Source organism: Flavobacterium sp. 103, from assembly GCF_003096795.1.
In the GTDB taxonomy this organism is placed as follows: Bacteria; Bacteroidota; Bacteroidia; order Flavobacteriales; family Flavobacteriaceae; genus Flavobacterium.
Window position 1 is genome coordinate 4,085,172 of the sequence record NZ_QENX01000001.1, and the last position, 115,343, is coordinate 4,200,514.

Sequence of the window (115,343 nt, forward strand, 5' to 3'; positions counted from 1 at the left end):
CAGCTACTCATAAAACATTGGCACAATTGGATTTATACAATCAATTTGGGTTAAAAGTTACTCGGGTAGTTCGTTCTGGATTAGAAATTTTAGCACAGCCTACATTGGAACTTTATTATGGAGATACTTTATTGGTAGTCGGCAGTAAAGAAGCAATTCAAGAAGCTGAAAATATTATAGGAAATTCAAAAAAAATACTTTTAGAACCTGATTTTCTTTCTCTTTTTGGAGGGTTGATTTTTGGAGTTATTATTGGATCTATTCCTATTATGATTCCATCCTTACCGGTTCCTTTAAAATTAGGATTGGCCGCTGGTCCTCTTTTAGCCGCATTATTTATCAGTAGATATGGAGGTGTTGGAGTTATCCACTCTTATATCAATAACGGAGCGATTCATTTCATGAAAGATTTCGGGATTTGTTTGTTCTTCGCTGCTGTGGGGATTAAAGCAGGTCATGGTTTCTATGACAATTTTATAGCAAATGATGGATGGATGTGGATATACTATGGTTGCTACATTACTTTTATACCTTTGACACTTTTGGTATTAATCAGCCGATTTGTGTTCAAGCTTAATTTTTATCAAATGGTAGGTATCATGAGCGGCTCTTATACCGACCCAGCCGCACTGGCTTTTAGTACTAAATATTTAGATTCTGATATACCTAATCAATCATATGCTACTGTTTATCCGTTAGTAACTATCAGCAGGATATTAGTGGCACAGTTGCTTATTCTTCTGTTTGCGAGTTGATGAATTTTGTGTTTATTTCAACCAAAAGAGGTTGTCTATATCTATTTAGACAACCTCTTTTTTATGAGTCTTTGGTAAAGATGAAATTCCAATAAATTTTGTTATGAAAACTGGATTGCGAGAGGGATAGAAGCTAGCTACCAAAGTAGCGCGAATAGCCCGACCCCATTATGGCTAGTGGGCGAATGAGCGATATGAAAAGTAGCCCACTTGCCATAATGGGGTCTCGCCCTAATGCTTTTTATTATTTTTAAATTAATACTCCAAAAGTGCTTTTAATTCGGTTTCAAATCTTCCTTTTGGCAAATATTGATCTTCCAGTGCCTTTGTAAACGGAATTGGTGAATCCAAACTCGCTACGCGTTTTACAGGTGCATCCAAGTATTCGAAACAATTTTCCATTATCAATGCCGAAATATCACTGGAGACGCCACCAAACATTGAATCTTCTTGATAAATAATCACTTTCCCTGTCTTTTTAACCGAGGTGTAAATCGCTTCGGTATCCAAAGGTTGAAGTGTTCTTAAATCCAATACATCTGCTTTTATTTCAGGGTTTTTGTCCAATGTTTCCAATGCCCAATGGACTGCAGCTCCAAAAGAGATGATAGTAACATCATTTCCTTCTTTTAACAAAGCGGCTTTCCCTAATGGAATGGTGTAATAATCTTTAGGAACGTCTTGGGACAGACTCCTGTATAATTGCTTGTGCTCAAAGAAAAGCACAGGATTTGGGTCGTTGATTGAAGCATTGAGCAAACCTTTGACATCATAGGGAAAGGCTGGGTAAACGACTTTTAAACCTGGAGTTTTGGTAAACCAGGCTTCATTGGTTTGGGAATGAAAAGGTCCCGCCTGAGTTCCGCCTCCACAAGGCATTCTAACAACCACATCGGCTTTTTCCAACCAGCGGTAATGTGATTTGGCCAGTAAATTTACGATTGGATTAAATCCTGTGGATACAAAATCGGCAAACTGCATTTCGACAATCGCTTTATATCCATTAATGGACAATCCCATCGCTGTCGAAACTACGGCGCTTTCGCAAATAGGCGTATTACGAACGCGGTCTTTGCCAAATTGCGCCACAAAACCATCCGTTATCTTGAAAGCGCCACCATATTCGGCTATATCCTGTCCCATAATAACGGATTTTTCGTGTCGTTCCATCGATTGACGTAAACTAATGGAAATTGCATCTATAAATCGAATATTTTCTACTTCTGCATTCGGATGAAACTCTTCATGGATATAGGGTTGGTAAACATCATTTAATTCTCCTTCGTAAGTAGGAACAATTTCTGGTTCGGCATTGGCCATCGCCCAACTTTCATCAATATCTTTTTTGATTTCGTGTTGTATTTCGTCGTCATGTTCTTTGGTAAGAATACCGTTTTGGTATAAAAAGCTTCTGTAATTATCTACAGGGTCTTTTGCAGCCCATAAATCCATTAATTCCTGAGGAACATATTTAGTGCCACTCGCCTCTTCATGCCCACGCATTCTGAATGTTTTGAATTCCAATAAAATTGGACGTGGATTTTCAACCATCGAAGCTTTTAATTCGGTCAACAAATTAAAAACTTCCAATATATTATTCCCATCAACGATATGGCTTTCGATTCCGTAGCCAATTCCTTTGTCAGCAAGGTTTTCGCAACGGTATTGTTCGTTGGTTGGGGTTGATAAACCGTATCCATTATTTTCAATGATGAATAGAACTGGTAAATCCCAAACTGCCGCAATATTAAGGGCTTCATGAAAATCACCTTCGCTAGTGGCTCCTTCACCTGTAAAAACAGCCGTTACTTTTCCGTTTTTTTGTAATTTATTGGCTAATGCTATTCCATCAGCAACGCCTAGTTGAGGCCCCAGATGCGAAATCATTCCGATAATTTTATAAAGTTGTGTTCCAAAGTGAAAACTTCGGTCTCTACCTTTGGTAAAACCATTGGCTTTGCCTTGCCATTGAGAAAATAAACGATGCAATGGAATATCTCTTCCTGTAAATACTCCTAAGTTCCGGTGCATTGGTAAAATATATTCATCTGTATCTAAAGCAGCTGTAATGCCTGCAGAAATGGCCTCCTGCCCTATGCCAGAAAACCATTTGGACACTTTTCCCTGTCTGATGAGGATTAACATTTTTTCTTCTACCAATCTCGGTTTCAGAATTCTTTTATATAGATCTAGTAAGGTGTCGTTAGATAGATTTTTTTTATCAAAATTCATTTTTAGTAGTATTTGTTGCTATATCTCAAAGATAAATAAATATAACAGTTTAATTTAAAATTGTTATATTATTTTGAAATGTCAATAATTTTTAAAATAACTTATCTGTTTTATTTTTTATCTTTGTGCTTTAGAAGTTTAAAACTTCTAAAGTATTAAATACAGACATAATATGCAAAACATTCCTAGTGTTGACTTGCGTGATTTCCTTTCGGACGACCCGAAACGTAAACAAAAATTTGTAAATGAAATCGGAAGTGCATTCGAAGATATTGGCTTCGTAGCGCTCAAAGGGCATTTTTTAAACGATCAATTAGTTGATGAATTGTATGGTGAAATCAGGAATTTCTTTTCCTTGCCATTAGAGACAAAAAACAGCTATGAGATTCCTGGAATTGGTGGACAAAGAGGTTATGTTTCTTTTGGAAAAGAACATGCCAAAGGTCGTAAAGAAGGGGATTTGAAAGAGTTTTGGCATTTTGGACAGTATGTGGATAAAGGTTCCAAATATGCTTCAGAATACCCAGAAAATGTTGAGGTAAAAGAATTACCACGTTTTAATGTTGTAGGTAAAGAAGCTTATCAAATGCTTGAAAAAACAGGTGTTTATGTATTGAGAGCTTTGGCATTGCATCTTGGATTGGATGAATTTTATTTTGACGAATATGCCAAAGACGGGAATTCAATCCTAAGACCAATTCACTACCCTCCTATTACATCTGAACCTGAGAATGCCATACGTGCAGCAGCTCATGGTGACATCAACTTGATTACTCTGTTGATGGGAGCTCAAGGTAAAGGGTTACAAGTTCAAAATCATAATGGAGATTGGATTGATGCTGTTGCAGAACCAGATGAATTAGTAATTAATGTGGGTGATATGTTATCCCGTCATACCAATAACAAGTTAAAATCTACGATTCATCAAGTGGTTAATCCACCAAGAGAATTATGGGGAACTTCGCGTTATTCTATTCCGTTTTTTATGCACCCTGTTAGTGACATGAAGTTAAACTGTTTAGAAAACTGTATCGACGCCGAAAATCCTAAAAAATTCGAGGATATTACAGCGGGAGACTATTTGTACGAGCGCCTAGTTGACTTAGGTTTAATTAAGAAATAAAAAATAAAATTCAAAAACCAAAATTCCAAATTCCAATGATACACTTTTGGAATTTGGAATTTGGTTTTTTTTAATTTGAAAAATATGGATTTACAAGAGCAATTGAAGAATCTTTTTCCAGGCCACGAAATGGCTCCCGAGGAAGCAGTTGAAAAAGAATCACACGAATTATATGTTCAAAAAGAACCTATGATTTGCAAATTCGAAAAGAGAAAAGGAAAAGCGACCACCATAATTGAAGGTTACGAAGGAACTGATGAAGATTTTAAAATCTTAGCCAAAGAAATCAAAACCAAACTGAGTGTTGGTGGTACTTTTAAAGATGACTCTATTATCATTCAAGGGGATTATCGCGATAAAATAATGACTATTTTGAAGGAAAAAGGGTTTAAGGTAAAACGTGTTGGAGGATAGGAAAAGTTTAAAATGGTTTAAAGTTTAAGGTTTAAAGTTGTTATAATATTAAACAATGTTAAAACTTAAACAATTTAAACTTTTAAACAACATTAAACTTTAAACAATTCAAACTAAAATAATGGCTATTCAACAATCCGAATTAATACTCAACCCTGACGGGAGTGTGTACCACCTTAATTTGAAACCCGAACATATTGCTCACGATATTATTTTTGTGGGGGATCAAGATCGAGTGGCAAAAATTACCAAACATTTTGATTCTATTGAATTTTCTACTCAAAAAAGAGAATTCAAAACTCAAACAGGGACTTACAAAGGCAAGCGCTTAACGGTGATGTCTACCGGAATTGGTCCAGATAATATTGATATTGTAATCAATGAATTGGATGCGCTTGTCAATATCGATTTGGAAACCAGAAAACCAAAAGAAAAGCTTACATCTTTAAACATTATCCGAATAGGAACTTCGGGTTCTTTGCATGCGGATATTCCTGTGGATAGTTTTGTGATGGCCCAATTTGGTTTAGGACTTGACAATATGCTCCGCTCCTATTTGGTTGATACTGTTTCAAATGTTGAAATGGAAAATGCATTTATTGAACACACCAATTGGGACTTGCGAAAAGGAAAACCTGTTGTTATTCCTTGTTCTTCGGTATTGGAAAAAAGAATAGAAAGTGACAAAATGCACAAAGGAATCACAGCAACTGCAGGTGGTTTTTATGGCCCGCAAGGACGTATTTTGCGTTTGAATATTCAAGATTCAACATTAAATTCCAAAATGGATAATTTCCTTTTCGAAGGAAATAGAATTACCAACCTCGAAATGGAAACTTCAGCCATTTATGGGCTTTCCGCTCTTTTAGGGCATCATGCGTTGTCATTAAATGCGATTATTGCCAACCGTGCTAACGGAACTTTTAGCAGCGATCCATATAAAGCCGTAGATGAATTGATTGAATATACATTGGGGAAATTAGCAGAGAAATAAAAGATGACAGAAACTCACGCAAAAATTTTATTTAGATATCATAGTGATATTTTAGACGAAGAAGTGGTTGAAACCATGTGGTCGGAAATAATTGATTCGGAAAAAGGAATTTATAAATTAGATAATATTCCATTCTATGGTCCACTCATTGCAACAGATGATATTTTTTATGCTAAATATGATGAGATCGAAGAAACAGTCGTTTATAAAGAAACAATTGAAATTTCAGGAAATTCTATAATTCAGGTTGTAATTTTAAAAGACAGTTTTGATAAGGAAATTATTAGAGAAAAACTCAAAGTAATGAATTGTTTATCAGAAGGGCTTAATGAAAAGTATTTTGTTGTAGAAATTAAAGAGGATATTGATTATTCAGTAGTGAAACATTTTTTAAATGAATATTTAGAATTAGAAATATTAGATTTTGCTGAACCTTGTTTGTCTAAAAAACACAGTGACGATTTATTAAAATAAGCCTCCTTGAAGTATTCTTTTTAAACTTCCTCATTCTTTATTTTAGAACTATCTTTGCATTTTGAAAAATAAACCAATGAAAATAATACTTACTGGAGCAACGGGAGTTTTGGGATCGCATATTATGTATGATATTCTGGAGCTTTTTATCAAACAAAACAATAACGGAAAACTTTTTATTATTGCCAGAAACAAAGGGAAAGTTAGCGCATTAGACCGTGTCAATGAACTTTTGACCAGTGATTACACCCCTCAAATTTTGCGAAAAAGCGGTTTGGAAAAACTACATGAATATATTGAAATTATAGATTCGGATTTAGCGAATCTTCAGGATACTTTTTCCGAAAAAATAAAAGGAGCATACTTTATCCACTCCGCAGGTTACGTTAATTTGTCTACGGACGAGAATCTAAAAGAGAAAATTTTTGACGAAAATGCCAAAATAACCAAATCGCTTTTCAAGACTTTCCATCCTTTTATCAAGAAATTCATTTACATAGGAACTGCATTTTCATCCGGAATACGTGGGGGACTGATTGACAATGATTTTCATAATCTGGATTTTACTCCAGAGCATCGCAATGCGTATGAGGATGCCAAATTCCATTCGGAGAATTTCATAGCCAAAGAATGCAAAAGATTGGGATTGCCTTTTCAAATTTTGAGACCAAGTGTCATTGGAGGTAAAATGTTGGGAACCGAAAGCCCTTATTTCATTCCAAAATACATGGTTTTTTATCTTTTGGCCAAGTTCTTTCACTTTACTTCGCAGCGAAAAGGAGAACAGGAAAACGTTCGTTTTATAATCAATGAAGAGACGGGTTTGAACATTATACCAGTCGATTATGTAGCCAGAGTAATTGTAAACACTTTCGAGCGTGACGATATCGAACAATTGAATATCGTAAACGACAAAAGCTTCAATATTGTGAAAGGTTTACAGTTGATTATGAAAGAAGTGGGGTACACTAATTTTACTTTAATCAAAAACCCCCTTGATTTCAAATACAAAAACACCATCGAAAAACTGTATTACGAAAGTATTGGTAAGCATTTAAAACCTTATTTTATTACCAATCCCAACGAATACGACACCACTTTACTGAATTCGATTCTTGAAATTCCAAAATTGGATAATGAGGCGTTTACCAATATGATTCGCTATGCCATTTTGAATGATTTTAAGGATATTAATGTTTAAGTAAGTTGCTGAGTTGCTAAGTTTCTAAGCTCGTAAGACTCTTAGAAACTTAGTACCTCAGTAACTTAGCAACTTTGTAAAAACTTAGTAACTAAAAAAAAACTTAGTTACTTAGAAACTTAGTATCTTAGTAACTTAAAAAAAGCAATCCAAGTCCCTACTTTTGGGTATTATGATACAACTTAACAAAACGAATTTTCATTTAGTAAAGTCCAAGTTTCAGTTGAAAAAACCTTGGGATAGTTTTGTTATCTTTCTTTTAAGTATTCTTATTACAATTCCTTTATTTATAGTACTTCACCAAAATTTAATTGATCCACATTGGTATTTTAATTTGGATCGAATACTGCTTTTTATTCTTGTTTTGGTAATTGTTCACCTTGCTTTATACTCATTAAGGACTATAATTATTATTTGTTTGGCGCTCTATTTTTTGGCACTCATTTATGGTAGCTTATTCGGGAATTTTAGTTTCAATTCCGTTTTTGACGATTACAATGCAATGCTGTACACCATGAATAATAATCCATTTCCACAGGATATTATTGTCGCCAAATTGCTACCGTTTCCCAATAAGGATGAGATTTTAAAAGCAATAGAATACGAGAATCCAAAGGTGAGAAACTTTGCCATAATGGCAACAACAAAGCATTTTAAGAAAGTTCGGGGCTATCCTGATTACAGGAACTTAATCCAGTGTTTTGCTGTTTTCAAAGAAATCAATAGTCGATGGAATTATGTAAATGATCCCAAAAACGGAGATTATATTGCAACAGCCCATGAATCATTGCTTTATTTTTCGGGTGATTGTGATGATCATTCCATTTTGATGGCCGCTGCCATTAGATCTATTGGAGGAACACCAAGGCTGATTCATACTAAAGGTCACATCTATCCCGAAATTTTAATCGGAAGCATGAAGGATCTTGAAAAAGCAAATTATCTTATCAAAAATGTATTATTTGTGCAGGAAAGTCGCAATAAACAGATTAATTACCACATCGACGAACGCAATCAAGTATGGTTAAATCTCGATTATACAGCAAAATATCCTGGAGGTCCCTTTCTGTCCGAAGAAATATTGGGGGCATTGACATTGGAATAAAATAAAAATATTTTGGGAGTGTCACCATAAAGAAAAGAGGCCTAATCTTCGTTGTGGTGATTAGGCCTCTTTCCTTTATGCTGTCGGGCTATCCGCGCTACTTCGGTAGCTAGCTTTTATCCCTCACTCGTGACCAAGATATTTAGTGTAATTAAGACATTTTGTTTTTAATTGAAATTACAGCCAAATAACCTTCCCTAAATTATTCTTCTCCAAATACAAATTCGTCTGACTAAAATGTTTATTTCCAAACCATTTTCCCTGATTGGCACTCATGGGCGAAGGATGCCCCGATTCGAGAACCAAATGCTTTTCCCGATTAATTTTGGCGCCTTTTTTGTGTGCAAAGCTTCCCCATAACATAAAAACCACATTTTCTTTTTCCTCTGATATTTTTTGAATAACAGCATCCGTAAAAAGATTCCAATTGAGATGTTTATGGCTGTTTGGATTGTCTTTTCTCACGGTTAAGGATGCGTTCAGTAATAAAACACCTTGCTTGGCCCAAGATTCTAGATTCCCTGATGTAGGCATGAAAATAGAATCCAAATCGGTATTGATTTCCCTGAAAATATTACGCAATGAAGGCGGAATTCGCACCGAATCATTTACCGAAAAGGATAAACCATTGGCTTCCCCGTCGCCATGATACGGATCTTGGCCGATAATGACCACTTTTATATTTTCAAAAAAACAATTATTGAAAGCCGAAAAAATCAGCTCTTTTGGAGGAAAACAAACCGAATTTTGATATTCTTGTTCAACGATATCCATCAATTCGCGAAAATATGGTTTCTCTATCTCATCTGATAAAATAGTTTGCCAGGAAGGTATTAAGTTGAGGTTCATATTCAAAAGTTATTTCGCAAAGATACACTAAGATTTTAATGAGAATCGTTTTAAAATGAAAACAAAAGTGCTAACTGGAATCAATTCTACGTGATTTTTGCACTGCGAATCTCTGTGAAATAACGCTATGTTTCTTTATTAAATAAGCTTATTTTTGTAACGTAAAATCAAATTATTAAATGATCTCCATTACCGAAAAAACGTTACAAGATTTACAATTTCCTACGGTTCTCGAAACGATTTCCGAAATATGTAATACTGATATAGGAAAACAAAAAGCCTTGGAAATAACTCCTTTTAGGGATAAAGACACTTTGATGGCAGCATTGTTGCAAACTTCAGAGTATGTTTCCTCTTTCCAGAATAACAATGCCATTCCCAATCACGGTTTTGATGCCATTACATACGAAATAAAATTTCTAGCCATCGAAGACAGTTTTCTGGAAGTGGGCGGATTTAGAAAAATTGCGACAATATCAGAAACTACGAATGTTCTTTTAGCGTTTTTAAATAAATTCAATGATTATTACCAAAATCTTTGTGCCAAAAGTTCTGGAATTAAACTCACCAAAGAGATTATCACACTTGTGGATGCTGTGGTGGATAAATATGGAGAGATAAAAGACAATGCCTCTCCCCGATTGTTGGAAATTCGCCGTGAAATGAATTTGGTTCGCGGAAAAGTGAATCAAAGTTTCGGTTCAGCTTTGACACAATACAATAGTTTGGGTTATCTGGATGATATCAAAGAGAGTTTTGTGCAAAACCGTCGTGTTTTGGCTGTTTTGGCTATGTACAGACGAAAAGTAAAGGGTTCCATTCTGGGAAGTTCCAAAACTGGAAGTATTGCTTATATAGAGCCTGAAAACACACTTAAATATTCTCGGGAACTAAGTAACTTGGAATATGAGGAAAAAGAGGAAATCACAAGAATTCTAAAGCAGTTATCGAATGCTGTTCGGCCGTTTTTACCATTATTGATTCAGTATCAGGATTTCCTGAGTGATATTGATGTAATTGCTGCCAAAGCAAAATACGCCAATAGAATCAACGGAATTCTGCCAACAATTACAGAGGAACGTCGTTTGTATTTCAGGGAGGCCTATCATCCTATTTTGTATTTGAACAACAAGCAGAAAAAGGAAGTTACACATCCGCAAACCATCGAACTAAGTCAAGAAAATAGAATAATAGTTATTTCAGGACCTAATGCAGGAGGTAAAACTATCTCAATGAAAACCGTTGGCTTATTGCAATTGATGTTGCAATCAGGTATGTTGATTCCTGTTCACGAACGCAGTGAAACGTTTCTTTTTGATAGAATTTTGACAGACATTGGAGATAATCAATCTATTGAAAATCACTTAAGTACTTATAGTTACCGTTTGAAGAACATGAACTACTTTTTAAAAAAGTGCAACAAGAAAACCATGTTCTTGATAGATGAATTCGGTACGGGTTCCGATCCTGAATTGGGAGGTGCTTTGGCTGAAATATTCTTGGAAGAGTTTTATCATAGAGAAGCATTCGGATTAATCACCACGCATTATTCAAATCTAAAAATTCTTGCTAATGAACTCCCTTGTGCAACCAATGCCAATATGTTATTTGACGAAAAATCATTAGAACCAATGTATAAATTGGCTCTAGGACAAGCGGGAAGCTCTTTTACTTTTGAAGTTGCTTTAAAAAATGGAATTCCTTTTAGTTTAATCAATCGAGCCAAAAAGAAGATTGAGGTTGGAAAAGTTCGTTTTGATAAAACAATTGCCAACTTACAAAAGGAGCGTTCCAAAATGGAGAAAACATCCCAGACACTTAAAGAAGAGGAAACGAAAGCACGGCAGGAAGGCAAGAAAATGGAAGATATCAATATCAAAATCAAGCAAAAATTGGAAAGCTATCAGGAATTATATGACAGCAATCAAAAGACGATTTACATTGGTCAAAAAATAGAAGATATCGCCGAAAAATATTTTAACAATAAAAACAAAAAAGACCTGATTGGGGAGTTTTTGAAAATCATCGAAATAGAAAATTCCAAACGTAAAAAAGCAACTCCCAAAGAGGCGAAAGCGATAATCCAGAAGAAAAAAGAAATCATCGAGGAAGTTACAGTTGTTGTAGAAGAGATTCGCAAGGAAAAGAAAGAGAAGAAACTAAAACCTGTAATCGAAAAACCGAAACCTATTTTAAAAGTAGGTGACCGAGTACGAATGCTGGACGGAAAATCTGTGGGAAGTATTGATAAGATTGAAAAAAATAAAGCTGTGGTGAATTATGGCTTGTTTACTTCGAAAGTAAGTTTGGACGATTTGGAGTTTGTAGAAGCAGGCAAGAAGTAGTATTCAATAACAGAACTTTGATAAAGATTTTTAGAAACTTTAAAAATGCAAAACCTCCCTTCTAATAAAAAAATAATTCTCTTTGATGGTGTTTGCAATCTCTGCAATTCGGCTGTGCAGTTTGTGATTAAACACGACAAAAAAGATATTTTTAGGTTTGTGGCTTTACAGTCAGAATTAGGGCAAGAAATCCTTGCTTATATTGGGGTTAATGCTAAAAATATTGATAGTATTGTTCTGTACGAACCTGGAGTGGCTTATTATTACAAATCATCCGCAGCCATTCAAATAGCGCAAAATCTGGGTGGATTTTGGCATTTTGGAACTGTTTTTAAAATTATTCCAATCGGAATAAGAAACTATCTATACGACTATATTGCCAAGAACAGATATAAATGGTACGGTAAAAAAGAAAGTTGTATGATACCAACTCCAGAATTAAAAATAAAATTTTTGGAATAATTGGATTTCATGATAAATGTCATCTCTTTAAACGTATAGCTATCATAAATTTGACTAATCTTAAAAATTAATTTTTATGAGAAATATATCACTCTATTCATGGGAAAACGGTGCGTTTATAATGGTAGTTGTTTTCGGATTGGTAATTATTGGTTTAATTGGAACTGTGTTTATGATGATGAATTCTGGTAAAAAGAAATGATTAGTTTTTTTTGTCTAAAAAAAGAGGATGCCTTTCTGTGGACATCCTCTTTTGCTTTTTATAGAAATTGAATTATTATCTAATCAATTTTCTGTATTTCAAACGTTTTGGAGTTAAATCACCACCTAAACGTTTCTTTTTGTTTTCTTCATAATCTGAGAATCCACCTTCGAAGTAATACACTTCAGAATCTCCTTCGAAAGCTAAAATGTGTGTACAAATTCTATCTAAGAACCATCTGTCGTGCGAAATCACTACTGCACAACCTGCGAAATTCTCCAAACCTTCCTCAAGTGCACGAAGCGTGTTTACGTCCAAATCATTCGTTGGCTCATCCAGTAACAATACGTTTCCTTCTTCTTTCAAAGTCATTGCCAGGTGCAAACGGTTACGCTCACCACCAGAAAGCATCGATACTTTTTTGTTTTGTTCTCCACCACCAAAGTTGAAACGTGATAAATAAGCTCTTGAATTCACTTGTTTTCCACCCATCATAATCAATTCCTGTCCATCGGCAAAGTTTTCCCAAATTGATTTGTTTGGATCAATATTTGAGTGCGCCTGATCTACATAAGCGATTTTCACTGTATCACCAACTGAGAATTCACCACTATCAGTTTTTTGTTCTCCCATTATCATTTTGAAAATAGTTGATTTACCAGCACCGTTTGGTCCGATAATTCCAACAATTCCAGCTTGTGGCAAAGTAAAATTCAAATTATCATACAGTAATTTGTCTCCAAAAGCTTTGGCTACATTTTTGGCTTCGATAACATTTGTACCCAAACGAGGTCCATTTGGAATGTAGATTTCCAAGTTTTCGTCCAATTGTTTTTGGTCTTCATTCAAAAGTTTATCGTAGTTCTGTAAACGTGCTTTTTGCTTGGTTTGACGGCCTTTCGCACCTTGACGAACCCAGTCCAACTCACGTTCTAAATTTTTACGACGTTTAGAAGCCACTTTTTCTTCTAATGCCATTCTGCTTGATTTTTGGTCTAACCAAGAAGAATAATTTCCTTTCCAAGGAATACCTTCTCCTCTATCCAGTTCCAAAATCCAACCAGCAACGTTATCCAAGAAATATCTATCGTGTGTTACAGCAATTACAGTTCCTGAATATTGTGCTAAATGTTGCTCTAACCAAAGTACAGACTCAGCATCCAAGTGATTCGTAGGCTCATCCAAAAGCAATACATCAGGTTGTTGCAATAACAAACGACATAAAGCCACACGACGACGCTCACCTCCTGAAAGGTTTTTAATAGGTGTATCTCCTTCTGGCGTGCGCAACGCATCCATTGCGATTTCTAACTTTGTATCGATTTCCCAAGCACCAAGAGCATCAATTTTGTCCTGCAATGCAGCTTGACGATCCATCAATTTATCCATTTTATCTGGATCAGAATAGTTTTCCTCAAGACCAAATAAATCATTGATTTTGTTGTATTCTTCCAAAACCGCCATTGTTTCGGCAGCACCTTCACGAACAATTTCGATAACCGTTTTAGAATCATCAAGAATTGGTTCTTGTTCCAAATAACCTACAGTATAACCAGGTTGAAAAACAACATCTCCTTGATAGTTCTTGTCAACTCCTGCTATAATCTTTAAAAGAGAAGATTTTCCAGAACCATTTAGACCCAGAATACCAATTTTGGCTCCGTAAAAGAAACTCAAATAAATATTTTTAAGTACAGGCTTATCTGCTCCTTGATACGTTTTACTCAATTTTTGCATTGAGAAAATTACTTTCTTATCGTCTGACATATTTAAATGTTTTAATTTATTATGTGATTAATTATTGGTTTTGAATGCAAATTAAACTCTTCCTTTAAGAGAACTAAATACCCAAGCATTAGCCAAAAAACCAAATCCTACAGCCGCAAATCCCCAGCCTGCTACGTCATCATATCGAAAAGCTCCTAATCCTATCAGTAATAATCCCATGAGTATCATTATAAAGGTCGCCCATCCAAGAATAGTATTTTTATTCATTCCCATAATTGTAGTATTTGTTTTTAGAGAGGTGCAAATATCGGTATTTTTTAGAACTTTTTTTAATTAAAACAGTTATTCCTGATACAAAATTACAGCACTTCTTCCAGGAATTGTTATAGATTGATTTTTAATAGTTTCAATGCCATTTTGGTTGATAATTTCGCCATCACAAACTATTTTCCATGTTCCGTCAAGGGTTTGTTTTGCTTCTTTTTCATCTCCATTAAAATAGACCCTTATGTTCTTCCATTTGTCCCCATTAGCATTGTTTTTCAAGGTATATCCAACAAGTAAGAAATCATTTATTGTTAAAAATTCCAAATGTTCTTGAATCATCTTTTCGGATGTCATTTTGAATGCTGGATGATTGTTTCTTAACACAATAAGGTTTTCGTAGTATTGAACTAGTTCTTTATTCTCGTGTTTCCAGTTCCAATCGATTTTATTGATGCTGTCTGGTGATTTATAAGAGTTCTCAACTCCCATTTTGGTTCGCTTCATTTCTACTCCCATATGTAAAAAAGGGATACTTTGTGAAGTCAAAATGATGGTATTGGCCAATTTGTCCATTTGCACCAATTCTTTTTCGATTGCTTTTGGGTTGGCGATTTTTAATTTGTCGTACAAAGTGTTATTATCATGACAAGAAACATAACCAATAACTTTTGTTGGGCTGTCAGAATAAGGGAATTGAGCATAGCTTCTTTTGGAATCATACTTTATTTGCGGATGATTCGTCGAAGCTACAATTCCAAATTGAATTACTTCTTTGTAATTTGGATTGCCGCTTACAAAACCTTTTTCGGTAACATTGGACCAATGTCCTTTTACTCCGTCCCTAATGTCATCAGAAAAAACGGCAATATCATTTAATTTTTTGACATTGCTTTTCAAAGCTCTCTTTTCTATTGGTAAAGGAGAATCTCCCGCTGTCCATCCTTCACCATAAAGAAAAATACTTGGATCAATTTTCTTTAGTGCTGCAGAAATAGCGTTCATTGTTTCAATATCATGCACAGCCATTAAATCAAATCGGAATCCATCGACATGATATTCTTTTACCCAATATTTAAGTGATTCCAACATAAATTGTCTAGCCATAATTCGGTCTGAGGCAAATTCATTTCCGCAGGCCGTAGCATCCGAGCGTTTTCCATTTGGCCAACTTCTGTAATAATAACCGGGAACTAATTGATCAAAAATATCAGTAGAACTGGTGTGATTGTAAACCACATCCATTACCAGACGAATTTTAGCTTCATGCAATGCTAGAACCATTTGTTTATATTCCTGCACGCGAACTAGGCCATCAAAGGGATTGGTTGAATAGGATCCTTCTAAAGAGTTGTAATTTTGAGGATCATACCCCCAATTGTATTGGTTTTTGTCTAATGTAGTTTCGTCAATTGATTTGTAATCAAACACTGGAAGCAGATGCAAATGGGTAATGCCTAGTTCCTTTAAATGGTCTAATCCTGTTGCTTCTCCAAAAGAGTTTTTCGTCTTTCTCTCAGTAATTCCAAGAAATTTTCCTTTGTTTTTTATACCTGATGATGGGTCAATAGAAAAATCGCGTACGTGAGCTTCGTACAATATAATATCCGACACAGATTTTAATTCAGGCTGTTTGTCGGTATTCCAATTAGAAGGATTGGTTAGTTTTGAGTCGAAGATTAAACCACGATTTCCGTTTACACCAACTCCTTTTGCATAAGGATCGGGCATTTCTTTGGACCAATTCCCTTTGTTTTTTACTTGTAAAGTATAATAGGTGTTATGATAATTACCGTCTAAAACAATTTGCCAGACTCCGGTTTTAGCGTCATAATCTAAACTTTTAGTAGCTATAGCTTCGCCATCATTGCCTTGTTTGTACAAATTGATTCTGGCTTCCTCCACATTGGGACTCCATAATTTAACTGTGGTTTTGTTGCTTGTATAATTTACCCCTAAATCACCATTCAAATAGACAGGATAAGTATCAAAAGAAGCATATTGAATGGTGTTTATTTTTGAGTTTTGAGTCATGGCAAAATTTGCTGTGAGAAGTAAACCAATTACGAAATGGAATTTTTTAGTGGAACCAAACATAGTTTCATTGTTTAATTAAATATTTTATAAAGCATTTCTCGTAACAAATCGGCCTGTGACAAACTATTAGCGCCAACTCCTTTACTTTTTACATCGGTATCTCGTAATGAAGCAACTATCTGGCTAACTTTTCTCATCGGATAGTTTTTGATTGCCACATCATAATCTTTTAGAAAAAAAGGATTAACTCCTAAAGCAGAGGCCGCGTTTTTAGGATTTTTATCTTTTAAACCGTGGTATTTCAATAATTGGACGAAAAAGCCAAAAACCAAACCAGTCGTCATTACTATTGGATTGTCTTTTGGATTTTGCGCAAAATTATTGGCAATTTTATAGGCTTTCAGTTGGTCGCGTTCGCCAATGGCTTTTCGCAATTCAAAGACATTATAATCTTTACTGAACCCGATATTTTCTTCTATATCTTTGGCCGAAATAGTAGTCCCTGCAGGCAATATGATTTGCAGTTTTTCCAGTTCATTATTGATTTTGCTCAAATCAGTTCCCAGAAATTCTACCAGCATAGCAGAAGCTTTGGGTTCAATAGTGTATTTTTTTCCAGCCAATACTCGCTTAATCCAATCTCCTACCTGATTTTCATACAGTTTTTTGCTTTCATAAACAATTCCGTTTTTGGCTAAAAGTTTAGTAACTTTTTTTCGTTTATCCAAGGTCTTGTATTTATAACAAAATACCAAAACGGTTGAAGGCATTGGGTTTTCGACATAACTTTCGATTTTGTCGATTGTTCTTGATAATTCCTGGGCTTCTTTAATAATGACTACCTGACGATCAGCCATCATGGGATAACGTTTGGCTGTGGAAACAACATCTTCAATAGTAACATCTCTGCCATATAAAACAGTTTGATTGAAACCTTTTTCCTCTTCGGATAAAATATTTTCTTCTATATATTCTGATAATTTGTCAATGTAATATGGCTCTTCTCCCATCAAAAAATAAATAGGTTTGATGTTTCCTGCCTTTATATCATTCACAATCTTTACAACTTCGTCCATGTTTTTTTGTTTCAGGTTTAAAGTTTAAAGTTCCATGTTGTAAACCTGAAACTTTAAACTTTAAACTAAATTAACTAATTTCGCCTCATGCAAAAACTCAATTTTCCTTCCTATACTTTTCGTTTCAAAAATAGCGAAAATAAAGTATCAATTTTTGATGCAATCAGGAAAAAATTCATCATTCTTACACCCGAAGAATGGGTTCGCCAACATGTTGTACATTTTTTATTGGAGGAAAAAAAATATCCAAAATCCTTGATTAATGTAGAGAAAGTTTTAATGGTCAATGGTTTGCGTAAACGCTATGATGTTGTGGTTTTCAATCCAAATGGCACTATTCTGATATTAATCGAATGCAAAGCACCTGAAGTTAAAATTGCGCAAGCAACTTTTGATCAAATTGCGAGATATAACATGACTTTGGAAGCTGAATTTTTAATGGTTACCAACGGTCTAAATCATTATTTTTGTCTAATGGATTTCGAAAATGAGAAATACGAGTTTTTGAAAGAACTTCCCGATTATGGTGTGACAAAAAAGAATATAGAGAGCAAAATATAAAATGAAAATTTTGAGTATTAATTTCGAATTCATTAAACATAAATAAACTTCCTTGGAAAAAATAGCTGTAGTAATTCTGAATTGGAATGGAATAAAACTTTTAGAACAGTTTTTGCCTTCTGTAATTCAATATTCTCCCGAAGCAACTGTGTATGTTGCCGATAATGCCTCAACAGATGAATCCATAGCATTTGTAAAGAAAAATTATCCCACAATTAAAATAGTTCAAAACAAAATGAATCAAGGATTTGCAGGCGGATATAACGAGGCCCTGCAACATATTGATGCGGAAATTTATGCTCTAGTAAATTCTGATATTGAAGTTACGGAAAATTGGTTGAAACCTATTTTGGAAGCTTTTGAAACGGAACCCGAAACGGCAATCATTCAACCCAAAATATTAGATTTTAAAAAGAAAGACTATTTTGAGTATGCTGGAGCTTGCGGTGGATTTATTGATCAGTTTGGTTACCCTTTTTGTCGTGGACGCATTTTTGATACTTTGGAAAAAGACAACGGACAGTATAATGATAACACGGAAATATTTTGGGCTTCTGGTGCTTGTTTTTTTATTCGATCTTCTGTTTATAAGGAACAGAAAGGTTTTGATGAAGATTTTTTTGCCCATCAAGAAGAAATTGATTTATGTTGGAGAACCATCAATAGAGGGTTTAAAATAAAGTATTGCTCAGAATCAATAGTTTATCATGTTGGTGGAGCTACTTTGCAACAAGCGAACCCCAAAAAAACATATCTAAATTTTAGAAATTCACTATTAATGTTAACCAAGAATTTACCACAAAATACTCTTTTTCAGGTTCTTATAATTCGAATGCTTCTGGATGGAATCGCTGGAATGAAATTCATCATAGAAGGTCAATTCTCTCATTGTTGGGCTATTATACGCGCACATTTTTCTTTTTATGGGTTATTTTTAAAGAATTATAAAAAAAGAGAAAAAAAACAGGTTGAAATATACTTTAAAACAAAAAGCATCGTTTATGGTTATTATGTTAAAAATGGCACAGTTTTTGCGGACATTATTTAACAATAATTTACATTTAAAATTAACATTTAAAAACTAACTTTGTAATTCACGTTTAATTAAAATTTGCATTCTATGAAAAAATTAATGATTACTCTATCGGCCTTAGCTCTTTTGACATCTTGTGTGTCTAAAAAAGAATATGCAGCTTTGGAAGCTAAGAATAAAGAAACTCAAGATTTATTAAATACTTGTACAGTAAAACTAAATTCTTGCTTAGAAGAAAAAGCGGGTCTTAAAGCAACTGTAGATGGGTTGAGAGAAACTAATCAACATTTAATAAGCACTTCAAAAGATATGACAATTTTGTCTACTAAAGGTGCCGAAAATATCGAAAAAGCTTTGGAATCTATCAAAGAAAAAGACTTAAAAATTACGAGAATGCAAGATGCTTTGACCAAAAAAGATAGTGTTACTCTTGCAGTTGTTACTAGTTTGAAATCTGTTGTTGGGATGAATGATCAAGACATCGAAATCAATGTTGATAAAGGCGTGGTATTTATCTCTATATCTGATAAAATGTTATTCAAAAGCGGTAGTTATGAAGTAAGTGATAAAGCTAAAGGAGTTTTGAGTAAAGTTGCGAAAGTGGTTAACGACAAACCAGACTTTGAATGTATGGTTGAAGGTCATACCGATACTGATGTTCTAAAAGGTAATTCTTGTTTAATTGACAACTGGGATTTAAGTGTAAAACGTTCTACGGCTATTATCCGTATTTTATCTAATGATTTAGGAGTTAATCCAGCACAATTAATCGCGGCAGGTAGAAGTTCTTACGTTCCTTTGGTACCTAATGATTCTGCAGAAAATAAATCTAAAAACAGAAGAACTCGTATCTATGTAATGCCAAAAATAGATCAGTTCTATGATATGGTTGAAAAAGAAATGAAAAAACCAACTGCAGCAGCACCGGTTCAAAAATAAAGCATTTTAAATATTAGAGATACGCCTCGAATAATTTCGAGGCGTTTTTTTTTACTTTTATTTTTTTTGAAATCAGTTTTTTAAAATTGGAATGAATCTAATTTTTGAGCTAAAAATTGAACATAAAAAAAGCAGAACTAAAGTCCTGCTTTTATGCATCCCTAATTTTTTCTTTAACAACCAATTAAATATAAATTAAGAATTACATGCTATAAATGCCTCTACATGAATTAATTTCTTAAATATTTCACTAATTAAGGCTTTTATTCTAAATTATCCAATTAATTTATAAAAAATTTAATATTTTTTTAAAGAATATCAAGACTTCCCTTACCTTCTCTGATTACAATTGGTTCATCTCCAGATAAATCGATAATTGTAGAGCCAATATTATCTCCATAACCGCCATCGATAACTAGGTCTACCAAATTTTGCCATTTTTCGAAAATAAGTTCAGGATCGGTTGTATATTCGATTACTTCATCTTCATCACGAATGGATGTTGAAACAATTGGATTTCCCAGTTGGCGTACAATTTCTAATGCAATGGAATTATCGGGTACACGAATACCAACGGTAGTTTTCTTTTTAAATTCTTTAGGTAAATTATTATTTCCTGGAAGAATAAAAGTATAAGGTCCTGGTAAGGCTCTTTTAAGCAATTTAAAGGTCGAAGTATCTATTTGCTTTACATAATCTGATAAATTACTCAAATCGTGGCAAATAAAAGAAAAATTGGCTTTTTCCAACTTGACTCCTTTTATTTTAGCAATTTTTTCAAGAGCTCGTGAATTGGTGATATCACAACCCAATCCATAAACGGTGTCAGTTGGATAAATAACTAAACCACCGTCTTTTAAGACTTTAACGACTTTGGCAATTGCTGCTTCGTTGGGTTTGTCTTCGTATATTTTTATAATTTGAGCCATGTCATTTTGTTTAAAGTTTAAAGTTTAAAAGTTTAAAGTTGTTCTGTAACAAAACTTGAAACCTTAAACCTGAAACATTTTTTATCCTATTATATCTAATTTTGCAAAACGCAACAATAATTTTTTCAAACCACCAACTTCAAACTTGATTTCCGCTTTTTTATCGGCACCAACACCTTCGAGGTTGATCACTTGTCCTTTTCCAAAACGTTCGTGCATAACCACATTTCCAGCAACCAGCGAATTATCAAATAAATTAGCGCTTCCAGCTGAAGGATTACTTCCCGATACCGGTTTCAGTTTTCGAATACTAATATCCGATTTTGGCTCGTTATCAGCAACGTGTTTTGGTGGCGTACTTCCTATCGGTTTGGCCAGACGTAATTTGGATTTATCCACATCTCCAAAAATATCACCGTCAATCATAGGTTTGAAACGGTAATTGCTTTCGGCTGGTGTAAGATATTCCAAATATTGGCCATCAATTTCTTCAATAAAACGAGAAGGTTCACTGTCGGTCAATTTTCCCCAACGGTAACGTGATTGGGCATACGTCAAATACGCCTGATGCTCCGCACGAGTTAAAGCTACGTAAAATAATCGACGTTCTTCTTCCAATTCGCTTCGTGTACTCATACTCATGGCACTTGGGAACAGATCTTCTTCCATTCCTACCACAAATACATGAGGAAACTCAAGTCCTTTGGCTAGGTGAATGGTCATCAATGCCACGCGGTCTTCATCGCTGGTATCTTTATCCAAATCAGTTGCAAGTGCCACATCTTCCATAAACTCAGATAATGCACCACGAGCTCCATCAACCTCTTTTTGCCCTTCTATAAAATCCTTAACTCCATTCAGCAATTGTTCAATATTTTCAATTCGAGCCATTCCTTCAGGAGTAGCGTCTTTTTTTAATTCTTGAATCAACCCTGTTTTCTTGGCTACATGTTCTACAACATAAAATGCATCTTGATTCTCATTAATCACCTGAAAACTCTGAATCATCGTAACGAAATCCAATAGTTTCTGCTTCGTTCCTGAATTCAGCTTCAAGTCAATTCGCTCAATATTTTGCATCACTTCAAAAATGGAGCGTTTGTAATGATTGGCAGCAATTGTAAGCTTCTCGATTGTTGTATTTCCAATTCCACGTGCTGGATAATTGATAACACGTATCAAAGCTTCTTCATCTTTTGGGTTGATAACTAATCTCAAATAACACAGAGCATCTTTAACCTCTTTTCGTTGATAAAAAGACAAACCTCCGTAAATACGATACGGAATATCTTTTTTTCGCAAAGCATCTTCCATGGCTTTGGATTGTGCATTGGTGCGGTACAAAATTGCAAAAGCACCATTGTGCAACTGATGGTTCATTTTTTGTTCCCAAATGGTAGCAGCCACAAAACGCCCTTCTTCATTATCGGTAATACTGCGGTGTACTTTTATTTTAGGACCAAATTCATTGGCTGTCCAGACTACTTTGTCCAGTTTTACTTTGTTTTTGTCAATAATGGTATTAGCCGCTTCCACAATATTCTTGGTCGAACGATAATTTTGTTCCAGTCTAAAGGTTTTTACACCTTCATAATCTTTCTGGAAGTTCAAAATGTTATTAATGTTCGCACCACGGAAAGCGTAAATACTCTGTGCATCATCACCTACCACACAAATATTCTGAAATTTATCAGACAAAGCGCGAACAATCAAATATTGTGAATGGTTGGTATCTTGGTACTCATCCACCAATAAGTAGCGAAAACGGTTCTGGTATTTTGCCAAAACTTCTGGAAAACGAGTTAGTAATTCATTGGTTTTCAATAGTAAGTCATCAAAATCCATCGCACCCGACTTAAAGCATCGATCTACATAATTCTGATAAATCTCCCCCATTCTAGGCTTTTTGCTCATCGCATCGGCTTCTTGCAAATCGGGATCATTAAAATAAGCTTTTACGGTAATCAGGCTGTTTTTAAAATTAGAAATTCGACTCAAAACCTGTTTCGGTTTGTACACATCACGATCCAACTGCATTTCCTTGATAATTCCTGATATTGCACGTAAAGAATCCTGCGAATCATAAATCGTAAAATTCGACGGATAACCCAAATGTTCCGCTTCCGAACGTAAAATTCGGGCAAAAACGGAGTGAAAAGTTCCCATCCATAGATTTTTGGCTTCACTGGCACCAACAATATCCGAGATACGTTTCTTCATCTCCCTCGCTGCCTTATTAGTAAAAGTAAGGGATAAAATATTGAATGGATCAACACCAAGATGCATCAAATAAGCAATCCTGATGGTAAGTACACGAGTCTTTCCGGAGCCTGCACCCGCAATAATAATCATAGGACCATCCTTTTGTAATACAGGTTCACGTTGTGCCTCGTTAAGTTGTTCTATATATTTTTGCATAGAAAAAAATCAGTTTAATGCAAAAATAAGAATTTAAGAATGAATAAACGAGTCTTGACAGAATTCAGATAATAGAATTTAGATAGCAGTTTCTAGATAGAAAAAACTGAATTCAGGATTCTGCAATCTAAATCCTAAAATCTGCAATCTAAAAATCCTCTGGGCGTGACCACAATAGAGAAAGAGGCCAATATAGCTTGTGTCCATTCGCCTCTTTCTCTATTGTGGTCGGGTTATCCGTGCTACTTCGGTAGCTTACTCCTACCCCTCACGCGAGATTCTGCAAAAGCGGATACTTCGTTTTTAAAGAGACTAACAATGCACTCATCAAAAAAATCTAATTACCAACATCAATAATATCAATTTGATATACATACTTGAGATACAAAAAGAAAAAAGCAAGCGAGAGGAATAATATGGCAAGCCCAATAACTCCAGTATTTATTTTCAGGCCGGTTTGTGAAATTTCGATATTTGTGTCTTCAGATGATACCTCGGTGGTTTCCGATTTAGGTTTTAAAATATTTGCTTTTACCTGAACCTCCGTGAGCTTAAATTGTTTATACGACAGTATAAGGCCCATCACTACAATAAAAACGACCATAATAAAAATAATTATACTGCTGTAAAACTGCCAAGCAAAACTACGCTGTTGGTGCATAACTGCAAAATCGTATTGTTTTAACTGTCGATCAAATTGGATGGAGTCATGAACAGAGTTTCCCGACGAACCAACTACATTAAGTTCCAACTGAGGTGGTCTCTGTATGTTTACCTTCTTCTTTTCAAGAGAATCATGTGTTACCAAAAACTCAGTCACCGCATCATCCTCAGTTTTAAGAGGTTTTTGTGCATGCATAATAACAGAACTTATACACAGTAATAGAATTAGTATCCAAGTATTTAATAGTTTTAGTTCCATGTCATTCTATATTTTTTTTTGAGGAATTCAATATATTCAATTCTTAAAGTAATTTTTTCATCAATTGTAGCCTTCTTATATGCCTTTTTTTCAATTTTCATATAATCGCCTAACACATCCCTACTTGGATCAATACTCTCCATCGCATGACTTAAATCGTTTGAAATCCAATCGAGTAAAACATCGGCATATTTTTGTTTGCTTTTCAACGATTTATTAGAATTATTGGATAAATCGGAGGGAAAATGAAGACCTGGAAGATGCATAGCCATTACAATTTGCGGAGCTAATGGTTTGTATTGAAAAATAATCTTTCCATTTTTTATCATATCAAAAACTTTGGGATACACCTTTTTTAGCATAGCATCCTCTTTACTAAGTGCTAAGCCAAAATCTTTTGTTGGATAATACCAAAAATAGGGATTGCCACCAAGACTTGAATCTATGTAGATTGTAATTGGAAGAGTGCTGCCAGCGGGTGGAATCTGCACTAGAGACCAATTGCCCAAATACAACTCTTTCACCCTTCCTGGAGAAGAATTGAAAGGCTCTAATTCAGATTGGTCTGGATTAATTCCTAATTCAAGTTGGTCAACTATTTTTCTATACAAATCTTGTCTTACATAAAATTCTAATAGCATGTTATAATCTTGACGCAATGCAAACAAATCTATGTTTGCTTGTGTTTTTTGTAGATCTAGTTCTATAAGTTGAGAATTTAAACTTTCAATTGGGTCAATTGCCTTTACGCTATCCAAAAGCTTAAGTAAATCTTGATCTTCCGTTTGAGAAAAAGTGGTAATTGAAGATAACAGTAGAGTAATGGCTAAGTATAATTTCATAATTCCCTATTTAAGTAATTAAAAATATAGGTTATGAATTATTGTTGGGACAATAAGATATGGAATTTTGAAACAAATAACACTCAATATCTTGTTAATCAGATATTTCAAATATACATAATAATATTTAAAGTCATCTGAAACCCATAGGATTTTATTATAAAGTGAAAGAGTTTGCGGTAAAATTATTTGTGTTTGTAACCCCTAACATAATCGACAACAAAATTTTTTGGATAGATTTTATCTTTTTTATCCTTTATTTCAGCAGGGATTTCATAAATGCCTAGCATAAATTGCATAGGGTAATTGGGTGACTGTTTAATCTCTCTGATTTTTTGGTTGTCAATATAGAAAATCACTTTTTCAGGAGTCCATTCAGCCGAATAAATATGAAATTGGGTGACATCAATGTCAAAATCATCTTCATAAAAGGCTTCTTTTAATTTTGGGTCATTGAATTTATGAATTCCATAGCCAATTTTAGCTTTGTTTTTCTGAACATTAAAACCTTTAACTTCAAAAATGCAAATCTCCGCTGATTTTTCGGGTCTGTCTTCAAATCCTATCATCCACAAAGCCACAACATTTGATTGGGTATTTAATGATTTGGCTCTAATTTCAAAAAATCCATATTGAGGCAAATAGGTTTTGGCTGCGTTTTGCTTTTCTCTTACCACACAATTTGGATTAAATTTGTGCTGTCCAATGGCACTGCCAACTTCTCCGGAAAAAACGCCTGTTTGAATTGAAGAACATTTTACATCTCCGTTAAATTCGGGACACCAAGGCTTTTGTTCTTCTGTAATTTGTAAAACCAAATTACCATTATTAATTTCATATTGTGGCTGGGACATTTTCTTCGAACTCCATTGTGGTAAATAGAACGGAAACCAATTTTCGGTATTGATTGTATCTTTTTTAAACTCATCGTTGAATTCCAAAACAAAATTTTCTTTTATCTTGGGATTTGCTGGGAAATCATTTTTTGAAAACTGTAGTTTCATGTTGTATGGATTAATAGTACCAGTTCTAGTCGATTTCTCTTAAATCTTTTTGAAGTATTACGAGTTCTTCGTTCAATTTATTTTTCTTAAAATACTCTATTAATTCTACTAATCTTTTGCGATTATTGTATTTAATACTATAATTTAGTTTTTGTTGACAATTGGAGCAAAGTCTAGAAAAATTATTATCGGTTTCTGAAATATTATTTGTCCCATTCATGACACAATTGGCATTGATGCAATGATGCAAATCAAACATATGGCCAATTTCATGCGAACATATTTTAAGTAGTCTAGTTAAGCATAAATTGAAATTTGCTTGGGTTAACTCTGTATCTTGTAGTCTATAAATTGAGCTAATGCCCACTTTATCAGCATAGGAAGCCAATCCAAATACATAATTCCATTCGGGTTTGGGATACAAATCTAACTCTGCTAGTCCCATCATAACTATTGCGTCTTTAGGCTTTCTTTTAATTAAAACTGAGTCCAAAACATAACTAGCCAATAACTGTTCATTATTTTCATATCCTATTCTCCTAGCATTTTTTGGAACAAGATCATTTGAAATATCGTCTAGTATTTTTACTTTTAATTGGAAAAAAATTTCTAAATATTCTTTGACAAGTTCGATTTGTTGTTTTTGTAATTCTGTAAATTTTCCAATTGGTTTAAGGTAGATATGGTTTTTACTAGCAGTTGGTTTGATTGGCTTTGCATTTACAAAATCTTTGAAATTTTGACCTTTTTCTTTATGACTATAAAGCCATTCTCCCTCTATTGGTTTGGATAATTTAATGTCATTATCTGAAATTAATTCAAAGTATTGATTTTTTGTGTCTGATTTACAAGATAAAAGAAAGAGTATTAATATAAAAGATAGATTTCTCATAAATTTAAATAGTATTATTTTGTAGTTCGGAAAACTCTGATTGTGAATTTGTATTACTTATTTTTTTGTTGAAAACCGTAAAGCGTAAAGAAACTATTACTTCGGGGCTGAATAATGACAAAAGATCAATTCGGATACAGCTCTTTAATTTTGGCAATCGATTTTTGTACCAATTGTTCCAATACAGGGATATCAATATCTTCTAATTTTTGAATGTATAAACACGCTTTACTAGTTTTATGTTTTCCTAATTTGGAAAGTAATGTTTCTTTTTCTTCAAAAGTGGAAGCGAGATACACCGTTATGGCATTTTTCCGTGAAGCAAGCCCGACAAGTGGTGCATTTCCACCATGCCCACTTTCGTATTTGTAATTATAAATACCAAAACCAACAATCGCTGTCCCCCACATTTTGGGTTCATAACCGGATAATTTGTTTAGTAAGTCGATTATTGACTTACAGTCTTCACGTCTTTTAGCGTCGCTTATGGAGGCTAAAAAATCGGTTACACTATTTTCGGTTTCAATTGTCTTATTTTTTGCCATGCGGTAATTTTAAAAATTGTATAGTTATTTAGCCTAGATATTTTAAAGATAAAAAAAAGCCACGACTTTTTAAGATCGTAGCTTTTAGTTTTTATAAGTAGTACATTTTTTTTGATTCGCTATGCGACAAATTTCATCTAGGCAATAGCAAAAATACGAAGTAAATCGCTTGTATTGAATCCTTACTATTTACTCAATTCGGAGTATTCATTTTTAGATGCTTTTTTTAAGGAATAAGAAGAAAACAGTCAGTATCAAAAAAAGAAAAGTAAATTTCAAGAAAAGTAACATTCTTTCTGAAACTAGATTTAATTCTGATTCGTCGTCATGGTATTCACTATTTATAAGTTTTGCTCTGCTATTATAAACTTTGACTTTTCCTTTAATAAACTTTGACGATTTTTTTTTCTTTTGTTTTTGCTCTACTATTGAATATTGATTTTGATCATATCCGAATTTATTGTCTTTTTGATCTATAAATTCTCTTATTTGATTTGTATCAATTTCAGGAATTATATTTTTCATGATTACCTTATATTATAAATAATTGTATGGCAGTATTCAAACTTGTATTACTGTCTCTAAATGTTTAAATCTGTATCAGTTTGAGTACAAGTTTAATGCCAAATATTTATGATATTGGATTGGAACTGAATATTTAAATTAAAATTAACAATTGTTAGCTTGTCAATTTATTGATTGTCAGTAAAATAATCGTATATAGGTATTTTCCAAAGGTTTAGAAATTGCTTAGTATTTCGTAATGAATATTTCGAAAAACGGATTTACTATTGCTATAATGAAACTACTTTCCTTAGAAGAAAAATAAAAAAAGCTATGATTTTGTTTAAATCATAGCTTATGGTTTTTGTGTATTGTAGCTTTTTTATAAAACCATTATATTTCAATCATTGCTTTCACAAGCAAAAATTATATTTTATTAAATTTAAATTTTTGTCCTCCAACAGAAGCCTCATACATAAGTCCTCCTTTTTGCATGGTGAACACCATAACACCGTTAGTATACTTTGCATTTCCTGAAGCGCCAGCTTTTGCGGCTACGGCTGAAACTTGAGCTGCAAACTCAAATTTACTTTGTTTAAAACGTTCCATTGCCGATTTTGACTCAAAAAATATTACCTCACGATATGCTTGCCCTCCAGCCTGAAAACCAATGCTTAACTGAGATAACTTTGCCATGCCTATCAAATGATTATTTTCATAAACAGCTCCATTACCAGCTGCTCCTCCAACTCCGACTCCACCCTTACCAACATTCGGAAAAATGACATAGCCGTAGGCATTGTCAAAAATTGATTTCATGAGATGGTCGGTTTTAATAAACTCAGCTTTTGACGTATTGCTGTCAGCTATAATTTTATCCTTTTTAGAGTCTGATTGTCCGAATATAGATGTCGTGCCAATAACACAAATCATCAACATTACCCAAATAACATTTAATTTTTTCATAGTATAAGTATATTAAATTGTTTGTAAAATTTCTTTTATCAAAGTTAATACAAATTTCTTATATGATTGCAAAATGAATCTGATTATCAGTGCTATAAAAATATTTTTTTTAAAAATTATGCATAAATATATTTCTTGATACAATTATTTTATTGAGTTAATTGTCCTGCAAAATATAAAATGCAGAATCTATCAATGCACGTTATTTATTCGTAAATTAGCTATGCTATTAGTTTATTAATTAAAATCTGTACTACTATGAAAAATTTAGGCCTATTCTGTTTGTTATTGGCTTGCATTGGACTCCAAAGCTGTAAAAAAAATGAACCCCAAAAAGATGTTGAAGCTGCCAAAGCCAAGGTTGAAGAGCCTATTAGTGTGGCGTGCTATAAAGCGTTGTATGAGAATGATACAATTGAATTAAAAATCAACACTTTAAAAGATAATAAAATCACAGGAGATATGGTGATGAAAATTATGGATATGCCTGTAAAAACTGGAAAAATTGTCGGTGGGTTTCATGGAGACACCTTATTTGTAGACTACACCTTTTTTCAGGGAACGTATGATAAAAAAATATTCAAAAATCCAATGGCAATGTTAAAAAAAGGTAACGAACTCATTCTGGGCAGTGGGAAAATAGAAACTTATTTGGGACGCTCTTATTTTGCCAAAGGCACCCCAATCGATTTTGAAAAAGTCAAATATAAATTTACAACCGTTGAATGTGTTGATAAATGATTATTAGTAAATTCTAATTAAACACGAATTTTATTAATTTTCACTAATCGATGTGGTTGTTGCAGTATCGTAATAATTCCAGAAAGTAATTAGTGACAATCCGTGAAATTCGTGTTTGTTTTTAAATTTTATCAAAAGGACTAAAAAACATATACCAATTCCATTCCCAGTTTTCTCCCTTATCGTCCGAAAATGCCTGACTCCAAATGGGATTCTCTTTGTCCCTCGCATCCCAACGGAATACAACAATTATTTCCTTCCCATTAAAAGTGTCTTTGGTAAAAAAATGAGCGATGCTGTTTTCAAACGAACCCACAACACCTGGCTGTAAAACTCCTTCATTGGAGTCAGCCCAGTAAATAGTCCAAAGTTTTGTTTTTGGATTAAAAAGTCTCAATGACATTCCTTCAAAAGGCTCACCATCAAATGTTGCAAGATAATTGTCAACATTTCCAATTCCATTCAGTATGCAATACATTTCCTGGGTAGATTCAAACTCAATCCAATCCTTGCAATTGTCCAAACGTGATTTTAGTTTACGGTTTTTAAGTTTCCATTTTCCCTGATAAAAATCAAAATCATGTTTGGATGAAGTTGGTGAAGCTATAATTACTAAATTTTCATTTTCATCAAACTTTACTTTTGGGACTTCGATTGTGTTTTTGTTCTGTAGCATTTTGTTCGGTTCGGAGTTTAAAATTAGCTGATGTTTGTGCGTTTGGGATTAAATTAAGCCTATCATTCAGATTTGTCAAATATTCCAAATACAAAACCAACCTCTCATTAAGACAATTACCAAAATCCTTAGAAATGGCTGTTATTCACAGTCTTTTCTTTTAGTCTGATGATATTTTGTCAAAATATAAATATCAAGAATTGTTACTACAGAAAATAAAATAATCGCAACCCATAACCCCCAAAGATTATTGTAAAAAAATCCAAATGGTCTTGAAATAACTAGAAAAAACAATGATACAACCTCTAAAAGAACAATGGTTTTTATTCCGTTTGAATCAAGGTATTTTATTGTCAAGCTTAAAATTGATAATAAAACATATATAAACACGCTAAAAAAGACAATATAACTTCCGCAGTCTATTAATATTGCTAATCCCGAAAACGTATTTTTCTTTGAAACAAGAATCGGTTGCATAAAAGTATATTTTTGGGAAAGTGTTTCAGAAAGAGTTTCTTCATTTTCCTCAGTCTTCGATTCTGCCTTGTCGATTGATTTTTGAGGTTGATTCGCAACTTTATTTATAGCTAAGGTATCAACTTTCTCAAGATTCAAGCTTGTCGAATCAACTTGTATTGCTTCGGTAGCAGGTGCGTCAGCTTTTTTACAGCCAGTATAAAAAAAAGGCAAACACAAACATAAAAATGTCATCCAGTGTAAAAATCTTGAGTATTTAAAAAGTCTTTTCAATTGTTTATAGGTCTTTGTTTTTTTTAAGATTGTGCATAACTTGTAAATTTGTGTAATTAAATCATTTTCAATATTGCTAAAATATAAAATAATACGCATTAAATCTTAGAATAATTATTTTTAAAAGTTCTTAAAAACATCAAAATATCTTCATTTTCCCTTAAATCCGTTTTGTTCGCGTAAAGGATAGAAGCTAACTACCGAAGTAGTGCGGATAGCCTGACCGCCACTAGGAAAAAGGGCGTATAAGCGGTATTATTGGTTGCCCTTTTTTCTAGTGGAGGTTACGCCCAAATAACAATAAATATTACTTGAAAAAGACATCGTAGGCAAAACGTAGCAGTGTGCTTATAACAACTACCAAAAAGAAGATTCGGATAAATTTGTTCCCTCGATTGATGGCGAGTTTGGCGCCTATCCACCCTCCTATTGCGTTGCTGGCAGCCATGGGTAAGGCGATGGCCCAAATGATTTTGCCTTTGAGCATAAACAGGCAGATTGAACCAAAATTGGTGGCGAGATTGACCATCTTGGCATTTGCAGAAGCATGCAGGAAATCAAATCCCATTATTGCGATGAAAGCAACAACCAAGAAGCTTCCAGTTCCTGGTCCTATGAATCCATCGTAAAATCCCACTACAAAACTGATTCCCACGGCATTCAAAATTTGAGTTCTGGCAGAAAGGTCTCTAACTTGATGTTGCCCGAAATTTTTCTTTGCATACGTATAAATTGCTAATAGTGAAAGGACTATAAGTAATAAGGGTTTCATGAAATCATTACTCACATAGGTCAATAATGTCGATCCCAAAAAGGCAGCAGGAAAAGCCAACAGCATCATAATAATTAGGATTCTCCAATTGATAGTGACTCTTTTTAAGTATTGGTAAGCTGCAAATGAGGTGCCACTAAAGGCAGGGATTTTCAAAGATCCTATCACGGTTGAAACGGGAAGATTGGGCAGAAGTATGAGCCCCACAGGTGTTTGTATAAGTCCACCTCCTCCTACAATGGCATCTATAAATCCCGCGAAAAAGGCAGCTAAACAAAGTAATACGATGATGTAGGTTTCCATACAATAAGTTTCAATTCGGAATAATTATTTTGAAGTTCAGCGCTCTGTCTTTGAGTTGAGCTTCATTTTGCTCGCAAAGGCGCAAAGACGCAAAGAAAACAGTTTGAAACTTTGCGACTCTGCGGCTTAGCGAGAAAAGACAAAAATACCAATCCACTTTATATTATTGCGATAAATTTGCCATTGATTTAGTTTCAAAAACATTATTTTTGCTTTTTTTAAAATGGAAACAAAATGGATTTATCAAAATTGCTTGAACTACTGAGTTATACCTTGCCAGCCATTATCACAGGGATGGTTGCTTATTACTTTTTTAATTTACACACTAAAAATGAGGAAGGAAGACGTCGCTATTTATTGATGAAAGAGGGACAAAAAAACTCTATGCCCTTGCGTTTGAAAGCTTATGAGCGTATGACTTTGTTTTTGGAGCGTATTAGTCTTTCCAATTTATTGATTAGAATTTCTCCAATTTCGACGGATAAAAATGATTACAGCAATTTTGTTATTGCTCAAATTGAACAAGAATTTGAACACAATTTAGCGCAACAAATCTACATGACTGATGAGTGTTGGACAATCATCACGACTGCCAAGAATGCTACAATTCAGATGATTCGTAAAGCGGCTTTGAGCCCTGCTGTGAATAACGCCGATCAATTGAGAGAAGCTTTATTGAATGATTTGATGGATAGACAAACACCAAGCAGTGCTGCCCTGGGATATATCAAAAAAGAAGTGAGCCAGATGTGGTAACTTTTGAGTTTCTAAGATTCTGAGAAACTAAGATTCGGACTTTTTTGTCTTAGAGTCTTAGCAACTTAGAATCTTAGGATCTTTTTCATCACCTCATTTCACTCATCACTTCACTTTTGTTTTGGGCATATAAAAATCCAAGTTGCCACCATTTTTTCATTTTCTTTTGATCAAAAATGAGTGCATTATTGGTTAGTTTGGTTGGGGTGTAGTATAAATTGAGTTTTACATTATGGTTTGTAGCGGACAGTTTTCCTATAGAGACATCATGTTTCCCAAGCTGATCCAAAGAAAACAGAAACAAATCAATCATTAGTGAAAAGGGGTTCTTTCCCAAAGTGGTTTTGGTCAATGTGATTTCGGTTTCCAAGATAATAACGTCTATTTCGGTGGCACCGCGATGAATGGCTTCACGAATGGGTACCAAACTTGAAAACCCTCCATCACCATATTCACATCCTCCTTTTTTGACCAAACTCATAAATGGAATGTAGTTACTCGATATCCAAATCCAATCACAAAATTCATTATAAGTACAGTTTTTAATCGATTTGTATTCGGCTTCGTTTTTGGAAATATTGGTAACGGTTACAATGACATCTATTGGTAACGATTTGAGGTATTCAAATTCAGAAACCGTCAGATTGGTTTTGATAAATTTTTGAAGGTTTTTGCTTTCGCCAAAAGTTCGTTTTCCTCTCAAAAATTGCCGAATGACATTAAAATGGTTTATAGTTACGTAATTTATTTTGTTTTTCTTTTTGATAATAAAAGGATTGATGTCAAATATCTGATCCATATTGACACTCGTGTAAATTGTATGGAGTTTCTCAATATTCCCTAATGCCAAATGCGGAATTAGCAAGCTTCCGGTAGATGTTCCTAAAAATAGATCGTAATTCCGTCCTTTATTTTGCAACAAATACTGGGCGACACCACCTGCAAATGCGCCTTTACTGCCTCCTCCTGAAATTACTAGTGCTCGCATGATTTTAGATTTTTGATTGCTGATTAACGATTTTTGATTTACATCTGAATTCTCAGATCGTTAATCAAAATTCTTAAATCTTTATTCTTTGAGTAATCTATTCAATTGAAATTGTTCTTTTTCGTTCAAACTAGGTAATATAGTTTGGAACGTAGTTCTGATTTCAGGATTTTTTAATAAAACCCGAATATTTTCTCTTCCAAATTTAGAAAATTGCCACATATGATGCGTAGTGGCATTGACTAAATTCTTCAAAACAGCCTCGTTGATAACGTCAAAATTAATTAGGTATTCCAAAGCGTTTTGTCGTGTTGTGGCTTCATAATTAGTCGAAGAATAATTAATCAATTCCTGAAGAACGGTTTCCTTATTGGCTGAATATTCAGGTGTTGAAATGGCCAATGACAACCATAAAATACGTAGATTGAAATCATTAAATCCTACCCAATCTTTGGTTTTTGCTAAATATTCCGCTCTTTTATTTTCAAAACTATTCCACAAATAATACAGTGCAAATTCTTGGGTTTGATAGGATTTATCATCCAGCAATGTTTCGTAATCGGTTCTGAATTCTTCGGGTATTTTTTGTAGCGTACTTGCAACAGCTTGACGAACTTGAATATTTTGGGTTTGCAACGCCAATAGCAATAATTGTTTTTTATCTTCGAATTTCTCTTTCATTAATTGGCTAACAATAGACGCTTTTACGGTAAAATACACATCCGATTCCAGTGTTTTTTCGAAAAAAGCATATTTGTCTGCCAACGGTTTGTTTCTGAGTTTGGCAACTTCAAGCTGTACTTGCATTGCTTTATTTTTAGCTAATAATCCATTGGCTATTTCGCTATTAAAAGCTGATGATTCCAACCAAACTTTACTGAAATTTTCCAAATCATAATTAGATACTTTTTTGATTTCTTCGAAGAAATTTTGCGTCGTCACATTTTTGTACGCATATTTCTTTAGATAATTCTTCACTGCTTTTCTGAAGGCTTTCTCCCCTATTCCTTCGCGCAGAACATGTAACGCCCAAGCCCCTTTTTGGTAAAATGACAACGAACTGGCTTTGGCGTTCAGTACCGGAATGGTATCGGTTTTGGAGGCCTGTTTGATTTGCATGGACGATTCGTATAATTTGGAATAAAAATAATCTTCCCCATAAATTTCCTTTTCGGCTAATAATGCATAATAAGTTGCAAATCCTTCCTGAAGCCAATGGTCTTTCCCGCTTTGTGCCGTAATCAAATCGCCAAACCATTGATGAGCCAGTTCATGGGCATTCACATTGGTATAACTTCGATCTTCAAAGCCAATGTTGTCAACAACATATCGGGTTGTAAATAACGTAGTACTTGTATTTTCCATACCAGCATACAAAAACTCAGAAACCGGAACTTGTCTATAGATTTCCCAAGGGTACTTCACTCCTATTTCTTTTTCCAGAAAGTCAAATATTTCTTTAGAGTATCGATAGGTAGGTTCTTGTTTAGCAATATCTTTTGGATTTATATACATTTCTAATGGAATTCCTGATTTGGCTTTTTGTGTTCCTCTATCATATTTTCCAATTGCAATCATCAATAAATAAGAACTCATTGGTTTTTTCATTTGATAACTCCAATATATTACACCATTATTTTCGACCTTGTTTTTTAAAATACCGTTGGATACCACTTGGTATTTCGAATCAAAAACAATATCCATGTTGAAAATCACCTTTTCATTGACATCATCAAAACTCGGAAACCAATGACTGGTGTATTTTCCTTGTCCTTGTGTCCAAATCTGTAAATTGTCTGTTTCTTCAGAACCTACAAAATACATGGTTTGTTTGGGTTTGGCTTCGTATGTAAATTGAACTGAGTTTTTTCCTTTTTGGAACGGATAAATTAATATCAATTCTTTTCCGTTAGTTGTAAATGGGATTTTTTTTTCATTCAGTTCCACTTCTGAAAAAGTCATATTCTGCGCATCAATTTTGATGGTGTCAATAGGTTTCAGCACTTCAAAACAATAAGTAATCGCACCTGCAATACTTTTATTATTTGGATTAATTGATATTTGCCCATTTACATATTTAAAATCAACCGATTTGGTTTGTTGTGCGAATGCAAATGTGGATAGAAACAGGAAAAAATACTTCATTAAAATTGAATTTGTTGCTAAGTTATCCAAAGTTACAAAGGTTTAACCAACAAATCGAACATAATTTGTAAGTTTACTTCCAAAATAAATTAATAGAAAACAATTGAAAAAGAAAGCCCTATTTAATTGGAGCAGCGGCAAAGATTCTGCCTTGGCACTGTTCAAAATTCAGCAAAATGATGAATACGAAATCAGCTGTTTGTTAACCAGTGTAAATCAAAAGTTTCAACGTATTTCTATGCATGGTGTTCGGATAGAATTATTGGAACAACAAGCCCAAAGCATTAGATTACCGCTTGAAATTATGCAAATTCCAGAAATGCCGACTATGGAAGTGTACGAAGCAGTTATGCAAACGACGCTTTCCAAATTAAAGGAACAAGGTATTACCCATTCCATTTTTGGAGATATTTTTCTGGAAGATTTGAGGAAATACAGAGAAGATAAATTAGCCGAAATAGGTTTTGAAGGAGTGTTTCCGCTTTGGAAAGTGCCAACTCTAGATTTGATTCAGGAATTCATAGCATTAGGATTCAAGACGATTGTGGTTTGTGTAAACGAACGCTTTTTGGATAAAAGTTTTGTTGGACGAGTTATCGATCAGAGTTTTATTAATGATTTACCCGAAAATGTGGATGTTTGTGGCGAAAATGGAGAATTCCATACGTTTACTTTTGATGGGCCCATTTTTAGTAAACCGATTCAGTTTGAAGTTGGGGAAGTTGTCTATCGCAAATATGAAAAACCAAAAGAGGAAGATTCATCCGACACTGCTTGTGATACTTCAGCTTCGGATGCCTTTGACTATGGATTTTGGTATTGTGATTTGCTTTCAAAATAAGTATATAAAAAAGCTCCGTAATTTAAGAAATACGGAGCTTTTAGGTTTATTTTATAGACTGTCCGCGACTAGTACCAAAGCTATAAAATTAGCCACAGATTCAAAAGATTAATACAGATTTCTTCAATAGGATCTATATAATCTGTGTTAATCTTTTGAATCTGTGGCAAAAAAAGACATGTACGAATTATGGACAGCCATATCACTTTAAATAAACGTTCTAGTCTAGTTTTGGTAAATTATAATTATCAAAAAGACTTTTTTCAGCCATAAGCGCTTCTATTTCAATTGATTTTCTAGGTGCATCGGCAGATAAATTTACAGGAGCATTATCGGTTACCAAGATGTCATCTTCGATTCGTACAGCAATTCCCCACCATTTTTTATCACAATCGCTGCCGTTTGGAATATAAATTCCTGGTTCTACAGTTAGTACCATATCTTTTTCAAATGTGTTGTACATTCCAGGATCGTGAACATCCAGTCCAATATGATGTGAAGTTCCGTGAGGGAAATACTTTCTGGAGTCTTCAGCCTTATTAATGATTCCTAATTTCATTAAACCATTGGTGATGATATCACGGGCGGCTTTATCTGGGTCGGTAAAGCTATTTCCAATTTTAACTGTGGCAATACCCGCTTCTTGAGCCTCATAAACCAAATCATAGATGATTTTTTGCTCTGGTGAAAATTTACCGTTGGCAGGAATTGTTCTTGTTACATCGGCAGTATAACCATGGTATTCAGCTCCTAAGTCCATCAAAACCAAATCATTTTCAACCTTCATTTTACTGTTTTCGATATAATGTAAAACACAACCGTTATTTCCGGCTCCAACGATGGAAGGGTATCCTTCATATTCACTACCATATTTTTTATACACAAATTCGTGAATCCCTTGAATTTCTGTTTCAGACATTCCAGGATGCATTGCTTTCATGGTTTCGCGCTGTCCCATTGCCGAAATGCGAACAGCTTTTGTCAATAAAACCATCTCTTCCTTGGACTTAATCTCACGTAAACTGGCCATGTAAGTAGTGATTGCTTTCGTATCTATATTCGCTTTTTTGGCAGCAATAGTTTTGGTCGTATTAATTTCATTTTGGATATTAGAATCGGTTTTAGTTTCTATTTTTGTATTGTAACCAATTTGAGCTTTAAACGAACCAATTAATTTATATAAATCTGCATCTTCCTTCTTGGAGTCACGATAATCGTCTTTGAAATCCGTAAAAAATACGTTGCTAAAATTGTAAAAATCAATGCCAGAGTTTAGAAATTCTTTTCCATTAAGAGCATTCTCAAAACCCAAACTTTTTTTGGCTCCATCTACTCCCAAGCGCACACCAGTCCATTGTTCTGCTCTTGGGTTTTTTTCTTGAACGTAAAGCAGTTCATTATATGTTTTTCCATCTTTATTTGTTTGATTGTCAGAAAAAATAACCAAAACACAATTAGGCTCTTTATACCCTGTCAAATAATAAAAATTTGGATCCTGATGGTATATAAAATCGACATCATTGGCTCTATTTCGAACAGCATTTCCAAAAAATATCGCTACACTATTCTTTGGCATTTTTTTTCGTAAAGCTTCTCTTCGCTCCTTGTGAAATTGAGCCGATAAATAATCATTAGGGTTGCCATTCTGGGCTATTGTTGCAAAAACCATAGCTAGAGTGAGAATAATAGAAAGTTTAAATTTCATTTTTGTTTTGGTTTAAGGATTTGATTTTGATTAATTGGAAGTAAATATAAATAATTTTTGCAGTTGGCATATATTTTTTCTTCCTATGTAATGTTAAAAACGGGAGTTTGATTAATAATTTTGGAGCAGAAAAATTAGGTGTTTTTAGGAAATATCGTCCCGCTTTCCGTTGCAATCTTATGTCCCGAACCCCGGGCCATAAGGATTTCCACTGCTATCGGGGCTAAAGGTTAGCATTCTGTCTTTTTTGTTGTCATTTAGAAAAAGAAAATAGTAACAACCGCGATCTGGTTATAAATAAAAAAAAGAACAATAAAGTAAAAACACTTTAGAGTTCTCTTTTCCAAAATTGCAATAATTGAAATTAACCAAACATCAAATTATTAACAATGCGGGTAAACAATCCAAATCAATTTACCTTTTCGTAATCTAGTCCAGGGCCATCACAGTTTCTCCAAGTACTGGACAAAGTAGTAGAAGCTGAAAAATAAAGTTCTTCTTTTAGATTCCCATAACAGCTTCCTATAAGTTCGCTTTCTTCGGGATATGTTAATTCTAAATACAATACATCAGAATTATTTTGTGTAGTATAGGTACCCGAAACTGTTGTTTTGATTGTGTTTCGGGTTCTGGATTTTGTAAATGTTCCGTCATTATTGAATGAATAGGATTCTTGCCAATCCATAGCAGTTCCTGTAGTTACAGAATTAATCATGCTGCCAGACATTTTTACTAATGTCCATTTTCCATGATAATCGGTTGTAGTTGTGGTTTCTTCTTTGTCTTTTGTACAAGAAGAAAAAACAGCAAGGAAAACAACAATAATAGCAAGACTTTTCATCCTTAAGTTTTTGGAGTTACTTAATAAGATGCTTTAAATTGCAAAAGGTTGCGTCAAATTATAATTATTTTTTTGAAAAAGATGAATTTATCTTTCCTCATACATTTTCAACAACTGTGTTACGGTATTCCAATTACGAATGGTTGCCGTTACATTAAGTTTTTTCTCGATGTATTTTTGGTCAAATCTCGTTTTCCCTGCCCCTACAGAATATTTTATGTAGATTCTACTTTCGTCGATATTTGCTTCATCAGGTTTTACCTGACTCATTTTTAAATCGTTGATACTATCACTTTTTAATGCTATTGAAACAAAAGCCACATATAATTTTTTAGTATCAACTTCTTTCTCTTTCAAAAAAGGATTGTTTTTGAAACAGTTTTCTAAATCAGTTTTACCAATAACAACAATAGGCACTTCGTGTCCAAAAGCTTTGAAAATTTCCTGTTTGATTTTGAAACCAACTGATGCCGCATTTTCCTCCTCAGTATCCACAAAAACATTTCCGGATTGGATATACGTTTGCACATTTTGAAAACCAATCGCTTCTAAAGTTGTTTTCAAAGCGTCCATTTTTATCATATTGTGACCGGAAACATTGATGCCACGAAGAAGTGCGAGATGAGTTGTCATTTTTTATTTTTTTATAATTGTAAAAGTATTGTGTCTATTGATGGTAAATGATAGTTTGTTAAATTTTTACCTTTACAACCACTTTTTTTACTTTCGAAATTTGTCCTGCTTTTACACATGGTCTATGAAGATCCTCCGGAAAAAATATGGTAAACATTCCTTCCTCCACTCTAATCATTGAAGTTTCTCCTTTATAGAAAGTATAATCTTTTTCTAGGTCTTCTTCAACAGAAACCTGATTAGTCAAAGGGGTAAATCCCATTAATTCAACCCCCTGAATTACATACTGAATATCGATGTATTTATGGTGTCCTTCCAGAACGCAATCTTTTTCCTCTTTGGTGTCATATTCTTGAACAATGGCAAAAACATCGTCATTATCGATTTGGTGCTTTCCAGATTCTATTGTGGCTAAATCAGTTTCGGTAATAAACTCAAATCCTTTAGCCAATCTTTTGGTAAGCTTGCTGTATAGTCTGTAATTTTCAATTTTATCGATAACCATTTTATGTTTTTTTAATTTGTTTTCAAAGGTATTGTGAATTATAAGAATTTCCTAAACAATCCCATTTCCAAATTTCCAAACAAAAAACTATCTTCGCTTTCTAAAAAAGAGAAAAGAATATAGAACAAAGAGAATAGACTCCAAAAATCTAAATTCTAGAATCTGCAATCTAAATTCTGCAATCTAAAAAATGTCCAATAACCTCCTAGAAACCCCCATAGAATTCCTCAAAGGCGTTGGTCCCAATCGGGGTGCGTTGTTGCGTAAGGAATTGGGGATTTTTAAATATGGGGATTTGGTCAATTTTTTCCCTAATCGATACATTGATCGCACTCGTTATTATAAGATTAATGAGTTGCAAAACAATATTGCCGAAGTACAGATTATTGGTAAAATCATTAATATAAAAACAGTTGAATTTGGTCGCAACCAAAAACGATTGGTAGCCACATTTGTTGATGATACAGGACAAATGGATCTCAACTGGTTTCAAGGATACAAATGGATTAAAGAGAGTTTAAAGCTCAACGAAGTTATTGTGATTTTTGGAAAATGCGCGCAATATGGTAGCCAATACAGTATGGCGCATCCCGAAATCGAGTTGTTGAGTGAGTACGAGAAAAGTTTGCGTTCCGCCATGCAGCCCGTTTATCCATCAACCGAAACGTTGGCAAATCGCGGCATAACGAATCGCGTGGTAAACAAAATGATGCAGCAATTGTTTCTCGAAACACAGGCATTATTCAGTGAAACCCTGCCTTCTTATTTGACAAGCGAACTCAAACTGATTCCCAAAAACGAAGCTTTATTCAATATACATTTTCCCAAAAGTGCCGAAATTTTGGCGAAAGCCCAATTCCGATTAAAATTTGAAGAATTGTTCTTCATTCAATTGCAATTGATAACGAAGAATTTGATTCGGAAACATAAAATAAAAGGACATCCTTTTTCAGTAGTTGGAGATTTTTTCAATGATTTTTATCAAAATCACCTACCATTTGAATTAACAAATGCCCAAAAAAGGGTTATCAAAGAAATAAGAACCGATATGGGCAGCAATGCCCAAATGAACCGATTACTGCAAGGTGATGTGGGATCCGGGAAAACCATTGTGGCTTTTATGAGTATGTTGTTGGCATTGGATAACGGTTTTCAAGCCTGTTTGATGGCGCCAACAGAGATTTTGGCCAACCAGCATTTTATAGGATTGTCTGAATTGGCAGCTTCCTTAAATATCAATATTAAAATACTCACTGGTTCAACCAAAATAGCGGCTCGTAGAATCATTCACGAAGAGTTGGAAAATGGTACTTTACAAATACTTATCGGTACCCACGCTTTATTGGAAGACAAAGTAAAGTTTCAAAATTTAGGCCTAGCGGTTATTGACGAGCAACACCGCTTTGGAGTCGAGCAGCGATCCAAATTGTGGAAGAAAAACACGATTCCACCTCATATTCTGGTGATGACGGCCACTCCTATTCCAAGAACTCTGGCTATGAGTTTGTATGGTGATTTGGATATTTCGGTTATTGACGAGTTGCCTCCTGGTAGAAAACCCATTCAAACTGTACATCGCTTTGACTCGAATCGATTGAAAGTTTGGAAATTTATTCGGGACGAAATTGCGCTGGGACGCCAAATTTACATCGTCTATCCGTTGATTCAGGAGTCGGAAAAAATGGATTATAAGGATTTAATGGATGGTTACGAGAGTATTTCTCGCGATTTTCCATTACCTCAGTATTCAGTTTCAATTCTTCATGGAAAAATGAAACCTGCAGACAAAGATGAAGAAATGAAACGCTTTGCCGAAGGTAAAACCAATATTATGGTTGCCACAACCGTAATCGAAGTTGGTGTAAATGTGCCTAATGCGAGCGTGATGATTATAGAAAGTGCCGAGCGTTTTGGATTATCTCAACTCCATCAGTTGCGAGGTCGCGTGGGACGTGGTGCCGATCAAAGTTATTGCATTTTGATGACTTCCTTCAAATTGTCAAGTGACAGTAAAACCCGCATGGAAACTATGGTAAGTACTAATGACGGTTTCGAAATAGCCGAAGTCGATTTAAAACTTCGTGGTCCTGGGGATTTGATGGGAACTCAACAAAGTGGCGTACTGAACCTTCAAATTGCCGATATTGTTCGAGACAGGGATATTTTAATGTTGGCAAGAAACTATGCCATCAAAATATTGAAGGATGATGCTCCTATGCAAAAACCAGAAAACGCTATCCTAAAGGCAGTTTTCATCGAATTAACCAAAAAGAAAAATATTTGGAATTACATCAGTTGATTTTTTTTTGAGTTGCTAAGATTCTAAGTTTCTGAGAATCTGAGTAAAAAGCAGTTTGAATATTAGTATTTTAGATTTTTCGAAACTTATATTCTCTTTCCTCATTAAACCTTTCTATTTTTTTACTGTCTAAACCCTTAAGTCAAGTAGCAGTTTTGGCTTAACTTTAATATTTGTATGTACAAACGTTAAATAAAAATTAACAATTCAATTTTTCACAATTCTAAAACCTAAATTTGTCTTTTCCTTATCAAAGGATATGTTAAACTTCTTTTACATTTATAAAATGAAAATAAAAAATCTTGTTTATGCCTTATTGTTAATAGGGTTTGGTGGATTTATTGCCTACAGAATTTCTTCCAATAATGCCAAAAAGAGTGGTCCAAAAGACAAAGATGATAAAGATAAACCAATGACTGTAACAGGCATTGTAGTTCATCCTAAAACTTTTGATAATAATTTATCACTTTCGGGTTCTATCGAAGCCAACGAACAAATCGAAATTCGTTCGGAAGTTTCAGGTATTGTTGAAGGCATTTATTTTCAGGAAGGAAGTAATGTGACAAAAGGACAACTATTGTTCAAAGTTAATGATATTGAATTAAGAGCTCAATTAGCTCAAGCCAATACCAAAGAAGGGTTGGCAGCCGAAAATGAAAGAAGAGCTAAATTATTACTTCAAAAAGAAGCAATTAGTCAAGAAGAATATGATATTGCAAGAGCTGACCATAAATCAACTCAAGCGCAAAGCCAATTAATCAAAGCACAAATTGCGAAAACATCGGTTCGTGCCCCTTTTTCGGGAAAAATTGGACTTCGTTCTATTTCGCCAGGAATTTATATTACACCAACAGTTTTGGTTGCAAAATTAGTAAACAGCAGTAAATTGAAAATTACTTTTTCGATTCCAGAGAAATATGCTTCTCAAGTAAAAACAAATACTCCTTTGAGTTTTACGGTTGAAGGTTCTGATGAAAAATTTACGGCCAAAGTTTATGCTATCGAACCAGAAGTTGCAGTTACTACCCGAACTCTTCAGGTAAGAGCTATTACAGAAAACAGCCAGGGAAAATTATTGCCTGGTACTTTTGCAAATGTAGCATTGCCTTTGAGCGTTATAAAAGATGCGATTGTCGTTCCTACCGAAGCGATTATTCCAGTTCAAAACGGTAAAAAAGTATTCATAGCCAAAAATGGTTTAGCCAAAGAACTTATGGTAGAAACAGCTACCAGAACGGATGCTTCTATCTTGGTGCTTTCTGGTTTGAAAGCTGGGGACACTTTATTGACAAGTGGCGTTATGTCCTTAAAAGATTCTACTAAGGTAAAAGTGATTTTAGGCATAAAAAAATAAATTTTGGATTAAAAATTAATGATTGCTGACCCAAGAGAGAGTGAATTGGTGAAGCATTTCAGATTTTAAAAAAGAACCGTGAAATGGCAGTTTTATAAAGGCTAAAATCAAAAATACATAACAAGAAATTATTAAATATAAAGATTAGTTGCCTTTAGAAATAAATCTAAAATCAGCATTCTAAAATCATAAATCTCTATGAGTTTATCCACTTTAAGCATAAAAAGACCTGTAATGACCATCGTTATGAACTTAACGATTATTTTGTTTGGTATTATAGGTTACACTTATCTGGGAGTTAGAGAATTTCCATCGATAGATCCAGCCCAAGTTTCGATTCGAACGAATTATACTGGAGCGAATTCGGATATTATTGAATCCCAAATTACAGAACCTTTAGAAAAAGCAATCAATTCTATAGATGGAATTCGAAATGTAACTTCTTCAAGTGCTCAAGGGAGCAGCACAATTACTGTCGAATTTAATTTGGATAAAAATCTTGAAGAAGCCGCTAATGATGTTCGTGATAAAGTATCACAGGCAATTCGAAATTTACCGCAAGATATTGATGCTCCTCCAGTTGTTTCTAAGGCTGATGCCAATGGAGATGCTATTATTTCGATGACAGTTCAAAGTGATACTCGAAGTGCACTGGAACTAAGTGATTATGCCGAAAATGTAATTGGTCAGCGACTCGAAACTATTCCAGGGGTTAGTGGAGTTCAAATTTGGGGACAAAAAAGATATGCGATGCGCTTGTGGATTAATCCAGAAAAGTTAGCTTCATATGGTTGTACTGTCGCTGAAGTTCGTGATGCCTTGAATAGCCAAAATGTAGAATTGCCTTCTGGAAAAATTACGGGTGACAATACCGAATTGACGGTTAAAACAGTTGGAAATCTTTCGAAACCAGAACAATTCAACAATATCATCATTCGATCAGTTGGTGAAAAAATAGTCCGTTTTAGCGATGTTGGTACAGCAGAGTTAGGCCCTGAAAATGTTGAAACCAAAATGACGCAATCGGGCACTCCACTAGTTGGTGTGGCGATTGTACCGCTTCCGGGTGCCAATTATTTGGATATTGCAAGTGCATTCTACAAAGAATTTGAGCGCTTAAAAAAGGATTTGCCAAGTGACATTAAATTAAATATTGCTATTGATAATACAGTTTTTGTAAAAAAATCAGTAATTGAAGTAGCCGAAACGTTAGGAATATCGATTGTATTGGTGATTTTAATTATCTTTTTGTTTTTTAGGGATTGGGCTATTGCTTTCAGACCTTTAATCGATATTCCTGTTTCCTTGATTGCAACATTCTTTATTATGTGGCTTTTTGGGTTTTCGATAAATGTACTTACGTTACTTGCGATTGTTCTTGCCACTGGGCTAGTTGTAGATGATGGCATTGTGGTCACCGAGAATATTTTCAAAAAAGTAGAAGAAGGAATGTCGCCTATAGAAGCCGCAATAAAAGGATCCAATGAGATTTTCTTTGCAGTAATTTCGATATCCATTACTTTGGCAGCTGTATTTTTGCCGGTTATTTTCCTCGAAGGTTTTGTCGGACGATTGTTTCGAGAGTTTGGTGTGGTCATTGGAGCTGCAGTATTAATTTCCGCTTTTGTGTCCTTGACATTAACCCCGATGCTAAATGCCTACTTGATGAAAGGCGGGGAACAAAAGAAATCAAAGTTCTACATTCGTACTGAACCCTATTTTCAAAAATTAAACAGCACTTATGCCAATGCGCTGGAACGTTTTATGAAGAGAAAATGGTTAAGTTTTCCAATTCTTATTGTTTGTTTTGGATTGATATATTTGTTCTTCAATATTTTGAAAAAAGAAACAGCTCCTTATGATGACCGAAGTGGTTTTGTGATGCGTATGACAACTCCCGAAGGATCTTCCTATGACTATACAGATCGTTTTATGCAGGAAGTTTCCAAATTGGTAGATGATTCCATTCCAGAGAAAAAAGTGAGTTTGGTGATTACTTCTCCAGGGTTTAACTCTTCTTCTGTTAATAGTGGTTTTATACGTGTTTCCTTAGTCGAACCAGATAAAAGAAAAGCTTCCCAAAAGGAAATTGCTGATAAATTAACCAAATTGACCAGTCAGTATTCGGAGGCCAAAACATCGGTAATCGAACAGCCTACTATCGCCGTAAACAGACGTGGTGGTTTACCGGTTCAGTATATTATTCAAGCTCCTAATTTTGAAAAACTTAGAGAAAAAATCCCTTTGTTTATGGATGAAGCTGCAAAAAGTAATGTCTTCTCTGTTACCGATGTGAATTTAAAATTCAATAAACCCGAAATCAATGTTTCAATTGATAGAGCAAAAGCTGAAAGTTTAGGAATATCGGTGAAGGATGTTGCCCAAACCCTACAACTTTCCTTGAGTGGTCAGCGTTTTGGCTATTTTATTAGAAACGGAAAACAATATCAAGTAATTGGTCAATTTGAAAGAGAAGATCGTTCCAAACCGTTGGATTTAACATCAATGTATGTCAAAAACAATAAAGGGGAACTCATTCAAATGGACAATGTTGTTAAGATAGAAGAACAAAGTAATCCGCCGCAGTTGTATCATAATAATCGATACATGTCGGCTACAGTTTCCGCAGGTCTCGCTCCAGGCAAAAGTCTTAGCGATGGAATTGATGCGATGAACGAGATCAAGGCCAAAGTTCTTGATGATTCGTTTACCACTGATTTAGGTGGTGAATCGAGAGATTTTGTCGAAAGTAGTTCGAATACTTCTTTCGCCTTTGGATTGGCTTTATTGTTGATTTTTCTAATATTAGCAGCCCAGTTTGAAAGTTTTGTAGACCCGTTTATCATTATATTAACTGTACCAATGGCGGTTGCAGGAGCCTTATTTTCGCTTTGGCTATTCAATCAAACCTGGAATATATTTAGTCAGATTGGAACCATTATGTTGATTGGATTGGTAACGAAAAATGGTATTTTGATAGTTGAATTTGCTAATCAATTGCGAGAGCAAGGAAAGCCAAAATTAGAAGCAATTTTGGAAGCTTCAGAGTCAAGATTACGCCCTATTTTGATGACGAGTTTGGCTATTTCCTTGGGAGCTTTACCAATTGCATTGTCGCTTGGTGCGGCTGCTACAAGTAGAATTGGTATGGGAGTTGTTATTGTTGGAGGTACAATTTTCTCTTTGGTACTTACTCTATTTGTAATTCCGGCTTTATATTTAATGTGGTCTAAGGCAAGAAAACATTACCCAGAATTTGATCATATTGATGAATATGAAAACGACGTAAAAAAGTAAATTTGAGTTGCTAAGACTATAAGTTTCTGAGTCACTAAGATTTTTTGAAAAGAATGTAAATTTAACTTAGTCCCGATAATTATCGGGAAAGCCGCTTAGAGTCTTAGCATCTTAATTAAAATATAATCAAAAACTTAGAATCTTAGCCACTTAGTGTCTTAGCATCTATTTAAACAAACAACAATGATGAATACCAAACTGTTTTTTAGAAGTTTCCTGCTGTTTTTCTTCTGCTTCGCAATAGGAAATGCACAAGAATTACTTACTCTGGAAAATGCCGTTAAGATTGCATTGGAAAACAATTATGAAATAAAAATTGCCGATAATAATTTAAAAATTGACAAAACAAATGTAGCTATTGGAAATGCAGGAATGTTGCCTTCCCTAAGTGCAGTTGCTACAGACAATAATAGTATTTTGAATACTTCCCAAACCCGGTCAGACGGAACAACGGTAAACTTAAAAAACGCCAAAAATAATAACTTGAATTATGGCGTGGCTTTGGATTGGACCATATTTGATGGTTTAAAAATGTTTGCCAAATATGACCAATTGAAAGAATTGCAAAATATGAGCGATGCCCAATTGAAAATGACAATTATCAATAAAGTTAGCAGTGTCAATTCGGTTTATTATGATTTGATACAGGAACAGCAAAAGTTATTTGATTTGGATTCTACAATTATCATTTCCCAAAAGAGACTGGAGTTCACCAAAAACAGATACACTATCGGGAAAAATTCCAAACTGGATGTGTTGAATGCCCAAGTGGATTTGAATACGGATCTTGGTAATTTATTAAAAGAAAAACAAACTTATGCTAATGCCAAAACGCTTTTGAATCAGCTATTGGCGAGAGATTTAAACACTGATTTTAAAGTTACTGAAGGAATCAATGTAGATCGAAAACTGAAACTTGTTGATCTGATAGCATTGGCAGAAAAGCAAAATCCAGAGTTAGAAATGCAAATCATCAATAAAAAAGTAACCGAACTAGAATTGAAGCAAATCAAAGGGGAACGCTATCCTACAATTAAATTAAATTCGGGATATAATTTTAATGATACAAAATCGAGCCTTGGTTTTACGACTCAATCATCTGCGCATGGCTTGAACTATGGTTTTTCGGCTTCTTTGAATTTGTTTGATGGCGATGCACAAAACAGAAATGAAAAGATTGCCCAAATGCAAGTTGATAATTCTAAATTAGTGATTGACCAACAATTGAATCAATTGCGAAGTAATTTGACAGTTGCTTTCCAGGTATATTTGACCAATTTGGAGCTGATTGATTTAGAAGCTAATAATACCGCTATTTCTAAGCAAAATCTTGAAATTACTGCCGAAAAATTTAAAATTGGAACCATCACTTCAGTTGAGTTTAGAGCAGCCCAATTGAATTTTATCAATTCAAGAATTCGTTTGAGCAGTGCGCAGTTCCAAGCAAAATTATCTGAAATTACACTAAGGGAATTAGCCGGTAATCTTAATTTTTAGCTATTTTTATACCAAAAAGTAAGAATGGTTTCATACAACCCTAAAATTTGGTTCGCTTACATCTTTCGTTTTCATAGATCGGATACAATAAGACAATTATTTCCAATACTATTTTTAATTGTAATTTATTCAGGTGTGGTGGCATACTTGGAGATTGATTATTTTAAATTAGAGGAAACCAGTCATGTTAAAAACCTTTTTGTAATTCATACTACATTGGGTTTTGTTATCTCTTTGTTATTGGCTTACCGAATCAATTCTGCTTATGACCGTTGGTGGGAAGGACGCAAATTATGGGGAGCTTTGGTTAATAATAGTCGAAATCTGGCCATCAAACTTTCAGTTATATTAAAGGACGAAAGGGATTTGGCTTATTTCAGGAAACTAATTCCAAGCTACGCTTCGATGTTAAACAAGCATTTGAAAGATGAAGAAACAAGTATGCAATTGTTTGAGCATGTTGACTTAACGATTGATCATCACAAACATAGACCAAATCAAATAGCTAAGATGCTGTTCCAAAAAATAAACGATTTGTATGTTGCCAATAAAATTTCTGGTGATCAATTGATTGTTTTAAATAATGAAATTCAGTCTTTTACCGATATTTGTGGTGCATGTGAACGAATAAAAAACACTCCAATCCCCTATTCGTACAGTACTTTTATAAAAAAAATAATCTTCATTTTTATTTTAACATTGCCTTTTCCTCATGCTTTTACATTAGGATATTATGTAATTCCTGTAGTGTCTTTTGTTTTTTATGTATTGGCGAGTATTGAATTAATTTCCGAAGAAATTGAAGAACCTTTTGGTTACGATGATAACGATTTGCCTACTACAAAAATCGCTGAAAACATTAAAAAGCACATTGAGGAACTTTTATAAAAAAGAGTATCAAAATTTGTTACAATTGAATCAATTTTTGCAGCTCACTAGCTTTGACCCTCACGAAACATTGATTATATTTGCACCCGAGTCCGGAGGACGAACGGACGAAGTAATCTTAAAAAAACGAAACATGAAATCACTATGATTCCAAAATATAAATTGGAATTTTAAATGTAATACCATTTTCTAATTAAAAACATATAATAACTTCGCATGAAAATATCTTACAACTGGTTAAAACAATTTATTAAAATTGATTGGAAATCGGATGAAACATCAGCATTACTTACCGATTTAGGACTTGAAGTTGAAATCGTTGAGAAATACCAATCGGTAAAAGGCGGATTAGAAGGAATCGTTGTAGGACATGTTCTTACTTGTGTGCCTCATCCAGATGCTGATCGATTAAAAATCACGACAGTTGATTTAGGCGATGGTGTTCCTTTACAAATTGTCTGCGGTGCCAGTAATGTTGATGCAGGTCAAAAAGTGCCCGTAGCGACTATTGGAACTGTTTTATTTGATAAGGATGGAAATTCTTTTACCATTAAAAAAGGGAAAATAAGAGGACAGGAAAGTCATGGGATGATTTGTGCAGAGGATGAATTGGGTCTTGGCGAAAGTCATGACGGAATCATGATACTTGATGATTCTATTCCAGCTGGAACATTGGCGTCAAAAGTTTTCAAAATAGAAAACGACGAAGTTTTTGAGATTGGCTTAACGCCAAATCGTGCTGATGCAATGAGTCACTTAGGTACTGCGCGTGACTTAAGAGCTGGATTGATTCAAAAAGGAATTAATGTTGAATTAATTACGCCATCTGTAAGTAATTTTAGAGTTGACAAAAGAACTTTAAAAATAGATGTTGATGTCAAAGAAATTCATCTTGCACCAAGATATTGTGGCGTTACTATTTCTGGTATTTCAGTAAAAGAATCTCCAGAATGGTTAAAAAACAGATTGAAAGCCATTGGAATCAATCCAAAAAATAATATTGTGGATGTTACCAATTATGTATTACATGATTTAGGACAACCATTACACGCTTTTGATGCCGCAAAAATTAAAGGAAAGATTGTTGTTCAAACACTTCCCGCTGGTACAAAATTCGTTACTTTGGATGATGTAGAAAGAACTTTACATGAAGAAGATTTAATGATTTGTGACGAAAAAGGACCTTTGTGTATTGCTGGTGTTTTTGGAGGAAAAAAATCAGGAGTGACTGAAACAACCAATTCTATTTTCCTAGAAAGTGCTTATTTTAATCCAGTGAGTATTCGTAAATCTGCCAAAAGACATCAATTGAATACCGATGCTTCTTTTAGATTTGAAAGAGGAATTGACCCAACAATTACGGAATATGCTTTGAAAAGAGCTGCTTTATTGATACAAGAAGTGGCAGGTGGAGAAATCACATCCGATATTGTAGATATTTATCAAAAGAAAATTGAAGACTTTACAGTATTTTTAAATTTCAAAAATGTTGCACGCATTATTGGGCAAGAACTACCAAAAGATACGATTAAACAAATTTTAGCTTCTTTGGAAATAAAAATAAACAGTGTTTCGGATGCTGGTTTAGGATTGGTTATTCCTGCTTATCGCGTAGATGTGCAAAGAGAAATTGATGTGATCGAGGAAATTTTGAGAGTGTATGGCTATAACAACATTGTATTCTCCAAAAAATTGAATGCAACAGTTTCAAATTCTCCACGAAATGAGGATTACAAAGTACAAAATACAGTAGCAAATCAATTGAATTCCCAAGGTTTTAATGAAATGATGGCCAATTCATTGACTACTGCTTCTTATGTGCAACTTTCAGAAATGCTTAAAGAGGAACACAATGTAACAATGTTAAATCCATTAAGTAGTGATTTGGCAACAATGCGTCAGTCTTTGTTATTTTCAGGATTGGAAGCGATATCGTATAACATAAACCGTAAAAATTCTGATCTAAAATTATTTGAATTTGGAAAATCATATCATAAATTTTTATCAGGTTACGAAGAAATTAAGCATTTAACTTTATTTCAGACAGGCAATAGAAACCAAGAAAATTGGACGAATGCCCCAAAACCTTCCGATTTCTTTTTATTCAAAGGATATGTAGAAGGCATACTTTCAAGATTAGGAATTACTAACGCAAAAAGTATGTCAGTAAATTCAGATGTGTTTTCAGAAGGAATTGCTTTAGGTTTAGGAAATGATTCTTTAGTTGAATTTGGTGTGGTTAAGAAATCAGTATTAAAACACTTCGGAATCAAACAAGAAGTTTTCTACGCAGATTTCAATTGGGCTGCCGTTTTAAAATTAATGTCGAGCAAAATAAAATATACTGAAATTCCAAAATATCCGGAAGTTCGTAGAGATTTGGCTTTATTGGTTGATCAAAATGTCACTTATGATGCTATTTATGCCATTGCCAGACAAACAGAAAAATCATTATTGAAAAATGTCAATTTGTTTGACGTGTACGAGGGACAAAATTTACCTGAGGGTAAAAAATCCTACGCATTGAGTTTTACAATTCAAGATGCTGCGAAAACACTTGAAGATGCGCAGATTGATAAAATAATGAATAAACTAATAAAGAATTTTGAAACTGAACTTGGAGCAAGTTTGAGATAATTTCTTTATAATAAATGTAAAATCCCAATACTAATTTTTTTTAGTATTGGGATTTTTTTTAAGTTCTGGTAATCAATCAGAACTTGGCAATAAACTAATTAACATCAAACAAACAATTATTGTTTAGGTAAAAGAACCGTGTCGATTACATGAATTACTCCATTTGATTGATTTACATTGGCAATTGTTACTTTAGCTTTATTTCCATTTTCGTCGGAAATATATAAATCTTTTCCTTGCATCCAGGCAATTAATGTTCCACCACTCACTGTTTTCAACATTGCTTTTCCATTTCCTTCTTTAATTGCATTTGCTATATCAGTAGCATTCATTCTTCCGGTAACTACATGGTAAGTTAAAATGGTTTGCAATGTTTTTAGATTTTCAGGTTTCAGCAAATTTTCTACTGTTCCTTTTGGCAATTTGTCAAACGCAGCATTTGTTGGGGCAAAAACGGTGAATGGTCCGGCACTTTGTAAAGTTTCAACTAAACCAGCTGCTTTTAGAGCAGCAACTAACGTGGTATGATCTTTTGAGTTTACTGCGTTTTCAATAATATTTTTGGTTGGGTACATAGCAGCTCCGCCAACCATGACACTTTTTTGAGCATAAGACGTTACTCCTAACATTAATCCAAAAAATGCAATCGATAAAAATTTTCTAGTTTTCATAAAAATCTATTTTTAAAAGTTATATAAAGACATTTACGTAAACAGATTGCTTTTGGTTTTATAAAAAATGATTTTTTTTAATTTTATTTCTTAAGAAGATGAAAAAAAAGCTTTTTTGATTGATTTTTAGTTTGTTATGTTTTTTTAATAGAATAAAAAAAAGCAATAGGTTTTAAAACCGATTGCCTTTTTTAAATGATACAGCTGTGTGCTATTATTTATTACAAGTTTTTTATCACAAACTCACTTCTTCTGTTTAATTCGTGTTGTTCTTCATCACAAGAATTATCAGGAATGCATTTTACAATTGGAACTGATTCTCCATAACCTTTGGCAAGAACTCTATTTTTAGGAATTCCTTGTTCTAAAATATAATCTTTTGTTGCATCTGCTCTTTTTTGAGAAAGATCCGCGTTGAATTTTGCATTTCCACGACTGTCAGTGTGTGAACCAATTTCTACAACCATTTCAGGATATTTATTCATCAATTCAACAATACGATTTAATATTCTTTTCGATTCTTTTCGAATATACCACATGTTATAATCAAAATAGATTGGATCAGTCTTGATAATTAATCGGTCTTTATCTTTGACTACATCTTTTTCGGCAGCAACGATGGCAGCCGTTTTTTCTTTTTTCTTGGCGGCAGCAATTTCTTTATCTTTTTTGTCAGCAGCTATTTTGTCTTTTTTCAATTGCTGAGCAGCTTCTAGGTCTGCTAATCTTTTGGATTCAAGAGCAATAGCGTCGTCTTTTTTCTTTTGTTTGAGTGCATTCGCATCGGCGATTTTCTTTTCCTGAAGAGCAATTGCATCAGCTTTCTTTTTTTGTTCAAGTGCAACTAATTCGGCAGCTTTCAATTGTTGAGCTATAATTAAATCCGCAGCAATCTTTTTCTCCAAAGCTACTTGTTCTTCCTTTTTGATAATTTCTATAGATCGAATTTCCATAGAACCATCATTCGATTTATTTCTTTCTCCCGAAATATGGAACGATTTTGAATTCTCGGTATAATTTTCTTTGGTAGCCAATAATGAATAATTAGATTCACAAGCAATTGTAAAACTAAATTTACCATCTACTTTAGTGATTGTTTTTTCAAGCTCTTGATTGGCAGAGTTTTTCAAGATTACAATAGCATTTTCCAATACAAGATGCGAATCGACATCAGTTATTACACCGGAAATATATTGTTTGCAATCTTCGATAAGTAATTCTTTGGTTTCTCTTAAAGAATAAATATCATCTTTCCCTTTTCCACCGGGTCTATCAGAAGAAAAATAACCCTCCTTCGTATCAGAATCTATGTAATAGGCAAAATCATCATAACCCGAGTTTACTGGAAGTCCCACATTCGAAGCTTTAGAATAGGTATTGTCTTGAATGTCTGAAACAAAAATATCCAAAGCTCCGTAGCCTTCATGACCATTGGAAGAAAAATATAATTTATTGTCTCTCGAAACAAATGGAAATTGCTCCCTTTTGGGAGTGTTTATTTTTTCTCCCAAATTCATTGGTTTGCCATAAATAGAGCCCGCTATTGAAACACTAAAAATATCAAATGAGCCTAATGTCCCAGGCATGTCTGATGCAAAATAGAGTGTTTTTTCATCCGGACTCAAAGCTGGATGCTCTACAGAATAATCTGGACTATTAAAAGGCAATGCCACAATATTAGTCCATTTATTCTTTACAAACTCAGCTCTGAAAATTTGAATGTTCGATATTTTGTCTGTATTCTTCCCTCTCCTGCCGTTGTTTGAATTGTTTCGGGTAAAATACATGAATTTGCCATCCTTTGTAAAAATAGCATTCGATTCGTGCATAGGCGATTTCAAATCTTTTGAAAAATAAGCCACAATAGAATCATTTGCATTTACATTTTTTAATGGAATAGTGACTAAATTGAGATAGGATTCATTATTCCATTTATAGGTTTTATCAAATAAATTAGGTTTCTTTTTTACAGCTGCAAAAACTAAGTTATCTCCAAAAACTACAGCACCAAACTCTGAATTAGCTGTATTTATTGCTAAATTTTGAATATCAAATCTTTGTCCAATTGCGCTGACGTTCTTTAAGGTTTTGATATCCCTCTCTAATTTTTCAATGGCTATAGTATTATTTGAAGCCAAATAAAACTTTCGCATGATGTCATTTGCTTCATTATATTTTCCTTTGGCTTTCAATGTTTGGGCATATCGGAAATAATAATCTTCATTCAGTTCTTTGCCTTTACTTTGAATTAATAGAGAATATAATTCTTGGGCTTTATCATAATCATTTGTAAAATAATAACAATCGCCTAAATTTTGAATTACCTCTTCCGTTTGGATTTTGGTACTAATTTTTTCATACAAAGGAATTGCGGCACTATAATAGGTTTTAGCAAACAAAAGGTTTGCTCGTTGCAAATCCTGTTGTTGGGCTTGAATGAATTGGATTGAAAATACGATGAGGATTATATATATTCTTTTCATGTGGAGTTAATATTTGATTTTTAAAGGAACATGGTGTCGCCATTCTAAATTATATTTTGAAATTTGAATCATGTCGATTTCATGTTTACTTTTTTAGAAAAATCTTGGTGATTTGTCATACCCTTTGCCTAATAAATCCAAGTTATACAATAGCACAATTTCATGTGAACCAGAACTGAATTGGCTTAGATTTGAAGTGACATAATCATAGGAATAACCAACTCTCAAATTTGGATTGACATTGATATTCATCAATAAACTTGCGGAATCACCAAATCGATAAGCAGCACCAAGTTCGAATTTTTCATTATACAATACATTAGCCGTTAAATCTACAGAAACCGGTGCTCCTTTTACAAATATTGCCATAAAAGCAGGTTTAAATTTAAAAGCCTCATTAATGTCAAAAACATATCCTCCCGTTAAATAAGTATGAATTTCTCGAGGACCAAAGGAATTAATGTCAGGTCTTGATTTTATGTGTTCTGCCGAAAGCAAGTTTGGTGCAGAAAGTCCAACATAATAATTATCCGTAAAATAAAAGGCTCCTACTCCAATATTGGGTACAGTTTCATTTATATTTTCAGCAAATGCTTTGTCTGTGGAGATATCACCGCTATTTAATTGAAATCCATTAAAGTTGGTGCTTATTGATGAAAAACCAGCCTTTACCCCAAATGAAAGTTTTTGCTTTTCATTCAATTGAAGAACATAGGCGAAATCGGCAAAGAAATTTGTTTCCTTTTTGGCACCATCACCGATATTGTCTGAAACTAAAGAGAAACCTCCTTCTATCTTTTCATTTATAGGTGTGTGGGCAAATAAGGTTAGGGTTTTTGGTGCTCCTTCGATTCCGGCCCATTGGTAACGATACAAACTTCCTAAATTTAAGATTGCGGGAGTTGCCGTTGCATAAGCAGGATTTACAACACTCATATTGTTCATGTATTGCGTGAAATGAGGATCTTGCTGAGCGGTTGCCTTTAGTATGGAAAGGAAAAAAAACACAAAAAGTATTATTTTTTTCATTAGAATAAATTTAATAGGTAAGAAATGAATTATCGGTTTAAATAAAGTTGGCCTTGTTTAGGAGGCAAATTGTCTTTATTATAGTGGATAATATAGAAGTAGACTCCAGCTGGTGCATCACCATCTATAAAGCTTGAATTTGAATTTTTTCCGTTCCAATCCGGTTTGTTGATGTCACCTTTGAATAACACATTTCCGTATCTATTAAAAATTTCTAACGTATAATTCGGAAAAGAAAATTCGATATCTACAATTTGAAAAGTATCATTTACGCCATCACCATTTGGTGAAAATCCATCAGGAATCTTCAATTTGTCAGGGGTTAAAGTGCAATCTGTTAATGAAACCGCTACCGGCAATGCACTAGAATAACATTGAGTTGTTGCATCATAATCAAAACCATAATAAGTTGCTCCTTCTGAAAGCAAATCAGTATTAGGAATTATTGTCCCATTTGTTAAAGCGTCATACCAAACTAAATTTGCGGATGCAAAGGTATTATTTGATAAATTTTGAATAGTAGGCTTGTCAATACCGCAAAATTCTTCTCCATTTGGTTTTAAAACGGGTATTTGAACAGTATTTATCAGCACACTTATCGGAGTTGATAATGATTCACAACCAGTAGTTACATTCATTTCTTTAACGTAATAATTTCCTGTTACCAAAAGTTTACTTGATGCTAAAGGAATTGTACTTGTTGGAGTATCATACCATTTGTATTGGTTTCCGTTAGGAGCTAAATTAGCTACTGTTGCTAAATTGGTTTCGCAAAATTTTTGATTGCTCGCAGTTGGACTGTTTGGGATGGCATTAATGGCAAAATTTTTGGAAACAGTATTGATTATTGTAGAACAACCATTTCCAGTATTGGTTAAATCTGTTATAGCCAAAGTATTACTTCCTGTATTTAAAAGTTTACCGGCAGGAATTAAAAAAAATGTTTTTCCCCCGCTTACTGCTAAAGGAATTGTTTGCGAACCTATTGCGTTTGCTCCAGATACGGCATAACTCAAAGTGATATTCGATAAGGTTCCCAATCCCGTAATATCAACATTTATGGCTTGACCTAAACAGCCGTCTTTTACGGTTACAACCATATTGGCAATATCAGGTAATCCGTTTACAATAAATACTTTTGATAATGTTGATGTGCTCGTACAATTGGTTAAGGCATTTGTAATATTGGTAATTGCTATAGTTGTATTTCCTGAATTCGGAATTAAATTGGAGGCTATACTAAAAGAAGCTAACCCAGAAGCAATACTTAAAGTTGCGGGAATTGCAGTTGCTATATTACTTCCAGATAAGTTATAAAGAATATTGTAATTTCCATCTGCAAGATTGGAAGTCCCTGAGAAATTTACATTTGCTGAATAACCTTGGCAAATTGGCACAATTGTTAATGTTGCACTATTTATTTGTGGAGTTGCATTAATTTGTACAACAATAGGTTTTAAGCTAGACTCACATCCTGTTAATGGGTTCACTTCTTTTACAAAATAGTTTCCTGAAATTAAAGGTGTTGTACTAGTTAATGGAACGGTACTTGTTGCCGAATCGAACCATTGATATTGACTTCCTTGTGGAATTAAATTAGCAACTGTTGCATTATCTGAAGTGCAAAAAATTTGGTCATTTGCAATAGGAATAGTGGGAATCGAATTTACTGTAAAATCCGTTTTATTGTTGATACTCAAAGTACAACCCGTTACTGTATTGGATAAATCAGTTATGGTGAAAGAGGTCAGTCCCGCATTTGGTATGTCAGTTGTTGGAATAACAAAATTGGTTTCACCAGCTATAACTGTCAAAGGAATAATTTGAGAACCAGTAATATTCGATCCAGAAAGATTGTAATTAATCGAAATTGAAGTCAATGTTCCTAAACCCGATAATTTAACGTTTGTCGCCTGACCTTGACATATGTCTTTAATTGTTGCAGTCAGATTGGTTGCATCAGGTAGTGGATTTATCGTAAACGATTGATTAAGTGTAGATGTATTGGTGCAACCAGTAGTAGAATTGGTGATTTTGGTAATTGTAATTGTGTTTGCTCCTGCATTTGGTATTAAAGCTTTTGGAATGGTAAAAGCACCTAATCCTCCAGTAATACTAATAATAGCAGTTTTTGCAGTTGCAGTATTATTACCGCTTATGTTGTAAACAATGTCATAATTTCCGTCAGTAAGATTTGATGTACCTGAAAAATCAATTGGCACGTCAAAGGTTTGGCAAACTGGTGTAATAGTAAGTGTAGCATTATTAATTTTAGGAATAGGATATACATGTAAAATATCTTCAATTGTTCCAATAATATTGTTACAAATCCCAAGACTAGTTGCATCTACTATATTGATAATATCAATGGAATAATTATTGACTTGTTGAAAATATGTCGACGGAATTGGAAAAGTTAATACACCACCTGAAAAACTTTTTGTAGTTTGTATTGGTGTAGGTACTCCCGAAATAGTGTAGGTAACGTTATAAGTACCATTTGGTATAACTTGAGTACCTTGTGTTAAAACCGCATTATAAGTTGCTGTTGGAATTTCATTTTCACATATATCAGAGTTTACCACTAACGTCGCCCCAGTAAAATCAAGTTGTTTTTCTATAGTTATATCTACAAACGATGATTTATCAGAACAAATCAAATCATTTGAAAGTACGGTATAGGTAAATCTATAAATACCTGGTCCTCTCGTATTGTAAATATTCTGAATATTAATATTAGAATCTGTGGCACTAGTTATTTCTCCTAGTCCGGCATCCGTCCATACTCCACCTGAATCTTGTCCAGTTAATTGTCCAAATAAATCAAAATTAGTGTAGGTGCCTAATACATTAGAACACAATTGCAAATTCGTCGGGGTACCCGATTCCGGACCCCTAAATATTGAAACATTTACAGTTGAAGAAACAGTTGGATTACATGTCGATCCTACTGGAGATTGAACTGTATATGTATAAGGATATGTTTGACCTGGGGGTGGAATAGCTGTGTTTAGAGTATTACTTGATAAGCCACCAGCACCAGAATCATCATTCCAAGTACCATTTGTTTGTGGTGAAGGCGTTGGAACTCCTTTAAAAAGCTTAAATAAATTCAAACTTTCATTATTGCAAACTGAAAAATCTGGACCAGCAATTCCAGCGTACCCTCCAATAGTAACAGTTACAACAGCAGAGTCCGTACACCCTAACCCATCTGAAACGGTATAAGTGTAATTATAGATCCCACTTTTCTTGATTTGCTGTGCATTTAAAAAACCAGTTGTCGTGCTTAATCCTAAAGATTTATTATCATCAGACCATGTTCCTCCAATCGTATGAGGTCCTAATTGAAGATTCAGATCTACAGATGCGCTTGATGGATCAGCAATGTTACAAACATTCAAACTGTTATTATCACTCCCTGCAATTCCCGCACATTGTGCATTAACATCAATAGAACAGAAAAAGAGAATGAAAAATGTAAGAAAAGAATAAAATGTAAAATGAGTAGGAAAACGTAGTTTTGGAACCATAAATATTATTTGATTTTGCCAAAAATAAACATTTTGACATAACTTAACATACTTTTAACTTTTTATTTAGTATTAACGATCAAAATAAGTTTGAGTTTTAACAATAATAAGTTTGAATGATTTTTAAAACAAAAAAAGCCCCGCAGTTTGCGGGGCTTCCTATATTCAAAAAATCAAGAAATTATTTTTTCTCTGATTTTTCCATTTTAGCTTTCAATGCAGCCAATACATCATTGTTATCTCCTAAAGTTGCAGCTGGTGCGTTTGTAGTAGATGCAGATGAAGTATTTTCAGTTGCAGCTTTCACATTTTTCTCTTCTTCTTCGCGGAAGATAGCAGTGTGAGAAGCAACTACTCTTTTGAATTCTTTGTTGAATTCAATTACTTTGAAATCAGCAGTATCACCTTTTTTCAATTTCTTACCGTCTTCTTTTTCAAGGTGACGTGTAGGAATGAAAGCAACGATATCATCTCCGAATTCTACAGTAGCTCCTTTGTCAACGATTTCAGAAATTTCACCTGTGTGGATAGTTCCAACTGCGAAAGAATCTTCGTATTGATCCCAAGGATTAGCAGTAGTTTGTTTGTGACCTAAAGATAATTTACGTCCGTCAACATCTAATTCTAATACAACTACATCTAATTTTTCACCAACATTTACAAATTCAGATGGGTGTTTGATTTTCTTAGTCCAAGAAAGGTCAGAAATGTAGATTAATCCATCAATTCCTTCTTCCAATTCTACGAAAATTCCAAAGTTTGTAAAGTTTCTAACGATACCTGTATGTTTAGAACCTACTGGGTATTTAGAAGTAATGTCAGTCCAAGGATCTTGAGTCAATTGTTTGATACCTAATGACATTTTACGGTCATCTCTATCTAAAGTTAAGATAACAGCCTCAACAACATCTCCAACTTTTACGAAATCTTGAGCAGAACGTAAATGAGTTGACCATGACATTTCAGAAACGTGGATTAAACCTTCAACACCTTCAGCAACTTCGATAAATGCACCGTAATCAGCGATTACAACTACTTTACCATTTACTTTGTCACCAATTTTCAAATCAGCGTTCAAAGCATCCCACGGGTGAGCGTTCAATTGTTTCAATCCTAATTGAATTCTTGTTTTCTCATCATCGAAATCAAGGATTACAACATTTAATTTTTGGTCTAATTCAAGAACTTCACTTGGGTGGTTGATTCTACTCCAAGAAAGGTCAGTAATGTGAATTAATCCATCAACACCACCTAAGTCAATAAACACACCATAAGAAGTAATGTTTTTAACAACACCTTCTAATACTTGTCCTTTTTGTAATTGACCGATGATTTCTTTTTTCTGTACTTCAATATCCGCTTCAATAAGCGCTTTATGAGAAACAACAACATTTTTGAATTCGTGGTTGATTTTTACCACTTTGAATTCCATCATTTTGTTTACATATACATCGTAGTCTCTAATTGGCTTAACATCAATTTGAGATCCTGGTAAGAAAGCTTCAATTCCGAAAACATCAACGATCATACCACCTTTAGTTCTGCATTTTACAAAACCATTAACGATTTCACCTGTTTCGTTAGCAGAAATAACTCTATCCCATGATTTGATAGTACGTGCTTTTCTGTGAGATAATACCAATTGACCTGTTTTGTCCTCACGGATGTCAATTAATACTTCTACTTTGTCACCTACTTTTAACGCTGGGTTGTAACGGAATTCGTTTAATGAAATAACACCTTCCGATTTTGCGTTGATATCAACGATAACGTCTCTATCTGTGATTCTTACAACTACTCCTTCAACTACTTCTTCTTGGTCAGTTGCAATAAAAGTTTTTGATACTAGTTCTTCGAATTCCAATAAGTTTTTCTCATCTACTGCATCGATACCTTCTTCGAAGTTATGCCAGTTAAAATTTGCTAAAAACTCTTCTTGTGATTTTAATTGTTCAGACATGCTGATAAAAAATTTGTATTCTGTTTTTTCTCGAGTTTCTTCATGCGATAGAAAAATACAGAAGTTGTTTTACTTAAATTGTTGATACCTAAAGGAAACTCTTCTCTACCAAAAGGTGTGCAAAATTAATTCTTTTATTTAATATGGCAAAATATTTATAGAGAGATATTTACACAAAACGTTAAACAGCCAAAAAAAAGGTTTAGGAGCGAACGATTAGGCGTATTTATTGGCATTGTTCCCGCTATCCGTTACAATCTTATAAGCCGAACCCCGGCTTATAAGGATTTTCACTGCTATCGGGGCTAGTTAGGTTATATTGTTTTTTTTGATTATAAACAATCCGCCTAAAATCGAAATTGGAGAAAAAAACAAAAATGGCCAACAACTGAGTCCAAGAACTACCATCAGATTTAAAAAGAGAAAAAGTGGCAAAACCAGCCATAATAATAAAAAGTATAAAATTGACTTTTAGGTTCTTTGTTTTGGCAATAATTTGAGTAACTAACCCGCTAAGGAATGAAAAGGCAGTTCCATAAATGAATGTCAAAAACATAAAAGCAACAGATGCTTCGACATGTGGTTTAACACCTGAAAGCCTAAAAAGTAACACAGAACTTATCACAAAAATGGCATAACCTGTAATTACCCCTAAAATTTGTTTAATCATAATTATCGTTTTTGTAGTTGTCTTTTATAATTTGTCTTTATAAGTAAAAAATCCTAACAAGTTTAAAACCTGTTAGGATTGTATATTTCAATCTAAATTAGAATTAATGACTCAAATTCTCAACTACCTCTTCATTTGGATTGTGCTCATGCTTGAATAAAATGGCAAACGCAATCGCAACAATCAAAGCATAAGCAGCAAAAGCCAACCAAATCATATGCCAATCTTTCATCATAATTACTTTGTCGAACAAGCCATCTGCAGAAATAGAATTTCCTTGACTTTTTACAAATTCGACCATTTTTGAGTTTGTAACATCTGTTTGTAAAAACGAAGCCAAGTCAGTTGTAGAATTAAACGACTTTGTGAAAAAACGATCAATTGCCCATCCTGAAGTCGTACTTCCCAGTATTGCTCCTACTCCATTGGTCATCATCATAAACATTCCTTGAGCTGACGAACGATTTTTAGCATCAGTATGTGTCTCCACAAACAAAGAACCTGATATATTGAAGAAATCAAAAGCCATTCCATAAACGATACAAGACAATATAATCATCCACAATCCATCGGTAGGATTTCCAAAAGAAAACAATCCAAAACGCAATACCCAAGCCAACATACTAATCAACATTACCTGTTTGATTCCAAAACGTTTCAAGAAAAATGGGATGGCAAGTATGAATAAAGTCTCAGAAATTTGAGAAATAGACATAATAATGGTAGAATATTTTATTACAAAAGAATCAGCGTATTTTGGAAAATGTTTAAACTCATCCAAAAAGACATCGCCATAAGCGTTTGTTAGTTGCAAAGCACCTCCCAAAAACATAGAAAAAATAAAAAATAATGCCATTTTGTAATTAGCAAATAATTTGAAAGACTCCAATCCTAATGTTTCCATCAAAGAAGCATCTTCTTTGATTAAGCGTTGTGGTTTACATTTAGGTAAAGTAAAAGAATAAATTCCCAATACAACAGCTGCAATTCCAGCGATATAAAATTGATAAGCGGTTGCTTTGTTTCCTGTTAAATTAGTCATCCACATCGCCACTATAAATCCTATAGTTCCAAAAACACGAATTGGCGGGAAATTTTTAACAACATCCTTGTTGTTAATCTTTAAAGCATTGTATGAAATTGAATTGCTCAAAGCGATTGTTGGCATGTAAAAACACATAGCCAAAAGCATAACATAAATAAAGGTACTTGGAGTACTAACTTCTGGGATATAAAACAAAACTGCACCATATAAAATATGAAGGGCTCCGTATAATTTTTCGGCATTAATCCATCGGTCAGCAATAATACCAGCAATTGTAGGCATAAAAAGAGAAGCAATTCCCATTGTTCCAAAGACTAAACCAAATTGAGTACCTTCCCAGTTTTTGGTTCCAAACCAATAATTTGCAATTGTAATTAACCAAGCTCCCCAAACAAAGAATTGAAGAAAGCTCATTATTATCAATCTGTTTTTAATTCCCATAAGATGAATTGCGTTTTAATGTTTGTAGAATTTTTGTGGCGCGTAAATCTACTATTAAAATTGAGATTACCAAAAAAATTATAAAGTATTAATTACTTCATTTACTAACTCCAAAACCACATCAAATTGTTCTTTTCGATCTAAATAAGAATTATCAACTTCTATAGAATCCTCTGCCATTACCAAAGGAGAGTCATCTCGGTGGGTATCAACATAATCGCGGTCAACCACATTCTTTAAAACCTCTTCATAAGTAACTGAATCGCCCTTTGCCTGTAATTCGTCAAAACGTCTTTGCGCACGGGTATCTGCTCCAGCAGTCATGAATATTTTAAGTTCTGCATTAGGAAAAACAACCGTTCCAATATCTCTACCGTCCATAACAATTCCTTTTTCTTTGCCCATTTCCTGTTGTTGTTCTACCAATTTAGAACGCACTTCTGAAATAGCTGCTATTTTGCTAACAAAATTGGAAACTTCCAAAGTTCGGATTTCCTTCTCCACATTGATATCGTTCAAGTACATTTCGGCAAAACCCAATTCAGGATTGAATTTAAAACTCAATTTTATAGAAGGTAAGCTTTTTACCAATTTTTCTTTATCCAAAAAATCAGTTCCAACGCAATTGTTTTGCATCGCATACAAAGTAACAGCACGATACATAGCTCCTGTATCTACATAAACATATCCCAAATGTTTGGCAAGCTGTTTGGCCAAAGTACTTTTTCCAGTGGATGAAAATCCGTCTATTGCTATGGTAATTTTTTTCAATTTTCTAAAATTAATTATTTGTGTTGTCTTATATCGTTTTATAAAACAAACATTATTCTTAGTAGTTACTCTTTAGTAGTAAATGCTAAGAATAATGTTTGTTTTAGAATTGTCTATTATTTTTTCTATTCTACTAAAATAAGTTTCATTAACCATAGGACAGCCATAACTTGTACATATACATTTATCTTGTTCTTCATAAGGAACTGCCCAAAATTTGTGCAAAACTATACTTCTGCGAAAAGCATTACTGTTTGTTTCATCTAATCCATATAATTTATATGCTTTGCCAAATTGGCCATTGTAATACTTTCCTATCGAATATTTCCCCAATGATGTACTAAGAGAATTAGCTACATTGCTAAATTTTAGTTTTCCTGGAATTCCAGTTTCTGAGCCTGAGCCGTGGGCAACTAATCCTTCATCAATAATTGTATTATTTTTCAAATCATAAATAAAAAAGCGATTTTTACCTGATCGTATTTTCATATCAATAAAAAAAGCAATTTCCTTATTAAATTTAGGATTTTCATTAACGATTTTTCTTACTTCTTCAACTTGAGTATTAAGTTTTTCTTCAGTTGAATTATCATCAGAATTTATACTAAAGCTCGAAAGAAATAGTGGAATAAAAATTAAAAGTATTTTTCTCATCACTTTAACTTATTTATAAATTAGACTTTTATCATTACTAACTGCATCAATGTCTATGCCATTTTTTTATAAATCACTCATTAAAATTAACTGTCAGTCCAAACAAACTTGTATTTCCCGCCAGAGTATATTTCGAATAAGAATAATTGAATTTTAATTTATTTAGTTTTAATCCAAATCCCAAGGAAAGACCAGAAAAATTTCGCTGGTCTTGGATTTGCAATTCAGCGGATCTTCGGAAATTATATCCTAATCTAAGGTTAAAAGCCTTTTTTGGAAAAAGTTCAACTCCCAAAATCATATGCCGCAACGCATTGTTGAAAAAAGATATGTTTTCCTCTGTGATGCTGCCATCAATTGAAGTTTCTGAGCGAACAGGATTTGAAAAAGCCAAATTCCATTGTTGTAAATTTTCGAGTGTGAAGTGCCAGCGTATGGGAACATGTTCTAATTCCTGCGAAACTCCAGCGATTATTTCAAAGGGTAATTTTTCTCTGGTACCGTCGTAAGTAGTAAATTGAGTTCCAATATTCATTAAGGTCAATGCCCAATTCACATCATTTTTTTCGTCAATATAAACCATTCCTAAATCTACGGCAGCCCCAAAGGAATTGTAGCTTTCTAGTGTAGATTCAATCAGTTTGGCATTGGCTCCCAAATGAACATCAGTATAAGGAATATTATAGGCATATCCCAGAGAAAGAGCAAGTTCACTTCCTGTAAATTCTGATGTAGGCAAACCGTTTTCGTCATAACCTTCAAATTTTCCGTAATTGATATAATTTATACCTGCCTGAAATGTTTGTAAATGTTGGTCGTAGGTATACGCATATGAAGCCGTACCATAAGTAACTTCTTTATAGTAATTACCATAATTCACTGCCAAATGATTGTTCATTTCTTCATTTATTGTTGCAGGATTAAACAAGGCTTCATTAACATCTTCATCATAAATTGTAATTGTTTTTCCTCCTAGAGCAGCTTGCCTTGGAGACGTAACCAAGGTTAAAAACTCATAAGTATACTTCCCTCCTATTTGACCGTATGATACCATAGATATAGAAAATAAATAGAATAACAAAAGTTTTTGGGACATACTTTAAAAGCTGTTTCTAATATTTAAAACGCAGCTGCGAAGATAAAATTATAAAATTATAAAATACTTATATTAAACTTTAAAAATAAAATTCCAAATTCCAATTGTATGAATTGGAGTTTGGAATTTTATAGGCTATCAAAAATGATTCCTTTCAGAATTGAAATTTTATTTTTTGTTATTTTAATTCTTTTGCATTTTTGACTTTCTCTTTAGTTATGGCCAATTCCAAAACTTCACTCATTTCTTTCACATAATGAAAGGTAAGACCTTCTAAATATTCAGCTTTAATTTCATCGATATCACTTTTGTTTTCGTGACATAAGATGATTTCCTTAATATTAGCTCTTTTGGCTGCCAATATTTTTTCTTTTATACCACCAACAGGCAATACTTTTCCTCGCAAAGTGATTTCTCCTGTCATAGCCAAGTTTTTCTTCACTCGTTTTTGAGTAAGTAACGAAACTAACGAAGTCAGCATGGCAATACCTGCACTTGGACCATCTTTTGGAGTGGCTCCTTCCGGAACGTGTAAATGAATGTTATACTTAGAAAGTATTTCTGGATTCAATCCCATTAATTCGGCATTGGCTTTAATGTATTCTAAAGCAATAGTAGCCGATTCTTTCATTACAGTACCTAAATTACCAGTAATCGTCATTGCTCCTTTTCCTGGAGAAAGTAATGATTCTATAAAAAGAATGTCGCCACCAACACTTGTCCAAGCTAAACCTGTAACGACACCGGCAACTTCATTGTTTTCATATTTGTCTCTTTCTAATCTTGGAACGCCTAATACTTTTACAATATCTTCATCGGTTATTTTTTTGTTGTACTCCTCCTCCATCGCAACCGATTTGGCTGCATTACGAACGATTTGCGCAATTTTATTTTCCAATCCGCGGACACCAGATTCACGAGTGTAACCTTCAACAATTTTTTCCAATTGTTTTTTACCAATACTTAAATCTTTGGCCTTCAAACCGTGAGCAGTCAATTGTTTTGGGAACAAATGTTTTTTTGCAATTTCAACTTTCTCTTCAGTAGTATAACCTGACATTTTTATGATTTCCATTCTGTCTACCAAAGCGGGCTGAATAGCGGCCATATTGTTGGAAGTGGCTATGAACATCACTTTGGATAAATCATAACCCATTTCAAGGAAATTATCATAAAACGAACTATTCTGTTCTGGATCTAAAACTTCCAATAATGCAGAAGAAGGATCTCCGTTATGACTAGAAGAGAGTTTGTCTATTTCATCCAAAACAAACACAGGATTTGATGTTCCAGCTTTCTTTAAACTCTGGATGATTCGTCCTGGCATAGCTCCAATATAGGTTTTTCTGTGACCACGAATCTCAGCTTCATCACGTAATCCACCTAATGAGATACGAACATATTCTCTTCCCAAAGCTTCTGCAACAGATCTACCGATAGATGTTTTACCAACACCTGGAGGTCCCGTTAAACAAATAATTGGAGACTTCATGTCATTTCTTAATTTAAGAACGGCCAAATGCTCAATCATTCTTTTTTTGACATCCTCCAATCCAAAATGATCTTTGTCCAATACTTTTTGGGCATGTTTTAAGTCAAAATTATCTTTAGAATATTCGCCCCATGGCAATTCCAAAAATAGTTCAAGATAGTTTCTTTGGATTCCAAAATCAGGAGCTTGTGGATTCATTCTGCGCATTTTGGACAATTCTTTTTCGAAATGTTTTTGCGTTTTTTCGTCCCATTTTTTGGATTTGGCTTTCACACTCATTTCGTCCATTTCTTCCTCCTGTGAAACACCACCCAATTCTTCTTGGATAGTTTTCATTTGCTGATGCAAGAAATATTCTCTTTGCTGTTGATCTAAGTCAAAACGAACTTTGGATTGAATATCGTTCTTTAATTCTAGTTTTTGCAACTCAACATTCATGAAACGAAGTGTTTCCAAGGCACGCTCTTTCAGTCCATTTATCGATAATAAATCTTGTTTTTCTTTTACCGATAAATTCATATTGGAAGAAACAAAATTGATCAAAAATGAAGGACTTCCTATGTTTTTGATGGCAAATGTTGCTTCTGAAGGAATGTTTGGGCTTTCGTTGACAATCTTAACTGCCAATTCTTTTACCGAATCAATTATTGCATTGAATTCAGAGTCTTTTTTGGTTGGTCTTTTTTCAGGAACCGCTTTAATATTAGCCGTAAGATAAGGTTCTTCTGAAACCATTTCGGCTATTTCAAAACGCTTCTTTCCTTGTAATATTACTGTAACGTTACCGTCAGGCATTTTTAAAACCCTTAAAATTCGGGCTACAGTACCAATTTTATGAATATCATTAAATGTTGGGTCTTCATCTTCTTCATTGATTTGAGCCACAACTCCTATTACTTTTCCGGCTGCATTAGCATCATTAATCAATTTGATTGATTTATCTCTTCCAGCTGAAATCGGAATAACTACTCCAGGAAATAAAACCGTATTGCGTAAAGGTAAAATAGGTAAAGAATCCGGTAATTCTTCGTTGTTCATTTCTTCCTCATCTTCTGGAGTCAATAATGGAATTAATTCGGCTTCAGAATCAAATTCTTGAAGTGACAGATTGTCAATAGTAAGTATTTTATGATTTGACATAGTAGTATTTAAGTCTTTTTGTCATTAATTTTTTAAATCGGAACGCAAATATAAGGTATCGCAACAATATTTTAGGCTAATATCGATGTATAAATACAGTATAATATTGAGCTGTAAAATAAGGCAATCATTGTGCCAAAAAGTATTAATCGATGACCAAGATTTTTATTTTATTTTATAATTATAAAAAATAAAGGAGTTACTATAACTAAAAAGCATAAAAAAACCCAAAAAATAATTTTGGGTTTTTGAATTAAATTTTTAATATGTTATTTTATAACATATGATTTAAGTTCACTGAGAGCTCCATTAGTTTCCATTTTTATTACACCTACATTTTTTGCGATCCAATAATTTGTTACACTTTCAGAACTAGCTTGTCCGCTAACAGAAGCTTTTTGTGTAAAGCTAAATTTAATCACATCTTTAAACGTTGTACCATTAACTATTAAAACGGATCCTTTCTCTAAAATTTTTCCTGTATAATTTACTGTTGTGACAATGCTGGGGAAATCAGGAACATTATAACTTGTAGTATTTTTAAAATTACCACTCCAGGTTTGATTGACTTCCAAATAATCTTTTAAGATAATAAATTCGTATCCTGTCATCTTACCTGTAAAACTTCCAAAATCAATATTAATCTCTCCTATTTTGATATAATAATCTCCTTTGTTTTTCTTAATCCAAACAGATGTTTGTGCATCAAGTGAAGCTGTAGCTCCAACCATTTGATTGAATTTATAATATTTAGCTCCATCCATTTCATCAGTACCAATTATTTTCATCGTGGTTTCTTCCCCATTTTGAGTAAAAACCCAATTATTATCTACCGTTGTTGGCCAATAATCACCAGTCGAATTTTCGGCAACTGAATCATCACTTGAAGAATCATTAGTACACGCAACAAAAGAGAATGCTAGTAAAAGCGGTAATAAAAAAGAAGTTGTAAAATTTTTCATAAATTGGTTTTATATTTTATAAGCCAAAAATAACATTATTTTTATTACTAAAAAATATTATAATTATGTTTTTTTTTTAATCTAAATATTACAGTTTTTTATTTATCAAAAAAAAAGCGTAAACTGTAACAAACCAAAAATTTTCATGTCTTTACTACAAATCATAACTATTTAATTGAATCTGACCAGTCAAAATATCGAGGAATTAATTTCGCTTTGCAAAGAGAACAATCAGAAAGCACAATTCGAGATTTATAATCGCTATTGCAAGGCGATGTATAATGTGGCCTATCGAATTGTGAAAGACGAGCATTTTGCCGAAGACGTCATGCAAGAAGGCTTTTTGAAAGCATTTACCAAAATAAATGATTTCAAACAAGAAGTAGCCTTTGGAGCTTGGTTGAAACGGATAATAGTGAATTATAGTATTGATTTTTACAAAAAGAATAATCCATTTAAAACAGAAGATTTTGAAAAAACACTTTACAAACTAGAAGAACCAGAAAATGATTGGGAGGAAAAATTAGATTTTAACGATTTAAAAGTCAAACAGGTTTTGGACGCCATTCAGTCCTTGAAATACAATTACAGCATGGTTCTTACCTTATTCTATATTGAGGGTTACGATCAAGAAGAAATAAGTGAAATTCTTAAAATTAGTTATGCCAATTGTCGAACTACATTAAGCAGAGCTAAAGAAAGTTTAAGAAAAAAATTAAATGAGATATGAAAATGAAAAATGAAAATGAAAAATTGGATCAATTATTTGAAAATCTAGAAAATCAATGGGATGTTCATGAAATGGATAGCCAACATCAAAATCGGTTTTCAGAAAAATTGGCTCTTAAAAAACGAAAAAAGGATTTTGGTTTTATTTATGCTATAGCTGCTTCCGTGGTTGTTATACTTGGGATTACATTGTTTTATACCAATAGTAATGAAAGGCCTAAAGAACTGAAATTTGCGTCTAAAGAAACCAAACAAACAGATTCAATTTTTACCGTTTTGATTGAACATCAATTAGAACAAATTAAAGCTAAAAAATCACCTGAGAATGAAAAAATTGTAAATGACGCATTGCAACAAATGAAATCGCTAGATAGCGATTATGAAAAAATCAAGCATGAATTGGATGTTAATGGTGAAAGCAAACCTATTATTTATGCTATGATCAGCAATCTACAAACCCGAATTTCATTTTTGCAAAATGTTTTGCAACATATTGAAGAAACTGAAAAACTTAAAAAATTAAACGATGAAAAAACAATTTAACATACTACTATTACTTCTTTTGTTAATCCCTTTTTTAGGATTTTCGAATGATGATTTTAATTATACAAAACAAAAAGTTATCAATAAAGCCTATATCGTGAACAGCGATGCGGGAATAAATATTGAGAACTCCTATGGAAGTATTTTTGTGACCACTTGGAATGAGGATAAAATTGAAATTGAAGTTCTCATTAAGGTCAGTGGCGATAATGAGAAATGGGTTAATGAAAAATTAGCTGGTATCGATGTGGATTTTGTAGCTTTAAAAAGCATGGTTAGCGCCAAAACTGTTTTTGGAAATATGAGCACAAAAACCAATGGGAGAAATAATAATTTCGAAATCAATTACACTATCAAGATTCCTAAGAACGGGACTGTGAAATTGAATAACAAGTACGGAAATATTGGTACTTCAGATCTCTTTTCCACTACTGACATCAATTGTAAATACGGAAAAATTAATTTGGGAAAATTAAACGGTAATAATAATACCGTACAAATTGGTTATTGTTCAAGTTCTACTATTGAATATCTAAAAAACGGAGCAATAACTTCTAAATATTCTGGATTAAAAATGAATGAAGTAGCCAAACTTGATTTACTTTCGGATTATTCTGAAATTGAGATCAACGAAGGGAATGATGTAAAATACAACAGTAAATATGGTAGTGTTAGAATCAAAAAAATCAATTCATTGGATGGAAATGGAAATTATCTGACTATTGATGTGGGTTCTGTGTCAAATCAAATGAAGTTAAACACAAAATACAGTAATATCTCGATTGATGCCATTCAGCCTAAAGCGAATAATATAAACATTGTGGCTGGTTACACAGGGATTGATATTGGTTTCCAATCTAATTATGCCTTTGATTTTGATGTATCGGTAAGATATGGCGATTTTAAATATGACAACGAGTTGAGCGTAAATTCAAGAGAAGAAACTAATTACACTAAAAGAGTCAGCGGATTTTACAAGAAAAAAGGTGAAAACAAGATTTCAATTACCTCTGATTATGGTAATGTAAAATTGTATAAAAAAGAAGTTCAATAGTTAATTTAATTTCAATAGCAATAGCAATGGCAAAAGGGTTTCAATAATCAATCAATAATTTTAATCAATAAAAAATGAAAAAATCGGTTTTATTAGTTGTTTTTAGTGCTTTGTTTTTTACAACAATTGCAAATGCACAATGGTCAAGAATAAAAGGTAACGGAAAAGTAGTTACTGAGAAAAGAACTACTGCGGGATATGACGAAATAGTTCTTACAGGTTCTTTTGATGTGGTTTTGGTTTCGGGAACTGAAGGTGCATTAACTATTGAAGGGGAGGAAAATATAATCCCTCACATCATAGTTGAAGTGACCGGAAATGTATTGAAAATTTCCAACGAGAAAAATGTTCAAATCGACACAAAGAAGAAGCTGATTGTGACAGTGCCTTTTGAACAAATAAGTTCAGTTTCTCTTTCCGGATCTGGAGACGTCAGCTCTAAAAATACCATCGTCAGTCCTACTTTTAAAGCTAAATTATCAGGTTCTGGTGATTTGACTTTAGATGTTAAGGCAACCGATTTTGAATCCAATTTGAGTGGTTCCGGAGATGTTGTTTTAACAGGAAGTTCTGATAATTTTGTTTCCAAAACTTCAGGTTCAGGAGATGTGAATGCTATTAATTTGACAGCAAAAAATGCGAATCTTACGATTTTAGGTTCGGGAGATATGAAAGTAAATTGTAGTGAGAGTTTATTTGCAAGAGTTTCAGGTTCTGGAGATATTGAATACAAAGGAGATCCTAAAACAAAAGACACCAAAGTGAGTGGCTCTGGTGATATTTCAAAAGTATAATAAAAACTAAAAAAAAATACCGCAGATTTGTGGATTATATAAAAATCCATGAATCTGCGGTATTTTTATGCGTTCTGTGTAAAAAAAGGATTTTGAAACGAAATTCGTTTAGAAAACTATTTGTTCTCTTTTTTGGGAACTCTATTCAAAAGTAAAACGCCAATTACAAAAAACACAGCCAAAAACACAATTGCGAGTCTTGGGCTTCCGGTAATTTGATCAATGGCACCATACACACACATCCCAATTACAATCCCGATTTTTTCGGTAACATCATAAAAGCTGAAAAAAGAAGCAGTATCTTCTGTTTCTGGCAAAAGTTTGGAATAGGTAGAACGTGATAAAGCCTGAATTCCACCCATTACAAGTCCCACAAGTGCAGCCATGATATAAAATTGATTAGGAGTTACAATAAAATAAGCAGCAGAACAAAGTATGACCCAAAAACAATTGATTACAATAAGGGTTGGTATATTTCCAAATTTTGCCGAAGCTTTTGATGTTAAAATAGCTCCAACTACAGCAATAATTTGTATTAATAAAATACAGATAATCAATCCCGTTTGGCTTTGGCTTGCGGATTCCCAAGCTATTTCTTGAGAACCAAAATAAGTAGCAATAAGCATTACGGTTTGAACGGCCATGCTGTAAACAAAAAAGCTAAGTAAATATCTTTTTAGCGGAATGTTGGCTTCCAATAATCCCCAAACTTTTTTCAATTCTTTAAAACCATTAAAGACAACCGCTTTGGTCACTTTTCGGTCTGTATTTTTATTTCCTTTTGGCAAAAAATAATAAGTATATTGACTGAATATAATCCACCAAACTCCAACCATTACAAAGGAATATTTCATTGCTTTCATTGCGGCTTCGCCTTTAGTATTTCCGGTTATTCCAAAAGTATCGGGCATCATTACCATAGCAAGATTTACTATTAATAAAATCACACTCCCAATGTATCCTAGAGAATATCCTTTGGCACTGACCGCATCTTGCTGTTCGTTGAAAGCGATATCTGGTAAATAAGAATTATAAAAAACTAAACTTCCCCAGAAGCCGATTAATCCGAAAAAGTAAAAAAATAGTCCGACATAAATATTATCTAGACTAAACCAGTTTAGGCCAATACAAGAAAGAGCTCCAGTATAGCAGAAGAATTTCATGAAAGATTTTTTATTCCCAACATAATCGGCAATTCCAGATAATAAAGGTGAAAAAAGGGCAACCATCAGAAACGCTGCAGCGGTAACAAAGCTAATTAACGCCGAATTTTTTAAGTTCATTCCAAAAACGGCTATATAATGATCTCTGTCTGAAAATAAAGATTCATAAAAGATTGGAAATATGGCCGAAGAAATTACCAATGGGTATACTGAATTTGCCCAATCGTAAAATGCCCATGCATTCAATAACTTTTTGCTTCCTTTTGCTAATTCTGCCATGTTTGTTTTTTATTTGCGAATTTATTTATTTTTCAGTTGGAATAACAATAAATAGCGTTTTTTCATATATTAAATTTTTAATAATAAATTATTACTATTATTGGGTTCAATATGATTTATAAAAAAAGCTATTCTTAAAAAGAATAGCCTAAATAGTTCTAAAAATTTAATTATTGCTGATGGCAATTATTTATAAGATGCATTAACTTTTGCAGCCATTGCTCTTGCTTCTGGAATCAATGCCTTTAAATTTGCCATTCTTGTAGCATCAGAAGGGTGTGTACTTAAGAATTCTGGTGGTGATTGACCTCCCGATTGTGTTGTCATTCTTTGCCAAAAAACAATAGCTTCATCTGGATTGTAACCAGCTATTGCCATTAAAGTAAGTCCAATTTTATCGGCTTCGCTTTCATGGTTTCGACTAAATGGAAGCATTACTCCTACTTCAGAACCTAAACCATAATATTGTTGCCACATTTGTTGTTTTTCAGCACTTTGCTGACCTGTCGCAACTGCAACTCCTACTGCACCTAATTCTTGCAATTGTGAGGCACTCATTCTTTGTGCGCCATGATTTGCCAATGCATGAGAAACCTCGTGTCCTAAAACGGTTGCTAAACCAGCTTCATCTTTAGTTATTGGTAAAATTCCTGAATAAACAACGATTTTTCCTCCAGGCATACACCAGGCGTTAATTTCTTTGCTGTCAATTAATTTATACTCCCATTGGTAACCATTTAAATATCCGGTCTGTCCCAGATAAGCTAAATATTTTTCAGCCGCTGTTTTAATTTTTAATCCAACTACTTCCACCCTTTTTGAATCAGCCGTTCCCGAAATTATTTTATTCTCCTTCAAAAAAGTTCCATATTGTTGGAATGAAGAAGGAAATAATTCAGTGTTGGAAACAAAATTTAGTTCGTTTTTCCCTGTTATAGGATTAGTAGCGCAAGCATAAAATAAACCAATTACACCTGCACCTATTAATAAATATTTTTTCATAATCTTATCTTTAAATATCTATACAAAAATGCAACTTTTATTAGTTTTATATTTTACATAATTAAATTCAAAAGTATCAACTTTCCGATAATTATTAAAAATTATAGCTCTAGGATATTTTAAAAATCACAACACTTAGTGGTGGAAGCAATAAAGCGGTAGAATATTCTTTACCATCATAAGGATTGGTTTCAATACTTAGTTTTTTTGTATTTTTTACTCCGCTCCCTCCAAAATCTGCAGCATCACTATTAAATATTTCTGTAAGTTTTCCTGACTTTGGCAAACCAATTCTATAATTCTCACGTACCACTTGGGTAAAATTAAGGACAACAATTAAATCATCTTCGGGATTGTTTCCTTTTCGAATAAACGACATCACAGCATTTTCATGATCAGAATAGTTGATCCATTCAAAACCATCTTGACTAAACTGTTTTTCATGTAAAGCCGGCTCGGTTTTATACAATTTATTAAGTTTGGTGATGACCTTTTTTATCCCTTCATGAAATGGATATTGCAACAAATGCCAATCTAAACTGCTTTCAAAATTCCATTCCCTGCTTTGTCCAAATTCAGCTCCCATGAACAATAATTTGGTTCCCGGATGCGTAAACATATAACTGTAAAGTAAACGCAGATTTGCGAATTTTTGCCATTCGTCTCCTGGCATTCTTCCTAGAATGGACTTTTTCCCATACACAACTTCATCATGTGAAAGAGGTAACATAAAATTTTCGGTGTAGGTATAAGTCATGGAGAATGTCAAATCATTTTGGTGGTATTTTCGATAGACGGTTTCTTTTTGAAAATATTCTAATGTATCGTGCATCCAACCCATCATCCATTTCATTCCAAAACCCAACCCTCCAACAAATGTAGGTCTGGAAACCATTGGGAAAGAAGTGCTTTCTTCGGCTATTGTTTGTACACCTTCATAATTGGCATAAACGGCTTCATTAAAATCTTTCAAAAAACTGATGGTATCCAAGTTTTCTCTTCCGCCATAAATATTGGGTTCCCACTCTCCTTCTTCTCTCGAATAATCCAAATACAACATAGATGCAACAGCATCTACTCTAAGTCCGTCTATGTGATAGTGTTGCAACCAAAATAGCGCATTACTAATTAGGAAGGAACGAATTTCATTTCGTCCATAATTAAAAACCAAACTTTTCCAATCAGGATGATATCCTTTTCTTCGATCTGGGTGTTCAAATAAATTGGAACCGTCAAAAAAACCTAAACCATGGGCATCATCCGGAAAATGAGAGGGAACCCAATCTAGAATTACCCCAATACCCGCTTGATGTAATTTATCAACTAAAACCATGAAATCCTGTGGCTCTCCAAAACGGGATGTAGGTGCAAAATAGCCAATTAGTTGATAACCCCATGATGGATCATAAGGATATTCCATAACCGGCATGAACTCCACATGAGTAAATCCAGTTTCTTTTACATATTTTACAAGATCTTCGGCAAACTCTAAATAGGTTAAAAATCGATTTTCTTCTCCATGTCTTTTCCATGAGCCTAAATGAACTTCATAAACTGAATACGGTTTATCTAAGTCATTATGTTCTTTGCGGGTTTGCATCCATTTTTTGTCTTTCCATTTATAGTCAAGATCCCAAATAACCGAAGCTGTATGAGGTGGTTTCTCGCAATAAAAAGCAAATGGATCTGCTTTTTCTGTAATTATACCTCCGTTGTTGGATTGTATTTTATATTTATAGGTAGTTCCTTGCTCTATTCCGGGAATAAAACCTTCCCAAATTCCTGATGAATCCCAACGCACCTGCAATGGATGTTCACCTTGAATCCAGTAGTTGAAGTCACCAATTACTGAAACTGTTCTTGCCGATGGCGCCCATACGGCGAAATAAACACCTTTTACTCCATCAACTTCAATAAGATGTGCTCCTAATTTTTCGTAAAGTCTAAAATGTTTCCCTGCTTTGAATAAATCAATGTCAAAATCTGTAAAAAGCGAATGGGTTTGTACTTTGTTCATTTTTGTGTTTTATTTTTTTGTTGAAATTGTAATCAACTAATTTTTATTAAAAATTCATTATACTAGCAATTCCTCTCAAAGGAATCACAGACCATCTTGGTCTGGAATTTAATTCATAGCCCAGTTCATAGATAGCTTTTTCCAGAAGACAATATCTTAATAAAAAATCAATTTCTTTTTGATATCCAATATTTAGATTACCTGCTTGAGCCACTTCGACGTATGTATTCAGAAAAACGCCAACAAAATATTTATATAAAATTTCGCTAGCTTGAAAAAGTTCTTCTTGTTCATACGGATATTTATCATTACTGTTAAAAATAGTGGCATAAATAGAGTAATGAAAAGAACGAAACATTCCTGCAACATCTTTTAAAGGAGGTTGTTTTACTTTACGGTCGCGAATTGTGCTTTCTGGCTCACCTTCAAAATCGAGTATATAAAAATCATCTCCATTAACCAAAACTTGGCCTAAATGGTAATCTCCATGAATACGAATCCGCTCTGATTTCATTTGTGTCCAGTCAAAATCAAGGAATGCTTTTCTTATTTCTTTTTTATGATCCAAAAATTGATTGGCTAACTCTAAAGCTAAACCATCCAATTTATGCAAATTGTTTTCCAAAATATTTAAGCGGTTTTGAAACTGATAGGTTAATCTGTTTTTTAACCAAACAGAATAATCTCCATTATAAGTAAGGGGTGTAAATGCTGTTTCATGAATATCACTACCTAAAGCAATATGCATTTCGGCAGTTCTTGTAGCCAAGGTTTGGATTTTTAGAAAAATACTCAATCCTGCCCAATCAATGATTTCATGCGGAACATCATTTAATTTTAATCTTTTGAACAAATCTATATCCGGGAGTTTACTTATTGAAATCTTTTTGGCATTCAAATTATCGAAAATTCGATCTACTTCTTCCAGCATATATTTCCATGCATCTCCTTGATTTGGAACTAATTCTTGCATTAAACCAAGGGTAATATTTCCATCAGAGGAAACTATACTAATGCTTCCTGTATAAGCAGGTGAATGCTTAAAATTCATTCTTTCAGTAAGGAACCGGCTAATTTCATAATCAGGATTCATGCTGATGTAAATTCTTCTGAAAATTTTCAGAACAAGATTATCATTGTAAACTATGGAAGTATTACTTTGTTCTACTCCCATAAAATGAGATGAAATATATTCTTTGCTATGCAATGCTTTTCCTTTGTGAAAAGTAACTTTTGACTCTTCATTTTTTTTGGAATGGATAATTTTATCAAAAAGTAATTTTCTAAAATCTTCCTGATGTAAAGCATCCACAAGATACCCCTCCTTTTCGTTCATTATAACTGGAGCAATAACGGTATTGGTGTCTAAATCCTCTTCAGACATAAATGCCAACGGCATAAAGTAATGTTGATAAAAGGCTTCTTTAAAATTAACTTCTAATAAAACGCCGTAATATGTATTGTCATTTGAAGATATTTTAAAATAATGCACTATCTCAATATATTTTAAAGTACTTGCTTTGCCGCCGTACCATCTTTTGTTGATAATGTAATTTTCTAAAATATCGGAGGCAAAAATTTTATTAAAATTTTCGTCTTCAAGCGCATCTTCCCAATCTGTATGAAATACAAACGGATTTTGATATTCGGCTTCGTTAATTTTATCTACCATTATTTCTGAATTTTAAATAGATGAAAAGGTAATTCTGGAGGAAGTTCTACATAATTCCATTCATTGTCCCATGAATAGGTATTTCCCGTAATCAAATCGCTAACGCTAATTTGCTGATTTCCAATTTTGTCTAGTGGCAGTTTAATCATTGCCCTACCGGTATGAAATGCGTCTAAACTTACAATCATCAACGTTTCATCTTGTTTATCATCATCAAATTTATAATATGCTATTACTTGGTCATTATTGGTCTCGCAAAAAACAATATTATTGGTTTGTTGCAACGAAATTTGTTCTTTTCTGATGTTATTGATGCGTGCAATTAGAGTGGTGAGTTTGTTTTGAATTGTCCAGTCCCATTTGTAGTATTGGTATTTTTCGGAATCAAGATATTCTTCTTTTCCAGGAGCCATTGGAGTACTGACCATGTATTCAAAAACAGGACCGTAAATTCCAACGTTAGAACTTAAGGTTGCAGCCAAAAAGTATTTTTGCAAGTGAACTGATTCGTTTCCATTTTGCAAAGCAAAAGGATTAATGTCTGGCGTATTGGGCCAAAAATTAGGTCTGTAAAATTCTGTCTGTTCTGTTTGAGTTAGCTCTTCCACATATTCTGTCAATTCTTTTTTGGAATTTCTCCATGTGAAATAAGTGTACGATTGACTGAAACCTTGTTTAGCTAATTCGTTCATGATTTTTGGACGTGTAAAAGCTTCTGCCAAAAACAAAACATCGGGATGCTTCTTTTTGATTTCAGCAATTAACCAACCCCAGAAGTAAAAAGGCTTTGTGTGCGGATTATCAACTCTATAGATTTTAATATTACATTCTTCAATCCAAAATAGTGCGACATCCAATAGTTCTTTCCAAAGATTCTTCCAATCGGAACTTTCAAAATAAATAGGCTGAATATCTTGGTATTTTTTTGGAGGATTTTCGGCATATTGAACTGTTCCGTCTGGTCTCCATTTGAACCATTGTGGAAAGTCTTTTACATAAGGATGATCCGGAGCTGCTTGTAAAGCATAATCCATAGCTACTTCGATTCCTAAATCTTGGGCTTTTTTTACTAATTCTTTAAAATCTTCAATCGTTCCTAATTCGGGATGGGTAGATTTGTGTCCACCGTAATGAGAACCAATTCCCCAAGGAGAACCAACATCACCATATTCGGCATTTGTTGCATTGTTTTTACCTTTTCTATTCACTTCACCAATTGGATGAATTGGGGGGAAATAAAGTGTATCAAATCCCATTTCGGCAACTCTTGGAAGCAGTCTTTCACAATCTTTAAATGTACCATGTTTTCCTTCTTCTGGCGAAGCAGAACGTGGGAAGAATTCATACCAAGTGCTGAAGAGTGCTTTTTTGCGATCCACATATACTTCTAATTCTATCGATTTGTTTTCCAAAAAGCGGATGGGGTATTTTTTGAAAATTCGAATTAATTCTTCCGATTTAGTTTCTCGTACAGCATTGTCATATTCAGATTCTGTTGTGAAATAATGAACTAGTCGATTGAGATATTCATTTTCGGAGGCATCAACTGAACTAAGAATGGCTCGAAGATATTCTGCACCTTCCAGTAATTCAGATTTTACATATTGATTGTCATTAATTTTTCGCTCTGTACCGTGTTGCCAATTCAATGCATAATCTACCCATCCTTCAACGAAATAAGTATACTTTCCTTGCTTTTCAACATGGAATTCAGCAAACCATTCATCATTGTGTGTAGGAGTCATTCGAACTTCCTGCCAACTGTTTTCAGATTCGTGTTTGAATTTTATGCAGCATTGAATCACATCATGTCCATCTGAAAAAACATCAGCGGTGACAACTATTTTTTGACCTACAATTCTTTTTATTGCAAAGACGCCACCATTAAGTTGTGGCAAAACATTTTCTATAATTATACGAGTTTGATTTTGCATGGTATTAGTTAAATTGAACATGTAATTTAGTAAATATTGAATATTTATCGAAACTAATTTTAAAAAATGCAGATATTCTATTAATTAGATTTATTAAACTTTGTTTATTGTGAATAATAAATCAAATTGCATTAATTAGTAGTTTTTCTTTTAGATAAAAATTGAATTAAAAAAGTACATTACTTATAGTTACTAATTACACCAAATCGAAAGTGCAATAAATTGTACTGACTATTTGGTGTATTTAATTTTTTGTAATAAATATTTAAAAGGAATTTTCTAAGTTGAAATTATTTTACTGTAAAATTATTTGGAATTATTGCTCCTTTTCTAATCACGACAATTCCTTCTTTTATACAGTACAAATCATTTGAGGTATCTGCCAAGTGTTTGCCTCCTTTTACATATACATCATTTCCAATCCTACAATTTTTATCCACAATAGCATTATCGATAAAACATCTTTCCCCTATCCCAATTAATGGTATTTCGTTCTTGATGTCTTCATTAATATCATCAATATTTTGATAGAAATCATTACCCATAACATAACAGTGTTGAATAACGGTGCCCTCTCCTATTCGAGAGCGGTTTCCAATAACAGATTTGGTAATTGCTTTAGCATGAATAATGCAGCCCTCAGAGATTAATGATCTTTCAACCATTGTTTTATGAAACTTAGAAGGGGATAATAAACGAGGTCTGGTATAAATTTTATTATTGTTATCAAATAAATTGAATTGAGGAATATCATCCGTTAAACCGATATTGGCTTCAAAAAAGGAGTCAATGTTACCTATATCTGTCCAATAACCCTCATACTGATAACTCAATAATTTTTTATTTCCAACGGCTTGCGGTATGATTTCTTTTCCAAAATCTTTTGTTTCTGGATTAGCCATCAAATCGATTAATAATTTTCTGTTGAAAATATAAATACCCATAGAGGCCAAATAATGCTTTCCTTGGCTTTTCATCTCATCACTTACCTCCGATTTCCAATCGGGTAATAACTCCTTGGCAGGTTTTTCTATAAAACAATCAATACAACTTTCTGAATTTGTTTTCAATATCCCAAATTCAGGAGCGTCTTTGTCATTTACAGGCAAAGTGGCTATGGTAATATCGGCTTCTGCATCAATGTGAGCTTCAAGCATTGCGTTAAAATCCATTTGGTACAACTGATCGCCCGAAAGAATTAAAGCATAATCAAACTCATGGTTTAAAAAGTGAGGCATACATTGTCTTACGGCATCCGCAGTTCCTTGAAACCAAGTTGGGTTGTCCGGTGTTTGCTCAGCTGCTAAAATATCTACGAAGGACTGACTGAAAATACTGAAATTATAAGTGTTCTTTATATGGGCATTCAAAGAAGCTGAATTGAATTGCGTCAGCACAAACATTTTATAAATGTCGGAATTCATGCAATTTGAAATTGGGATGTCTACCAATCGATATTTTCCTCCTATCGGAACTGCAGGTTTTGACCTTCTGGCAGTTAAGGGATACAATCTTGAACCTTGACCTCCTCCTAAAATAATAGCGATAACTTTTTTTCTTTTAGCTTTCATATGTCTTTGCAATAATTAAATTATATAATTCTAAGTATTCTTGGCTAACGTTCTTCCAAGAATGATCAGTATTCATTCCTTTTATTCTTATTTGGTTTATATTTTCTTTGTTTTTATACAAATCGACTGCTCTTTGAATAGAATCGCAAACATCTTCGGCTGAAGCTTGATCATGACAAATTCCATTTCCGTTATCTTCAAAATCAACAATTGTGTCTTTTAGTCCTCCTGTTCTTCTTACTATCGGTATTGTTCCATATCGCAATGCATACATTTGATTTAATCCGCATGGTTCTACCCGTGATGGTATTAAAATAAAATCGGAACTGGCATACGTCTTGTGTGCTAATTCTTCGTTGTAACCAATAAATGTATTATAATTTTCATTATAAACAGAAAGTAATTGTGCAAGTTGGTTTTCTATTTCGACATCTCCATACCCTAAAATTAAAATATTGATTTCTCCCTTAAAAGTTGTCAAAGCTGATGATACAATCTTCGGAAGTAAATCGGCTCCTTTTTCATTATATAATCTGCCAATAAAACTAAAAAGCGGTTTTGTTGGATCCATATTGAAATGCGCACATAATTCCTCTTTATTTTTTTGCTTCCCTTCGTCCATTGTTGCTGCCGAATAATTTATTTCGAGCATTGGATCTTTATTAGGATCCCAAACATCAATATCAATGCCATTTAAGATACCTTTTGATTTGTGTCGAACCTGTTGGAATAATGTCTCAAGTCCATTGTCAGAATGATTTAGTTCATTGAGATAACTTGGTGAAACAGTGGTAACTTCATCAGAACATTTTATTGCTGCTGCCAAAGAATTAATGCAATTTCCCCATTCTAGTTCTTTTATGTTAATCAAATCAAATTCGGGTAAATAATATAATTTATTAAATGTAAATATCCCTTGATACAATCCATTGTGAATGGTAATTAGCGTAGGTATATCTTTTAGTTTATCATATTTTGGGCAATATTTTTTCATAAAAGGGATTAACCCCGTATGATGATCGTGACAATGTATAATATCAGGAATAGAACTTCGTCCTAAAATCCAGTCTAATGTTGCAATTTGAAATGATAAAAAACGTTCAATATCATCTCTGTAATTATAAATATTGGGGCGGTCAAAAAGTTCCGGTATTTCTATTAAATAGAGCTCAAATCCTAACTTATTTGACGTTTCTTTCAATACACTAAACGGAAAATTAAAGTTACCTAATTTTAATTTCCCCCAATGAACACATTCAAAATCATTTTCAGATCGAAATGCTGTTTGATAACTTGGAATGACGACACGAACACTATTTTCTTCATTGCTTTGGTATTTTGGCAATGATCCAATTACATCGGCTAAACCACCCACTTTTGCCACTGGGTAACATTCTGCTCCAATGTGAAATATTTCCATGAATTCCTTTTTATTTTTGTTTTATGATGGTCTATCCAGACATCTCAATTCTTTACAAAATTTAAAAAATTAATATTTTTATAGTGTGAAATAAAATTATATTAACATTAAATTTATACTAATTTTATGTTTTTTAAATTTAGTTAAAAAAAATTAATTTTTAAAGACATTTCACAATTTTATCAATATGACAAAAAATACCACAAATCATACTAAGCCTTTGAAAATTCCCAAAATTATAATCCTATCCAGTAAGTTTATTGCCTTTTTGTCTACAAAATGGGTTACGATTTATGCATCTAAATTGTTTACAACGCCGATAAAACATAAGATTCCTAAACGAGAAATTGAAATGGACAAAAAGAGCGTACAACAAATAATTATTGTTCCTTCCATAAAAAGAAAAGTAAATGTATATGAGTATGGAAAAAGCAGTAAAAAAGTTTTATTGGTTCACGGATGGTCAGGTAGAGGAACCCAATTATGTAAAATTGCTGATGAAATGGTAAGATTGGGATATTCGACTGTTAGTTTTGATGCGCCAGCACATGGAAAATCTCCCGGAAATTCAACTATCATGGTTGATTTTATAGCTTCAGTTATTGAAATAGACAAACAATTTGGACCTTTTGAAATTGCTATTGGTCACTCTTTGGGGGGAATGACAGTTATGAATGCTATAAAAGAAGGGCTTCAAGTAAAAAAAGCTGTAATTATTGGCAGTGGAGATATTGTACAAGATATTACAGATGATTTTATTGCCAAATTGGGATTAAAACCCGAAATAAGCAAACTATTATGTGAGCGTTTTGAAAAAAAATATGGAGGAATCATGGACGATTACAGTGCCTACAAAGCAGCTGAAACGACTTTAATTCCGACTTTGGTAATTCACGATGAAAACGATCCTGAAGTACCTGTAAAAGCGGGAATTCATATACATCAGCATCTTAAAAACGGAGAATTAATGTTGACTAAAAGATTAGGTCACAGAAAGATACTTGCGGATCATCAAGTAATTGAAAAAATAACTAATTTTATTGAAAAATAGTATCATGAAATCGCCATTAACGACAAGTTTGCGTAAGCAAACATCAATAGATAAAAGGCGACCCGAGCGTAGCGAACTGGCGAAGCATAACCTATATGACAACTAAAAAATAAATTTCACAGATATGAATTATCCTTTTGTAAAATCAGAAAAAGAATGGGAAGAAGAATTAGGAACTGAGCGTTACAGAATTCTTCGTCAAAAAGGAACAGAATATCCACATACAGGAAAATATAATTTGCATTTTGAAAATGGAGTTTATTGTTGTGGAGGCTGTGGTACTCCTCTATTTGAAAGTAATTCTAAGTTTGACGCGCACTGTGGTTGGCCATCATTTGACGAGTCAATTCCTGGAAAAGTAGAATATATTGTTGATAATACACACGGTATGAAGCGCACCGAAATTGTTTGCGCCAATTGTGGTGGACATCTAGGCCATGTTTTTGAAGATGGTCCTACGAAAACTGGTCAACGATATTGTGTTAATTCGTTGTCGGTAGATTTTAAAGAAAAATAAACGTTTTGTTTTTTTAAAATACAATTAAACAAAAAATGCTTTACAATTCTGTAAAGCATTTTTTGTTTAATCTAGAATTTTTTAAAAAGCTACATTCCATCTTGGCAATTTACCATTTTCATCTAGGAAGTTTTGCAAAACTTGACCTTCAACGCTTGTTGGAATTGATTTTGCATCGTTATTATAAGTTTCAAACCAAAAAACTTCCAATGTATCAATATTTTCTTTTTTCATTTGAGCAGGCCAAGAATATTTTCTTCCTGTTTTTGCAAATTGATGTCCATTTACAATCTTGTCATGTAAACCACCATTTTTGCTTTTCAACGTTCCGTCGTTTTGAACTGTTCCTGTAGAACCAACCATAATTAATTCTTTGTCAGCATAAACAACAAAAACACCGCTTCCTGCTTCTGAAGCGTTACAAACAGCTTCTAAATTATCTTCCTGTGTAAACGTAAAATTCCCTTTTACTGTAAACTTTTCTAATTCTTTGTACATATTTTTTATAATTAAAAAAATGCCTCACAAAATCGTGAGGCATTTTGGTATTTTATTTTTAAAATATTGAATATTAACCCAATACTTCTTTTACTTTCTTTCCTATTTCAGCTGGAGAGTCAACAACGTGAATTCCGTTCTCTCTCATAATTTGCTTTTTAGCTTCAGCTGTATCGTCAGAACCACCAACAATTGCACCTGCATGTCCCATTGTACGTCCTGCTGGAGCAGTAACTCCTGCGATGAAACCTACAACTGGTTTACGGTTACCATCAGCTTTAATCCATTTAGCAGCATCAGCTTCTAATTGTCCTCCAATTTCACCAATCATTACGATACATTCAGTTTCTGGATCGTTCATCAACAATTCAACAGCTTCTTTCGTAGTTGTTCCAATAATTGGGTCTCCACCAATACCGATAGCAGTAGTAATTCCTAATCCTTGTTTTACAACTTGGTCAGCAGCTTCATAAGTTAAAGTTCCTGATTTTGAAACAATACCTACAGTTCCTTTTTTGAAAACGAAACCTGGCATAATTCCAACTTTAGCTTCTCCTGGAGTAATAACACCCGGACAGTTTGGACCAATTAATCTAGCATTTCTTTCTTTAACATAGCTATTTGCTTTAATCATATCCGCAACTGGAATTCCTTCAGTAATAGCAATGATTACTTTTATTCCAGCATCTGCAGCTTCCATAATTGCATCTGCAGCAAAAGCAGGTGGTACAAAAATAATAGTTGTATCGGCTCCGGCTTGTTCAACAGCATCTTTTACTGTGTTAAAAACAGGAAGGTCCAAATGTGTAGTTCCCCCTTTTCCAGGAGTAACACCACCAACAACATTTGTACCGTATTCAATCATTTGTGAAGCGTGGAAAGTTCCTTCGCTACCTGTAAATCCTTGAACAATTATTTTTGAATCTTTATTAACTAAAACACTCATGATATATTTTTTATGTAGTTTTTAAAATTGTGACGCAAAAGTAAGGCTTTTGTAATTATTTTGTACTTTTTTTAAAATAAAAATAATTACATCACTTGACTCATTTGATATCCTCTGTATAATTTATTATCTTTTATTTCCCATATAACCATCATATGAGCCAAAAACATTTCTTCTCGTGGGTTTTCTATCGTTTTGGCATAATGATCAAAACGAACAGAAACGATATTACCTTCTTCAACAATATGACTAATTCTAGCTTTGGTACGAACATAAGCTCTACTTATTTCACCAGTCATACTTAATATTTCTTCATAATTCCTTTGAATAAAACCTTTGCTACTATTCCAATCCAAAATACATTCTGGATGTAAATATTCTTTCATTATTTCTGTGTTAATGAAGGCATCTGATTTATAAAAACTTTTTACAATTTCTTTAGCAGACATATTATTTTAGTTTTTTTAAAATTTCGGGAATTTTTTTAATATTTGCCAATTGCTTCAATTTTTCTCTTGATTCTTCAATTGGAGTACCAAAATAGCTTTTACCACCATCTACTGATTTTGTAACACCTGTCTGTCCAAGTATTACTGCATTTGCTCCTATAGTAATACCGCTTGTTGTTCCCACCTGTCCCCAAATGGTAACTTCATCTTCTATAATGACACAACCTGCAATACCAGTTTGTGAAGCTATTAAACATTTTTTTCCAATTACGGTGTCGTGCCCAACATGTACCTGATTATCAATTTTGGTACCTTCTCCAATAGTAGTATCACCAGTAACTCCTTTGTCAATCGTACAAAGAGCTCCAATACCAACATTGTCCTTAATTACAACTCGACCTCCTGAAATTAATTGATCAAAACCATCTGGTCTTTTTTTATAATAAAAAGCATCGGCTCCAAGAACGGTACCCGCGTGGATAATCACATTATCACCTATAATTGTATGGTCATAAATGGAAACATTAGCATGTATCAAACAATTTTCTCCAATGACAACGTTATTTCCAATGAAAGAATTTGGCTGAATCATAGTTCCTTTTCCAATTTTTGCGGAAGCGGAAATAGAAACATTAGATTGCACAAAAGGCATGAAATGTTTTGTCAATACATTAAAATCTCTAAAGGGATCATCTGAAATCAACAAAGCTTTCCCTTCTGGACAATCTACTTTCTTGTTGATTAAAACAATCGTAGCTGCAGATTGTAATGCTTTCTCGTAATATTTTGGATGATCTACAAAAACAATATCCCCAGATTCTACAACATGAATTTCATTCATGCCATAAACTGGAAACAAAGCATCACCAACAAATTCGCATTGAAGTAAATTTGCAATATCTTGTAGAGAATAAACTTTTGGAAATTTCATAAATATAGTATTCAGAAATCAGTGTTTAGTGTTTAGTTTCTAATTAAGCCAAACACTAAACAGAGACAACTATTCCTTAACTCGCTCCATATAAGAACCAGAAGTAGTATCAATTTTAATTTTGTCTCCCTCATTAATGAATAAAGGAACGTTTACGGTTGCACCAGTTTCAACAGTAGCAGATTTCGTTGCATTAGTAGCTGTATTTCCTTTAACGCCAGGTTCTGCGTAAGTAACTTCAAGAACAACAGATGCAGGCATATCAACAGAAAGAGGTAAATCAGTTTCTGTATTAATACTTACCATTACGCTTTCTCCTTCTTTCAATAAATCCGGTGAATCCAAAATATTTTTATTCAATGAGATTTGTTCAAAAGTTTCAACATTCATAAAATGGAATAAGTCGCCTTCAGGATATAAAAATTGAAATTTGTGGTTTTCAACTCTTACTTCATCAATTTTATGTCCAGCAGAGAAAGTATTATCCAATACTTTTCCATTAGTTAAACTTCTTAATTTTGTTCTTACAAATGCAGGTCCTTTCCCTGGTTTCACATGTAGAAATTCAATGATTTTATAAATATCATTGTTGTATTTGATGCACAATCCGTTTTTAATATCTGATGTAGATGCCATTGTTGTTTTGTTTTATTTATTATTTTGCTTAATCGTTCAATCCTTCATATTTGTTTTTCACCTAAACGATTAAACAAATAAACGATTGAACTTTTATTTAGTAATTCCCTGAATACCCTTTCATTACACCTCTTGATGAGTTTCGAATAAAGTCTATGACTTCATCGCGCTCAGGTGTAGCCTCCATTTCTCCTTCTATTATGTCCAGAGCTTGAGTTACATTATAATTTTTTTGATATAAAATTCTGTAAATTTCTTGAATTTCTCTAATTTTTTCAGATGTAAAACCACGTCTTCTCAATCCTACGGAATTTATTCCCACATAAGATAAAGGCTCTTTTGCTGCTTTAGTATATGGCGGAACGTCTTTTCTAAGTAAAGAACCTCCTGATACCATCGCATGGTCACCAACACTGATAAACTGATGTACAGCAGATAATCCACCAATAACAGCATAATTTCCAATTGTTACATGTCCTCCTAAAAGAACGCCATTTACAATAATAGCATTGTTTCCAACATGACAATCGTGTGCAATATGGGCTGTTGCCATGATTAGGCAATTATTCCCAATTACAGTTTGACCTGAAGCTATAGTTCCCCTATTGATAGTTACGCATTCTCTTATAGTACAATTATCTCCAATAATTGCAAGAGAATCTTCTCCTCCAAATTTTAAATCTTGAGGGACGGCAGCAATTACTGCTCCTGGAAAAATATTACAATTTTTACCAATTCTTGCTCCCTCCATTATTGTAACATTAGAACCTATCCAAGTTCCATCACCAATAACAACATTGTTATGGATGGTTGTAAAAGGCTCGATTACAACGTTTTTGGCGATTTTTGCACCTGGATGAACGTATGCTAACGGTTGATTCATATATTTTGTTTAATCGTTAAACTGTTTAATCAATTAATCGCATAAGCAATTAATCAAATCAACAAAAATTATTGTTTTCTTGCAATTTGCGCCATTAGTTCCGCTTGGGCAACCAATCGTCCATTTGAATATGCATTGGCTTGCATGTGACAAATACCTCTTCGTATTGGGGTAATCAAATCACATTTGAATATAAGTGTATCTCCCGGCAAAACTTTTTGCTTGAATTTTACGTTGTCAATTTTCATGAAAAAGGTCAAATAATTTTCAGGATCTGGAACAGTGCTTAAAACTAAAATTCCTCCTGTTTGCGCCATTGCTTCAACAATCAAAACTCCTGGCATTACTGGTGCATTAGGGAAATGTCCTACAAAGAAATTTTCATTCATTGTCACATTTTTCATCCCTACAACATGGCTATCCGACATTTCGATGATTCTGTCAATCAACAAAAATGGAGGTCTATGCGGTAACATCGCCATAATTTTATGAATATCCATTAATGGCTCTTGGTTTAAATCATAGGTTGGAACATAATTTCGTTGTTCACTTTTGATGATTTTTGCCATTTTTTTTGCAAACTGAGTATTTACATAATGCCCAGGTTTGTTAGCAATGATTTTCCCTTGAATTTTTGTTCCTATTAAGGCTAAATCACCAATCACGTCAAGTAATTTGTGTCTTGCAGCCTCATTTGGATAATGTAAAGTTAGATTGTCTAAAATTCCATTCGGTTTTACCGTAATTTCATCTTTTCCAAAGGCTTTCTTCAAGCTTTCCATTGTAGATTCAGAAATATCTTTGTCTACATATACGATTGCATTGTTTAAATCTCCTCCTTTAATTAATCCATTTTCCAATAGAGTTTCCAATTCATGTAAAAAACTAAAGGTTCTTGCATTGGAAATTTCCGTTTTGAAATCACCTATAGTTTTTAAAGTGGCATTTTGAGTGCCTAATATTTTTGTTCCAAAATCAACCATTGTAGTAACACTATAATGATCACTTGGCATAACCATGATTTCACTTCCAGAAGCTTCATCTGTAAACGAAATTACTTCTTTTACAACATATACGTTTCGGTTTAATTCTTGCTCAATAATTCCGGCTTCCTCAACAGCTTCCATGAAAAATTTAGAAGAACCATCCATAATTGGTAGTTCAGAGGCATCCAACTCAATAATAACGTTGTCCAAGTCACAACCCATTAAAGCTGCCAAAACATGTTCTGGAGTTTGAATTTTGACACCTAATTTTTCTAAATTAGTACCACGTTGTGTATTGACTACATAATTAGCATCAGCTTCAATAACAGGGTGACCTTCAAGATCGACACGAACAAATGTAAAGCCATTATTTACCGGAGCAGGTTTAAAAGTCATTTTAACTTCTTTTCCAGTATGTAATCCAACTCCCGTAAGCGAAATTTCTGTTTTGATGGTCTTCTGTTTAACCATTGTTTCCATTTTTTTGGTTTAATATTTGTTTTTTTAACTCTTCTATTTCTTTTACCAATTTTGGTAAATTCTTAAAATGTACATATGATTTACTGTAATCAGAATATCCAAAAGTTGGACTTCCTTGCAGTATTTCATTATCTTTTATATTTCTTCCTACTCCGGATTGAGCCTGAATACGAACATTATTACCAACAGTCAAATGCCCCACAATACCAACTTGCCCCCCTATCATGCAATTCTCCCCTATTTTGGTAGAACCCGCAATTCCAGATTGGGCTGCAATAACAGTATTACGACCAATTTCAACGTTGTGTGCAATTTGAATTTGATTGTCCAATTTTACACCCGCCCTGATAACTGTAGATCCTAATGTGGCTCTGTCAATAGTTGAGTTGGCACCAACATCCACATTATCTTCTATAATTACATTTCCAATTTGTGGTATTTTATTGTATGTACCATCTTCATTTGGCGCATAACCAAAACCATCTGCTCCAATAATTGTACCAGAATGAATTGTACAATTATTTCCAATGACTGTTTCGGAATAAATTTTAGCGCCAGCAAAAATAACCACATTATTTCCAATAGTTACATTGTCACCAATAAAACTTCCTGGATATACTTTTACATTATCACCTAATATAACATTATCACCTATATAACTAAAGCTTCCTAAATATAGATTTTCACCATATTTTGCACTTTCAGAAATAAAAGAAGGAGTTTCGATACCGCTTTTATTTAATTTCACTTGGTTGTAAAACTCCAATAATTTAGAGAAAGATTTATAAGCATCGGCAACCTTAATAAGAGTAGTAGTTATTGGTGATTCAGGAACAAAAGTATCGTTAACGATTGTTATTGAGGCTTTTGTGGTGTATATATAGTTGATGTATTTTGGATTGGATAAAAAAGTAAGCGACCCTTCAGCCCCTTCTTCAATTTTAGATAAACGAGAAACTTCAATGTTGGGATCTCCAACAATTTCTCCTTCCAATATTCCTGCTATTTGTTCAGCTGTAAATTTCATCTTATTGAATTGTATTTTTAAAAAGTATAAGATGGAACATACTAGTGTTAGTTCTCACAATATTTAATAAAAATAGATTGGCTTGTTTTATTGCGACAAAAATATAAAAAATAGGTTTTAAATGTTAATTTTAAAGCAGTTGTTTTGGAAAACATATATAATACTTAGTCACCAACTTGGATAATGATTTCAAATTCAGCTGGTCAGAGGCTTCAACAACATCCTCAATTGTCTTGTCTTTATTTAGAATTCGTATGGGTTCTGCAACTTTACTGTACGCTTGACTCTTTATTTTACCTTTAAAGATAAAATAATTGGATTCAGCCAGAGAAATTTTATTTTGAATAGAAAAGCGTTCTTTTTGTATCTGTAATTCTTCCAAAGGAACTTTATCATTCGTTAACTTAATTTTCAAAAGATCTCTATTGATAATCATTTTGCTCAAAGATGACAGAATAAAATCATCTTGATTTTCCCAGGCTTTCAAGGCGCTGATAATGTCAAAATCATCCAATTTTGTGAATAATTTCACGGTTTTCGGATCAAAAGTATCCATTGTCACTTTGTTTTGCATAAAAAACAGCAACGGCTCGCTGCAAGGCAAAAAAACACTTCTTTCGGTCAATTCTTTGGCGCGTTTTAGGACTTTGGTCAAAGTTAATTCGGCAGCCAAACTTGTTTTATGCAGATACACCTGCCAATACATCAATCGACGGGACATAAGAAACTTTTCGACCGAGTAGATTCCTTTTTCTTCAATTACCAAAACATCATCCACAACATTCATCATCTGAATTAATCGTTCAGAATTGACATTTCCTTCTGAAACCCCAGAATAAAAGCTATCTCGTTTTAAATAATCCATTCGATCCATGTCGAGCTGACTCGAAATTAGCTGCAACATAAATTTACGATGGTATTCTCCCTTAAATACTTTAATAGCAAGACTCAATTGACCTTGAAATTCAATATTGAGTTCGTTCATTAATAATAATGAGATTTCTTCATGATGAACATCTTCCACAATACTACTTTCCATAGCATGCGAAAAAGGGCCATGTCCCACATCGTGCAATAATATGGCAATATATAGCGCATTTTCTTCTTCAGGGCTAATGATTACCTCTTTGAAGCGTAAAACTTCGACCGCTTTTTGCATCAAATGCATACAGCCTAGTGCATGGTGAAAACGAGTGTGATTGGCACCAGGATACACCAAATAGGATAAGCCCATTTGGGAAATGCGTCTCAAGCGTTGAAAATAGGGATGTTGAACTAAATCATAGATTAAAGCATTCGGGATGGTAATAAACCCATAAATGGGATCATTGAATATTTTTAATTTATTTATTTGAGCCACTATAAGTTCGTTTTAGGGAAACAAATATAGTTAAAATAGTATTTGTATCTAAATTTGGAAAAGACTGCCCCCAAAAAAAAACTTCTCAATTTCTTGAGAAGTTTTGTGGGCGATGAGGGGTTCGAACCCCCGACCCCCTCGGTGTAAACGAGGTGCTCTGAACCAGCTGAGCTAATCGCCCTATTGCGTGTGCAAATATACAACTAGAACTCGTAATTGCAAGCAAAATTTTAAAAAAATAGAATAAAAATTACTTCGTTTTTCTTTAGTTACTCATAAACAGTGTTTTATTCAAAATTGAATCTCTATATTTTTTTTGGTTATCATCTTCTTATAGCCTTACATTTGTATGATAAAACAAATACAATGGCCCGATACCAAGAAAATGATTTACCAAAATCAAAAATTACTGCGAGTTCTCTGCAAAAAGCTATCCTGATTTTCAAATATGCCAACAATCACAAATGGAAATTTTATGTTGGATTGGTGTTTTTATTGCTTACTAGCGTTACTGCCCTAGCCTTTCCTAAATTTATGGGAATGCTTGTAGATTGTGTTAATAAGAAAGATGCCCATTTGGCAAATGAAATAGCTTTAGGCTTAGGATTGGTGTTGCTATTACAATCATTATTTTCCTTTTTTAGACTTTCTTTATTTGTAAATTTTACCGAAAATACATTGGCTAATGTTCGTTTGGCTTTATATACCAACTTGGTTAAATTGCCAATGTCGTTTTTCTCCCAAAAACGTGTTGGAGAATTGAATAGCCGGATCAGTAACGATATTACCCAGATTCAAGATACTTTAACTACAACGATAGCCGAGTTTTTAAGACAATTCATATTAATTATCGGAAGTTTTGCGATGCTGGCCAGTATCAATATCAAATTGACCATTATGATGGTTTCAGTTGTGCCATTGGTTGGAGTTGCTGCCGTTATTTTTGGAAGATTTATTCGAAAATATTCTAAAAAAGTGCAAGATCAGGTAGCCGAAAGTCAAGTGGTTGTTGAAGAAACAATGCAAGGAATCAGTATAGTTAAGGCTTTCGCTAATGAATGGTATGAGATTGCCCGTTATAAGGAAAAAATAAAGGAAGTAGTGAAAATGGGGATTAAAGGAGGGCAGTTTAGAGGTTTCTTTGCTTCCTTTATTATTATCTGTTTGTTTGGAACGATTGTGGCTGTTGTTTGGTATGGTGTGCAATTGAGTATTGCCGGCGAAATTACGGTTGGACAATTATTTACCTTTATATTATATTCGAGTTATGTTGGTGCTTCATCGGGGGGAATTGCCGAGTTATATGCACAAATGCAAAAAGCAATTGGTGCCACCGAAAGAGTTTTTGAACTATTGGATGAAACACCTGAAAAAATCAATTCAAACATACATATTCCTCCCATTAATAAAATAAAAGGTGAAGTGACTTTCAATAATGTTGCTTTCAGTTATCCATCCAGAAAAGAAGTTCAAGTTTTGAAAGATATTAATTTCACTGCAAATTTTGGGCAAAAAATAGCTCTTGTTGGACCAAGCGGAATGGGAAAATCAACAATTGCCTCTTTATTATTGCGTTTTTATGATATTGAGAGTGGCGAAATTCTAATCGACGGAAAAAATATTTACGATTATGATTTAGAGAATCTCCGCGGAAATATGAGTATTGTACCTCAGGATGTTATTCTTTTTGGAGGTACGATAAAAGAAAATATCGCTTACGGTAAACCAAATGCTACCGATGAGGAAATTATTTTGGCAGCCAAACAAGCAAATGCCTATGTATTTATAGAAAGTTTCCCTGAGAAATTTGAAACTGTGGTTGGAGAAAGAGGAATTAAACTTTCAGGTGGTCAAAGACAACGAATTGCGATTGCTCGTGCGTTATTAAAAAATCCATCCATATTGATTTTGGACGAAGCAACATCTTCTTTGGATAGCGAAAGTGAAAAATTAGTTCAGGAAGCTCTGGAAATTTTGATGGAAGGAAGAACAAGTATCATTATAGCACACCGTCTTTCTACAATTCGTTCTGCCGATCAGATTTTGGTACTTGACAATGGAAAAATCAGCGAGCAAGGAACGCATCAAGAATTAATTAACTTAGAAAATGGTTTGTATAAAAACCTAAGTAATTTACAGTTCAGTAATTCTTAGTTTCAAGATAAAATTGCATAAAAAATCCATTTGTTTTTTCGACAAATGGATTTTTTTTATGAAAGATAAATTGAATTTTATTTCCCTTTTCTTCTATTGCGTTCTGCTTTGATCATAGAAAGCTCGCGACTAGTTTGTCCAGCTACAGATGTATTTTCTTCCGCACGACGAATTAAGTATGGCATAACGTCTTTTACAGGTCCAAATGGCAAATATTTAGCAATATTATATCCATTTGCTGCCAAGTTATAGCTGATGTTATCGCTCATTCCATATAATTGCCCGAACCAAATTCTGTCATCATTAGATGGAATTCCTTTAGTTTTCATCAACTCCATTAATTTGTAAGTACTCTCTTCATTATGAGTTCCTGCAAAAATAGACATTGTATCTAAATGTTCTGCCATATAAAGGACAGCTGCATCATAATTAACATCAGAAGCTTCTTTTGAAGCACATATTGGTGTTGGATAACCTTTTTCTTCTGCACGAAGATTTTCTTTTTCCATATAAGCACCACGAACCAATTTCATTCCGATAAAGAATCCTTCGGTTTTCGCTTGCTCATGTAATTTTTTCAAATAATCCAAACGGTCCCAACGGTACATTTGAAGTGTGTTGAATACGATTACTTTTTCTTTGTTATATTTGCGCATCATTTCGGTAACCAAGTCATCGGCTGCATCTTGCATCCAGCTTTCTTCGGCATCAATCAACAAGGCTACATTCTTTTTATGCGCTTCGCTACATACTTGATCAAAACGGGTCACTACTCTATCCCATTCTGATTTTTCTTCTGGCGATAAAGTTTGTTTTTCTCCAACTTTTTCATATAAATCCAAACGACCTAAACCAGTAGGTTTAAAAACTGCAAAAGGAATTGCTTTACGCTCTTTTGCAAATTCAATCGTTTTTAAGGTCATTTCCAAAGCTGCATCAAATTGATTTTCCTCTTCTTTACCTTCAACTGAATAATCCAGTACGGAAGAAACTCCTTTGGTATACATTTTATCAACTACCGATAGGCAGTCATCTTCGTTTACACCACCACAAAAATGATCAAATACAGTAGCACGAATAAGGCTTTCAACAGGTAGATTTGCTTTTATTGCAAAGTTGGTCACTGCCGTTCCAATGCGCACCAAAGGTTGGCTATTGATTAATTTGAAAAGGAAATACGCTCTGTCAAGTTCAGTATCGCTTTTTAATGCAAATGCAATTTGTGTGTTATTAAAAATATTATTCATTTTTTGTTATATTTTTTATGCAAATATAAAGAGAGTAAGCGATTATTATTAGTAAAATTTGCCTTATTTTGCGGTTTCAATTAAATTAAGATCATGCAATCTATTCAAGCTAATAATTATCCTGTTCATTTCAATGAAATTGGATATGAAAAACTAAATCAGCATCTAAAAGAGAACAAATATTCAAACCTATTTATTATTGCTGACACCAATACAAATGAGCATTGTTTGTCTAAATTCCTTCCTTTATTGGAAACGGATTTGACTATAGAAATAATAGAATTTGAAGCTGGAGAAATTAATAAAAATATTGAAACCTGTATCGAAATCTGGAATGTCTTAACAGAACTTGGTGCTGACAGAAAAACATTGATTATAAATATAGGAGGAGGTGTTGTTACCGATTTAGGTGGTTTTGTGGCTTCTACTTTTAAAAGAGGTGTTGATTTTATTCATATTCCGACAACGTTGTTATCTATGGTGGATGCATCTGTAGGTGGCAAAAATGGTGTGGATTTGGGTAATTTAAAGAACCAAATAGGTGTTATCAATACGCCAAAAATGGTATTGATTGATACTCAATATCTGGAGACAGTTCCACAAAATGAAATGCGTTCTGGACTTGCCGAAATGTTGAAACACGGATTGATTTTTGATAAAGACTATTGGGAATATTTTTTAGATTTAAAGGCAATTGACTTCGATCATTTAGATGCGCTTATACATCGTTCAGTTGAAATTAAGAACATCATTGTGATGCAAGACCCAACGGAACAAAATATTCGAAAATCTTTAAATTTCGGTCATACATTAGGACATGCTATCGAAAGTTATTTTTTAGAAAATAAAAACAAAACTACCTTGTTACACGGAGAAGCCATTGCGGTGGGGATGATTTTAGAAAGTTACATTTCATTGCATAAAAAATTAATCACACAAGAGGAATATAATGAAATAAAAACAACATTAAAATCAATATATGATGATATAGTTTTTGAAGAAAATGATATTGATCCTATCTTGGAACTGTTGATCCACGACAAAAAAAACGAATACGGCATGATACAATTTGCATTGATCGAAGGTATCGGAAAAATAAAAATTAACCAATCTGTTGAAAACGAATTAATTCTAAACGCTTTTCAGGATTACAAATCTTAGCTATTTTTTAATAAAAAGGATTGCTTTGCGTCTGTTTTATTTTTTACATTTGCGCCAATGAATAAAAAACAAAATACTAAATCATTTTCTACCAAAAGGAACGGTAACAATAGGTCTTTCTTGAGCTTATTGAAACGGTTTTATGGTATAAAAGGAAATTTTAGTTTTGATGTGTTTCAATATTTCAAGGCCGATTATGATAAACTTCAGATTATCTATGCCAACATTAGAGTTTGAATTTCTATTAATTCTATTTTTCAAATGCAATTAATATAAAACTCTACAGAACAAATGAATACAAAATATTCCGATTTAATAAACCAAACATATTACTTTCCTCAGGAAGAATTTAAATTAAACAAGGACAATCTTCAATTTCATAATATCGATTTGATGAAATTGGTTGAAACTTATGGTACGCCCTTAAAGTTTACCTATTTGCCACAAATTTCAAACAACATCAACAAAGCCAAAAGCTGGTTTCGTAAATCGATGGAGAAGAACAAATACGAGGCAAAGTATTACTATTGCTATTGCACGAAAAGTTCTCATTTTGAATATATTATGAATGAGGCATTCAAAAACAATATTCACATTGAAACCTCTTCTGCCTTTGACATTAATATCGTTGAAAATTTATTAGAAAAAGGAAAAATCAATAAAAGCACCTATATTATTTGTAATGGTTTCAAAAGAGATCAATACATTGATAACATCGCGAGATTGGTCAATAATGGTCACAAAAACACTATTCCGATTATTGATAATTATGAGGAATTGGATTTGTTGCAGGCACAAATAAACGGAAAATTCAAAATTGGAATCCGTATTGCTGCCGAAGAGGAACCTAAATTTGAGTTTTATACATCAAGATTAGGAATCGGATACAAAAACATTGTTCCTTTTTACAAGAAAGAAATTAAAGAGAATAAAAATTTGGAACTTAAAATGTTGCACTTTTTTATTAATACAGGTATCAATGACAACGCTTATTACTGGAATGAACTTGTAAAATGTATCAAGGTATATGTTGCTTTGAAAAAAGAATGCCCTACTCTTGATGGTTTGAATATTGGTGGTGGTTTCCCTATCAAAAATTCATTGGCATTCGAATATGATTACCAATATATGATTGACGAAATTATCAATCAAATTAAAATTGCCTGCGACGAAGCGGAAGTAGATGTGCCAAATATTTTTACTGAATTTGGTTCGTTCACAGTTGGAGAAAGTGGTGGTGCAATCTATCAAGTATTGTATCAAAAGCAACAAAATGACAGAGAAAAGTGGAACATGATTGATTCTTCTTTTATCACTACATTACCTGATACTTGGGCAATAAACAAGCGTTTTATTATGTTGGCCATCAACAGATGGAATGAAACATACGAAAGAGTTTTATTGGGTGGAATGACTTGTGATAGTGATGATTATTACAATTCAGAACAAAACATGAATGCCATTTATTTGCCAAAATACAATAAAGAAAAACCACTATATTTAGGTTTTTTCAATACGGGAGCTTATCAGGAAACTATTGGTGGATATGGTGGTTTGCATCACTGTTTGATACCACAGCCAAAACACATTTTAATAGACCGTGATGAGAATGGAATATTGGCAACCGAAGTGTTTTCTGAACAACAAACAGCCGAAGATGTACTAAAAATATTAGGTTATAATAAATAATGAATAAAAATTGGGATTCAGGAAATTTGATATTTATAAATTTCTTTTATTTGTAACATCCAAATCTCAAATAACCTTTTGAACATTAAATAAAAAACAAAAAAAAGAAAATGAGTAAAGGACCAATCAGTCAGTTTATTGAAAAGCATTATTTGCATTTCAATTCTGCATCCTTAGTTGACGCTGCAAAGGGATACGAACAGCAATTAGCCAATGGTGCAAAAATGATGGTAAGTATGGCAGGTGCAATGAGTACAGCCGAAATTGGAAAGATTTTTGCCGAAATAATTCGTCAAGATAAAGTTCAAATTATTTCTTGTACAGGAGCCAATCTTGAAGAAGATATCATGAATTTGGTAGCACATTCTCATTATGAGAGAGTTCCAAATTATCGTGATTTGACTCCACAAGACGAATGGGCTTTATTGGAAAGAGGATTGAATAGAGTTACTGATACCTGTATTCCGGAACATGAAGCATTTCGCCGTCTTCAAAAACACATTTATAAAATTTGGAAAGATGCTGATGACAAAGGAGAAAGATATTTTCCTCATGAGTTCATGTACAAAATGTTACTTTCCGGTGTTTTGGAAGAGTATTACGAAATTGACTTAAAAGACAGTTGGATGTATGCTGCTGCCGAGAAAAATCTGCCAATTATCGTACCAGGTTGGGAAGATAGTACAATGGGGAATATTTTCGCATCGTATGTTATTAAAGGAGATTTGAAAGCTTCTACCATGAAATCTGGTATTGAATACATGGTTTTCTTATCTGATTGGTATCCAAAAAATAGTGCTAATGGTGTTGGTTTCTTTCAAATTGGTGGAGGAATCGCGGGTGATTTCCCAATATGTGTAGTTCCAATGTTGTACCAAGATATGGAAATGCATGATATTCCATTTTGGAGTTATTTCTGCCAAATTTCAGATTCTACAACTAGTTACGGTTCATATTCCGGAGCAGTTCCTAATGAAAAAATTACTTGGGGTAAATTGGATATCAATACTCCTAAATTCATTATTGAGTCTGATGCTACTATTGTGGCTCCATTAATTTTTGCATATTTGTTAGATTTATAATAATTATTTATGAAAAGAATAATAGTTGATTACGCCAAATTGACCAATGAAATTTTGAATCTTTTGGTCGAAAAATTTCCTGATGGTTATGATGATTCCGACATCATTCGATTTAGAAATGCTAAAAACGAATTGATTGAGGCTGTCGAAGTGAGAACAGAAGATACTATATATTTAGTAAAAGTAAGTACTAAATTGGCTGACAGAATTGGAAATTTTGACGAAGATGATGAAATTGATGATGTTGTAGAACCAATCAGCGGTTTAGAATTGGATGTTGATGATGCAGATGACGATGAGGAAGATGAAAATCTTGACAAACCAGATGTTGACGGTGATGACGACGATGAAGATGGTGATGATAAAGATATTGCCGACGAAGAAGATGATGATGACGAAGATTAATTCTATGATTTTATAAAAAAAATAAAAGGGACTCTATTTCGAGTTCCTTTTTTTATTAGATTTATGTTTCTAAATATACGCCAAAATGACAACAGAAATTTTACACGCCAAATTAAAAGAAAATTTTGGGTTTGAAAAATTCAGACCCAATCAAGAAGAAATTATCAATTGTATCCTTTCCGGAAACGATACTTTGGCAATTATGCCAACCGGAGGAGGAAAATCAATATGTTTCCAACTCCCCGCTTTAGTATTACTGGGAACTACCATAGTTATTTCCCCATTAATAGCCTTGATGAAAGACCAGGTTGACAGCCTGAAAGCCAATGGAATAGATGCTTGCTTTATCAATAGCAGCCAGTCTCCAGATGAGCAGCAATTACATATTCAAAATTTAAAAGACAATAAAGTCAAGTTGGTTTATGTTGCACCAGAGAGTCTGTCTTTTTTGGAAAATGCATTCAGTCAAATAGTTGTGAGTTTAATTGCTATCGATGAAGCACATTGTATTTCGGCATGGGGTCATGATTTCAGACCTGCTTATACCAATTTGGGATATCTCAAAAACCGCTTCCCTTCTACTCCAATCCTGGCATTGACCGCAACTGCCGATAAAGCTACGCGTACTGACATCTGCGATCAACTAAATTTAAATAATCCTAAAACTTTTGTAGCTTCTTTTGATAGAAAAAATTTAAGCTTGGAAGTTAGGCCGGCTTTGGATCGCGTCAAACAAATTATTGATTTTATAAAAAACAAACCAAATGAATCAGGTATAGTATATTGCCTAAGTAGAAAGACTACAGAAGAACTAGCTGAAAAATTGCAAAAAACTGGAATTAAAGCAAAAGCGTATCATGCAGGATTGGATAATAAAATACGTTCAAAAACCCAAGATCAATTTATCAACGATGAATGTCAAGTGGTTTGCGCAACGATTGCTTTTGGAATGGGAATTGATAAATCAAATGTTCGTTGGGTAATTCATTATAATTTACCTAAAAATATTGAAGGTTACTATCAAGAAATTGGAAGAGCGGGTCGAGATGGATTGCCATCTGAAACGGTTTTGTTCGAAAGTTACGGTGATGTGATTCAGTTGCAAAAATTTGCTTCCGAAGGTTTGAATGCTGAAGTGCAATTATCCAAACTGGAAAGAATGAAACAATATGCCGATGCATTGAGTTGTCGCAGAAAAATATTACTTTCCTATTTTGGAGAATTGGTTTCCGAAAATTGCGGAAACTGTGATATTTGCAAAAATCCTCCAGCATTTTTTGACGGAACCATAATTGCCCAAAAAGGATTATCTGCAATAATTCGTTTGCAGGAATCTGAAGCCTTACCTGTAATTGTTGATTTTTTAAGAGGTTCAAAAAATGCTACTATCTATGACAAAGGGTATCAAAATCTAAAAACCTATGGAGTTGGGTCTGATATTTCCTGGCATGATTGGAATCAATATTTGATACAATTAATAAATTTAGGATATTGCGAAATTGCCTTCCATCAGCAGAATAAAATAAAATTGACTCCTTTCGCAAGAAAAGTATTGTTTGATGGAGAAAAAGTGCAGTTGACAACAGTGCAAAAAATAAAAACAGAGTCTGTTGAAATTAAGACTGCTAAAACAAAATCTACGGCAAATTCTCTTTTTGAATTTCTTAGAAAACTGCGTTCTGAAATTGCTAAAGAAGAAGAAGTTCCTGCTTACATAATTTTTAATGATGCCACTTTAAAGCAATTAGAAATTCAGCGACCAATGAGTGATTCCGAATTTCTTGCTATTGATGGAGTTGGAAAAGCAAAATTGGAAAAATATGGTGATGTATTTATAAAAGCTATTATTGAATTTGAAAAAATTAAAAAGGTTAGGGCTAAAAAAGTAAATACAACTTATAAAGAAACTTTGGAAATGTTTCAAAGCGGAATGACAGTTGAAGAAATTGCAATTAAAAGAAAATTAGGTACGCCTACCATATTTTCACATTTAGCAAAATTATACAGTGATGGTCATCCGATAGATTTGAGTGTTTTTATAAATGAGCAAGAAATCGCAAAAATTGCAAAAGCAAAAATTAAACTCGAATCACCAACTGCTTTGAAACCTTATTTTGATTTTTTTGAAGAGAAAATCTCATATGATAAAATCAGAGTTGGTTTGGCCATACTCGAAAAAGAAAATGTAGAAAACTTCAATAACGAAAAAGCATATTCTGTAAAAGATATAAGATTAGAACATTCTGAAGCCTATAAAAAATGGAGTACAGAGGAAGATTTAAAACTTGAGCTTTTGTATAATGAAGGTAAGAAAGTAAACGAGTTAGCTATACTATTTGGCAGAAATCAGGGATCGATAAATTCTAGATTAAAAAAAATCGGTTTGAAATAAAAAATAAGAATAACCAAATGAATACAAATTCAAATTTAGAATTTTTCGAAGAACAAATTTCATACGATAAATTCAGAATGTGTTTGGCTATATTCGAAAAAGAAAATGTAGCTTCTTAATTTATGACAATATCTTCTTTCCCCTATTTTGTAGATTCAAATACCGAATTATTAATTTTGGGAACTATGCCTGGTTCAGTCTCTCTTGCCAAACAGGAATATTATGGGAATCCAAGGAATCATTTTTGGAAAATAATATGTACAATTTGTGATGCATTGCCAATTCCTGAAAATTTTGACGAGAAAGTCAAAATTCTTCAATCTAACAAAATTGGACTTTGGGATGTTTTGGAAAATTGTGAAAGAAAAGGGAGTTTGGACATTCATATCAAAAATCAAAAAGAAAATGATTTTTTTGCTTTGTTTGAAAAATTTCCTAAAATCAACAAAATTGTCTTTAACGGAAAACAAAGCCATGCCTTTTTTTATAAAAGTTTTGGACAAATAAAAGGCATTACGTATTATGTAATGCCTTCTACAAGTCCTGCAAATACAATGACTTTTGAGAATAAGTTAAAAATTTGGTCAAGCTGTTTTAAATGAAACTATTTGTTTAAAATTTACAAATATCTTTCTGCGAATACTTTTTGGTGATGTTTCATGTGACCAATAATTAAAAATCCTAAAGCTCTCACTGAAACTTCATTTTCTGAAGCAATTCCAATTCTTCTCAATTGTTCGTCAGAAAAACTTTTGAACATTAGCAAGTTGGAATGTCTTACCGTCGAAAACTCAGTTAATAATTCTTGAATACTTCTGCTTTTGGCATCGGTATTGTCAACATAATCATTTTCTTCAAATCCCGGCAATGGCGTTTTATCATTTCTGGAAATTCGAAGTGCACGATATGCAAATATCCTTTCAGCATCAATGATATGCTGAATAATTTCTTTAATCGTCCATTTTCCTTCGGCATAACTATAATCAAATTTATCCAATGGAATATTTTGAACAAATTTGATAAAGTCATGTAAACTAATTTCTAATTCTTCAAATAATTCAACATTCTCAAGAGCGTTTATGTAAGTCGCGTTGAATTTTGAATATTCATTTACCGGCAATTGATCAGATCTCATATGATAGTTTTTTTTTAAGAATTAAAAATAATAAATTTTATATTCAAATTATGCTGAATTCCTACTTGCGTTTGTATTACCGAATAGAGAACGAGTTACAATTTTTTCGTACACTTTTATCAGATTCAAATCTGGATTCTCTTCTTTGTTTAATTCATTAATTTTTAACAAAGCATATTGTTGTATAGTTAACAAAGGCAAGACAATACGCTCTCTCATTTGAATAGAGGCTATACCATCAGGATAGTTTTCCATCAGTTCTGTATGACCTGCAATTTTCAATAATAATCTTTTTGTTTCCAAAAATTCATCATAGATAATTTGCCAAAAAGCTCCAAATTCAGGATCCTTACTCATATAAGCAGTTAAAGGAAAAAATGATTTTGCCAATGACATCATACTGTTTTCCAACAAAGTTCTAAAGAATAATGAATTATTGTATAAATTCTGAGCTTTTTCCCATTGATTGGTATCTTCAAAATGTTTCAAAGCAGAACCCACTCCAAAAAAACCTGGTACGTTTTGTTTCAATTGACTCCAAGAACCCACAAATGGAATTGCCCTTAAGTCAGCAAAATCAAGAGTTTCAGACTTACTTCTTTTAGAAGGTCGGCTTCCAATATTGGTTTTTGCATAATATTTTAAAGTACTCATTTGTTCCAAATAAGGAATAAATTTAGGATGATTTTTAAAATTTAAATATTTATTATATCCCAAATCGGCCATTTGATCCAGAATTTCTTTTTCTTCAACTGACAATTCATTTTGACCTTGATTGAAAACTTGATTGGCAACACCTGCACTCAAAAGGTTTTCCAAGTTATAGCGACAAGAATCCAATGTTCCAAAATTTGAACTAATTGTTTGTCCTTGAATTGTAATTTGAATTTCGTTGTTTTCAATATTTGGACCTAGCGATGCGTAAAATTTATGTGTTTTTCCACCACCACGTGCTGGAGGTCCACCACGTCCATCAAAGAAAATTGCGTGAATTCCATATTTTCTGGAAATTTCAGTTAATGCTTCTTTGGCTTTATAGATACTCCAATTCGCCATCAAATATCCACCATCTTTTGTACCGTCAGAAAAACCAAGCATAATCGTTTGCTTGTTATTTCTAATTATTAAATGTTTGGCATACTCAGTATTGGTGTATAATTTTTCCATTACCAAGTGTGCATTTTGCAAATCATCAACAGATTCAAAAAGCGGAATAATATCTACGGTAGCATTTTCCCAATTGCATAATTTGAATAACGCAAAAGTTTCCATCACATTAAGTGCGCTCTCATTATTACTGATAATATAACGGTTAGCACCAAATTCGCCATTATTTTCCTGAATGGTTTTAATAGCTTGAATTGATTCGACTGTAGATCTTGTCATTTCATTTTCAAAATCGGCTGCATCTAAATTGCCTTTTAACGTTGATAAAACTTCCATTTTCTCATCTTCTGTTAAATGGAAATAATTATCAGGGAAAATATTTGTTTTAGATTTTGAATAATAATCTACAATGTCATAAAAAACACTTTGATGAATTTTACTGTTTTGTCTGATATCCAAAGTTGCGAAATGAAAACCAAATAAATTCAGTCGAATAAGCAAAGCATCAATTTGATCTACATAAAGTGATTGATGTTGCTCAATTATAATAGTCTTTATTTTATTTAATTGTGTTTTGAACTCTTCAAGTGTAATAAAAATTTCTCCTTTAGAATAAAAGACAGAACGATACAATTTTTGCTCCAGCTCCATTACTAAAGAATCCACAACTGGGAAAGTAAGTTTTCTCTTTAGATTTCGTATCTCAATATAATAACATTTTAAAATAGAAGTTCTCAATCGCTCTGCTACTTTTAAAGTAATTTCAGTTGTAACAAATGGATTTCCATCACGATCTCCTCCTGGCCAAAACCCAAGTTTAATTAATTGATTATTTATGGACTCTCCTTCAAAAACGTTTTTTTGCAGATAATGCACCATTTCGCCAGAAGTGTTGTAAAAAACATTTTCTAGATACCAAATTAAACTTACCGCTTCATCAAAAGGATTTGGTTTCTCATTTTGAATAAAAGGAGTTTTTCCTAATTGTGCAAGTAACTGTTTTATTTCCAATAAATTATTATTTCGTATTGCTTCAGTCAAATCATTTATGATTCCTAAAACAGGTCCAGGATAAAATTGCGTAGGGTGTGCCGTTAAAACAGTACGAACATTAAAATTCTCCAGAAAATGAATCAGTTCTTCTTTATTATCCCTTACATCTGACTTTTCTTTAATATCACGAAGAGATCCTCTTCCTTCCATATTGTTTACCACTGGAAATGCAGCATCTTCAATAGCATCAAATAAAACAATTTGGCGTTCAATATATTGTATAAAATGAAACATCAGATTAATCTTGTCCTTTTCGGTCGCGCTAGTCAAATATTTGTCTGAAAAGAAATCAAAAATTTCTTTTGGAGTTTCTTGTTTTTTAAATCCATTATCGCAAAGTTCCGTAAATATAGGCAACAAAACCCCCGTATTATCAACAGAATCAAAGGGTAATGTTATAAATACACTATTGTAAATATGGTATTTCGATAAAACATTTTGATTAAAACGTTCTATTTTTGGCAACGTATACATAATTATACTATTAGTTTAATGGTTGGTTAATTTGGCATAAAAAAACCCCAAGATTACACTTGAGGTTATATTTTATAATATAGCATTCAAGATTTTTTTACATTTCCTTAAAAATGGTGTGCATCAAACGCTTCTTATCATTTATACTCTCCTCAAGTGAGATCATAGTTTCGGTTCTATATACTCCTTCGATATCGTCTATCATAAAAATAACATCTTTGGCATGCTTAGTGTCCTTTGCTCTGATTTTGCAAAATATATTGAATTTACCTGTAGTTACAGAAGCAACAGTCACAAAAGGAATTTCATTAATACGCTCTAAGACAAATTTTGTTTGAGAAGTATTATTAAGAAAAACACCTACATAAGCAATAAATGAGTATCCTAATTTATCATAATCAAGGACTAATGAGGATCCCATAATGATACCGGCATCTTCCATTTTTTTTACTCTTACATGAACCGTTCCAGCTGAAATCAATAATTTTTTTGCAATGTCTGTAAACGGAACTCTTGTGTTGTCTATCAACATATCTAAAATCTGGTGATCTACTTCATCTAAACGAAATTTACTCATAATTCTTTTATTATATGGTTATTTGATACTGAAAAAGTTAAATTTATAAATAAAAATTAAATAAACGGCAAAAATATTATTTTATTATAGTTCCGTTAACGAAAAACACTTTTTTATCTAAATTAAAATCGGCTTTTTGATTTGGTTTTGGGAAATTAGTAAAATCATCTCCATATAATGCTCCTTTCGCATCATATTCATAATGACCATAATAACTTTCTAAATCACCTACTTCAACTATGTAAGCATTAAAATTTAATTCATTGTTAATTAACTCTTCTTTATATTGAGCAACAAAATTCGTGATTATTTCGATACCATCATAATTTATTTTGACATTTTTATACATAAAATCAAAAAAAACGACTTTATTCTGAGGAATGTTCAAATATTTATCATTTATATTGCTAACTATATCGTTTTCGCTGAGAATAATAAAACTCGAAAGTAGAGCTATAAAAATGAATTTACGTGTGACTTCTCTCTCGTAGTCACCTGTAAAATGCCCAGCCTCAAACAACAAGGTCGGTACTCCTAAATATTGGAATGTATCTCCTATGCAATTAATATTAAAGGAATCATCAAATCGACCTATTTGACCTGGAATATAGTTTTGTAAAACTTCATTAATACCAGCAATCAAGTTAATAGCTTTTAATCTTGACTCATTAACCTCTCTTTCTTCATTATAAGAAGGAGCTAAAAAAGATACCGTTGCAGGCTTCCCGCTATCTGCGACTCCAAAAATAGTACGTTGATCATGGAGATTAAAACAATAATCAGGTTTAATGTCTTCAAAAATTGTTCTCAATACTTTACTTTCAGGCTGTGTCAGGTTCTGGGAATCCCGATTCAAGTCAATATCATTAGCATTGGCTCTGGTATATAGTTGCGCTCCATCAGGATTTAACATCGGAATGCAATAAAAAGTAAAAGTTTCTAAAAGTTGATTGGCCAGATCCGATCCGCTGTTTAGTAGATTTATAAAATCGAATAATGCTTTAGTCGTAGTACTTTCGTTTCCGTGCATTTGTGACCAAAGATAAATTTTTAATTTACCGGTTCCTTTTTGGTAGCTATAAATGGGTTTTCCCAAGACGGATTTTCCAATTATCTCCACATCCTTTTTTAAGGATTCTCTATTTAATATTGGCTCAATATTCTCTAACGTAATATAGCGGCCGTGAATTGTATATTCTTTATTTTGATTGAATAGTTGTTCTAAATTCATGCTATAATATTTGATTTACAAAAGTAAACATCTTTATTTTTACATTTGTAAACCATGTATTTTTTCAAAATATTAAGATTGTAAACTATCTTTTCAAAGTCAGCTGTAGACAAGTGTAATTAATATTTGTATTTAATAGGTGTTTTAATATATTTCTATTAATCACAATTAATCAATGCGTTATAGTTATTTATCTTTATTAATACATTAGCACAAAAGACACTGAATTAATGATTTAACATTGTAAATTAGGTTACTACAGTCCTATTAGTTACATTTGTAAATATGCTAATTTGAAACACAATTTACAATGGTAAACATGGATGATTTCATAAAAAGATTGGAGATTATACTTGATTATTATAGTCTAAATGCCTCTTCGTTTGCCGATAAAATTGGCGTACAACGTTCCAGCATGTCTCACCTACTCTCTGGAAGAAACAAGCCTAGTTTGGATTTTATTCTAAAAATTGTTGAAATTTTTCCAGATGTAGATTTGTATTGGATATTGAATGGAAAAGGATTTTTTCCAAAGAATTCTGAAATAAGCCCGGATTTAAATTCTAATTCTATTGCTTCAAAGATTGACACTCCTACCCCTATTGATTTATTTTCTCAAATTGTGACACCTATAGAATCTAATTTAGATCATCCAAAAACAAATCAAATTAAAACTTCGATAGAAAATAGAAATACTGATGAAATAGAGAAAATTGTCTTTTTTTATAAAAATGGTACTTTCAAAATATATTCACCTGATTAATTAAAAATTAGAATGAAATTATAAAACCAATTGGATTTGCTTTTTTTGAATTAAAAAAAATCTAGAATGCAAGTCTACTTATTTCAGAAATTAAGTAGAGGGAAATTTGAAAAATTTAAAAGACGAAGACAAATTGCAAATAAATCACAATTCGTGAGAATTGAGTATTCTTAGCAAGGAAGCGGAAAAAAAAAATTATGCGATTCTCAGCGAGTTTCATTTTAAGGTACTTTATATCCATATTCAGGTATTTTGCCCTTCGCATCAACAAAATGTTTATTCAAAATGGCTAAATCAGATTCGATATCGCTTGTTGGGTAAAATGGTTTTCCAAAGGCAATTACTTTCTTTTCAAAATTTATTGATACCGGAATAATTGGCACATTTGCCTTTAGGGCTATATAATAGAAACCTGTTTTGAGTTGTTCAACTTTTTTGCGTGTACCTTCAGGAGATAAGCCTAATCTAAATATTTCTTTTGAATTAAAAATATTTACTATAGATTCGACTTTGTTTAATCCCCCAGTTCTATCTAATGGGGCACCTCCTAAAGATTTGAAAAAATATCCGAAGGGAAATCGGAATAATTCTTTCTTTCCAACCCAATTAATGTCAACTCCTATAGCCCCTCTGCAAATAATGGCTACGTAAAAATCATGCCAGCTTGTATGTGGCATTACCATCAGAACACTTTTCTTTATTTGTTCATCCAAGCTTCCTTCTATTTTCCAACCCATTAGATTTTCAAAAATCCATTTATAGATTTGTTTCTTCATTTGTCTTTTGTTTTGCACAAATTAAATAATTATTATCTTATTTTTGATAAAAACCTAAATTAATGCTGCGTAAATTATTAAGTTATATTATTCCGATTAAAATATATAAAACTAAATCAACTTTAAGTAAAACCATTGAAGTTACATGGGCAAATGGCGAATTAGTGCTCGATTCTGAAAACACCAACTATTCTTATGGCAGCTTGCAACGCATATTAAGAAAAGGTTTGAAACACTTTGGATTTGAGAGAATTGCAAAAATGGATAACGCACTAGTACTTGGAGTTGCAGGCGGAAGCGTCATTAAAACATTGGTAGATGAAATTCATTTTGAGGGACAAATTACGGGTGTTGATATTGATCCACACATTATTAAAATTGCAAATGAATACTTCAAACTAAATGAAATAAAGAATCTAAATATTATAATTGATGATGCTTTTGAGTTTGTATTAAAAACAAAAGACCGCTACGATTTAATTATTATTGATATATTTCAAGATACAACAATGCCTAACTTTTTGTTTGAAAAATTTTTTATTAATAGAATTTGTTTTTTGCTCAAAAGCAAAGGTGTTGTACTCTTTAATACAATGTGCTTAACTGCTGGAGATAATTTTAGAAATCAAAATTTCATTAAAGATTTCAATGATAATAACTACAAAATTCAATCTATACCTAGAGTTGAATTGCATAATGAATTGATTATTATTGAAAAATTGAATTCGAAATAATTACCTTAAATACATAATCTGCTAGTGATTATTCGTAATTTTAATCTCATAATTTTCTATTATTCAAAGTTTTAGTACTATTTATTATTTGGAATTAAATAATTGTTTGTACATTGTGTCAAAATAACACATTACAAATAATTTTTAATTCATTATTCAAATGGGAAATAAATTCAAACCGCTGTGCATCTCAACACTATTTGTCACCTCTTTAGTTTCATTGTCATTTATTGATCCTCCAAAATACCGTGATCTTAATAAAAACGGAAAAATGGATCCCTATGAAAATATAAATCTTCCTACTGAAAAGCGAATTGACAATCTTATTTCGCTAATGAATATTGATGAAAAAGCAGGATTGATGTTCATCAATGGAACGCTTATCAATACTGATGGAAGTATTGATAAGCAAGAAGGTGCTACGGGAATGGCTGCTAGAATTCCTTCTGCGAGGGATTTGATTGTTAATAAAAAAATGAATCATTTTAATTATTGGCAAGCACCAGGTGTAAAAGAATTGGCAATGGGCTATAATGCCATTCAAAAAGTTGCCGAAGAATCCAGACTTGGAATTCCTGTAACCATTGCATCAGATCCGCGTCATTATTTCAGTAATAATGTATTTGCGATGGAAGCCAATGGATTTTCTCAATGGCCAGAACAATTAGGTTTTGCAGCAATTAACGATCCAGTTTTGACCCAAAAATTTGGAGATATTGCCCGCCAAGAATATCTGGCAGTTGGAATCCGTGAAGCTTTGCATCCCATGGCCGATTTGGCTACAGAACCTCGCTGGCCTCGTGTAAGTGGAACTTTTGGTGAAGATGCTAATTTATCTGCTCGAATGATTCAAGCTTATATTTTAGGTTTTCAGGGAAAACAATTGGGGAATACGAGTGTGGCTTGTATGACAAAACATTTTTCAGGTGGTGGTCCTCAAAAGGAAGGCTTGGATCCACATTTTCAATATCAAAAAGGTCAGGTATATCCTGGGAAAAATTTCAATTATCACTTAATTCCTTTTGAAGCGGCATTCAAAGCGAATACGGCTTGCATTATGCCTTATTATGGAGTGCCAACTGATCAAACTTCAGAAAATGTTGGATTCTCTTATAATAAAGACATTATAACCAAATTACTTCGTGAAAAATACAAATTTGATGGTGTGGTTTGTACCGATTGGGGTTTAGTAACTGATACACATATGGGGCCAGTAATATGGCCTGCAAGAGCTTGGGGAGTTGAAAATCTTAGCGAAATTGAGCGAGTAAAAAAGATAATTGATGCAGGTTGTGACCAATTTGGAGGTGAAAATTGTCCTCAATATATTGTACAATTAGTAAAAGAAGGGAAAATTAAAGAATCCAGAATTGATCAATCTGTTCGAAGATTGTTGCGCCAAAAATTCATTTTAGGTTTATTTGATAACCCTTATATTGATGTAGATAGTGCAACCAAAATCGTTGGTCGTGCCGATTTTAAAAAATTAGGAGAAGACACCCAGCGTCGCTCAATGACATTATTGAAAAACGATTTAAAACTTCCTTTGTCTGTATCAAATAAATTGAAGATTTATGTAAAAAATGTAGATCCTAAAATTGCTTCCCAATACGGTATTATTGTTGCTTTACCTGAGCAAGCAGATATCGCCATTATCCGTTTGAATACGCCATGGGTTCCTCTTGATACGGACAATCCGTTTGCTAAAGGATTTCACCATGGTGACTTGGATTTTAAAGGAAAGGATTTAGAAGATGTTTTGACACTTTGCAAAACAGTACCAACCATTGTGGACATTTACTTGGACCGCCCTGCTGTATTTCCTGAAATAAATAGTACTGCCAAAGCTGTTTTTGGAAATTATGGCGCCAGTGATGCAGCCCTTCTGGATGTTGTTTTTGGTGCTGCCAAACCAGAAGGTAAATTACCTTTTGAATTACCTTCATCAATGGAGGCGGTCAGAAACCAAAAAGAAGATGTTCCTTATGATTCAAAAGATCCTCTGTATGCCTTTGGATTTGGGTTGCACTATTAATTTGTTTCCAAAAAAATAAAATTCCCGATTCGAAGATTATAAATAAAATCTTTGAAACGGGGATTTTTTTATCCTATCATTTTTCTGGCTTTTTCCAAATCTTCTGCAGTGTCGATTCCAATTCCAACGTGTGTGGTTTCTACCATTTTGATGCGTTTTCCAAATTCCAGATAACGCAATTGTTCTAATTTTTCGGAGGCTTCCAATGATTTCATTGGTAAACTGTAAAAATCCAAAAGTGCCTGTTTTCTAAAAGCATAAATTCCTATATGTTGCATATAACGAACACCAACATTTACCTCTCTTGGATACGGAATCACCGAACGGGAAAAGTACAAAGCAAATCCGTTTTGATCAACGACAACTTTGACATTATTAGGATTGTTGATTTCATCTTCGTTTTTTATTTCCCTCATTAAAGAAGCTAAATCAACTTGTTTTGAAGTATCATTTCTAAAAACTTCTATGACTTTTGTCAAAGGGGCTGCGTCAATAAATGGCTCGTCACCTTGAACATTGATAACAATATCCACATCTAAATTTTCGACAGCTTCGGCAATACGATCACTCCCCGATTCGTGTTCTTTAATGCTTAGGATGGCTTTTCCGCCATTGGTAACAATTTCGTTATAAATCAAATCGGAATCGGTTACTACAAAGACATCATCAAACAATTGAGTATTTATGGCTGCTTCATAGGTTCTTAAAATAACCGTTTTACCTCCTAAATCCTGCATCAGTTTTGCAGGAAATCGTGTAGATGCGTAACGGGCGGGAATGACTGCTATTATTTTCATTTTTATTTATTCTTTCATTATAATTTAGTTTTCAAATATATGTTTTTATAATCTAAAACTAATTCGAAATTTTCACCGAAGTCATACTCAACGACCCTCCTACCAATTTATCATTGAACAAACTCAATTCTTCTGATTTCCCTTTTAGTCCCAAAGTATAAATTAAAGGTAAATAATGATCCGGTGTTGGAATTGCCA

The 115,343-nt window shown here is 33.3% G+C and carries 99 protein-coding genes and 1 tRNA gene (2 of these 100 cut by a window edge); 39 read left to right on the forward strand and 61 right to left on the reverse strand.

The genetic code is table 11. From position 1 onward, the window contains the following. A protein-coding gene (locus C8C85_RS17310) for a putative transporter (RefSeq protein ID WP_116798134.1) crosses the window boundary here: on the forward strand, window positions 1–755 show its 3' portion. 946 nt of this gene lie to the left of the window's left edge; only the last 755 of its 1,701 coding nucleotides appear in the window; its start codon lies off the left edge, out of view; its stop codon occupies window positions 753–755. Window positions 756–1,010: 255 nt separating this feature from the next. Here C8C85_RS17310 and C8C85_RS17315 read toward each other — a convergent pair whose 3' ends face one another. Next, the gene (locus C8C85_RS17315) at window positions 1,011–2,987 is read right to left on the reverse strand and encodes a thiamine pyrophosphate-dependent enzyme (RefSeq protein ID WP_116798135.1); all 1,977 of its coding nucleotides are present in this window, start codon (window positions 2,985–2,987) and stop codon (window positions 1,011–1,013) included. Between the two features lie 172 nt (window positions 2,988–3,159). Here C8C85_RS17315 and C8C85_RS17320 point away from each other — a divergent pair, with 172 nt between their 5' ends. From C8C85_RS17320 to C8C85_RS17345, 6 genes are all read left to right on the forward strand, one after another. Further along, window positions 3,160–4,110, forward strand: a complete 951-nt coding sequence (locus tag C8C85_RS17320) for an isopenicillin N synthase family dioxygenase (RefSeq protein WP_116798136.1) — start codon at window positions 3,160–3,162, stop codon at window positions 4,108–4,110. 84 nt (window positions 4,111–4,194) lie between these two features. Beyond that, window positions 4,195–4,524 (forward strand): translation initiation factor, encoded by a 330-nt coding sequence (locus tag C8C85_RS17325; protein ID WP_116798137.1) that lies wholly within the window; start codon window positions 4,195–4,197, stop codon window positions 4,522–4,524. Between the two features lie 121 nt (window positions 4,525–4,645). Further along, window positions 4,646–5,518, forward strand: coding sequence for a nucleoside phosphorylase (locus C8C85_RS17330; protein ID WP_116798138.1), 873 nt, complete (start codon window positions 4,646–4,648; stop codon window positions 5,516–5,518). Between the two features lie 3 nt (window positions 5,519–5,521). After that, entirely contained in the window at window positions 5,522–5,992 is a 471-nt protein-coding gene (locus tag C8C85_RS17335; RefSeq protein ID WP_116798139.1) for a DUF4265 domain-containing protein, read from the forward strand. Window positions 5,993–6,068: 76 nt separating this feature from the next. After that, window positions 6,069–7,193 (forward strand): SDR family oxidoreductase, encoded by a 1,125-nt coding sequence (locus tag C8C85_RS17340; RefSeq protein ID WP_116798140.1) that lies wholly within the window; start codon window positions 6,069–6,071, stop codon window positions 7,191–7,193. Between the two features lie 172 nt (window positions 7,194–7,365). Next, complete coding sequence (locus C8C85_RS17345; RefSeq protein ID WP_116798141.1) at window positions 7,366–8,298, forward strand: transglutaminase; 933 nt, start codon at window positions 7,366–7,368, stop codon at window positions 8,296–8,298. 177 nt (window positions 8,299–8,475) lie between these two features. On the opposite strand, the gene ung is transcribed toward C8C85_RS17345, so the two are convergent. Next, the gene (gene ung / locus C8C85_RS17350) at window positions 8,476–9,147 is read right to left on the reverse strand and encodes a uracil-DNA glycosylase (protein ID WP_116798142.1); all 672 of its coding nucleotides are present in this window, start codon (window positions 9,145–9,147) and stop codon (window positions 8,476–8,478) included. Window positions 9,148–9,326: 179 nt separating this feature from the next. Here ung and C8C85_RS17355 point away from each other — a divergent pair, with 179 nt between their 5' ends. The 3 genes from C8C85_RS17355 to C8C85_RS18680 all read left to right on the forward strand — a co-directional run bounded on the left by C8C85_RS17355 (window position 9,327) and on the right by C8C85_RS18680 (window position 12,156). Next, on the forward strand, window positions 9,327–11,492 hold the full coding sequence (locus C8C85_RS17355) for an endonuclease MutS2 (RefSeq protein ID WP_116798143.1): 2,166 nt from the start codon (window positions 9,327–9,329) through the stop codon (window positions 11,490–11,492). A 45-nt stretch (window positions 11,493–11,537) separates the two neighbouring features. Next, window positions 11,538–11,954 carry a thiol-disulfide oxidoreductase DCC family protein gene (locus tag C8C85_RS17360; protein ID WP_116798144.1) on the forward strand — a complete coding sequence of 139 codons (417 nt, stop codon included), beginning with the start codon at window positions 11,538–11,540 and terminating at the stop codon, window positions 11,952–11,954. Between the two features lie 76 nt (window positions 11,955–12,030). Next, window positions 12,031–12,156, forward strand: coding sequence for a hypothetical protein (locus C8C85_RS18680; RefSeq protein WP_256411984.1), 126 nt, complete (start codon window positions 12,031–12,033; stop codon window positions 12,154–12,156). 75 nt (window positions 12,157–12,231) lie between these two features. Here the strand turns inward: C8C85_RS18680 and ettA are convergent, their stop codons facing one another. The 4 genes from ettA to holA all read right to left on the reverse strand — a co-directional run bounded on the left by ettA (window position 12,232) and on the right by holA (window position 17,261). Continuing rightward, window positions 12,232–13,923 carry an energy-dependent translational throttle protein EttA gene (gene ettA, locus C8C85_RS17365; protein WP_077378908.1) on the reverse strand — a complete coding sequence of 564 codons (1,692 nt, stop codon included), beginning with the start codon at window positions 13,921–13,923 and terminating at the stop codon, window positions 12,232–12,234. A gap of 51 nt (window positions 13,924–13,974) precedes the next feature. Then, a complete protein-coding gene (locus C8C85_RS17370) occupies window positions 13,975–14,157 on the reverse strand; it encodes a CAL67264 family membrane protein (RefSeq protein ID WP_116798145.1) in 183 nt (60 codons plus the stop codon). A 69-nt stretch (window positions 14,158–14,226) separates the two neighbouring features. Next, a complete protein-coding gene (gene pulA, locus C8C85_RS17375) occupies window positions 14,227–16,245 on the reverse strand; it encodes a type I pullulanase (RefSeq protein ID WP_116798146.1) in 2,019 nt (672 codons plus the stop codon). 11 nt (window positions 16,246–16,256) lie between these two features. Further along, complete coding sequence (holA, locus tag C8C85_RS17380) at window positions 16,257–17,261, reverse strand: DNA polymerase III subunit delta (RefSeq protein ID WP_116798147.1); 1,005 nt, start codon at window positions 17,259–17,261, stop codon at window positions 16,257–16,259. Between the two features lie 87 nt (window positions 17,262–17,348). On the opposite strand from holA, the gene C8C85_RS17385 reads away from it, so the two are divergent. The 3 genes from C8C85_RS17385 to C8C85_RS17395 all read left to right on the forward strand — a co-directional run bounded on the left by C8C85_RS17385 (window position 17,349) and on the right by C8C85_RS17395 (window position 19,794). Continuing rightward, window positions 17,349–17,822 (forward strand): type I restriction enzyme HsdR N-terminal domain-containing protein, encoded by a 474-nt coding sequence (locus tag C8C85_RS17385; RefSeq protein ID WP_116798148.1) that lies wholly within the window; start codon window positions 17,349–17,351, stop codon window positions 17,820–17,822. A 52-nt stretch (window positions 17,823–17,874) separates the two neighbouring features. Then, on the forward strand, window positions 17,875–18,870 hold the full coding sequence (locus C8C85_RS17390; protein ID WP_116798149.1) for a glycosyltransferase family 2 protein: 996 nt from the start codon (window positions 17,875–17,877) through the stop codon (window positions 18,868–18,870). Window positions 18,871–18,942: 72 nt separating this feature from the next. Beyond that, the gene (locus tag C8C85_RS17395; protein WP_116798150.1) at window positions 18,943–19,794 is read left to right on the forward strand and encodes a flagellar motor protein MotB; all 852 of its coding nucleotides are present in this window, start codon (window positions 18,943–18,945) and stop codon (window positions 19,792–19,794) included. A 308-nt stretch (window positions 19,795–20,102) separates the two neighbouring features. On the opposite strand, the gene C8C85_RS17400 is transcribed toward C8C85_RS17395, so the two are convergent. The 9 genes from C8C85_RS17400 to C8C85_RS17440 all read right to left on the reverse strand — a co-directional run bounded on the left by C8C85_RS17400 (window position 20,103) and on the right by C8C85_RS17440 (window position 28,816). After that, entirely contained in the window at window positions 20,103–20,723 is a 621-nt protein-coding gene (locus C8C85_RS17400) for an L-threonylcarbamoyladenylate synthase (RefSeq protein WP_116798151.1), read from the reverse strand. A gap of 81 nt (window positions 20,724–20,804) precedes the next feature. Further along, a complete protein-coding gene (locus C8C85_RS17405) occupies window positions 20,805–23,141 on the reverse strand; it encodes an ATP-dependent helicase (protein WP_116798152.1) in 2,337 nt (778 codons plus the stop codon). Window positions 23,142–23,478: 337 nt separating this feature from the next. Continuing rightward, a complete protein-coding gene (locus tag C8C85_RS17410; RefSeq protein ID WP_116798153.1) occupies window positions 23,479–24,063 on the reverse strand; it encodes a hypothetical protein in 585 nt (194 codons plus the stop codon). Then, a complete protein-coding gene (locus C8C85_RS17415; protein ID WP_116798154.1) occupies window positions 24,054–24,905 on the reverse strand; it encodes a hypothetical protein in 852 nt (283 codons plus the stop codon). Before C8C85_RS17415 ends, C8C85_RS17410 begins: the two co-directional genes overlap by 10 nt. Before the next feature lie 185 nt (window positions 24,906–25,090). After that, the gene (locus C8C85_RS17420; protein WP_116798155.1) at window positions 25,091–25,909 is read right to left on the reverse strand and encodes a glycoside hydrolase family 16 protein; all 819 of its coding nucleotides are present in this window, start codon (window positions 25,907–25,909) and stop codon (window positions 25,091–25,093) included. Window positions 25,910–25,934: 25 nt separating this feature from the next. Beyond that, the gene (locus C8C85_RS17425; RefSeq protein WP_116798156.1) at window positions 25,935–26,801 is read right to left on the reverse strand and encodes an archaemetzincin; all 867 of its coding nucleotides are present in this window, start codon (window positions 26,799–26,801) and stop codon (window positions 25,935–25,937) included. 125 nt (window positions 26,802–26,926) lie between these two features. After that, window positions 26,927–27,346: a DUF1801 domain-containing protein gene (locus tag C8C85_RS17430; RefSeq protein WP_116798157.1), complete on the reverse strand. Its 420-nt coding sequence runs from the start codon at window positions 27,344–27,346 to the stop codon at window positions 26,927–26,929. A 213-nt stretch (window positions 27,347–27,559) separates the two neighbouring features. Next, entirely contained in the window at window positions 27,560–27,871 is a 312-nt protein-coding gene (locus tag C8C85_RS17435; RefSeq protein ID WP_116798158.1) for a hypothetical protein, read from the reverse strand. A 405-nt stretch (window positions 27,872–28,276) separates the two neighbouring features. Further along, window positions 28,277–28,816, reverse strand: a complete 540-nt coding sequence (locus tag C8C85_RS17440; protein WP_116798159.1) for a YSC84-related protein — start codon at window positions 28,814–28,816, stop codon at window positions 28,277–28,279. Between the two features lie 258 nt (window positions 28,817–29,074). Between C8C85_RS17440 and C8C85_RS17445 the strand changes: the two genes are divergently transcribed. Beyond that, window positions 29,075–29,557 carry a hypothetical protein gene (locus C8C85_RS17445; protein WP_116798160.1) on the forward strand — a complete coding sequence of 161 codons (483 nt, stop codon included), beginning with the start codon at window positions 29,075–29,077 and terminating at the stop codon, window positions 29,555–29,557. Between the two features lie 121 nt (window positions 29,558–29,678). Here C8C85_RS17445 and C8C85_RS17450 read toward each other — a convergent pair whose 3' ends face one another. From C8C85_RS17450 to C8C85_RS17460, 3 genes are all read right to left on the reverse strand, one after another. Beyond that, a complete protein-coding gene (locus C8C85_RS17450) occupies window positions 29,679–30,233 on the reverse strand; it encodes a hypothetical protein (RefSeq protein WP_116798161.1) in 555 nt (184 codons plus the stop codon). A gap of 141 nt (window positions 30,234–30,374) precedes the next feature. After that, complete coding sequence (locus C8C85_RS17455; protein ID WP_116798162.1) at window positions 30,375–31,082, reverse strand: hypothetical protein; 708 nt, start codon at window positions 31,080–31,082, stop codon at window positions 30,375–30,377. A 208-nt stretch (window positions 31,083–31,290) separates the two neighbouring features. Next, window positions 31,291–32,058, reverse strand: a complete 768-nt coding sequence (locus C8C85_RS17460; RefSeq protein ID WP_116798163.1) for a sulfite exporter TauE/SafE family protein — start codon at window positions 32,056–32,058, stop codon at window positions 31,291–31,293. Between the two features lie 234 nt (window positions 32,059–32,292). On the opposite strand from C8C85_RS17460, the gene C8C85_RS17465 reads away from it, so the two are divergent. Then, entirely contained in the window at window positions 32,293–32,814 is a 522-nt protein-coding gene (locus C8C85_RS17465) for a hypothetical protein (protein WP_116798164.1), read from the forward strand. An 88-nt stretch (window positions 32,815–32,902) separates the two neighbouring features. Here the strand turns inward: C8C85_RS17465 and C8C85_RS17470 are convergent, their stop codons facing one another. After that, window positions 32,903–33,802: a patatin family protein gene (locus tag C8C85_RS17470; protein WP_116798165.1), complete on the reverse strand. Its 900-nt coding sequence runs from the start codon at window positions 33,800–33,802 to the stop codon at window positions 32,903–32,905. An 81-nt stretch (window positions 33,803–33,883) separates the two neighbouring features. Continuing rightward, window positions 33,884–35,947 carry a M1 family metallopeptidase gene (locus C8C85_RS17475; protein WP_116798166.1) on the reverse strand — a complete coding sequence of 688 codons (2,064 nt, stop codon included), beginning with the start codon at window positions 35,945–35,947 and terminating at the stop codon, window positions 33,884–33,886. A gap of 103 nt (window positions 35,948–36,050) precedes the next feature. On the opposite strand from C8C85_RS17475, the gene C8C85_RS17480 reads away from it, so the two are divergent. After that, the gene (locus tag C8C85_RS17480) at window positions 36,051–36,788 is read left to right on the forward strand and encodes a diphthine--ammonia ligase (RefSeq protein WP_116798167.1); all 738 of its coding nucleotides are present in this window, start codon (window positions 36,051–36,053) and stop codon (window positions 36,786–36,788) included. Between the two features lie 220 nt (window positions 36,789–37,008). Here C8C85_RS17480 and C8C85_RS17485 read toward each other — a convergent pair whose 3' ends face one another. From C8C85_RS17485 to C8C85_RS17500, 4 genes are all read right to left on the reverse strand, one after another. Continuing rightward, window positions 37,009–38,493 carry an aminopeptidase P N-terminal domain-containing protein gene (locus C8C85_RS17485; RefSeq protein WP_116798168.1) on the reverse strand — a complete coding sequence of 495 codons (1,485 nt, stop codon included), beginning with the start codon at window positions 38,491–38,493 and terminating at the stop codon, window positions 37,009–37,011. 409 nt (window positions 38,494–38,902) lie between these two features. Next, entirely contained in the window at window positions 38,903–39,334 is a 432-nt protein-coding gene (locus tag C8C85_RS17490) for a hypothetical protein (RefSeq protein ID WP_116798169.1), read from the reverse strand. An 87-nt stretch (window positions 39,335–39,421) separates the two neighbouring features. Continuing rightward, window positions 39,422–39,967, reverse strand: a complete 546-nt coding sequence (locus C8C85_RS17495; protein WP_116798170.1) for a DUF1697 domain-containing protein — start codon at window positions 39,965–39,967, stop codon at window positions 39,422–39,424. A gap of 58 nt (window positions 39,968–40,025) precedes the next feature. Next, complete coding sequence (locus C8C85_RS17500) at window positions 40,026–40,472, reverse strand: YhcH/YjgK/YiaL family protein (RefSeq protein ID WP_116798171.1); 447 nt, start codon at window positions 40,470–40,472, stop codon at window positions 40,026–40,028. A gap of 190 nt (window positions 40,473–40,662) precedes the next feature. Here C8C85_RS17500 and recG point away from each other — a divergent pair, with 190 nt between their 5' ends. From recG to pheT, 6 genes are all read left to right on the forward strand, one after another. Beyond that, the gene (recG, locus tag C8C85_RS17505) at window positions 40,663–42,771 is read left to right on the forward strand and encodes an ATP-dependent DNA helicase RecG (protein WP_116798172.1); all 2,109 of its coding nucleotides are present in this window, start codon (window positions 40,663–40,665) and stop codon (window positions 42,769–42,771) included. 286 nt (window positions 42,772–43,057) lie between these two features. Further along, complete coding sequence (locus C8C85_RS17510; protein WP_116798173.1) at window positions 43,058–44,125, forward strand: efflux RND transporter periplasmic adaptor subunit; 1,068 nt, start codon at window positions 43,058–43,060, stop codon at window positions 44,123–44,125. 198 nt (window positions 44,126–44,323) lie between these two features. Further along, window positions 44,324–47,422 (forward strand): efflux RND transporter permease subunit, encoded by a 3,099-nt coding sequence (locus C8C85_RS17515; RefSeq protein ID WP_116798174.1) that lies wholly within the window; start codon window positions 44,324–44,326, stop codon window positions 47,420–47,422. A gap of 186 nt (window positions 47,423–47,608) precedes the next feature. Next, complete coding sequence (locus C8C85_RS17520; protein WP_116798523.1) at window positions 47,609–48,919, forward strand: TolC family protein; 1,311 nt, start codon at window positions 47,609–47,611, stop codon at window positions 48,917–48,919. A gap of 24 nt (window positions 48,920–48,943) precedes the next feature. Continuing rightward, the gene (locus tag C8C85_RS17525; RefSeq protein ID WP_116798175.1) at window positions 48,944–49,807 is read left to right on the forward strand and encodes a bestrophin family protein; all 864 of its coding nucleotides are present in this window, start codon (window positions 48,944–48,946) and stop codon (window positions 49,805–49,807) included. Between the two features lie 216 nt (window positions 49,808–50,023). After that, on the forward strand, window positions 50,024–52,444 hold the full coding sequence (gene pheT / locus C8C85_RS17530; RefSeq protein WP_116798176.1) for a phenylalanine--tRNA ligase subunit beta: 2,421 nt from the start codon (window positions 50,024–50,026) through the stop codon (window positions 52,442–52,444). Window positions 52,445–52,560: 116 nt separating this feature from the next. Here the strand turns inward: pheT and C8C85_RS17535 are convergent, their stop codons facing one another. From C8C85_RS17535 to C8C85_RS17590, 12 genes are all read right to left on the reverse strand, one after another. Beyond that, window positions 52,561–53,115 carry a fasciclin domain-containing protein gene (locus C8C85_RS17535; protein WP_116798177.1) on the reverse strand — a complete coding sequence of 185 codons (555 nt, stop codon included), beginning with the start codon at window positions 53,113–53,115 and terminating at the stop codon, window positions 52,561–52,563. A 221-nt stretch (window positions 53,116–53,336) separates the two neighbouring features. Next, on the reverse strand, window positions 53,337–55,598 hold the full coding sequence (locus tag C8C85_RS17540) for an OmpA family protein (protein ID WP_116798178.1): 2,262 nt from the start codon (window positions 55,596–55,598) through the stop codon (window positions 53,337–53,339). A 93-nt stretch (window positions 55,599–55,691) separates the two neighbouring features. Then, window positions 55,692–56,627 (reverse strand): type IX secretion system membrane protein PorP/SprF, encoded by a 936-nt coding sequence (locus C8C85_RS17545; RefSeq protein ID WP_116798179.1) that lies wholly within the window; start codon window positions 56,625–56,627, stop codon window positions 55,692–55,694. Between the two features lie 29 nt (window positions 56,628–56,656). Further along, complete coding sequence (locus C8C85_RS17550) at window positions 56,657–60,160, reverse strand: gliding motility-associated C-terminal domain-containing protein (RefSeq protein WP_116798180.1); 3,504 nt, start codon at window positions 60,158–60,160, stop codon at window positions 56,657–56,659. A 181-nt stretch (window positions 60,161–60,341) separates the two neighbouring features. Next, window positions 60,342–62,120, reverse strand: coding sequence for a 30S ribosomal protein S1 (gene rpsA / locus C8C85_RS17555; RefSeq protein ID WP_111410796.1), 1,779 nt, complete (start codon window positions 62,118–62,120; stop codon window positions 60,342–60,344). A gap of 259 nt (window positions 62,121–62,379) precedes the next feature. Continuing rightward, window positions 62,380–62,790 (reverse strand): hypothetical protein, encoded by a 411-nt coding sequence (locus C8C85_RS17560; RefSeq protein WP_116798181.1) that lies wholly within the window; start codon window positions 62,788–62,790, stop codon window positions 62,380–62,382. Between the two features lie 103 nt (window positions 62,791–62,893). After that, a complete protein-coding gene (locus tag C8C85_RS17565; RefSeq protein ID WP_116798182.1) occupies window positions 62,894–64,276 on the reverse strand; it encodes a nucleoside permease in 1,383 nt (460 codons plus the stop codon). 78 nt (window positions 64,277–64,354) lie between these two features. Continuing rightward, window positions 64,355–65,047 (reverse strand): (d)CMP kinase, encoded by a 693-nt coding sequence (gene cmk, locus C8C85_RS17570; protein WP_116798183.1) that lies wholly within the window; start codon window positions 65,045–65,047, stop codon window positions 64,355–64,357. A 72-nt stretch (window positions 65,048–65,119) separates the two neighbouring features. Next, window positions 65,120–65,701: a murein L,D-transpeptidase catalytic domain-containing protein gene (locus tag C8C85_RS17575; RefSeq protein ID WP_116798184.1), complete on the reverse strand. Its 582-nt coding sequence runs from the start codon at window positions 65,699–65,701 to the stop codon at window positions 65,120–65,122. Between the two features lie 73 nt (window positions 65,702–65,774). After that, the gene (gene porQ, locus C8C85_RS17580) at window positions 65,775–66,797 is read right to left on the reverse strand and encodes a type IX secretion system protein PorQ (protein WP_116798185.1); all 1,023 of its coding nucleotides are present in this window, start codon (window positions 66,795–66,797) and stop codon (window positions 65,775–65,777) included. Between the two features lie 178 nt (window positions 66,798–66,975). Next, entirely contained in the window at window positions 66,976–69,429 is a 2,454-nt protein-coding gene (lon, locus tag C8C85_RS17585) for an endopeptidase La (RefSeq protein ID WP_116798186.1), read from the reverse strand. Window positions 69,430–69,698: 269 nt separating this feature from the next. After that, window positions 69,699–70,391 (reverse strand): hypothetical protein, encoded by a 693-nt coding sequence (locus tag C8C85_RS17590; protein WP_116798187.1) that lies wholly within the window; start codon window positions 70,389–70,391, stop codon window positions 69,699–69,701. 175 nt (window positions 70,392–70,566) lie between these two features. Here C8C85_RS17590 and C8C85_RS17595 point away from each other — a divergent pair, with 175 nt between their 5' ends. The 4 genes from C8C85_RS17595 to C8C85_RS17610 all read left to right on the forward strand — a co-directional run bounded on the left by C8C85_RS17595 (window position 70,567) and on the right by C8C85_RS17610 (window position 73,511). After that, entirely contained in the window at window positions 70,567–71,121 is a 555-nt protein-coding gene (locus C8C85_RS17595; RefSeq protein WP_116798188.1) for an RNA polymerase sigma factor, read from the forward strand. Beyond that, the gene (locus C8C85_RS17600) at window positions 71,118–71,663 is read left to right on the forward strand and encodes an anti-sigma factor (protein WP_243412130.1); all 546 of its coding nucleotides are present in this window, start codon (window positions 71,118–71,120) and stop codon (window positions 71,661–71,663) included. The genes C8C85_RS17595 and C8C85_RS17600 overlap by 4 nt, the downstream gene beginning before the upstream one ends. Continuing rightward, entirely contained in the window at window positions 71,647–72,717 is a 1,071-nt protein-coding gene (locus C8C85_RS17605) for a hypothetical protein (protein ID WP_116798189.1), read from the forward strand. Before C8C85_RS17600 ends, C8C85_RS17605 begins: the two co-directional genes overlap by 17 nt. 74 nt (window positions 72,718–72,791) lie before the next feature. After that, window positions 72,792–73,511, forward strand: a complete 720-nt coding sequence (locus C8C85_RS17610; protein WP_116798190.1) for a head GIN domain-containing protein — start codon at window positions 72,792–72,794, stop codon at window positions 73,509–73,511. 116 nt (window positions 73,512–73,627) lie between these two features. Here the strand turns inward: C8C85_RS17610 and C8C85_RS17615 are convergent, their stop codons facing one another. The 7 genes from C8C85_RS17615 to C8C85_RS17645 all read right to left on the reverse strand — a co-directional run bounded on the left by C8C85_RS17615 (window position 73,628) and on the right by C8C85_RS17645 (window position 84,569). Continuing rightward, the gene (locus C8C85_RS17615) at window positions 73,628–74,953 is read right to left on the reverse strand and encodes an MFS transporter (RefSeq protein WP_116798191.1); all 1,326 of its coding nucleotides are present in this window, start codon (window positions 74,951–74,953) and stop codon (window positions 73,628–73,630) included. Between the two features lie 186 nt (window positions 74,954–75,139). Beyond that, the gene (locus tag C8C85_RS17620; RefSeq protein WP_116798192.1) at window positions 75,140–75,955 is read right to left on the reverse strand and encodes a M48 family metallopeptidase; all 816 of its coding nucleotides are present in this window, start codon (window positions 75,953–75,955) and stop codon (window positions 75,140–75,142) included. Between the two features lie 109 nt (window positions 75,956–76,064). Continuing rightward, complete coding sequence (gene glgB, locus C8C85_RS17625; protein WP_116798193.1) at window positions 76,065–77,972, reverse strand: 1,4-alpha-glucan branching protein GlgB; 1,908 nt, start codon at window positions 77,970–77,972, stop codon at window positions 76,065–76,067. Window positions 77,973–78,018: 46 nt separating this feature from the next. Further along, window positions 78,019–79,644, reverse strand: a complete 1,626-nt coding sequence (locus tag C8C85_RS17630; protein ID WP_116798194.1) for a maltokinase N-terminal cap-like domain-containing protein — start codon at window positions 79,642–79,644, stop codon at window positions 78,019–78,021. Continuing rightward, window positions 79,644–81,578 (reverse strand): alpha-1,4-glucan--maltose-1-phosphate maltosyltransferase, encoded by a 1,935-nt coding sequence (locus C8C85_RS17635; RefSeq protein WP_116798195.1) that lies wholly within the window; start codon window positions 81,576–81,578, stop codon window positions 79,644–79,646. The genes C8C85_RS17630 and C8C85_RS17635 overlap by 1 nt, the downstream gene beginning before the upstream one ends. Before the next feature lie 290 nt (window positions 81,579–81,868). Further along, on the reverse strand, window positions 81,869–83,149 hold the full coding sequence (locus C8C85_RS17640; protein ID WP_116798196.1) for a glucose-1-phosphate adenylyltransferase: 1,281 nt from the start codon (window positions 83,147–83,149) through the stop codon (window positions 81,869–81,871). Beyond that, window positions 83,139–84,569, reverse strand: coding sequence for a glycogen synthase (locus C8C85_RS17645; protein WP_116798197.1), 1,431 nt, complete (start codon window positions 84,567–84,569; stop codon window positions 83,139–83,141). Before C8C85_RS17645 ends, C8C85_RS17640 begins: the two co-directional genes overlap by 11 nt. A 187-nt stretch (window positions 84,570–84,756) precedes the next feature. On the opposite strand from C8C85_RS17645, the gene C8C85_RS17650 reads away from it, so the two are divergent. Together C8C85_RS17650 and msrB are read left to right on the forward strand one after the other, a co-directional pair. Then, window positions 84,757–85,620 (forward strand): alpha/beta fold hydrolase, encoded by an 864-nt coding sequence (locus C8C85_RS17650; protein WP_116798198.1) that lies wholly within the window; start codon window positions 84,757–84,759, stop codon window positions 85,618–85,620. A gap of 124 nt (window positions 85,621–85,744) precedes the next feature. Further along, window positions 85,745–86,137 (forward strand): peptide-methionine (R)-S-oxide reductase MsrB, encoded by a 393-nt coding sequence (gene msrB, locus C8C85_RS17655; RefSeq protein ID WP_116798199.1) that lies wholly within the window; start codon window positions 85,745–85,747, stop codon window positions 86,135–86,137. Window positions 86,138–86,218: 81 nt separating this feature from the next. Here the strand turns inward: msrB and C8C85_RS17660 are convergent, their stop codons facing one another. From C8C85_RS17660 to C8C85_RS17705, 10 genes are all read right to left on the reverse strand, one after another. Beyond that, the gene (locus tag C8C85_RS17660; RefSeq protein WP_116798200.1) at window positions 86,219–86,635 is read right to left on the reverse strand and encodes a hypothetical protein; all 417 of its coding nucleotides are present in this window, start codon (window positions 86,633–86,635) and stop codon (window positions 86,219–86,221) included. 73 nt (window positions 86,636–86,708) lie between these two features. Further along, on the reverse strand, window positions 86,709–87,581 hold the full coding sequence (sucD, locus tag C8C85_RS17665; protein WP_077376539.1) for a succinate--CoA ligase subunit alpha: 873 nt from the start codon (window positions 87,579–87,581) through the stop codon (window positions 86,709–86,711). A gap of 86 nt (window positions 87,582–87,667) precedes the next feature. Further along, window positions 87,668–88,030: a nuclear transport factor 2 family protein gene (locus C8C85_RS17670; protein ID WP_077376542.1), complete on the reverse strand. Its 363-nt coding sequence runs from the start codon at window positions 88,028–88,030 to the stop codon at window positions 87,668–87,670. A gap of 1 nt (window position 88,031) precedes the next feature. After that, window positions 88,032–88,961 carry a UDP-3-O-(3-hydroxymyristoyl)glucosamine N-acyltransferase gene (locus C8C85_RS17675; RefSeq protein ID WP_116798201.1) on the reverse strand — a complete coding sequence of 310 codons (930 nt, stop codon included), beginning with the start codon at window positions 88,959–88,961 and terminating at the stop codon, window positions 88,032–88,034. Between the two features lie 69 nt (window positions 88,962–89,030). After that, window positions 89,031–89,597, reverse strand: a complete 567-nt coding sequence (gene efp, locus C8C85_RS17680; RefSeq protein ID WP_111410776.1) for an elongation factor P — start codon at window positions 89,595–89,597, stop codon at window positions 89,031–89,033. A gap of 97 nt (window positions 89,598–89,694) precedes the next feature. Then, a complete protein-coding gene (gene lpxA / locus C8C85_RS17685; protein WP_111410775.1) occupies window positions 89,695–90,480 on the reverse strand; it encodes an acyl-ACP--UDP-N-acetylglucosamine O-acyltransferase in 786 nt (261 codons plus the stop codon). Between the two features lie 68 nt (window positions 90,481–90,548). Beyond that, on the reverse strand, window positions 90,549–91,937 hold the full coding sequence (locus C8C85_RS17690; protein ID WP_116798525.1) for a bifunctional UDP-3-O-[3-hydroxymyristoyl] N-acetylglucosamine deacetylase/3-hydroxyacyl-ACP dehydratase: 1,389 nt from the start codon (window positions 91,935–91,937) through the stop codon (window positions 90,549–90,551). Next, the gene (lpxD, locus tag C8C85_RS17695) at window positions 91,930–92,973 is read right to left on the reverse strand and encodes a UDP-3-O-(3-hydroxymyristoyl)glucosamine N-acyltransferase (RefSeq protein ID WP_116798202.1); all 1,044 of its coding nucleotides are present in this window, start codon (window positions 92,971–92,973) and stop codon (window positions 91,930–91,932) included. The genes C8C85_RS17690 and lpxD overlap by 8 nt, the downstream gene beginning before the upstream one ends. A 130-nt stretch (window positions 92,974–93,103) precedes the next feature. Then, window positions 93,104–94,333, reverse strand: a complete 1,230-nt coding sequence (locus C8C85_RS17700; RefSeq protein ID WP_116798203.1) for an HD domain-containing protein — start codon at window positions 94,331–94,333, stop codon at window positions 93,104–93,106. A 106-nt stretch (window positions 94,334–94,439) separates the two neighbouring features. Then, window positions 94,440–94,514: transfer RNA gene (locus C8C85_RS17705), tRNA-Val, on the reverse strand. Window positions 94,515–94,699: 185 nt separating this feature from the next. Between C8C85_RS17705 and C8C85_RS17710 the strand changes: the two genes are divergently transcribed. Further along, window positions 94,700–96,487 carry an ABC transporter ATP-binding protein gene (locus C8C85_RS17710; RefSeq protein WP_116798204.1) on the forward strand — a complete coding sequence of 596 codons (1,788 nt, stop codon included), beginning with the start codon at window positions 94,700–94,702 and terminating at the stop codon, window positions 96,485–96,487. A 77-nt stretch (window positions 96,488–96,564) separates the two neighbouring features. Here C8C85_RS17710 and C8C85_RS17715 read toward each other — a convergent pair whose 3' ends face one another. Continuing rightward, window positions 96,565–97,734 (reverse strand): proline dehydrogenase family protein, encoded by a 1,170-nt coding sequence (locus C8C85_RS17715; protein WP_116798205.1) that lies wholly within the window; start codon window positions 97,732–97,734, stop codon window positions 96,565–96,567. A gap of 93 nt (window positions 97,735–97,827) precedes the next feature. On the opposite strand from C8C85_RS17715, the gene aroB reads away from it, so the two are divergent. The 7 genes from aroB (at window position 97,828) to C8C85_RS17750 (ending at window position 105,065) form a co-directional block, all read left to right on the forward strand. After that, window positions 97,828–98,895, forward strand: coding sequence for a 3-dehydroquinate synthase (aroB, locus tag C8C85_RS17720; RefSeq protein WP_116798206.1), 1,068 nt, complete (start codon window positions 97,828–97,830; stop codon window positions 98,893–98,895). Window positions 98,896–98,952: 57 nt separating this feature from the next. Then, complete coding sequence (locus C8C85_RS17725) at window positions 98,953–99,132, forward strand: hypothetical protein (protein ID WP_111411426.1); 180 nt, start codon at window positions 98,953–98,955, stop codon at window positions 99,130–99,132. A 54-nt stretch (window positions 99,133–99,186) separates the two neighbouring features. After that, window positions 99,187–100,584 carry an arginine decarboxylase gene (locus tag C8C85_RS17730; protein ID WP_116798207.1) on the forward strand — a complete coding sequence of 466 codons (1,398 nt, stop codon included), beginning with the start codon at window positions 99,187–99,189 and terminating at the stop codon, window positions 100,582–100,584. Between the two features lie 110 nt (window positions 100,585–100,694). After that, complete coding sequence (locus C8C85_RS17735; RefSeq protein WP_116798208.1) at window positions 100,695–101,666, forward strand: deoxyhypusine synthase family protein; 972 nt, start codon at window positions 100,695–100,697, stop codon at window positions 101,664–101,666. Window positions 101,667–101,675: 9 nt separating this feature from the next. Beyond that, window positions 101,676–102,071, forward strand: a complete 396-nt coding sequence (locus C8C85_RS17740) for a DNA primase (protein WP_116798209.1) — start codon at window positions 101,676–101,678, stop codon at window positions 102,069–102,071. Window positions 102,072–102,156: 85 nt separating this feature from the next. After that, the gene (gene recQ / locus C8C85_RS17745; RefSeq protein ID WP_116798210.1) at window positions 102,157–104,463 is read left to right on the forward strand and encodes a DNA helicase RecQ; all 2,307 of its coding nucleotides are present in this window, start codon (window positions 102,157–102,159) and stop codon (window positions 104,461–104,463) included. 122 nt (window positions 104,464–104,585) lie between these two features. Beyond that, complete coding sequence (locus C8C85_RS17750) at window positions 104,586–105,065, forward strand: DNA-deoxyinosine glycosylase (protein ID WP_116798211.1); 480 nt, start codon at window positions 104,586–104,588, stop codon at window positions 105,063–105,065. A gap of 17 nt (window positions 105,066–105,082) precedes the next feature. Here C8C85_RS17750 and C8C85_RS17755 read toward each other — a convergent pair whose 3' ends face one another. The 4 genes from C8C85_RS17755 to C8C85_RS17770 form a co-directional block, all read right to left on the reverse strand. Beyond that, window positions 105,083–105,598, reverse strand: coding sequence for a DinB family protein (locus C8C85_RS17755; protein WP_116798212.1), 516 nt, complete (start codon window positions 105,596–105,598; stop codon window positions 105,083–105,085). 48 nt (window positions 105,599–105,646) lie between these two features. After that, window positions 105,647–108,232 carry a phosphoenolpyruvate carboxylase gene (locus tag C8C85_RS17760; RefSeq protein ID WP_116798213.1) on the reverse strand — a complete coding sequence of 862 codons (2,586 nt, stop codon included), beginning with the start codon at window positions 108,230–108,232 and terminating at the stop codon, window positions 105,647–105,649. Window positions 108,233–108,329: 97 nt separating this feature from the next. Then, a complete protein-coding gene (locus C8C85_RS17765) occupies window positions 108,330–108,809 on the reverse strand; it encodes an Lrp/AsnC family transcriptional regulator (protein ID WP_024981770.1) in 480 nt (159 codons plus the stop codon). Between the two features lie 76 nt (window positions 108,810–108,885). Then, window positions 108,886–110,040, reverse strand: coding sequence for a M14 metallopeptidase family protein (locus tag C8C85_RS17770; RefSeq protein WP_116798214.1), 1,155 nt, complete (start codon window positions 110,038–110,040; stop codon window positions 108,886–108,888). 310 nt (window positions 110,041–110,350) lie between these two features. On the opposite strand from C8C85_RS17770, the gene C8C85_RS17775 reads away from it, so the two are divergent. Next, on the forward strand, window positions 110,351–110,803 hold the full coding sequence (locus C8C85_RS17775; protein WP_116798215.1) for a helix-turn-helix transcriptional regulator: 453 nt from the start codon (window positions 110,351–110,353) through the stop codon (window positions 110,801–110,803). 221 nt (window positions 110,804–111,024) lie between these two features. Here C8C85_RS17775 and C8C85_RS17780 read toward each other — a convergent pair whose 3' ends face one another. Continuing rightward, window positions 111,025–111,579, reverse strand: a complete 555-nt coding sequence (locus C8C85_RS17780) for a 1-acyl-sn-glycerol-3-phosphate acyltransferase (RefSeq protein WP_116798216.1) — start codon at window positions 111,577–111,579, stop codon at window positions 111,025–111,027. 62 nt (window positions 111,580–111,641) lie between these two features. On the opposite strand from C8C85_RS17780, the gene C8C85_RS17785 reads away from it, so the two are divergent. Continuing rightward, window positions 111,642–112,313 carry a spermidine synthase gene (locus C8C85_RS17785; protein ID WP_116798217.1) on the forward strand — a complete coding sequence of 224 codons (672 nt, stop codon included), beginning with the start codon at window positions 111,642–111,644 and terminating at the stop codon, window positions 112,311–112,313. Between the two features lie 160 nt (window positions 112,314–112,473). Next, window positions 112,474–114,348, forward strand: a complete 1,875-nt coding sequence (locus tag C8C85_RS17790) for a glycoside hydrolase family 3 protein (RefSeq protein ID WP_116798218.1) — start codon at window positions 112,474–112,476, stop codon at window positions 114,346–114,348. Between the two features lie 68 nt (window positions 114,349–114,416). On the opposite strand, the gene kdsB is transcribed toward C8C85_RS17790, so the two are convergent. Continuing rightward, window positions 114,417–115,145, reverse strand: coding sequence for a 3-deoxy-manno-octulosonate cytidylyltransferase (kdsB, locus tag C8C85_RS17795; protein ID WP_116798219.1), 729 nt, complete (start codon window positions 115,143–115,145; stop codon window positions 114,417–114,419). A 58-nt stretch (window positions 115,146–115,203) separates the two neighbouring features. After that, window positions 115,204–115,343 carry the final stretch of a 4,5-DOPA dioxygenase extradiol gene (ygiD, locus tag C8C85_RS17800; protein ID WP_116798220.1) on the reverse strand. Its footprint extends 694 nt past the window's final position, so 140 of the gene's 834 nt are visible here — the last part of the coding sequence; its start codon lies off the right edge, out of view — the gene reads right to left on this strand; its stop codon occupies window positions 115,204–115,206.

What these genes read in the sequence shown, in the direction of transcription:
- C8C85_RS17535 (WP_116798177.1), bottom strand. Translation starts at nt 53,115, where the DNA reads ATGAAAACTAGAAAATTTTTATCGATTGCATTTTTTGGATTAATGTTA.
- C8C85_RS17750 (WP_116798211.1), top strand. Translation starts at nt 104,586, where the DNA reads ATGACAATATCTTCTTTCCCCTATTTTGTAGATTCAAATACCGAATTA.
- C8C85_RS17770 (WP_116798214.1), bottom strand. Translation starts at nt 110,040, where the DNA reads ATGAATTTAGAACAACTATTCAATCAAAATAAAGAATATACAATTCAC.
- C8C85_RS17430 (WP_116798157.1), bottom strand. Translation starts at nt 27,346, where the DNA reads ATGGCAAAAAATAAGACAATTGAAACCGAAAATAGTGTAACCGATTTT.
- C8C85_RS17645 (WP_116798197.1), bottom strand. Translation starts at nt 84,569, where the DNA reads ATGGAAATATTTCACATTGGAGCAGAATGTTACCCAGTGGCAAAAGTG.
- C8C85_RS17740 (WP_116798209.1), top strand. Translation starts at nt 101,676, where the DNA reads ATGAAAAGAATAATAGTTGATTACGCCAAATTGACCAATGAAATTTTG.
- ung (WP_116798142.1), bottom strand. Translation starts at nt 9,147, where the DNA reads ATGAACCTCAACTTAATACCTTCCTGGCAAACTATTTTATCAGATGAG.
- C8C85_RS17615 (WP_116798191.1), bottom strand. Translation starts at nt 74,953, where the DNA reads ATGGCAGAATTAGCAAAAGGAAGCAAAAAGTTATTGAATGCATGGGCA.
- C8C85_RS17465 (WP_116798164.1), top strand. Translation starts at nt 32,293, where the DNA reads ATGGATTTATCAAAATTGCTTGAACTACTGAGTTATACCTTGCCAGCC.
- C8C85_RS17345 (WP_116798141.1), top strand. Translation starts at nt 7,366, where the DNA reads ATGATACAACTTAACAAAACGAATTTTCATTTAGTAAAGTCCAAGTTT.
- C8C85_RS17790 (WP_116798218.1), top strand. Translation starts at nt 112,474, where the DNA reads ATGGGAAATAAATTCAAACCGCTGTGCATCTCAACACTATTTGTCACC.
- C8C85_RS17560 (WP_116798181.1), bottom strand. Translation starts at nt 62,790, where the DNA reads ATGATTAAACAAATTTTAGGGGTAATTACAGGTTATGCCATTTTTGTG.
- C8C85_RS17340 (WP_116798140.1), top strand. Translation starts at nt 6,069, where the DNA reads ATGAAAATAATACTTACTGGAGCAACGGGAGTTTTGGGATCGCATATT.
- lpxD (WP_116798202.1), bottom strand. Translation starts at nt 92,973, where the DNA reads ATGAAATTTACAGCTGAACAAATAGCAGGAATATTGGAAGGAGAAATT.
- C8C85_RS17360 (WP_116798144.1), top strand. Translation starts at nt 11,538, where the DNA reads ATGCAAAACCTCCCTTCTAATAAAAAAATAATTCTCTTTGATGGTGTT.
- C8C85_RS17520 (WP_116798523.1), top strand. Translation starts at nt 47,609, where the DNA reads ATGAATACCAAACTGTTTTTTAGAAGTTTCCTGCTGTTTTTCTTCTGC.
- C8C85_RS17780 (WP_116798216.1), bottom strand. Translation starts at nt 111,579, where the DNA reads ATGAAGAAACAAATCTATAAATGGATTTTTGAAAATCTAATGGGTTGG.
- C8C85_RS17490 (WP_116798169.1), bottom strand. Translation starts at nt 39,334, where the DNA reads ATGAAAAGTCTTGCTATTATTGTTGTTTTCCTTGCTGTTTTTTCTTCT.
- C8C85_RS17755 (WP_116798212.1), bottom strand. Translation starts at nt 105,598, where the DNA reads ATGAGATCTGATCAATTGCCGGTAAATGAATATTCAAAATTCAACGCG.
- C8C85_RS17410 (WP_116798153.1), bottom strand. Translation starts at nt 24,063, where the DNA reads ATGGAACTAAAACTATTAAATACTTGGATACTAATTCTATTACTGTGT.
- C8C85_RS17315 (WP_116798135.1), bottom strand. Translation starts at nt 2,987, where the DNA reads ATGAATTTTGATAAAAAAAATCTATCTAACGACACCTTACTAGATCTA.
- C8C85_RS17495 (WP_116798170.1), bottom strand. Translation starts at nt 39,967, where the DNA reads ATGACAACTCATCTCGCACTTCTTCGTGGCATCAATGTTTCCGGTCAC.
- sucD (WP_077376539.1), bottom strand. Translation starts at nt 87,581, where the DNA reads ATGAGTGTTTTAGTTAATAAAGATTCAAAAATAATTGTTCAAGGATTT.
- C8C85_RS17445 (WP_116798160.1), top strand. Translation starts at nt 29,075, where the DNA reads ATGAAAAATTTAGGCCTATTCTGTTTGTTATTGGCTTGCATTGGACTC.
- C8C85_RS17450 (WP_116798161.1), bottom strand. Translation starts at nt 30,233, where the DNA reads ATGCTACAGAACAAAAACACAATCGAAGTCCCAAAAGTAAAGTTTGAT.
- C8C85_RS17515 (WP_116798174.1), top strand. Translation starts at nt 44,324, where the DNA reads ATGAGTTTATCCACTTTAAGCATAAAAAGACCTGTAATGACCATCGTT.
- C8C85_RS17395 (WP_116798150.1), top strand. Translation starts at nt 18,943, where the DNA reads ATGAAAAAATTAATGATTACTCTATCGGCCTTAGCTCTTTTGACATCT.
- holA (WP_116798147.1), bottom strand. Translation starts at nt 17,261, where the DNA reads ATGGACGAAGTTGTAAAGATTGTGAATGATATAAAGGCAGGAAACATC.
- C8C85_RS17485 (WP_116798168.1), bottom strand. Translation starts at nt 38,493, where the DNA reads ATGAAATTTAAACTTTCTATTATTCTCACTCTAGCTATGGTTTTTGCA.
- C8C85_RS17710 (WP_116798204.1), top strand. Translation starts at nt 94,700, where the DNA reads ATGGCCCGATACCAAGAAAATGATTTACCAAAATCAAAAATTACTGCG.
- C8C85_RS17590 (WP_116798187.1), bottom strand. Translation starts at nt 70,391, where the DNA reads ATGAAAAATTTTACAACTTCTTTTTTATTACCGCTTTTACTAGCATTC.
- C8C85_RS17640 (WP_116798196.1), bottom strand. Translation starts at nt 83,149, where the DNA reads ATGAAAGCTAAAAGAAAAAAAGTTATCGCTATTATTTTAGGAGGAGGT.
- porQ (WP_116798185.1), bottom strand. Translation starts at nt 66,797, where the DNA reads ATGTCCCAAAAACTTTTGTTATTCTATTTATTTTCTATATCTATGGTA.
- lpxA (WP_111410775.1), bottom strand. Translation starts at nt 90,480, where the DNA reads ATGAATCAACCGTTAGCATACGTTCATCCAGGTGCAAAAATCGCCAAA.
- C8C85_RS17630 (WP_116798194.1), bottom strand. Translation starts at nt 79,644, where the DNA reads ATGGTAGATAAAATTAACGAAGCCGAATATCAAAATCCGTTTGTATTT.
- lon (WP_116798186.1), bottom strand. Translation starts at nt 69,429, where the DNA reads ATGTCAAATCATAAAATACTTACTATTGACAATCTGTCACTTCAAGAA.
- C8C85_RS17470 (WP_116798165.1), bottom strand. Translation starts at nt 33,802, where the DNA reads ATGCGAGCACTAGTAATTTCAGGAGGAGGCAGTAAAGGCGCATTTGCA.
- C8C85_RS17730 (WP_116798207.1), top strand. Translation starts at nt 99,187, where the DNA reads ATGAATACAAAATATTCCGATTTAATAAACCAAACATATTACTTTCCT.
- aroB (WP_116798206.1), top strand. Translation starts at nt 97,828, where the DNA reads ATGCAATCTATTCAAGCTAATAATTATCCTGTTCATTTCAATGAAATT.
- C8C85_RS17635 (WP_116798195.1), bottom strand. Translation starts at nt 81,578, where the DNA reads ATGCAAAATCAAACTCGTATAATTATAGAAAATGTTTTGCCACAACTT.
- C8C85_RS17610 (WP_116798190.1), top strand. Translation starts at nt 72,792, where the DNA reads ATGAAAAAATCGGTTTTATTAGTTGTTTTTAGTGCTTTGTTTTTTACA.
- C8C85_RS17660 (WP_116798200.1), bottom strand. Translation starts at nt 86,635, where the DNA reads ATGTACAAAGAATTAGAAAAGTTTACAGTAAAAGGGAATTTTACGTTT.
- C8C85_RS17785 (WP_116798217.1), top strand. Translation starts at nt 111,642, where the DNA reads ATGCTGCGTAAATTATTAAGTTATATTATTCCGATTAAAATATATAAA.
- C8C85_RS17760 (WP_116798213.1), bottom strand. Translation starts at nt 108,232, where the DNA reads ATGTATACGTTGCCAAAAATAGAACGTTTTAATCAAAATGTTTTATCG.
- C8C85_RS17715 (WP_116798205.1), bottom strand. Translation starts at nt 97,734, where the DNA reads ATGAATAATATTTTTAATAACACACAAATTGCATTTGCATTAAAAAGC.
- C8C85_RS17355 (WP_116798143.1), top strand. Translation starts at nt 9,327, where the DNA reads ATGATCTCCATTACCGAAAAAACGTTACAAGATTTACAATTTCCTACG.
- C8C85_RS17765 (WP_024981770.1), bottom strand. Translation starts at nt 108,809, where the DNA reads ATGAGTAAATTTCGTTTAGATGAAGTAGATCACCAGATTTTAGATATG.
- recQ (WP_116798210.1), top strand. Translation starts at nt 102,157, where the DNA reads ATGACAACAGAAATTTTACACGCCAAATTAAAAGAAAATTTTGGGTTT.
- C8C85_RS17325 (WP_116798137.1), top strand. Translation starts at nt 4,195, where the DNA reads ATGGATTTACAAGAGCAATTGAAGAATCTTTTTCCAGGCCACGAAATG.
- efp (WP_111410776.1), bottom strand. Translation starts at nt 89,597, where the DNA reads ATGGCATCTACATCAGATATTAAAAACGGATTGTGCATCAAATACAAC.
- C8C85_RS17600 (WP_243412130.1), top strand. Translation starts at nt 71,118, where the DNA reads ATGAAAATGAAAAATGAAAATGAAAAATTGGATCAATTATTTGAAAAT.
- C8C85_RS17605 (WP_116798189.1), top strand. Translation starts at nt 71,647, where the DNA reads ATGAAAAAACAATTTAACATACTACTATTACTTCTTTTGTTAATCCCT.
- C8C85_RS17550 (WP_116798180.1), bottom strand. Translation starts at nt 60,160, where the DNA reads ATGGTTCCAAAACTACGTTTTCCTACTCATTTTACATTTTATTCTTTT.
- C8C85_RS17540 (WP_116798178.1), bottom strand. Translation starts at nt 55,598, where the DNA reads ATGAAAAGAATATATATAATCCTCATCGTATTTTCAATCCAATTCATT.
- C8C85_RS17620 (WP_116798192.1), bottom strand. Translation starts at nt 75,955, where the DNA reads ATGAAAAAATATTTATTAATAGGTGCAGGTGTAATTGGTTTATTTTAT.
- C8C85_RS17320 (WP_116798136.1), top strand. Translation starts at nt 3,160, where the DNA reads ATGCAAAACATTCCTAGTGTTGACTTGCGTGATTTCCTTTCGGACGAC.
- C8C85_RS17575 (WP_116798184.1), bottom strand. Translation starts at nt 65,701, where the DNA reads ATGAGAAAAATACTTTTAATTTTTATTCCACTATTTCTTTCGAGCTTT.
- rpsA (WP_111410796.1), bottom strand. Translation starts at nt 62,120, where the DNA reads ATGTCTGAACAATTAAAATCACAAGAAGAGTTTTTAGCAAATTTTAAC.
- C8C85_RS17510 (WP_116798173.1), top strand. Translation starts at nt 43,058, where the DNA reads ATGAAAATAAAAAATCTTGTTTATGCCTTATTGTTAATAGGGTTTGGT.
- pheT (WP_116798176.1), top strand. Translation starts at nt 50,024, where the DNA reads ATGAAAATATCTTACAACTGGTTAAAACAATTTATTAAAATTGATTGG.
- C8C85_RS17405 (WP_116798152.1), bottom strand. Translation starts at nt 23,141, where the DNA reads ATGCAAAAATATATAGAACAACTTAACGAGGCACAACGTGAACCTGTA.
- C8C85_RS17725 (WP_111411426.1), top strand. Translation starts at nt 98,953, where the DNA reads ATGAATAAAAAACAAAATACTAAATCATTTTCTACCAAAAGGAACGGT.
- pulA (WP_116798146.1), bottom strand. Translation starts at nt 16,245, where the DNA reads ATGTTTGGTTCCACTAAAAAATTCCATTTCGTAATTGGTTTACTTCTC.
- C8C85_RS17460 (WP_116798163.1), bottom strand. Translation starts at nt 32,058, where the DNA reads ATGGAAACCTACATCATCGTATTACTTTGTTTAGCTGCCTTTTTCGCG.
- recG (WP_116798172.1), top strand. Translation starts at nt 40,663, where the DNA reads ATGTCCAATAACCTCCTAGAAACCCCCATAGAATTCCTCAAAGGCGTT.
- C8C85_RS17775 (WP_116798215.1), top strand. Translation starts at nt 110,351, where the DNA reads ATGGTAAACATGGATGATTTCATAAAAAGATTGGAGATTATACTTGAT.
- C8C85_RS17385 (WP_116798148.1), top strand. Translation starts at nt 17,349, where the DNA reads ATGCAAAAACTCAATTTTCCTTCCTATACTTTTCGTTTCAAAAATAGC.
- C8C85_RS17675 (WP_116798201.1), bottom strand. Translation starts at nt 88,961, where the DNA reads ATGAAATTTCCAAAAGTTTATTCTCTACAAGATATTGCAAATTTACTT.
- msrB (WP_116798199.1), top strand. Translation starts at nt 85,745, where the DNA reads ATGAATTATCCTTTTGTAAAATCAGAAAAAGAATGGGAAGAAGAATTA.
- C8C85_RS17335 (WP_116798139.1), top strand. Translation starts at nt 5,522, where the DNA reads ATGACAGAAACTCACGCAAAAATTTTATTTAGATATCATAGTGATATT.
- C8C85_RS17440 (WP_116798159.1), bottom strand. Translation starts at nt 28,816, where the DNA reads ATGAAAAAATTAAATGTTATTTGGGTAATGTTGATGATTTGTGTTATT.
- C8C85_RS17690 (WP_116798525.1), bottom strand. Translation starts at nt 91,937, where the DNA reads ATGGTTAAACAGAAGACCATCAAAACAGAAATTTCGCTTACGGGAGTT.
- C8C85_RS17330 (WP_116798138.1), top strand. Translation starts at nt 4,646, where the DNA reads ATGGCTATTCAACAATCCGAATTAATACTCAACCCTGACGGGAGTGTG.
- C8C85_RS17475 (WP_116798166.1), bottom strand. Translation starts at nt 35,947, where the DNA reads ATGAAGTATTTTTTCCTGTTTCTATCCACATTTGCATTCGCACAACAA.
- C8C85_RS17370 (WP_116798145.1), bottom strand. Translation starts at nt 14,157, where the DNA reads ATGGGAATGAATAAAAATACTATTCTTGGATGGGCGACCTTTATAATG.
- C8C85_RS17735 (WP_116798208.1), top strand. Translation starts at nt 100,695, where the DNA reads ATGAGTAAAGGACCAATCAGTCAGTTTATTGAAAAGCATTATTTGCAT.
- C8C85_RS17525 (WP_116798175.1), top strand. Translation starts at nt 48,944, where the DNA reads ATGGTTTCATACAACCCTAAAATTTGGTTCGCTTACATCTTTCGTTTT.
- glgB (WP_116798193.1), bottom strand. Translation starts at nt 77,972, where the DNA reads ATGAACAAAGTACAAACCCATTCGCTTTTTACAGATTTTGACATTGAT.
- ettA (WP_077378908.1), bottom strand. Translation starts at nt 13,923, where the DNA reads ATGTCAGACGATAAGAAAGTAATTTTCTCAATGCAAAAATTGAGTAAA.
- C8C85_RS17400 (WP_116798151.1), bottom strand. Translation starts at nt 20,723, where the DNA reads ATGGCTCAAATTATAAAAATATACGAAGACAAACCCAACGAAGCAGCA.
- C8C85_RS17455 (WP_116798162.1), bottom strand. Translation starts at nt 31,082, where the DNA reads ATGCGTATTATTTTATATTTTAGCAATATTGAAAATGATTTAATTACA.
- C8C85_RS17425 (WP_116798156.1), bottom strand. Translation starts at nt 26,801, where the DNA reads ATGAGAAATCTATCTTTTATATTAATACTCTTTCTTTTATCTTGTAAA.
- C8C85_RS17420 (WP_116798155.1), bottom strand. Translation starts at nt 25,909, where the DNA reads ATGAAACTACAGTTTTCAAAAAATGATTTCCCAGCAAATCCCAAGATA.
- C8C85_RS17565 (WP_116798182.1), bottom strand. Translation starts at nt 64,276, where the DNA reads ATGGGAATTAAAAACAGATTGATAATAATGAGCTTTCTTCAATTCTTT.
- C8C85_RS17415 (WP_116798154.1), bottom strand. Translation starts at nt 24,905, where the DNA reads ATGAAATTATACTTAGCCATTACTCTACTGTTATCTTCAATTACCACT.
- C8C85_RS17670 (WP_077376542.1), bottom strand. Translation starts at nt 88,030, where the DNA reads ATGTCTGCTAAAGAAATTGTAAAAAGTTTTTATAAATCAGATGCCTTC.
- C8C85_RS17650 (WP_116798198.1), top strand. Translation starts at nt 84,757, where the DNA reads ATGACAAAAAATACCACAAATCATACTAAGCCTTTGAAAATTCCCAAA.
- C8C85_RS17545 (WP_116798179.1), bottom strand. Translation starts at nt 56,627, where the DNA reads ATGAAAAAAATAATACTTTTTGTGTTTTTTTTCCTTTCCATACTAAAG.
- C8C85_RS18680 (WP_256411984.1), top strand. Translation starts at nt 12,031, where the DNA reads ATGAGAAATATATCACTCTATTCATGGGAAAACGGTGCGTTTATAATG.
- C8C85_RS17435 (WP_116798158.1), bottom strand. Translation starts at nt 27,871, where the DNA reads ATGAAAAATATAATTCCTGAAATTGATACAAATCAAATAAGAGAATTT.
- kdsB (WP_116798219.1), bottom strand. Translation starts at nt 115,145, where the DNA reads ATGAAAATAATAGCAGTCATTCCCGCCCGTTACGCATCTACACGATTT.
- C8C85_RS17500 (WP_116798171.1), bottom strand. Translation starts at nt 40,472, where the DNA reads ATGGTTATCGATAAAATTGAAAATTACAGACTATACAGCAAGCTTACC.